The 112,366-nt window shown below is 69.3% G+C and carries 109 protein-coding genes and 1 riboswitch (2 of these 110 running past the window's edge); of the genes, 53 read left to right on the forward strand and 56 right to left on the reverse strand.

Annotation, left to right across the window (positions count from 1 at the left end; genetic code table 11):
• The 3 genes from ACIBGM_RS17080 to ACIBGM_RS17090 form a co-directional block, all read right to left on the reverse strand.
• Positions 1-215 carry the 5' portion of a YndJ family protein gene (locus ACIBGM_RS17080; protein ID WP_396386121.1) on the reverse strand. Its footprint begins 640 nt before the window's first position, so the window shows 215 of its 855 coding nt (coding positions 1-215); it begins with the start codon at positions 213-215; its stop codon lies off the left edge, out of view.
• The gene (locus tag ACIBGM_RS17085) at positions 212-1,234 is read right to left on the reverse strand and encodes an LCP family protein (RefSeq protein ID WP_360533438.1); all 1,023 of its coding nucleotides are present in this window, start codon (positions 1,232-1,234) and stop codon (positions 212-214) included. Before ACIBGM_RS17085 ends, ACIBGM_RS17080 begins: the two co-directional genes overlap by 4 nt.
• 83 nt (positions 1,235-1,317) lie before the next feature.
• Entirely contained in the window at positions 1,318-2,121 is an 804-nt protein-coding gene (locus ACIBGM_RS17090; protein WP_396386220.1) for a helix-turn-helix domain-containing protein, read from the reverse strand.
• 73 nt (positions 2,122-2,194) lie between these two features.
• Here ACIBGM_RS17090 and ACIBGM_RS17095 point away from each other — a divergent pair, with 73 nt between their 5' ends.
• Both ACIBGM_RS17095 and ACIBGM_RS17100 read left to right on the forward strand, forming a co-directional pair.
• Complete coding sequence (locus ACIBGM_RS17095) at positions 2,195-2,986, forward strand: phytanoyl-CoA dioxygenase family protein (RefSeq protein ID WP_360533432.1); 792 nt, start codon at positions 2,195-2,197, stop codon at positions 2,984-2,986.
• 161 nt (positions 2,987-3,147) lie between these two features.
• On the forward strand, positions 3,148-3,441 hold the full coding sequence (locus tag ACIBGM_RS17100) for an HU family DNA-binding protein (protein WP_360533429.1): 294 nt from the start codon (positions 3,148-3,150) through the stop codon (positions 3,439-3,441).
• Here the strand turns inward: ACIBGM_RS17100 and ACIBGM_RS17105 are convergent.
• Complete coding sequence (locus tag ACIBGM_RS17105; protein ID WP_396386122.1) at positions 3,438-4,370, reverse strand: SMP-30/gluconolactonase/LRE family protein; 933 nt, start codon at positions 4,368-4,370, stop codon at positions 3,438-3,440. The two genes, ACIBGM_RS17100 and ACIBGM_RS17105, sit on opposite strands and share 4 nt — an antisense overlap.
• 111 nt (positions 4,371-4,481) lie before the next feature.
• Positions 4,482-5,417, reverse strand: a complete 936-nt coding sequence (locus ACIBGM_RS17110) for an SMP-30/gluconolactonase/LRE family protein (protein WP_360533423.1) — start codon at positions 5,415-5,417, stop codon at positions 4,482-4,484.
• A gap of 135 nt (positions 5,418-5,552) precedes the next feature.
• Here ACIBGM_RS17110 and ACIBGM_RS17115 point away from each other — a divergent pair, with 135 nt between their 5' ends.
• The gene (locus tag ACIBGM_RS17115) at positions 5,553-7,508 is read left to right on the forward strand and encodes a M13-type metalloendopeptidase (RefSeq protein WP_360533420.1); all 1,956 of its coding nucleotides are present in this window, start codon (positions 5,553-5,555) and stop codon (positions 7,506-7,508) included.
• 264 nt (positions 7,509-7,772) lie between these two features.
• On the opposite strand, the gene ACIBGM_RS17120 is transcribed toward ACIBGM_RS17115, so the two are convergent.
• A complete protein-coding gene (locus tag ACIBGM_RS17120; protein WP_360533418.1) occupies positions 7,773-7,916 on the reverse strand; it encodes a hypothetical protein in 144 nt (47 codons plus the stop codon).
• 574 nt (positions 7,917-8,490) lie between these two features.
• On the opposite strand from ACIBGM_RS17120, the gene ACIBGM_RS17125 reads away from it, so the two are divergent.
• Positions 8,491-9,093 carry a hypothetical protein gene (locus tag ACIBGM_RS17125; RefSeq protein WP_360533415.1) on the forward strand — a complete coding sequence of 201 codons (603 nt, stop codon included), beginning with the start codon at positions 8,491-8,493 and terminating at the stop codon, positions 9,091-9,093.
• Positions 9,094-9,197: 104 nt separating this feature from the next.
• Here ACIBGM_RS17125 and ACIBGM_RS17130 read toward each other — a convergent pair whose 3' ends face one another.
• From ACIBGM_RS17130 to ACIBGM_RS17170, 9 genes are all read right to left on the reverse strand, one after another.
• On the reverse strand, positions 9,198-10,724 hold the full coding sequence (locus tag ACIBGM_RS17130) for an aminopeptidase P family protein (protein WP_396386124.1): 1,527 nt from the start codon (positions 10,722-10,724) through the stop codon (positions 9,198-9,200).
• Positions 10,725-10,760: 36 nt separating this feature from the next.
• A complete protein-coding gene (gene panD, locus ACIBGM_RS17135; RefSeq protein ID WP_360533409.1) occupies positions 10,761-11,183 on the reverse strand; it encodes an aspartate 1-decarboxylase in 423 nt (140 codons plus the stop codon).
• 117 nt (positions 11,184-11,300) lie between these two features.
• Positions 11,301-13,493, reverse strand: coding sequence for an MMPL family transporter (locus ACIBGM_RS17140; RefSeq protein WP_360533406.1), 2,193 nt, complete (start codon positions 13,491-13,493; stop codon positions 11,301-11,303).
• An 81-nt stretch (positions 13,494-13,574) separates the two neighbouring features.
• The gene (locus ACIBGM_RS17145; protein ID WP_396386125.1) at positions 13,575-14,273 is read right to left on the reverse strand and encodes a response regulator; all 699 of its coding nucleotides are present in this window, start codon (positions 14,271-14,273) and stop codon (positions 13,575-13,577) included.
• Positions 14,176-15,489 carry a sensor histidine kinase gene (locus ACIBGM_RS17150; protein ID WP_396386126.1) on the reverse strand — a complete coding sequence of 438 codons (1,314 nt, stop codon included), beginning with the start codon at positions 15,487-15,489 and terminating at the stop codon, positions 14,176-14,178. The genes ACIBGM_RS17145 and ACIBGM_RS17150 overlap by 98 nt, the downstream gene beginning before the upstream one ends.
• An 83-nt stretch (positions 15,490-15,572) precedes the next feature.
• On the reverse strand, positions 15,573-16,994 hold the full coding sequence (locus tag ACIBGM_RS17155) for an FGGY family carbohydrate kinase (RefSeq protein WP_396386127.1): 1,422 nt from the start codon (positions 16,992-16,994) through the stop codon (positions 15,573-15,575).
• Complete coding sequence (locus ACIBGM_RS17160) at positions 16,981-18,378, reverse strand: trehalose-6-phosphate synthase (RefSeq protein WP_360533394.1); 1,398 nt, start codon at positions 18,376-18,378, stop codon at positions 16,981-16,983. The genes ACIBGM_RS17155 and ACIBGM_RS17160 overlap by 14 nt, the downstream gene beginning before the upstream one ends.
• A 6-nt stretch (positions 18,379-18,384) precedes the next feature.
• Complete coding sequence (locus ACIBGM_RS17165; protein WP_396386128.1) at positions 18,385-19,386, reverse strand: Gfo/Idh/MocA family protein; 1,002 nt, start codon at positions 19,384-19,386, stop codon at positions 18,385-18,387.
• On the reverse strand, positions 19,377-20,780 hold the full coding sequence (locus ACIBGM_RS17170) for an amidase (RefSeq protein ID WP_396386129.1): 1,404 nt from the start codon (positions 20,778-20,780) through the stop codon (positions 19,377-19,379). The genes ACIBGM_RS17165 and ACIBGM_RS17170 overlap by 10 nt, the downstream gene beginning before the upstream one ends.
• 150 nt (positions 20,781-20,930) lie before the next feature.
• Between ACIBGM_RS17170 and ACIBGM_RS17175 the strand changes: the two genes are divergently transcribed.
• Genes ACIBGM_RS17175 through otsB form a run of 3 tightly spaced genes read left to right on the forward strand, consistent with a single transcriptional unit; the run spans position 20,931 to position 22,702 of the window.
• A complete protein-coding gene (locus ACIBGM_RS17175; RefSeq protein WP_360533385.1) occupies positions 20,931-21,239 on the forward strand; it encodes a DUF3263 domain-containing protein in 309 nt (102 codons plus the stop codon).
• Positions 21,240-21,242: 3 nt separating this feature from the next.
• The gene (locus ACIBGM_RS17180) at positions 21,243-21,872 is read left to right on the forward strand and encodes a LytR C-terminal domain-containing protein (RefSeq protein WP_396386130.1); all 630 of its coding nucleotides are present in this window, start codon (positions 21,243-21,245) and stop codon (positions 21,870-21,872) included.
• Complete coding sequence (gene otsB / locus ACIBGM_RS17185; protein ID WP_360533379.1) at positions 21,869-22,702, forward strand: trehalose-phosphatase; 834 nt, start codon at positions 21,869-21,871, stop codon at positions 22,700-22,702. Before ACIBGM_RS17180 ends, otsB begins: the two co-directional genes overlap by 4 nt.
• On the opposite strand, the gene ACIBGM_RS17190 is transcribed toward otsB, so the two are convergent.
• Positions 22,668-23,135, reverse strand: a complete 468-nt coding sequence (locus tag ACIBGM_RS17190; protein WP_396386131.1) for a hypothetical protein — start codon at positions 23,133-23,135, stop codon at positions 22,668-22,670. The two genes, otsB and ACIBGM_RS17190, sit on opposite strands and share 35 nt — an antisense overlap.
• Before the next feature lie 97 nt (positions 23,136-23,232).
• On the opposite strand from ACIBGM_RS17190, the gene ACIBGM_RS17195 reads away from it, so the two are divergent.
• From ACIBGM_RS17195 to ACIBGM_RS17225, 7 genes are all read left to right on the forward strand, one after another.
• Positions 23,233-24,396 (forward strand): Fic family protein, encoded by a 1,164-nt coding sequence (locus tag ACIBGM_RS17195; RefSeq protein WP_396386133.1) that lies wholly within the window; start codon positions 23,233-23,235, stop codon positions 24,394-24,396.
• 29 nt (positions 24,397-24,425) lie between these two features.
• Positions 24,426-25,379 (forward strand): DNA-3-methyladenine glycosylase family protein, encoded by a 954-nt coding sequence (locus ACIBGM_RS17200; protein WP_396386135.1) that lies wholly within the window; start codon positions 24,426-24,428, stop codon positions 25,377-25,379.
• A gap of 27 nt (positions 25,380-25,406) precedes the next feature.
• Complete coding sequence (locus tag ACIBGM_RS17205; RefSeq protein WP_360533367.1) at positions 25,407-26,636, forward strand: cation:proton antiporter; 1,230 nt, start codon at positions 25,407-25,409, stop codon at positions 26,634-26,636.
• A gap of 155 nt (positions 26,637-26,791) precedes the next feature.
• The gene (locus tag ACIBGM_RS17210; protein ID WP_360533364.1) at positions 26,792-27,754 is read left to right on the forward strand and encodes a helix-turn-helix domain-containing protein; all 963 of its coding nucleotides are present in this window, start codon (positions 26,792-26,794) and stop codon (positions 27,752-27,754) included.
• 65 nt (positions 27,755-27,819) lie between these two features.
• Positions 27,820-27,959, forward strand: a riboswitch (SAM riboswitch).
• 13 nt (positions 27,960-27,972) lie between these two features.
• Positions 27,973-29,232, forward strand: a complete 1,260-nt coding sequence (gene thrC, locus ACIBGM_RS17215; protein ID WP_360533361.1) for a threonine synthase — start codon at positions 27,973-27,975, stop codon at positions 29,230-29,232.
• Positions 29,229-29,504: a ubiquitin-like small modifier protein 1 gene (locus ACIBGM_RS17220; protein ID WP_360533358.1), complete on the forward strand. Its 276-nt coding sequence runs from the start codon at positions 29,229-29,231 to the stop codon at positions 29,502-29,504. The genes thrC and ACIBGM_RS17220 overlap by 4 nt, the downstream gene beginning before the upstream one ends.
• Positions 29,504-30,526, forward strand: coding sequence for a zinc-dependent alcohol dehydrogenase family protein (locus tag ACIBGM_RS17225; RefSeq protein ID WP_396386137.1), 1,023 nt, complete (start codon positions 29,504-29,506; stop codon positions 30,524-30,526). The genes ACIBGM_RS17220 and ACIBGM_RS17225 overlap by 1 nt, the downstream gene beginning before the upstream one ends.
• A 362-nt stretch (positions 30,527-30,888) precedes the next feature.
• On the opposite strand, the gene ACIBGM_RS17230 is transcribed toward ACIBGM_RS17225, so the two are convergent.
• Together ACIBGM_RS17230 and ACIBGM_RS17235 are read right to left on the reverse strand one after the other, a co-directional pair.
• Positions 30,889-31,464: an HD family hydrolase gene (locus ACIBGM_RS17230; RefSeq protein WP_396386138.1), complete on the reverse strand. Its 576-nt coding sequence runs from the start codon at positions 31,462-31,464 to the stop codon at positions 30,889-30,891.
• Positions 31,465-31,507: 43 nt separating this feature from the next.
• Positions 31,508-32,038 carry a hypothetical protein gene (locus tag ACIBGM_RS17235; protein WP_360533349.1) on the reverse strand — a complete coding sequence of 177 codons (531 nt, stop codon included), beginning with the start codon at positions 32,036-32,038 and terminating at the stop codon, positions 31,508-31,510.
• Between the two features lie 77 nt (positions 32,039-32,115).
• On the opposite strand from ACIBGM_RS17235, the gene ACIBGM_RS17240 reads away from it, so the two are divergent.
• A complete protein-coding gene (locus tag ACIBGM_RS17240) occupies positions 32,116-32,427 on the forward strand; it encodes a hypothetical protein (RefSeq protein WP_360533346.1) in 312 nt (103 codons plus the stop codon).
• A 173-nt stretch (positions 32,428-32,600) separates the two neighbouring features.
• On the opposite strand, the gene ACIBGM_RS17245 is transcribed toward ACIBGM_RS17240, so the two are convergent.
• The 5 genes from ACIBGM_RS17245 to ACIBGM_RS17265 all read right to left on the reverse strand — a co-directional run bounded on the left by ACIBGM_RS17245 (position 32,601) and on the right by ACIBGM_RS17265 (position 37,442).
• Positions 32,601-33,068, reverse strand: a complete 468-nt coding sequence (locus tag ACIBGM_RS17245) for a hypothetical protein (protein ID WP_360533343.1) — start codon at positions 33,066-33,068, stop codon at positions 32,601-32,603.
• Positions 33,069-33,407: 339 nt separating this feature from the next.
• Entirely contained in the window at positions 33,408-33,803 is a 396-nt protein-coding gene (locus tag ACIBGM_RS17250; RefSeq protein ID WP_360533340.1) for a hypothetical protein, read from the reverse strand.
• 244 nt (positions 33,804-34,047) lie between these two features.
• Positions 34,048-35,271, reverse strand: a complete 1,224-nt coding sequence (locus ACIBGM_RS17255; protein ID WP_360533337.1) for a helix-turn-helix domain-containing protein — start codon at positions 35,269-35,271, stop codon at positions 34,048-34,050.
• Between the two features lie 48 nt (positions 35,272-35,319).
• A complete protein-coding gene (locus ACIBGM_RS17260) occupies positions 35,320-36,282 on the reverse strand; it encodes a dihydrodipicolinate synthase family protein (RefSeq protein ID WP_396386139.1) in 963 nt (320 codons plus the stop codon).
• Between the two features lie 8 nt (positions 36,283-36,290).
• The gene (locus ACIBGM_RS17265) at positions 36,291-37,442 is read right to left on the reverse strand and encodes a mandelate racemase/muconate lactonizing enzyme family protein (protein ID WP_396386140.1); all 1,152 of its coding nucleotides are present in this window, start codon (positions 37,440-37,442) and stop codon (positions 36,291-36,293) included.
• 96 nt (positions 37,443-37,538) lie between these two features.
• Between ACIBGM_RS17265 and ACIBGM_RS17270 the strand changes: the two genes are divergently transcribed.
• Entirely contained in the window at positions 37,539-38,504 is a 966-nt protein-coding gene (locus ACIBGM_RS17270; RefSeq protein WP_396386141.1) for an LLM class flavin-dependent oxidoreductase, read from the forward strand.
• A gap of 85 nt (positions 38,505-38,589) precedes the next feature.
• Here the strand turns inward: ACIBGM_RS17270 and ACIBGM_RS17275 are convergent, their stop codons facing one another.
• The 7 genes from ACIBGM_RS17275 to ACIBGM_RS17305 form a co-directional block, all read right to left on the reverse strand.
• Positions 38,590-39,462: a carbohydrate ABC transporter permease gene (locus tag ACIBGM_RS17275; protein ID WP_396386142.1), complete on the reverse strand. Its 873-nt coding sequence runs from the start codon at positions 39,460-39,462 to the stop codon at positions 38,590-38,592.
• Positions 39,462-40,277 carry a sugar ABC transporter permease gene (locus ACIBGM_RS17280; protein ID WP_360533322.1) on the reverse strand — a complete coding sequence of 272 codons (816 nt, stop codon included), beginning with the start codon at positions 40,275-40,277 and terminating at the stop codon, positions 39,462-39,464. The genes ACIBGM_RS17275 and ACIBGM_RS17280 overlap by 1 nt, the downstream gene beginning before the upstream one ends.
• Positions 40,278-40,585: 308 nt before the next feature.
• On the reverse strand, positions 40,586-41,854 hold the full coding sequence (locus ACIBGM_RS17285) for an extracellular solute-binding protein (protein WP_360533319.1): 1,269 nt from the start codon (positions 41,852-41,854) through the stop codon (positions 40,586-40,588).
• 91 nt (positions 41,855-41,945) lie between these two features.
• Positions 41,946-43,973, reverse strand: coding sequence for a hypothetical protein (locus tag ACIBGM_RS17290; protein WP_396386143.1), 2,028 nt, complete (start codon positions 43,971-43,973; stop codon positions 41,946-41,948).
• 118 nt (positions 43,974-44,091) lie between these two features.
• Positions 44,092-44,664: a hypothetical protein gene (locus ACIBGM_RS17295; protein WP_360533313.1), complete on the reverse strand. Its 573-nt coding sequence runs from the start codon at positions 44,662-44,664 to the stop codon at positions 44,092-44,094.
• The gene (locus ACIBGM_RS17300) at positions 44,661-45,809 is read right to left on the reverse strand and encodes an L-histidine N(alpha)-methyltransferase (protein WP_396386144.1); all 1,149 of its coding nucleotides are present in this window, start codon (positions 45,807-45,809) and stop codon (positions 44,661-44,663) included. The genes ACIBGM_RS17295 and ACIBGM_RS17300 overlap by 4 nt, the downstream gene beginning before the upstream one ends.
• A gap of 127 nt (positions 45,810-45,936) precedes the next feature.
• Positions 45,937-46,137: a cold-shock protein gene (locus ACIBGM_RS17305; RefSeq protein ID WP_396386221.1), complete on the reverse strand. Its 201-nt coding sequence runs from the start codon at positions 46,135-46,137 to the stop codon at positions 45,937-45,939.
• 910 nt (positions 46,138-47,047) lie between these two features.
• Between ACIBGM_RS17305 and ACIBGM_RS17310 the strand changes: the two genes are divergently transcribed.
• Positions 47,048-47,296, forward strand: a complete 249-nt coding sequence (locus ACIBGM_RS17310; protein ID WP_396386145.1) for a CGNR zinc finger domain-containing protein — start codon at positions 47,048-47,050, stop codon at positions 47,294-47,296.
• Here the strand turns inward: ACIBGM_RS17310 and ACIBGM_RS17315 are convergent.
• The 3 genes from ACIBGM_RS17315 to ACIBGM_RS17325 all read right to left on the reverse strand — a co-directional run bounded on the left by ACIBGM_RS17315 (position 47,257) and on the right by ACIBGM_RS17325 (position 50,100).
• Positions 47,257-48,423: a Cmx/CmrA family chloramphenicol efflux MFS transporter gene (locus ACIBGM_RS17315; protein ID WP_396386146.1), complete on the reverse strand. Its 1,167-nt coding sequence runs from the start codon at positions 48,421-48,423 to the stop codon at positions 47,257-47,259. The two genes, ACIBGM_RS17310 and ACIBGM_RS17315, sit on opposite strands and share 40 nt — an antisense overlap.
• A gap of 178 nt (positions 48,424-48,601) precedes the next feature.
• The gene (locus tag ACIBGM_RS17320) at positions 48,602-48,790 is read right to left on the reverse strand and encodes a hypothetical protein (RefSeq protein WP_360533296.1); all 189 of its coding nucleotides are present in this window, start codon (positions 48,788-48,790) and stop codon (positions 48,602-48,604) included.
• Positions 48,787-50,100 (reverse strand): PspC domain-containing protein, encoded by a 1,314-nt coding sequence (locus tag ACIBGM_RS17325; RefSeq protein WP_360533293.1) that lies wholly within the window; start codon positions 50,098-50,100, stop codon positions 48,787-48,789. Before ACIBGM_RS17325 ends, ACIBGM_RS17320 begins: the two co-directional genes overlap by 4 nt.
• 195 nt (positions 50,101-50,295) lie before the next feature.
• Between ACIBGM_RS17325 and ACIBGM_RS17330 the strand changes: the two genes are divergently transcribed.
• The 3 genes from ACIBGM_RS17330 to ACIBGM_RS17340 are packed head-to-tail and all read left to right on the forward strand — an operon-like array spanning position 50,296 to position 52,834.
• Positions 50,296-51,798, forward strand: coding sequence for a PspC domain-containing protein (locus tag ACIBGM_RS17330; RefSeq protein WP_360533290.1), 1,503 nt, complete (start codon positions 50,296-50,298; stop codon positions 51,796-51,798).
• A complete protein-coding gene (locus ACIBGM_RS17335; RefSeq protein ID WP_360533287.1) occupies positions 51,795-52,436 on the forward strand; it encodes a response regulator transcription factor in 642 nt (213 codons plus the stop codon). The genes ACIBGM_RS17330 and ACIBGM_RS17335 overlap by 4 nt, the downstream gene beginning before the upstream one ends.
• Positions 52,437-52,480: 44 nt before the next feature.
• Positions 52,481-52,834 (forward strand): hypothetical protein, encoded by a 354-nt coding sequence (locus ACIBGM_RS17340; RefSeq protein ID WP_396386147.1) that lies wholly within the window; start codon positions 52,481-52,483, stop codon positions 52,832-52,834.
• 1 nt (position 52,835) lies between these two features.
• Here ACIBGM_RS17340 and rpsR read toward each other — a convergent pair whose 3' ends face one another.
• Positions 52,836-53,078, reverse strand: coding sequence for a 30S ribosomal protein S18 (gene rpsR, locus ACIBGM_RS17345; RefSeq protein ID WP_360533281.1), 243 nt, complete (start codon positions 53,076-53,078; stop codon positions 52,836-52,838).
• 130 nt (positions 53,079-53,208) lie between these two features.
• On the opposite strand from rpsR, the gene ACIBGM_RS17350 reads away from it, so the two are divergent.
• Entirely contained in the window at positions 53,209-54,531 is a 1,323-nt protein-coding gene (locus ACIBGM_RS17350) for a C1 family peptidase (RefSeq protein ID WP_360533278.1), read from the forward strand.
• Here ACIBGM_RS17350 and ACIBGM_RS17355 read toward each other — a convergent pair.
• Both ACIBGM_RS17355 and ACIBGM_RS17360 read right to left on the reverse strand, forming a co-directional pair.
• Positions 54,520-55,251, reverse strand: coding sequence for an alpha/beta hydrolase (locus ACIBGM_RS17355; RefSeq protein WP_360533275.1), 732 nt, complete (start codon positions 55,249-55,251; stop codon positions 54,520-54,522). The genes ACIBGM_RS17350 and ACIBGM_RS17355 overlap by 12 nt on opposite strands.
• A 40-nt stretch (positions 55,252-55,291) precedes the next feature.
• Positions 55,292-56,020 carry a PIG-L deacetylase family protein gene (locus ACIBGM_RS17360; RefSeq protein WP_360533272.1) on the reverse strand — a complete coding sequence of 243 codons (729 nt, stop codon included), beginning with the start codon at positions 56,018-56,020 and terminating at the stop codon, positions 55,292-55,294.
• Positions 56,021-56,159: 139 nt separating this feature from the next.
• On the opposite strand from ACIBGM_RS17360, the gene ACIBGM_RS17365 reads away from it, so the two are divergent.
• Genes ACIBGM_RS17365 through ACIBGM_RS17400 form a run of 8 tightly spaced genes read left to right on the forward strand, consistent with a single transcriptional unit; the run spans position 56,160 to position 67,419 of the window.
• Positions 56,160-58,598 (forward strand): FAD-dependent oxidoreductase, encoded by a 2,439-nt coding sequence (locus ACIBGM_RS17365; protein WP_396386148.1) that lies wholly within the window; start codon positions 56,160-56,162, stop codon positions 58,596-58,598.
• 42 nt (positions 58,599-58,640) lie between these two features.
• Positions 58,641-59,777 (forward strand): aromatic ring-hydroxylating dioxygenase subunit alpha, encoded by a 1,137-nt coding sequence (locus tag ACIBGM_RS17370; RefSeq protein ID WP_360533266.1) that lies wholly within the window; start codon positions 58,641-58,643, stop codon positions 59,775-59,777.
• Positions 59,778-59,809: 32 nt separating this feature from the next.
• Entirely contained in the window at positions 59,810-61,111 is a 1,302-nt protein-coding gene (gene glyA, locus ACIBGM_RS17375) for a serine hydroxymethyltransferase (protein ID WP_396386149.1), read from the forward strand.
• A 1-nt stretch (position 61,112) separates the two neighbouring features.
• A complete protein-coding gene (locus ACIBGM_RS17380; protein WP_396386150.1) occupies positions 61,113-62,330 on the forward strand; it encodes a sarcosine oxidase subunit beta family protein in 1,218 nt (405 codons plus the stop codon).
• A 29-nt stretch (positions 62,331-62,359) separates the two neighbouring features.
• Positions 62,360-62,653, forward strand: coding sequence for a sarcosine oxidase subunit delta (locus ACIBGM_RS17385; RefSeq protein ID WP_360538236.1), 294 nt, complete (start codon positions 62,360-62,362; stop codon positions 62,651-62,653).
• A complete protein-coding gene (locus ACIBGM_RS17390; RefSeq protein WP_396386151.1) occupies positions 62,650-65,541 on the forward strand; it encodes a 2Fe-2S iron-sulfur cluster-binding protein in 2,892 nt (963 codons plus the stop codon). The genes ACIBGM_RS17385 and ACIBGM_RS17390 overlap by 4 nt, the downstream gene beginning before the upstream one ends.
• A complete protein-coding gene (locus ACIBGM_RS17395) occupies positions 65,534-66,049 on the forward strand; it encodes a sarcosine oxidase subunit gamma (RefSeq protein WP_396386152.1) in 516 nt (171 codons plus the stop codon). Before ACIBGM_RS17390 ends, ACIBGM_RS17395 begins: the two co-directional genes overlap by 8 nt.
• A complete protein-coding gene (locus ACIBGM_RS17400) occupies positions 66,049-67,419 on the forward strand; it encodes an L-serine ammonia-lyase (protein ID WP_396386153.1) in 1,371 nt (456 codons plus the stop codon). Before ACIBGM_RS17395 ends, ACIBGM_RS17400 begins: the two co-directional genes overlap by 1 nt.
• A 60-nt stretch (positions 67,420-67,479) precedes the next feature.
• Here ACIBGM_RS17400 and ACIBGM_RS17405 read toward each other — a convergent pair whose 3' ends face one another.
• The 5 genes from ACIBGM_RS17405 to ACIBGM_RS17425 all read right to left on the reverse strand — a co-directional run bounded on the left by ACIBGM_RS17405 (position 67,480) and on the right by ACIBGM_RS17425 (position 72,915).
• Positions 67,480-68,109, reverse strand: a complete 630-nt coding sequence (locus ACIBGM_RS17405) for an MBL fold metallo-hydrolase (RefSeq protein ID WP_360538244.1) — start codon at positions 68,107-68,109, stop codon at positions 67,480-67,482.
• The gene (locus ACIBGM_RS17410) at positions 68,106-69,191 is read right to left on the reverse strand and encodes an S-(hydroxymethyl)mycothiol dehydrogenase (protein ID WP_360538246.1); all 1,086 of its coding nucleotides are present in this window, start codon (positions 69,189-69,191) and stop codon (positions 68,106-68,108) included. Before ACIBGM_RS17410 ends, ACIBGM_RS17405 begins: the two co-directional genes overlap by 4 nt.
• Positions 69,192-69,220: 29 nt before the next feature.
• The gene (gene purU / locus ACIBGM_RS17415) at positions 69,221-70,087 is read right to left on the reverse strand and encodes a formyltetrahydrofolate deformylase (protein WP_360538248.1); all 867 of its coding nucleotides are present in this window, start codon (positions 70,085-70,087) and stop codon (positions 69,221-69,223) included.
• A 191-nt stretch (positions 70,088-70,278) separates the two neighbouring features.
• Positions 70,279-71,928, reverse strand: coding sequence for a BCCT family transporter (locus ACIBGM_RS17420; RefSeq protein ID WP_360538250.1), 1,650 nt, complete (start codon positions 71,926-71,928; stop codon positions 70,279-70,281).
• Between the two features lie 177 nt (positions 71,929-72,105).
• Positions 72,106-72,915, reverse strand: coding sequence for an IclR family transcriptional regulator (locus ACIBGM_RS17425; protein ID WP_360538252.1), 810 nt, complete (start codon positions 72,913-72,915; stop codon positions 72,106-72,108).
• Positions 72,916-73,068: 153 nt separating this feature from the next.
• Here ACIBGM_RS17425 and ACIBGM_RS17430 point away from each other — a divergent pair, with 153 nt between their 5' ends.
• The 8 genes from ACIBGM_RS17430 to ACIBGM_RS17465 all read left to right on the forward strand — a co-directional run bounded on the left by ACIBGM_RS17430 (position 73,069) and on the right by ACIBGM_RS17465 (position 82,186).
• Complete coding sequence (locus ACIBGM_RS17430; RefSeq protein ID WP_360538254.1) at positions 73,069-73,419, forward strand: bifunctional 3-phenylpropionate/cinnamic acid dioxygenase ferredoxin subunit; 351 nt, start codon at positions 73,069-73,071, stop codon at positions 73,417-73,419.
• A complete protein-coding gene (locus tag ACIBGM_RS17435; protein ID WP_396386154.1) occupies positions 73,416-74,585 on the forward strand; it encodes an NAD(P)/FAD-dependent oxidoreductase in 1,170 nt (389 codons plus the stop codon). Before ACIBGM_RS17430 ends, ACIBGM_RS17435 begins: the two co-directional genes overlap by 4 nt.
• Before the next feature lie 34 nt (positions 74,586-74,619).
• Positions 74,620-75,522 (forward strand): bifunctional methylenetetrahydrofolate dehydrogenase/methenyltetrahydrofolate cyclohydrolase, encoded by a 903-nt coding sequence (locus tag ACIBGM_RS17440; RefSeq protein ID WP_396386155.1) that lies wholly within the window; start codon positions 74,620-74,622, stop codon positions 75,520-75,522.
• Positions 75,519-76,397, forward strand: coding sequence for a dihydropteroate synthase (folP, locus tag ACIBGM_RS17445; RefSeq protein ID WP_396386156.1), 879 nt, complete (start codon positions 75,519-75,521; stop codon positions 76,395-76,397). Before ACIBGM_RS17440 ends, folP begins: the two co-directional genes overlap by 4 nt.
• Positions 76,394-77,299 (forward strand): methylenetetrahydrofolate reductase, encoded by a 906-nt coding sequence (locus ACIBGM_RS17450; protein ID WP_396386157.1) that lies wholly within the window; start codon positions 76,394-76,396, stop codon positions 77,297-77,299. Before folP ends, ACIBGM_RS17450 begins: the two co-directional genes overlap by 4 nt.
• The gene (locus ACIBGM_RS17455; protein WP_396386158.1) at positions 77,296-78,645 is read left to right on the forward strand and encodes a bifunctional folylpolyglutamate synthase/dihydrofolate synthase; all 1,350 of its coding nucleotides are present in this window, start codon (positions 77,296-77,298) and stop codon (positions 78,643-78,645) included. The genes ACIBGM_RS17450 and ACIBGM_RS17455 overlap by 4 nt, the downstream gene beginning before the upstream one ends.
• Before the next feature lie 81 nt (positions 78,646-78,726).
• The gene (locus tag ACIBGM_RS17460; RefSeq protein ID WP_396386159.1) at positions 78,727-81,033 is read left to right on the forward strand and encodes an FdhF/YdeP family oxidoreductase; all 2,307 of its coding nucleotides are present in this window, start codon (positions 78,727-78,729) and stop codon (positions 81,031-81,033) included.
• A 73-nt stretch (positions 81,034-81,106) separates the two neighbouring features.
• A complete protein-coding gene (locus ACIBGM_RS17465) occupies positions 81,107-82,186 on the forward strand; it encodes a serine hydrolase domain-containing protein (RefSeq protein WP_360537644.1) in 1,080 nt (359 codons plus the stop codon).
• Here ACIBGM_RS17465 and ACIBGM_RS17470 read toward each other — a convergent pair.
• The 3 genes from ACIBGM_RS17470 to ACIBGM_RS17480 all read right to left on the reverse strand — a co-directional run bounded on the left by ACIBGM_RS17470 (position 82,183) and on the right by ACIBGM_RS17480 (position 84,098).
• The gene (locus tag ACIBGM_RS17470; protein WP_396386160.1) at positions 82,183-82,791 is read right to left on the reverse strand and encodes a ClpP family protease; all 609 of its coding nucleotides are present in this window, start codon (positions 82,789-82,791) and stop codon (positions 82,183-82,185) included. The genes ACIBGM_RS17465 and ACIBGM_RS17470 overlap by 4 nt on opposite strands.
• Positions 82,788-83,384 (reverse strand): ATP-dependent Clp protease proteolytic subunit, encoded by a 597-nt coding sequence (locus ACIBGM_RS17475; protein ID WP_360537640.1) that lies wholly within the window; start codon positions 83,382-83,384, stop codon positions 82,788-82,790. Before ACIBGM_RS17475 ends, ACIBGM_RS17470 begins: the two co-directional genes overlap by 4 nt.
• Positions 83,385-83,474: 90 nt before the next feature.
• The gene (locus ACIBGM_RS17480) at positions 83,475-84,098 is read right to left on the reverse strand and encodes a class I SAM-dependent methyltransferase (protein ID WP_396386161.1); all 624 of its coding nucleotides are present in this window, start codon (positions 84,096-84,098) and stop codon (positions 83,475-83,477) included.
• A 59-nt stretch (positions 84,099-84,157) separates the two neighbouring features.
• Between ACIBGM_RS17480 and pcrA the strand changes: the two genes are divergently transcribed.
• Positions 84,158-86,476, forward strand: coding sequence for a DNA helicase PcrA (gene pcrA / locus ACIBGM_RS17485; RefSeq protein ID WP_396386162.1), 2,319 nt, complete (start codon positions 84,158-84,160; stop codon positions 86,474-86,476).
• 88 nt (positions 86,477-86,564) lie between these two features.
• Positions 86,565-87,128: a hypothetical protein gene (locus tag ACIBGM_RS17490; protein WP_360537634.1), complete on the forward strand. Its 564-nt coding sequence runs from the start codon at positions 86,565-86,567 to the stop codon at positions 87,126-87,128.
• On the opposite strand, the gene ACIBGM_RS17495 is transcribed toward ACIBGM_RS17490, so the two are convergent.
• The 4 genes from ACIBGM_RS17495 to ACIBGM_RS17510 all read right to left on the reverse strand — a co-directional run bounded on the left by ACIBGM_RS17495 (position 87,125) and on the right by ACIBGM_RS17510 (position 90,968).
• On the reverse strand, positions 87,125-88,438 hold the full coding sequence (locus ACIBGM_RS17495; protein WP_396386163.1) for a lanthionine synthetase LanC family protein: 1,314 nt from the start codon (positions 88,436-88,438) through the stop codon (positions 87,125-87,127). The two genes, ACIBGM_RS17490 and ACIBGM_RS17495, sit on opposite strands and share 4 nt — an antisense overlap.
• Positions 88,402-88,920: a DUF6886 family protein gene (locus ACIBGM_RS17500; protein ID WP_360537630.1), complete on the reverse strand. Its 519-nt coding sequence runs from the start codon at positions 88,918-88,920 to the stop codon at positions 88,402-88,404. Before ACIBGM_RS17500 ends, ACIBGM_RS17495 begins: the two co-directional genes overlap by 37 nt.
• Before the next feature lie 41 nt (positions 88,921-88,961).
• Positions 88,962-89,720 (reverse strand): M23 family metallopeptidase, encoded by a 759-nt coding sequence (locus ACIBGM_RS17505; RefSeq protein WP_360537628.1) that lies wholly within the window; start codon positions 89,718-89,720, stop codon positions 88,962-88,964.
• Positions 89,721-90,116: 396 nt separating this feature from the next.
• Complete coding sequence (locus tag ACIBGM_RS17510) at positions 90,117-90,968, reverse strand: alpha/beta fold hydrolase (RefSeq protein WP_360537626.1); 852 nt, start codon at positions 90,966-90,968, stop codon at positions 90,117-90,119.
• Between the two features lie 133 nt (positions 90,969-91,101).
• Here ACIBGM_RS17510 and ACIBGM_RS17515 point away from each other — a divergent pair, with 133 nt between their 5' ends.
• The 5 genes from ACIBGM_RS17515 (at position 91,102) to ACIBGM_RS17535 (ending at position 95,400) form a co-directional block, all read left to right on the forward strand.
• Positions 91,102-91,518, forward strand: a complete 417-nt coding sequence (locus ACIBGM_RS17515; RefSeq protein ID WP_360537624.1) for a cobalamin B12-binding domain-containing protein — start codon at positions 91,102-91,104, stop codon at positions 91,516-91,518.
• Between the two features lie 352 nt (positions 91,519-91,870).
• Positions 91,871-93,190 (forward strand): ABC transporter substrate-binding protein, encoded by a 1,320-nt coding sequence (locus ACIBGM_RS17520; RefSeq protein WP_396386164.1) that lies wholly within the window; start codon positions 91,871-91,873, stop codon positions 93,188-93,190.
• A 94-nt stretch (positions 93,191-93,284) separates the two neighbouring features.
• A complete protein-coding gene (locus ACIBGM_RS17525) occupies positions 93,285-94,355 on the forward strand; it encodes a carbohydrate ABC transporter permease (protein WP_396386165.1) in 1,071 nt (356 codons plus the stop codon).
• Entirely contained in the window at positions 94,352-95,230 is an 879-nt protein-coding gene (locus tag ACIBGM_RS17530) for a carbohydrate ABC transporter permease (RefSeq protein WP_396386166.1), read from the forward strand. The genes ACIBGM_RS17525 and ACIBGM_RS17530 overlap by 4 nt, the downstream gene beginning before the upstream one ends.
• Entirely contained in the window at positions 95,227-95,400 is a 174-nt protein-coding gene (locus ACIBGM_RS17535) for a hypothetical protein (protein WP_396386167.1), read from the forward strand. Before ACIBGM_RS17530 ends, ACIBGM_RS17535 begins: the two co-directional genes overlap by 4 nt.
• Before the next feature lie 49 nt (positions 95,401-95,449).
• On the opposite strand, the gene ACIBGM_RS17540 is transcribed toward ACIBGM_RS17535, so the two are convergent.
• The gene (locus tag ACIBGM_RS17540) at positions 95,450-97,093 is read right to left on the reverse strand and encodes a glycoside hydrolase family 13 protein (RefSeq protein ID WP_396386168.1); all 1,644 of its coding nucleotides are present in this window, start codon (positions 97,091-97,093) and stop codon (positions 95,450-95,452) included.
• Positions 97,094-97,281: 188 nt separating this feature from the next.
• Here ACIBGM_RS17540 and sucC point away from each other — a divergent pair, with 188 nt between their 5' ends.
• On the forward strand, positions 97,282-98,454 hold the full coding sequence (gene sucC, locus ACIBGM_RS17545) for an ADP-forming succinate--CoA ligase subunit beta (protein ID WP_360537611.1): 1,173 nt from the start codon (positions 97,282-97,284) through the stop codon (positions 98,452-98,454).
• Positions 98,455-98,467: 13 nt separating this feature from the next.
• A complete protein-coding gene (gene sucD / locus ACIBGM_RS17550) occupies positions 98,468-99,358 on the forward strand; it encodes a succinate--CoA ligase subunit alpha (RefSeq protein ID WP_360537609.1) in 891 nt (296 codons plus the stop codon).
• 47 nt (positions 99,359-99,405) lie between these two features.
• On the opposite strand, the gene ACIBGM_RS17555 is transcribed toward sucD, so the two are convergent.
• On the reverse strand, positions 99,406-100,629 hold the full coding sequence (locus tag ACIBGM_RS17555; protein ID WP_396386169.1) for a hypothetical protein: 1,224 nt from the start codon (positions 100,627-100,629) through the stop codon (positions 99,406-99,408).
• Positions 100,630-101,004: 375 nt separating this feature from the next.
• Between ACIBGM_RS17555 and ACIBGM_RS17560 the strand changes: the two genes are divergently transcribed.
• The 4 genes from ACIBGM_RS17560 (at position 101,005) to ACIBGM_RS17575 (ending at position 105,615) form a co-directional block, all read left to right on the forward strand.
• Positions 101,005-102,258, forward strand: coding sequence for a DUF6350 family protein (locus ACIBGM_RS17560; RefSeq protein ID WP_396386222.1), 1,254 nt, complete (start codon positions 101,005-101,007; stop codon positions 102,256-102,258).
• Between the two features lie 10 nt (positions 102,259-102,268).
• Positions 102,269-102,901: a phosphoribosylglycinamide formyltransferase gene (purN, locus tag ACIBGM_RS17565; RefSeq protein ID WP_360537605.1), complete on the forward strand. Its 633-nt coding sequence runs from the start codon at positions 102,269-102,271 to the stop codon at positions 102,899-102,901.
• Positions 102,898-104,457 carry a bifunctional phosphoribosylaminoimidazolecarboxamide formyltransferase/IMP cyclohydrolase gene (gene purH, locus ACIBGM_RS17570; RefSeq protein ID WP_396386170.1) on the forward strand — a complete coding sequence of 520 codons (1,560 nt, stop codon included), beginning with the start codon at positions 102,898-102,900 and terminating at the stop codon, positions 104,455-104,457. The genes purN and purH overlap by 4 nt, the downstream gene beginning before the upstream one ends.
• Before the next feature lie 582 nt (positions 104,458-105,039).
• Positions 105,040-105,615, forward strand: coding sequence for a dihydrofolate reductase family protein (locus tag ACIBGM_RS17575; protein WP_396386171.1), 576 nt, complete (start codon positions 105,040-105,042; stop codon positions 105,613-105,615).
• A 26-nt stretch (positions 105,616-105,641) separates the two neighbouring features.
• Here the strand turns inward: ACIBGM_RS17575 and ACIBGM_RS17580 are convergent, their stop codons facing one another.
• The 3 genes from ACIBGM_RS17580 to ACIBGM_RS17590 all read right to left on the reverse strand — a co-directional run bounded on the left by ACIBGM_RS17580 (position 105,642) and on the right by ACIBGM_RS17590 (position 107,353).
• The gene (locus tag ACIBGM_RS17580) at positions 105,642-106,115 is read right to left on the reverse strand and encodes a GNAT family N-acetyltransferase (protein WP_396386172.1); all 474 of its coding nucleotides are present in this window, start codon (positions 106,113-106,115) and stop codon (positions 105,642-105,644) included.
• 4 nt (positions 106,116-106,119) lie between these two features.
• Positions 106,120-106,353 (reverse strand): DUF3017 domain-containing protein, encoded by a 234-nt coding sequence (locus ACIBGM_RS17585; RefSeq protein WP_360537597.1) that lies wholly within the window; start codon positions 106,351-106,353, stop codon positions 106,120-106,122.
• Between the two features lie 142 nt (positions 106,354-106,495).
• Complete coding sequence (locus ACIBGM_RS17590; RefSeq protein ID WP_360537595.1) at positions 106,496-107,353, reverse strand: bifunctional methylenetetrahydrofolate dehydrogenase/methenyltetrahydrofolate cyclohydrolase; 858 nt, start codon at positions 107,351-107,353, stop codon at positions 106,496-106,498.
• Between the two features lie 193 nt (positions 107,354-107,546).
• Between ACIBGM_RS17590 and ACIBGM_RS17595 the strand changes: the two genes are divergently transcribed.
• Positions 107,547-108,533, forward strand: a complete 987-nt coding sequence (locus ACIBGM_RS17595; protein WP_396386173.1) for a pirin family protein — start codon at positions 107,547-107,549, stop codon at positions 108,531-108,533.
• Between the two features lie 74 nt (positions 108,534-108,607).
• Positions 108,608-109,552: a hypothetical protein gene (locus ACIBGM_RS17600; RefSeq protein ID WP_360538524.1), complete on the forward strand. Its 945-nt coding sequence runs from the start codon at positions 108,608-108,610 to the stop codon at positions 109,550-109,552.
• Positions 109,553-109,554: 2 nt separating this feature from the next.
• On the opposite strand, the gene ACIBGM_RS17605 is transcribed toward ACIBGM_RS17600, so the two are convergent.
• A complete protein-coding gene (locus tag ACIBGM_RS17605) occupies positions 109,555-109,869 on the reverse strand; it encodes a cupin domain-containing protein (protein ID WP_396386174.1) in 315 nt (104 codons plus the stop codon).
• A gap of 70 nt (positions 109,870-109,939) precedes the next feature.
• Here ACIBGM_RS17605 and ACIBGM_RS17610 point away from each other — a divergent pair, with 70 nt between their 5' ends.
• Positions 109,940-110,887 (forward strand): helix-turn-helix domain-containing protein, encoded by a 948-nt coding sequence (locus tag ACIBGM_RS17610; protein ID WP_396386175.1) that lies wholly within the window; start codon positions 109,940-109,942, stop codon positions 110,885-110,887.
• Here the strand turns inward: ACIBGM_RS17610 and ACIBGM_RS17615 are convergent.
• Complete coding sequence (locus tag ACIBGM_RS17615; RefSeq protein WP_396386176.1) at positions 110,854-111,489, reverse strand: phosphotransferase; 636 nt, start codon at positions 111,487-111,489, stop codon at positions 110,854-110,856. The two genes, ACIBGM_RS17610 and ACIBGM_RS17615, sit on opposite strands and share 34 nt — an antisense overlap.
• On the reverse strand, positions 111,490-112,366 hold the 3' portion of the coding sequence (locus tag ACIBGM_RS17620; protein ID WP_396386177.1) for a glycoside hydrolase family 18 protein. 389 nt of this gene lie beyond the right edge of the window; the window shows 877 of its 1,266 coding nt (coding positions 390-1,266); its start codon lies off the right edge, out of view; the stop codon is at positions 111,490-111,492.

Below are 112,366 nucleotides of genomic sequence, written 5' to 3' on the forward strand. Positions count from 1 at the left end.
ATCGATGCCGGGCCGCGGGGGAGCCAGAGCGAGATCACGCCGGGCACTGCGAAGAAGAACCACCAGCGTTGGCCGTCGATTCGGACCGCCCGCCGCGTCAGCGCGAGCCGCCCGGGCGACAGGGTGACGTCGAACCGCCGAGGTAGCAGGGTGAGCCCGAGCGGGACGATGACGAGCATGCCCAGGCTCACCACTGCATGGACGAGCGTGATCAACTGCTCTTCAGGCCGCTGGTGTTGTCCTCCTTGAGTGCCTTGAACAGGGCCAGCGCCTTGGTCCGGTCCCAGCGCACGCCGATGCCGTCCTGCGCCGTCCGGTAGCTGTCGTCGCCGATCGGCACGGTCAGCGTGACGCCGCCGCTGCCGGAGATCGCCCGCATCCCGAGCGCGAACTTGCCGAAGTCGAACAGCCCCATGTCCTTGTCCACAGTCAGCGCGTCGACGCCCTTCGTCGAGACGTTGTAGAAGCGCACCGGGTTCAGGAACGTCGAGGGCGACGCGACCTTCTTCGCGACCGCGCCGACCATCTGGCGCTGCCGCTCCACCCGGCCGAAGTCGTTCTTGCCGTCGGCCTTCCGGGAGCGGACGTACCCCAGCGCGTTGACGCCGTCGAGTTCCTGGCAGCCGGCCGGCAGGTCGATGTGCGCGTCGTCGTCCTTCATTGCCTTGGGCAAGCACATCTCGATGCCGCCGACGCCGTCGATGATCGAGGCGAAACCACCGAAGCCGATCTCGACGTAGTGGTCGATCCGTAGCCCGGTCGCGCCCTCGATGGTCTGGATCAGCAGCGCCGGGTTGCCCTTGCCGATCGCGTACGCGGCGTTGATCTTCCGCTTGTTCTTCTGGCCGGGGACGTCGACCACGCTGTCGCGCGGGATGCTCAGCAGGACGGTCGGGCCGGACTCCGGGACGTGCATCAGCATGATCGAGTCGGTCCGGGCGCCGGCCTCTCCGCCGGTGTGCAGCCGGGCGCGCTCGGCCCGGCTGAGGTCGTCGCGGCTGTCCGAGCCGACCATCAGGTACGTCGTTCCGGGTGTGTCGGCCGGCCGGTCGCCGGTCGGCATCGCGTCGATCTTGTCGATCCGGCTCCACGCGTACAGCGGGACCGCGATCAGCATGAGGACGAACAGCAGGACGATCAGTCCGACGGTCCGGAGGAACCAGTTCCGCTTCTTCTTCGGCTTGGCCGGCGGCCGGTTCACGTAGCGCGGGTCGATGGGCTGCGGTTGACTCATACCCACGACCGTATCGGGGTTCGGTGCCGCTCACGTCACCCCACTGAACGGTTCTACCGGTCAGAAAGTCGATCGCGCCTCCTTCAGAAGGAGGAAATCCGGCCGGAAATCGAACCAGAGCGCCGGAACGCGCGCGGTGACAAGCCGACACGAGCGGTGAACAACCGGGTGAAGTAGGCGGCGTCGTCGTACCCGACCTGCCGTGCGACGGCTGCGACGGACAGGTCCTCCTCGGCCAGGAGAGCCTTTGCCGTGTTGAGTCTTGTGGTCAGGACCAGTTCTTGCGGCGTGGAGCCAGTGGTACGGCGTACCGCCTCGCGCAGCTCTCTCACGGTCAGTCCGAGCTCTGCGGCATAGTCCTGAACGCTCAGCGGCTTGCATGCCAGCGCGGTGAGCTGTGCAGCCACGTCGTCGTCAGGTGGCGGTGCAGCCTGCGCGATGAGGTCATAGAGCGCAGCAACAGTCTGTACGGCGTTGTGCGCGGTGCTGACGCGCAGCAGCCGAGTAAAGGCGCGGTCGACGGGCCGTGGATCGGAGTAGCGCCGTACTGGCTGGCTGGGATCGAGGTGGCCCAGTGTGGTGAGTGCTGCGGTGGCTGGGCCGCTGAAGAGCGTCCAGGACTGCCGCCAGCGCGTGGTGGGCCGGTAGCCGTGCAGCACGCCCGGGTAGAGCCAGAGCATGGCCGGCGCATGTATCTCGGACAGTTGGCGGTCTGGGCCGTGCAAGAGGTGGCCGCGTCCCTCCTTGATCCAGACGAGGGCGTGACAGCCGAGGGCGCGTTCTGGGGTGGGTCCCTTTGGGTTCTCCTGCTCGCCGACACCGAGGCAGAAGAGTCCAAGTTCTCGTTCAGGGATCCCTGGAGTCAGGTAGGTCGACCAGTTCGGCACGTGACAAGAGTCCAAGAAATGGGTCGTCGGTGTCCATTCCAGTTGTCGGCCGTCGCCGGGTGGAATGGGTGGTGTGCTGACTTCCAACGGATATGTGCTGGACGAGTCCGACCGCCGGCTCGGCGAGCTGAGCGTCGTACCGGACCGGGAACGCAGGGACTTGCCGCGGTTGCAGGAGCGGCTGCACGAAGACGGATACCTGTATCTGACCGGGCTGCTGGATCCCTCGACCGTGCTGGGGTTTCGGCAGCACTACTTCGGGCTGACTGGTGGCGTCACCGATCGGGCGTCGTACCGGAGGGTGCTGTTCGACCAGATCGTGCCGGGGCCGGAGTACGCCGCCTTCTGCACGCAGCCGGCGCTTCGCGGGTGGTTCGAATGGTTCCTGGGTGCGGAGACGTTCCTGCACCGGCGGAAGATCATCCGGCAGACCGCGCCAGGTGAGAACGGCATCGGTACGGCGACACAGGCGCACTACGACCTGGTGTACCTCAGAGGAGGCAGTGACCAGGTGCTGTCCGCGTGGATCCCGCTGGGCGACTGTCCGGTCGCCCGCGGCGGCCTGACGTACCTGGAAGGCAGTCACCACCGCGTGCTCGAGGAGGAGGCGTCAGGACTGCGCAAGCGGCCGGCTGCGTCGATCACTGCGGACCTGCCGGGGCTGGCGGACGAGTACGACGCGCGCTGGCTCGTCACCGACTACGCAGCTGGTGACGTGGTCATCCACACCGCGCACACCGTCCATGCGGCCCTCGACAACGTGTCGACGGACATGCGGTTGTCCACCGACATCCGCTACCAGCGGGCCGACGACGCGATCGACGGTCGCTGGCAGAACCACTGGCACGACCAGGACGGGCTGTGAGCCTCATCGACGACCACAGAGGCGGCAAAGTTCCCGTGATGCCGGGGTTGACCGAAATGCGGATGCTTCTCGCTAACGACAATCATTTCGGTTAAGGTGCTGGCGATCGACCGGTACGGCGGCTGAGGTGCCGTCCCGGCGGCACGAGTCTGAGGAGAGCCGTGAATCGCAGCGAGCTGGTCGCCGGCGTGGCGCAGAAGGCGGGCATTCCGCGGAACCAGGCCGAGAAGGTCCTCGACGCGCTGGGCGACGTCGTCACCGAGGCGGTGCACAAGGGCGACAAGGTGTCGCTGACCGGCCTGCTCAGCATCGAGCGGGTGATGCGTGCGCCGCGCACCGGCCGCAACCCCCAGACCGGCGAGCCGCTGTCCATCCCGGCCGGCTACTCCGTCCGGTTGTCCTGCGGCAGCCGTCTGAAGGCCGCGGCCCGTGGCGACCTGCGCACTATCTCCTAGCGCCGTACTGCGGTCACCCAGTACGGCGTGTCCGGTGTCGGCGGGGTGTTGAAGCGCGCATTCGGCAGATAGAGACGCTTGCCGAAGGCGGCAACCGTGGTCGGGATGTCGAAGTCCGGACTGGTGATCGTGCGGACCAGCGTGCCCCGAGTGCCGGAGCTGTTGAGCCTGACGACCGCGACCTGGTTGAGCTGGTTCTGCACGACGTACAGAGTCCGGCCAAGCACCAGCAGGCCGTCGCCGTTCGTCATCAGTGCGCCGCCGAGGTCGACTCGCTTCGTCACACCGGTCCAGGGGTTCACCTTGAACAGGAAGCCGGTGCTGGACTGCACGACGAGCAACGCGCGGCGGTCCGGCGTCAGTGCGATGCCGTTGAGGTTGAACCCGGGCTGGTGCACGTAGTCGCCGGTCAGCGGGATCGTGCGTACGGCGGACTGTGGAGCCAGCTGGCCGTGCTTGCCGAACGGCACCATGTAGAGCACCGGCTTCTGCGAGTCGGTGAACCAGGCGGCACCGAAGCCGAGGATGACGTCGTTGACGAACGTCGGCGCCGTCGCGAACGTGTACGTCCTGAGGATGTCGCCGCTGCGCGAGTCGACAACGCGGGCGTTGCCGGCCGGGCCGCCGGATACCCACAGCCGGCCGCGGTTGTCCACCTTCAGCCCGACGGACGGCGTACCGGGACCCTGGCTGATCACCTCGCCCTCGCCGGTCCGCAGGTTGGCGGCGTAGATGTCCCCGTCGGCGCGGGAACCGAAGTAGGCGATGCCGTTGCGGATCGCGATGCCCTCCGGCAGGAAGGCGTTGGGTAGCTCGATTCTGGTCGGGAACGACTTGGCGGCGTGGGCCGAGGCCGGTGTGGTGACCAGCCCGAGGATCAGCGCAGGCAGCGCGAGGGTGATCCCCAGTCGGCGAACAAGGCGTGGCATGAGCAGGTTCCTCCCCGGTGTCTGCCGCGGAGTCGGCGCAGTGCCCCAGACGGCCGACGTGCGGCTCGTTGTGCCTTCAACTTATGACAACGAGCCGCACGCGGGAACGGTTCAGCGCTGGACGGCGGTCACCCAGTACGGCGTGTCCGGAGTCGGCGTCGTGGTGAAGCGAGCGTTCGGCAGGTACAGCCGGGACCCGAAGGCTGCCGCAGTGGTCGGTACGTCGAAGTCCGCGCTGGTGATCTCGCGGACCAGCTGTCCCTCGGTGGCGGACGGGTCGATGCTGAGTACGGCGATCTTGTTGAGGCGGTTCTGGACGACGTAGAGCGTCGTACCGATGACGAGGATGCCGTCGCCGTTCGTCATCACGGCGCTGCCGATGTCGATCTTGCGCGTCGCGCCGGTGCTGGCGTCGACACGGAACAGCGAACCGGTCGACGACTGGACGATGATCAGCGCCTTGCCGTCCGGGGTGAGCGCGATGCCGTTGGCGTTGTTGACGTCCGGGACGTGCTGGTAGTCGCCGCTGTACGCGATGGTCTGGACCGCGGACTGAGCGGGCAGACTGCCGTCGCGGCCGAGCGGAACCTTGTAGAGGACGGGCTTGCGGGAGTCGGTGAACCAGGCCGCGTCCTTGCCGACGATGACGTCGTTCACGAAGGTCGGTGCGGTCGTGGTGAAGGTGTAGCTCGCGAGCACCGTTCCGGTGCGGGTGTCGATGACGCGGCCGTTGCCACCGGCTGCGCCGGCGACGAACAACCGGCCGCGGTGGTCGACCTTGAGGCCGAGCGAACCCGTTCCGGGTCCTTCGGTGATCACCTTGCCCTGGCCGGTCTTCAGGTCGGCGGCGTAGATGTCGCCGTCGAGTCGCGAGCCGAAGTACGCCGTGCCGCGGGCGATCGCGATCCCTTCCGGCTGGAAGCCGTTCGGCAACTCGATGCGGGTGGGGAACGTGGTCGTTTGCGCGGAGGCCGAGGTGCTGACGAAGCCGAGCATCAGCGCCGGGACGCTGAGGACGGCGGTGAGCCTACGGACGAGGCGTGGCATGGGCGGGGGTCCCTCCTGATCCGATGTGTTTACCAGATCAACGGTAGGGGCCTGTGGATAGTTCAGAGCGGTCGCCGAGGACACCGGGTACTGTCGCTGACAGCAACATCAGGCGAACTCAGGCAAGGGGCTGGGATGACTGCAGGGATCGACATTTCGGGTCTGTCCGAGACGGTGCGGCCGCAGGACGACCTGTACCGACACGCGAACGGGCCGTGGCTGGAACAGCACGAGATCCCGGCGGACAAGGCCATCTACGGCGCCTTCCACGCGTTGTCGGACACCGCCGAGCAGGACGTCCGCGCGATCGTCGAGAAGACCGTCGCGGCCGGGCATCCGGAAGGCAGTGAGGCGCGCAAGGTCGCCGACCTCTACAGCAGCTTCATGGACACCGAGACGATCGAGCGGCTCGGCGCCGAGCCGATCGCCGACCAGCTCGCGCTGGTCCGCGGGATCGCCGACACCGGCGACCTGGTCGCCGCGCTCGGCACGCTCGAGCTGCAGGGCGTGTCCGGCGTGTTCCACACCTGGATCGACGCCGACGCGAAGAAGTCCGACGAGTACATCGTGTACTTCATGCAGGGTGGGATCAGCCTGCCCGACGAGTCCTACTACCGCGAGGACACGTTCGCCGAGATCCGTACCGCGTACGTCGCGCACGTCGCGCGGATGCTCGAGCTGGCCGGACTGCCCGACCCGGCGGGAGCCGCCGAGCGGATCATGGAGCTCGAGACCCGGATCGCCTCTGGGCACTGGGACCGGGTCAAGGATCGCGATGTCACGCTGACCTACAACAAGCTGGACCGGGGTGGGCTCGACGAGCTGACTCCCGGGTTCGACTGGTCGCGGTGGCTCGAGGGTGCCGGCGTACCGGCGACTGCTGTCGAGCAGGTCGTCGTACGCGAGCCGGACTTCTTCACGGCGGCCGCGGGTGCGCTGAAGGAGGTCGAGCTCGAGCGGTGGAAGGAGTGGCTGAGCTGGCGGATCGTGCACGACGCGGCGCCGCTGCTGAGCTCAGCTTTCGTCAATGAGAACTTCGCCTTCTACGGCAAGACGCTGACCGGTGCGCCTGAGCTGCGCGAGCGGTGGAAGCGCGGTGTCGGCGTGGTCGAGTCCGCGCTGGGTGAGGCGCTCGGCCGGCTGTACGTCGCCGAGCACTTCCCGCCGGCGGCGAAGGCCCGGATGGTCGAGCTCGTGGCCAACCTGGTCGAGGCCTATCGGCAGCGGATCGACGCGCTCGACTGGATGGGGCCGGAGACTCGGCAGCGCGCGCTGGACAAGCTCGCCGCGTTCGTGCCGAAGATCGGCTACCCGGACAAGTGGAAGGACTACAGCGCGCTCGAGACCGACCCGGCCGACCTGTTCGGCAACGTGCGGCGGTCGGTCGCGGTCGAGACCGCGCGTGAGCTGGCCAAGCTCGGGCAGCCGGTGGACCGGACCGAGTGGAAGATGACGCCGCAGACGGTCAACGCGTACTACAACCCGCGGATGAACGAGATCGTCTTCCCGGCGGGCATCCTGCGGCCGCCGTTCTTCGACCTGGACGCCGACGACGCGGTCAACTACGGCGCGATCGGCGCGGTGATCGGGCACGAGATCGGCCACGGCTTCGACGACCAGGGCTCGCGGTACGACGGCGACGGCAACATCAACGACTGGTGGACCGACGACGACCGGGCCGCCTTCGAGCAGCGCACCGACAAACTCGTCGCGCAGTACGACGCCCTCTCGCCGGCCGAGACGCCCGGCCAGCACGTGAACGGCAAGCTCACCCTCGGCGAGAACATCGGCGACCTGGGCGGCCTGTCGATCGCGTACGTCGCCTACGAGCTGTCTTTGGACGGCGCCGAGCCCCCGGTCATCGACGGCCTCACCGGCAGCCAGCGGTTCTTCCTCTCCTGGGCCACCGCCTGGTCCACCAAAACCCGCCCCGAAGAAGCCGCCCGCCGCCTCGCCATCGACCCCCACTCCCCACCCGAGTTCCGCTGCAACGCAGTCGTCAAGAACATCGACGCCTTCCACACCACCTTCAACACCACCGACTCCGACACCATGTGGCTAGCCCCCGAAAACCGAGTCCGCATCTGGTAACTCGACCGGTTTCGGTCTACTGGCAACCCGGCAGCTCGCCGTCTCAGCGCGGCGGGCTTGCCGGGGTCTAGTCGATCGTGCGGTTGGCCTGTCGTAGAAGCCGATGGCTCGGACACCCACCAGAACCCCGAGCGGGTTGGTAGCCGACTAGCCACCTGACAACCACCACCCGATAGCCCGGCAGTCCGGCGTACCAATCAACCCACAAGCCCACCCCACACGCGATGAGCCGCCGGCCTGCATTCGGTAGTGCGCCGGCCCGCCTCACCAGCCACCCCGGTGGTTGGGCTGACCACCAGCAACCCGGAGGCCGCGAGGTACGGCGGTGCCCCGCGCGGATTCACCGAGTACGACGGCGATCCGCGCGGGTTCACCGAGTACGGCGACGGCCCGTCGAAACAGCTGCACCGCTTCGGCAGCCCCCTGAAGCCGGAGATCCTGCGACCAGCAACCCCGGTGGCCTGTGCGGGTTCACGCCGTACGGCGGCGGTCCGTCGAGACAGTTGCTCCGGTTCGGCTGGTCGCTGGAGCCGGTGGTCCTGCGACCAGCGACCCCGGTGGACTGTGCGGGTTCACGAGGTACGGCGGCGGCCCCCTGCGGGCAGGCAGTACGGCGGTTGCCCGTGCGGGTTGAACGGGTATGGCGGTGGTCCGTTGAGACAGATGCTCTGGTTTGGCTGGCTGTTGAAGTTGGTGGTCCGGCGACCAGCGGTCTCGGTGCTCCCACGACCTTGCGTGAGGTGCGTGGTGTGCTTGCTGGGGAGCGGGGGTGGGTGCACGCTGTCAGTGGCCGCTCTGGTTTTGCGCGGCGGACGCGGATTCTGGTGCCCGGCATCTCCGATCCGGCCGGGCCGCGGCAGTGGGAGGCGGGATGGACGAGTCACAGGCGCTTCGGCGTGCGGGGTGGGCTGGGGCTGCTTCGGTTGTGCTGCTTGTTGTTGGGGTGGCGCTGGGGGCATTGGTTGGCGTTGACGCGCCAGGTATGTCGGACGCCGCCATACTCGAGAGGATCGACGACGGCGCGCGGCAGACTGCGGCCGGGATTGGGCTGCCGGTGCTTGGCGCGGGGGTTGCTCTGCTGCTCTGGTTCGTCGTCGGGCTGCGGCGGGTTCTGGATCGGCTGTCGGGCGGTGACCCACTTGCGCACGCGACCGTGCCGGCGGCGGCGCTGTTCGGCGGGCTGCTGATCACCGGGGTGTCGCTCGACGTGTCGAGTGCGGTCACGGCATGGTCGGACGAGTTCACTCCCGATCCGGACACCGCCCGCGTGCTCGGCACGGCGGGGCTCGCCGTCGCGCTCACCGGGTTGGTCGGCGGCGCGGCGCTGGTCGGCGTGACGACGCGGATCGTCCAGCAGGCACGCGCCTTGCCGAGGTGGGCCGTGCGGCTGTCGTACTTTGCCGCCGTGCTGTGCCTGTCCGGCTTCTGGAGTGGGGGTGTGGCGTCCGCGGTCTTCATGCTGTGGCTCATCGGAGCCGTCATCGGCGTGCTCCGTGCGGCGCGGCGGACACCGCCGACGTCGGCTGTCCCGGCGCAGGACGCACCGGCTCCAGAGGCGGTCCGCCCGCCTCCGACAACCAGCTGACGCCGGGACACGTCCTGAGCAGCGCTGGCGTCACAACCTGGCATCCCGCCGCCAGCGCCCGGCAGCTCGCGGCCGTTGGCGTTGAGCTGCCGGGTTGGTTCGGGTCAGGAAGCCATCCAGTTTTGGAGGGCCTCTACTTCGCGGGGCATGGCGTCTGAGAGGTTCTCGGTGCCGTTGTCGGTGATGAGGATGTCGTCTTCGATGCGGATGCCGATGCCGCGGAGGTCTTCGGGGACGGTGAGGTCGTCGGACTGGAAGTAGAGGCCTGGCTCGACGGTGAGGACGTAGCCGGTCTGGACCTGGCCCTTGCGGTACTTCTCCTCGCGTGCGGACGCGCAGTCGTGGACGTCGAGGCCGAGCATGTGGCTGACGCCGTGCAGGGTGTAGCGCTGGTAGAGCATGCTCTCCGGGTCGAGCGCCTCCTCTGCGGACACCGGCAGCAACTCCATCGCGTCGAGGCCGTGCACGATGACCTCCATCGCGGCCTCGTGGCCGGCGCGGAACGCCGCACCCGGCCGGAGCGCAGCGATCCCCGCGTTCTGCGCGTCGAGCACCAGTTGATACAGCTCGCGCTGCCGCGGCGTGAACTCACCACTGACCGGCAGCGTCCGAGTGATGTCCGCGGTGTACAGCTGCCGGTTCTCCACACCCATGTCCAGCAGCATCAGCGTGCCGTCGTCGACGGTGCCGTCGTTCTCGATCCAGTGCAGCGTGGTCGCGTGCGGTCCGGCGGCGGCGATCGAGGTGTAGCCGACATCGTTGCCCTCGGCCCGGGCCCGGCGCCAGAACGTGCCCTCGATCCAGCGCTCTCCGTACTCGCGGACCTTGTCCATCTCGGCGAGTACGTCGGAGAAGCCGCGGTGCGTGATCGCGACGGCGTTGCGCAGCTGCTCGATCTCGAACGGGTCCTTCACCAGCCGGAGCTCGGACAGCGTCGCGGCCAACTCCCGGTCCTTGGCGGCCTCCGTCTTCGTGCCGCTCAGCAGCGCGGCGATCGACTCGTGCTCCGCGCGCCGTGCCCGGGTCGGTAAGTCGCCCTTGAGCGCGTCGGCGAGACCGTCGACGTGTCGGGTTTCGATGCCGAACTCCTTGGCGGTCTCGGTCAGCGACGGGCGCCGGCCGGCCCACAGCTCGCCGTACATCCGGTCGCGCCAAAACTCCTCGCCCTGGCCGCGGTCGGCGCGCGGGCGGAAGTACAGGATCGCGTCGTGGCCGCTGGTGCCGTTCGGCTCGAGCACGAGCACCGAGTCGGAGGTCTGGTTGCCGGTCAGCCACACGTAGTCGGTGTGCGGGCGGAAGACGAAGTCGGTGTCGTTCGACCGGACCTTGTACGTGCCGGCCGGGATCACCAGCCGCTCGCCCGGGAACGCCTGCGACAGCGCATCCCGCCGCTTCGCCGCCCACACGCCGACGTCGCTGAGCGTCACGTCCTGTCGCTCGGAGTCGGCCCACCCCGAGTTCATGAACGCCCGGAGCTTCGGGTTCGGCTCGTTGTCGTGTGACGCAGTCTTCGGCGCCGACTCGTCAGCCGCGGCGGCACCAGCGCCGGCGTTGGCTGCAGTGGTGGTCTCCGGAGCGGTGTTCTCGGCTGCGGTCGTCTCGGCTGCGGTGGTCTCGGTCGTGTCCGTCATCGTCGACCAGTCCTCGTCTCGGCGCGGGGCTGTAGTTCAGCGCTGGTTGTGCAGTTGGTCGCCGCGGAGCGTGCCGCTGTCCGGCAGCGCCTCGGCGGGGTCGGAGCCGATGCGAGTGATCGCATTGTGCTCGTCCACGAAGACTACGCTCGGCTCGAACACCTTCGCCTCCGCGGTGTCGAACATCCCGTACGCGATCAGGATCACCAGGTCGCCGGGATGGATCAGGTGCGCCGCCGCCCCGTTGATCCCGACCACCCCGGATCCGCGCGGCCCTTCGATCAGGTACGTCGACAGCCGGTTGCCGTTGGTGATGTCGACGATGTCCACCTTCTCGCCGGGCAGCAGGTCCGCCGCGTCCATCAGTTCGGCGTCCAGCGTGCACGACCCGACGTAGTCCAGATCCGCCTGCGTCACCGTCGCCCGGTGCACCTTCGACTTCATCATCTCGCGCCACATGCCCGCCATGATCCAGCCCGCCCACCACCCCGTCAGTAACCCCCATCACCCAACCGGTTAACCCGCCCGCCAGACGTGGCCGGCCTGGGCGATGGCTCGCCCAGGCCGGACCGGGCGCTAGTGGTGGGTGAGCTCGGGTTGTCGGGAGGCAGGCGCGGCGGTGGTGGTGCGGAGGGAGTCGCCTTCTACGTCGACGTTGGGGAGGAGGCGGTTGAGCCAGCGGGGGAGGTACCAGGCGGAGCGGCCGAGGAGGGCCATGACGGCGGGGACGATGGTCATCCGGACGAGGAAGGCGTCGATCGCCACCGCCAGGGCCAGGCCGAAGCCCATCTCGCGGATCAGGGTCTGGCTGGACAGGATGAAGCCGGAGAAGACGGCCGTCATGATGACCGCGGCCGCGGTGACCACGCGGGCGCCGTGGGCGAAGCCGTCGACGACCGCGGTCCGGGGCTCGGCGCCGTGGACGTGTTCCTCGCGCATCCGGGTGACCAGGAAGATCTGGTAGTCCATCGCGAGGCCGAACACCACGCCGATCAGGAAGATCGGCAGCATGCTGATCACCGGTCCGGTCTGCCCCTCGATCCCGAACAGCCCGGCCAGCCAGCCCCACTGGAACACCGCGACCACCGCACCGAACGTCGCCGCGACCGTGAGCAGGAAGCCCAGCGTCGCTTTCAGCGGCACCAGCAGCGAGCGGAACACCAGCATCAGTAGCAGGAACGCGAGCCCGACCACCAGCAGCAGGTACGGCACCAACGCATCGCCGAGCTTGTCCGAGAAGTCGATGCTGATCCCGGTCGCGCCCGTCACTGCGACCTCGGCGCTGTCGTTCTCCGGCAGGCTCCTGATCGCCTGCACCAGGTCGCGCGTCTGCGTCGTCCCCGGGCCGCTCGACGGGATCACCGTCAGCAACGCCGTGTCCCCGGCCGGGTTGAACGTCGGCGGCGTCACCATCGTGACGTCCGGCAGTGCACGTACGGCGGTCGCCGTGGCGTCGGCCGCCGTCCGCGGATCGGCGGCCCCGCCGGCGTCGACCACCACCATCAGCGGGCCGTTGAAACCAGGCCCGAAGCCCTCGGAGAGCAGGTCGTAGGCCTTCCGCTGAGTGGAATCGGGAGCCGCCGTGCTGTCGTCCGGCAGACCGAGCTCGAGGTCCGTCGCCGGGATCGCCAGCGCGCCGAGGCCGATCACGGTCACCATCAGCACCGCCACCGGCCGCCGCGTGACGAACCGCGCCCAGCGACGCCCGGCCGTCATCCGCCCGGCCGCCTCGGGATCACCGGCCCGCAGCCCCGGGATCCGCCCGCCGAGCACCCGTCGCCCGGCGAAGCCCAGCAGCGCCGGCAGCAAGGTCAGCGCGATCGCAACGGCCAGCACGACGGTGAAGGCGGCCGCCAGCCCCATCTGGGTGAGGAATGGGATGTCGACGATGAACAGCCCGGCCAGCGCGATCACCACGGTCAGCCCGGCGAACACCACCGCGGACCCGGCCGTGCCCACCGAGCGGCCGACCGCCTCCTCGGGTTCCAGCCCGGTGCTCAGCTCGTGCCGGTACCGCGACATGATGAACAACGCGTAGTCGATCGACACCGCGAGCCCGATCATCAACGCCAAAATCGGCGTCCCGGAGCCGATGTCGATGAAACCGGTCGCGGCCGTGATCGCGGTGACCCCGATGCCGATCCCGATGATTGCCGACAGCAACGGCAGGCCGGCGGCGATCAGCGAGCCGAAGGTGATCAGCAGCACGACGGCAGCCACGCCGAGCCCGATCACCTCGGTCAGGCTCTGCTCGTCCTGCACTTGCATGGCGTCACCGCCGTACTCGACCGTGAGACCGGCGGCGCGCGCCGGCTCGACCGCGGCGGCGACCGCCTCCTGGGCCTCAGGCGTGACCTCTTGCGCGGTCACGTCGTACGTGACTTGGGCGTAGCCCGTGCGGCCGTCGGCGGAGATCGCCTTGGCGGTGAACGGGTCGAGGACGCGGGCGACCTGTGGCGCGGCCTCGATCCGGCCGAGGGTCTCCTGCACCTCCGCGGTCGCGGCGGGATCAGTGAGCTTCTGCCCGTCCGGAGCCCGGAAGACGATGCGTGCGGTCCCGGCATCGGCGCCGGCCTGCGGGAAGCGCTCGTTGAGCAGGTCCGCCGCGCGTTGCGACTCGGTGCCCGGGATCGAGAAACCGTCGGCGGTCGAGCCCGACAGGGTGGCCGCGCCGGCAACGCCGGTGGCCAGCAGACCGAGCCACACCAGCACCACCAACCGGCGCCGGCGGAAAGCGAACCGGCCGAGCCGGTAGAGGAAGGTAGCCATGCCGCCGATCGTTCCGGCCGAGCGTTGTAGCCCGCGTCGGTCAGCCGTGGGCTTCTCGACGTACTGCGGACGCCGTACGGCCTACTGCGTTTGCGGTACGTCGGTGGCGGCAGTCGTCCCGGGACGGACCAGGCCGGTCTGGTACGCGACCACCACCAGTTGTGCGCGGTCGCGGCAGTCGAGTTTCACCATCGCGCGATTGACGTGCGTCTTCGCGGTCGAGGGGGACAGCACCAGCCGTTCGGCGATCTCGTCGTTGGTCAGGCCGAGGGCGACCAGGCTGACGATCTCGCGCTCCCGGTCGGTGAGCACGTCGAGCGCGGACGGGCCGACGTCCTGCCCGATCCGGGGCTCGGCCAGGAAGCGATTCATCAGGCCGCGGACCGCCTTCGGGGACAGCAGCGCGTCGCCGCGGGCGACCACTCGGATCGCATTGATCAGCTCGGCCGGTTCGACGCTCTTGCCGAGGAACCCGCTGGCGCCCGCCCGGATCGCCTCGAAGACGTACTCGTCCACCTCGAACGTGGTCAGGATCAGCACCTTCACCCCGGCCAGCGCCTCGTCCGCGGTGATCTGCCGGGTTGCCGCCAGGCCGTCGACCTCGGGCATCCGGATGTCCATCAGGATCACGTCGGCCCGCTCGGTCCGGGCCCGCTCGACCGCCTCCCGGCCGTTCGACGCCTCAGCAACGACCTCCAGATCGGGTGCTGAGTTCACCAGCACCCGGAACCCGCTGCGAATCAGCGTCTGGTCGTCGGCCAGCAAGACCCGGATCGTCACTCACATCTCCCGTCTCGAGAGGAAGCACAGCATGGACGCCGAACCCGCCCCCGGGCTCCGGTCCGGTGCGCAGGTCCCCGCCCACAGCCGACACCCGTTCCCGCATCCCGACCAGACCGTGTCCGGCGCCGAGGCCGGCCGGTGGGGCTGCGAGTGAGGTGGTGCCGTTGGGGCTGGGCGGAGCGCTGTTGGTGATGTCGATCGCCAGCGCCCCCGGGTGGCGGGACAGCTGGAGGTGGGCGGTGGCGCCGGGGGCGTGTTTGAGGACGTTGGTCAGGGACTCCTGGACGATGCGGTACGCCGTGAGCTCGATGACGTCGGGGAGGTCGCCGATGGAGTCCGGAACCTGCCAGTCGACCTGGACGCCGGCGGCGGTGAAGGAAGCGATCATGGCGCCCAGCTCGTGGAGCGACGGGGCGGGCGTGGTCGGCAGGGACGAGCCGGAGCGGCGGAGTATGCCGAGGAGAACGGTGAGCTCCTGCAGCACCGTGCGGCCGCCGGACCGAACGAGGGCCAGGGCTCGCTCGGCCTCCTCCGGCTGGGTCCTCAGCACGTGGGCGGCGACGCCGGACTGGACGTTCATCAGGGCGATGTGATGGGCGATGACGTCGTGAAGCTCGTGGGCGATGCGGAGCCGCTCCTCGATCACCCGGCGCTGGGCCTCCTCCTCGCGTGACTGCTCCGCGCGCAGCGCCCGCTCCTCCAACTCCTGTTGCAGGGCGCGCCGGTACCGCACGGCCTCCGCGACCGCGCCCGCGAAGAGCACCAGGAACATCAGGCCCAGGTTGTCGAGCACGTTGCCGTCGGAGACCGGGGCGTCCGCGACCAGGGTCACCAACGCGACCACGCAGACGGCGATCGAGCGGGTCCGGCGGTCCTTCTCCATCACGACCGTGTAGACCGCGCAGGCCATGAACAGCACGATCGGGCTCTTGCCCTGCTCGACGATGAGGTAGGTGGTCGTGACGATGGTGGTCACACCGAGCACGACGAGCGGCGCGAGCCGGCGAAGCGCGAGCGCGATCGCCGCGACGACCGTCAGTACCACGACCGTCGGCGTCAGCTGGATCCGCTCGCCGACGTGCCGGCTGCCCGGCACGATCAGGTTGAGGGCCAGCAGGGTCAGTGCGAGGCCGTGATCCAACGCCAACGGGTGCCACTTGAAGTCGCGGCAGAACCGCAGCAGCGCGCCCATTCCCTCACAGTACGTGGTCACCCACCGAAACCACGTCTGCCAGCGGCTGTATCCGCGCCGTACCGCAGGTGTAGTACGGCGCCGTACCGCAGGCGGCGTACAGCTCAGAGAGCAGATGCCTTGACGGCTAGCTCGCGGAGGGCCGCGTAGCGCGGGCGCAGCTCGGCTACTCGGGAGACCTCGGCCGCGACCGGTGTCAGGTGCTCGCCACCGGGCGAGGGGGACAGGCCGAGGGCGACTGCGGCCGCACCGCGGGCACCGACCTCGGCCTCGGCGCAGACAGTGGTCGGACGGGCGAACGTGGCCGTCAAGCAGCGCCGCCACCAGGCCGACGCGTCGATCCCGCCACCACCCAGGACCACCGAGAGCTCACGGTCGAAGAGTGCATCCAGCATCCGCAGCCCGAGGTCGATCTCCAGCGACGCGCCCTGCAACGACGCCGCCAGCAAGTCCTCACCGCTGTCGTCGAACGACAGCCCGAAGTACACCCCAGACCCGCTCGGCACCGTCGCCGGCGGCCGAGTCCCCGCCTGGAACGGGATCGCGATCACCCGCGACGACCCGATCTCCACACCGCGCGGCTCCTCGGCCTCCAACTGCAGTACGCCGGTCAGCCAAGCGTGCAGGTTGCCCGCAGCCGAGAACGCCATCCCGGTCACCGCACGCTCGTCGTCCACCCGGTACCGCCACAGCTCCCACGGCAACTCCGGCGCGTCCGCGATCGGGTGCACCACGCGTACGGCGGCCGACGTCCCCACCGTCACCGCGGCAGTCGTCTCGTCGTACCCACCGGTCCCGACGTTCGACGCGGCGCCGTCACCCGTCGGGGGATGCACCGGTACGCCGACCAGCGCCGGCCACCGGCGTCCGAACTCCGAAGACAACGACCCGGTCCACCCGGACGCGACGATCGACGGCAACTGGTCGGCCTTCGCGCCGGCGATCTCCAGCGCCTCCTCGTCGTACACACCCCGAGCAAGGTCGAGCGTCCCCGTCCCGGACGCAATCGACACCGAGGTCACCCGTTCGCCCGTGAGCCGCTCCAGCACCAGATCAGGCAGACCGGCGAATCCAGCCGGCGAGAGCTCGGAGAGCAGCCAAGGAATCCGCCGCGTCCAGTAGAGGCGGTGCAGCCAGGACCCGGTGCGCGCGTGGAAGCTGTGCTCGTCGAAGGACGAGCCGAGATCCAGGTGCACGGACCGGGTGTCTGCCCAGGTGATCACCGGCGTCAGCGCCGCGCCTTTGTTGTCGAGGGCAACGATGGAGTGCCACTGCGAGGAGAGCACGATCGCGCCGATGTCGTCGAGGTGCCCGTTCTGCTGGAGCTCGTCCAGGCAGCCGAGCAGGCCCTCGACGTACTCGTGCAGGTCCAGCGTGGCCGACCCGCCGGTCGCGTACGTCGGCGAGATCTTGTAGCGCGCCAGCGCACCCGGGATCGGGGCCGCGTCGGCGGCTGACAGCACCAGCGCGCGGGCAGACGACGTACCGAGATCGAGTGCGAGGACCCGGCCGTCAGTCTTCGTCATGCAAGGCCTTCAGGAAGCTCGCGGCCCAGACGTTCACGTCGTGTGCGGCCAGGTGCTTGCGCATCGCCTTCATCCGGCGGCCGAGCTGGCGGTCGTCGGTGTTCATCGCGTCGACGATGGTGTCCTTCATCCCGTTGATGTCGTGCGGGTTCACCAGGAACGCCTGCCGGAACTCGTCCGCAGCACCGGCGAACTCACTCAGCACCAGGGCCCCGGTGTCGTCGTACCGGCAGGCGACGTACTCCTTGGCGACCAGGTTCATGCCGTCGCGCAGCGGCGTCACCACCGCGACGTCCGCGGCCCGGAACAGCGCGGCCATCTCGGTCCGCGAGTACGACGTGTGCAGGTAGTTGATCGCGGGTGTGCCGATCCGGCCGTGCTCGCCGTTGATCCGGCCGACCAGCAGCTCGATCTCGTCCCGCAGCACCCGGTACTGCTCGACCCGCTCCCGCGACGGCGTCGCCACCTGCACGAACACGGCGTCGTCGACCGAGACCCGCTTCTCGTCCAGCAGCTCGCCGAACGCGCGCATCCGCTGCCGGATGCCCTTGGTGTAGTCGAGCCGGTCCACGCCGAGCAGGATGTGGGCCGGGTCGCCGACCTCGTGGCGGATCTCGGCAGCGCGGGCCTCGGTCTCCGGCTTGCGGGCGAGGTCCTCGAGCTCGCCGACGTCGATGGAGATCGGGAACGCCTTGGCCCGGACGATCCGGTCGTCGGGCAGGTGGATCCGGTCGCCGCGGGTACGCAGACCCATCCGGTTGCGGGCCAGCCGGGCGAAGTTCGACGCGGCGCCGGGCCGCTGGAAACCGACCAGGTCCGCGCCCATCAGCCCGTCCAGGATCTGCCGCCGCCACGGCATCTGCGCGAACAGCTCGGTCGGCGGGAACGGGATGTGCAGGAAGAAGCCGATCCGTACGTCGGGACGCAGCCGGCGCAGCATCGCCGGGACGAGTTGCAACTGGTAGTCGTGCACCCACACGTCGGCGCCGTCGTCGGCGGCCTCCGCGGCGGCCTCCGCGAACCGCCGGTTCACCGCGACGTAGGACTCCCACCACTCGCGGTGGAACTCGGGCGCCACGATCACGTCGTGGTACAGCGGCCACAGCGTCGCGTTCGAGAACCCCTCGTAGTACAGCCGCACGTCCTCGGCGGACAGCAGCACCGGCACCAGGTGCATGCCGTCGTTGTCAAAGGGATCGAGCTTCTCGTCGGCGCTGCCGGTCCAGCCGATCCAGGCCCCGTGGTGACGCTGCATCACCGGGGCCAGCGCGGTCACCAGACCGCCTGGGCTGCGGCGCCACGCCGTACTGCCGTCGGGCATCTCGATCCGGTCGACCGGCAGCCGGTTGGCCACCACTACGAAGGAACTGCGTCCGTTCGGCATATTTTCTTATCCACCCAGGTCTTCGTTGTCACCGGGGTACCTGACCCCGATCTGTCTACGGGTCTCGTCGAGCAGCTCGAGGATCTCGATCGTCGCGGCATGCGGCAGGGACGGCACCTCGACGAGACCATGACGCAGCGCGCGCATCACGTCGGCCGCCTCATAGTGGTACCCAAGGCCATGCATCGGGACGTCGATCCGCTCCTCGCCGGCCGCCGTACGGCGCACGTAGTACTCGGGGTGGTGGAAGCGGTGCGGGAGCAACAGGCTGCCGTCCTGGCCGCTGATCGCTGCTGTCCACGGGTTCTGCGAGCGCAGGCCGCAGGTGAGGGCCGCGACCGCGCCGGAGTCGTACCGCCAGGCCATCGCCACGTTGAGGTCGACGCCGTTCTCGTTGAGTGCGCCGACCGCCTTGATCTCGGCGGGCCGGCCGAGCGCCAGGTAGGTGAAGGTCATCGGGTAGATGCCGCCGTCCATCAGCGAGCCGCCGCCGAGGGCGGGGTCGAGCAGGCGGGCGGGCAGCGACGGCTTGTGGAAGGCGAAGTCCGCGACCACCTGCTGCGGCTCGCCGATCACGCCGCTCGCGAGGTCCGCGAAGACGGCCTGGATCACGGGGTTGGTCCGCATCCACATCGCCTCGGCGAACAGCGTCTTGTGCTCGGCCGCGACGGCGACCAGGTCACGCGCCTGCTTGGCGGTCAGCGTGACCGGCTTCTCGCAAAGCACCGCGATCCCGGCCTGCAGCGCGGCCCGGGCGACGGCGTAGTGCTGGGGGTGCGGGGTCCCGATGTAGATCACGTCGACGGTGCCGGAGTCGAGCATCCGGCGGTAGTCGTCGTACGCGTGCTCGATGCCGAACTCGGCGGCGAATCGGTCCGCGCTGTGCTGGGCCCGGGACGCGACCGCGGTCACCACGGCATCGTCGGCAAGAAGCTTCAGATCCCTCGTGAACGACGTGGAAATATTGCCGGTAGCAACGATGCCCCACCTGACGCGGTCTACACCCACTGTGTGAACTCCGGGGTCGGGAACGGTCCGTCTGCACTGATTCTCGCGGTTTCAAAGGCGTGAGCCAAGCGAATGAGGGTGGCATCACTCCGGCCGGTGCCACTGAACGTGATCCCGACCGGCAGTCCGGCGACCAGCCCGGACGGCACCGAGAGCAGCGGGTAGCCCGCCAGTGCGGCATGCGAGGACGAGCTGCCGAGCACGTGGTCGCCGTTGACCAGGTCGATGGTCCAGGAAGGGGAGTACGACGGGGTGACGAGGGCGTCGAGCTGGTTGTCGCGGAGCAGGTTGTCGATGCCGTCCCGGCCCGCCCGCAGCGCCGTCAGCCGCGCCGCCACGTAGACCGGGGAGCTCAGGCCGTCGGTCGTCGCCGCCCGCTCGAACAGCTCCTGGCCGAACCACTGCAGCTCGACGTCCGCGTGCTCCTTGTTGAAAGCGATCAGATCGTCGAGCGTGCGCGGGCCGCCGGGAGCCCGAGTGGCCAGGTACGAGGCCAGGTCGACCTTGAGCTCATGGGCTAGCACTTGCAACTGGTCCTCGTCGCCGCCTGGGCTCGGTAGCGACAGGTGGTCGACCAGCGTGGCGCCGCAGCGGCTGAGGATCCCGAGCGCGTGCTCGGTGACCTCGTCGAGCCCGGTCGAGTAGCCCCACAGCGGACCTCGCGGTACGCCGATGCGCACATCACTGAGGTCCGTGCCACGGCAGTGCTCGGTGTAGTCGGTGCTGCCGCCGGTCAGCACGGTCAGCAGAGCTGCAGCCTGTTGGACCGTCTTCGTCATCGGCCCGGCGGTGTCCTGCGAGTGCGAGATCGGCACGATGCCCTGCTGCGGGATGAGTCCGACGGTGGGCTTCAGGCCGACGATGCCGTTCAGTGCGGCCGGGCAGACGATCGAGCCGTTGGTCTCGGTGCCGATGGCGTAGTCGGCCAGTCCTGCGGCGACCGCTGCGCCCGATCCGCTCGAGGAACCGCCGGCGGAGCGGTTCAGCGCGTACGGGTTGCGGGTCAGGCCGCCGTACGCGCTCCAGCCGGAGGAGGAGGCGGAGCCGCGGAAGTTGGCCCACTCGCTCAGGTTGGTCTTGCCCAGTACGACGCAGCCGGCCTCACGCAGCCGTCGCACCAGCGGGGCGTCGTGCAGGGGTGGCGGCTGGTCGGCCAGCGCCAGCGAGCCGGCTGTGGTCGGCAGGTCGGCGGTGTCGATGTTGTCCTTGACCAGGACCGGTACGCCGTGCAGCGGCCCGCGCACCCGCCCGTCGTCACGCTCGGTGTCGAGGCGGGCGGCGTGGGTGAGAGCGGCGGGATCAGGGGTGCAGATGGAGTTGACCAGCGGGTCGACCTCACGGCTCCTGGCCTGCAGCTCTTCCACCAGCGCCAGACTGGAGAGAGTTGAGCTCACTTGAACGATCCTGCCAGAGTTGACCTGGTCCGGCTGCCGCGTCAGCGACACGGTGTGTGTCGCTACCTGCGGTGAATGACATCGCTGTTGTTCAGCACGTACAGTGGAGCGCGGACGGACGACCACCGACCGCACAGGAGTTACCTGCTGATGGACAGCGCCAACGCCAGCTCTCCCGGCCCTGCCGAGGCTGCGCCGCCGGCCGTGGCCGGACTCTCCGAGCGGGACGGCGCGATCCTCGCCTTCGAACGGCACTGGTGGAAGTACGCCGGCGCCAAGGAGCAGGCGATCCGGGACCAGTTCCAAATGTCCGCGACCCGGTACTACCAGGTGCTGAACGCGCTCATCGACAGGCCCGACGCCCTCGCCCACGACCCGCTGCTGGTGAAGCGCCTGCGCCGGCTGCGCGCCGCCCGCCAGCGAGCCCGCTCCGCACGCCGCTTGGGTATCGAGGTCTGAGACATGCCTCGCCCGAAGGACGACCGGGGCCAGGTCCTCTCGTCCCTCGTCGCCGTGCTGGCCGTCGTCGCGATCGTGGCCGGGCTGCTGGTGCTGTTCGGCACCCGCGGTAACGACAGCACCGCGGACGAGGGCAAGAACACGCCGTCGCCCAAGCCGGCCGGTGGCCCGTCGACGGTAGGTGCCAGCGTGCCCAGGTCCACACCCACGCCTACGCCGGACCCGACCACCGCCCCGCCTTCGACCACGCCGACCGCCGATCCGAGCACCGAGCCGACGACCGAGCCCGGCAGCGAGCCGACTACAGCACCGCCGGCCACCCAGCCGCCCGCGACGCAGGCGACCACCATCCCGCCGGACCAGCGTCCGGCCGTCGAGGTCTACAACAACACCTCGCGCAAGGGCCTGGCCGACTCGGTCGCGGGCCGCGCGCGGCAGGCCGGCTGGATCGTGGCCGGCGCCGACAACTGGCATGGCAAGGTCGCCGGCAGCACCGTGTACTACCCGCCGGGCATGCTCGACGCCGCCAACCAGCTCGCCCGCGACCTCGGGATCGGCCGCACCAAGGGCGCGCTGGACAACATGAAGAAGGACCGCCTCACCGTGATCCTCACCTCGGACTACACCGGATGAGCACGCCGACCATCCAGACGGAGGCGGGGCGCGAGGGCTGGGAGGCGATCGTCGCCGATCCGGCCACCGCGGTGATCTCGACGGACTTCGACGGCGTGCTGTCCCCACTGGTCGAGGACCCGGCGATGTCCCGTCCGGTGGAAGGTGCGCTCGACGCGCTGGCCCGGCTGGCCCGTTCGGTGAACCAGGTGGCGATCGTCACCGGTCGTCCGGCGCTGGTCGCCACGGAGCTGACCGGTGTGACCGGACACCCTGGGCTCGGGCGTCTCGTCGTACTCGGGCACTACGGGCTGGAGCGGTGGGACGCAGCGACTGGGCGGGTGACCAGTGACCCGGTGCCGTCCGGTGTCGCCGAAGCGCGTGACCGGTTGCCTGGGCTGCTGCAGGAGCTAGGGCTCGCCGATGCGTTCGTGGAGGACAAGGAGAGCTCGCTGGCGGTACATACCCGCCGGATGGCCGATCCGACTGGTGCTTTCGACAGGTTGCGGACACCGCTGACCGAGTTGGCCGAGTCGACCGAGCTGCGGCTGGAGCCGGGCAACCTGGTGCTGGAGCTGCGGCCGCCGGGTATCGACAAGGGGGTCGCACTGCGGCGGCTGCTCGAGGACACCGGCGCTCAGTCCATCCTGTACGCCGGTGACGACCTCGGCGACCTGGCGGCGTACCGGGCGATCGAGGAGCAGCGCAAGACCGGCCTGCGCGCGGTGCTGCTGGCCACGCGGTCGTCGAACGCGACCGAGCTGATCGAGGCCGCGGACATCGTGGTGGACGACCCGGCCGGTGTGGTGACCGTGCTCACGGCTCTTTCGGACGCGATCGCAGCACGCTGAGCGTCTGCGTCAGGGTCTGGCCGAACGACTGGATCGGCCGCTCGACGTACCCGCCGTCCTTGAGGCCGGCGAGCCGCTCGAACGGGTTCCGCGATGCCGGGTCGCCGGTGAGGAACCACGAGACGACGACGCCGACGACGTACAGCGGCCACATCAGCAGCCCGAGCAGGCAGAAGTACTGCCAGGAGTGCCGCTCCTCGTGCCGCACCAGCGCCTCGTCGTCGAAGTACGCCCGCTCGTGCTTGCTGAGCACCACGTTCCCGATCGTGAACGCGCCCGCCACCGGGAACTTGATCTTGTACACGTTCGCGAAGAACAACCCTCGCGGCCCGCGGCTGAACCGGGCTCGCCCGATCACCCCGACCAGCAGGCCGGCAAGAGTGGACAGATTCAGGAAGTTCCCCACGACCTTCACCCGCTGCCACCGAGTCATGCCTCAGTATCAGCCCGTCACCCGACCGATGTCTCGATGTCGCAATCATCCAGTCATGGCGGTAGGATGTCCTAAGAATTGAGACATTAGGACAGCAGTGACCATCTTCAGCACGCCGCAGCCGGATCTCGAGGACCAGCAGGTCCTGGAGCAGATCCACGCGTTCCGGTCCGAGCTGGCCGAGGTGCTGCGGATGCCCCGTCGTTGGGCCGGTGGGCTGAGGCGAAGCATGCTCGCCCGGGCGATCCAGGGGTCCAACAGCATCGAAGGCTACGACGTCGAGCTGGACGACGCCGCCGCCGCCCTCGACGACGAGGAAGCACTGAGCGCGGACCAGCGGACCTTCGCAGAGATTCGGGGATATCGGCAGGCGCTGGGCTATGTCTTGGCGATGGCGAAAGACACGGACTTCCGGCTCGATGTCTCCGCCGTCCGCGGGATGCATTTCATGATGCTGAGCCACGACCTGTCGAAGAGTCCTGGCAGCTACCGGCAAGGTGCTGTTTACGTGCACGACGATGTGACGGGGGAGAACGTCTACGAGGGACCGTCGGCGGAGCAGGTGCCCGGCCTGGTCGCGGAGTTGATGGAGGTGCTGGCCGGTGACGGCGGAGTGGACCCGCTTGTGCATGCGGCGATGGCTCATCTCAACCTCGTGATGATTCATCCGTTCCGCGACGGCAACGGCCGGATGGCCAGGGCGCTGCAGACTCTGGTTCTCTCCCGCGGCGGCATCGGCGAGCCGGCGTTCTCCAACATCGAGGAGTGGCTGGGTGGCAACACCGAGGACTACTACCGCGTCCTGGCCGCAACCGGTGCGGGATCCTGGCATCCCGAGCGATCGGCCGAGTTGTGGGTCAAGTTCAACCTCCGTGCTCACCACATCCAGGCGCAGACGGTGCGGCGACGCTACCGCGAAGCCGGCAAGTTGTGGTTGGCGTTCGACCAGTTGATCGAACAGTTCGGCTTGGCCGATCGGGTGGCAGACGAGCTGTTCGATGCGTCGCTGGGGTTCCGGATCCGCCGCTCGACGTACGTCCGACGAGCCGAGATCGAGCAGCGGACGGCGACGAGGGACCTGGCCAGGCTCACGGAGCTGAACCTGCTCCGACCGGTTGGTGAGACCAAGGGACGCCATTATGTGATGGGCGAACGGCTCGCCGTTCTTGTGCAGGACGTGCTGTCCACGCGCGAGCGGTTGGTCGATCCGTATCCATGGATGCGCGAGCGCTTGGCCGGAGCGGCAACGCCGATCCGCTAGTTGTCCGTGGCGTGAGTAAGACTTGGGGCGTGAGTTCGGTGGTGCGGGTTTGGCGTCCTGGGCGGGTGGTGGATCCGCATTCGGTGATCGGGGGTCTGCGGAAGGGGCCTGGCGATCCGGCGTACGTCTTCGATCCGGTACGGCGCACCGTCTGGCGGGCGACGCGGACGCCGGAGGGGCCGGTGCTGCTGCGGCTGACGCCGTCCCCCTCGACCGGTGAGGTGGAGGCCGAGGCGTGGGGTCCGGGCGCCGGGTGGGCGCTGGACGGGGTGCCGGAGCTGCTGGGGGATGCGGACAGCTGGGACGGGTTCGAGCCGTTGCCGGAGCACCGGGCGCTGGTGGACGCGGCGCGGCGGTTCCCGCACGTCCGGGTGCCGCGGACGCGGGCGGTGTTCGAAGCGATGGCCGCGGCCGGGATCGAACAGGTTGTCACCGGCAAGGAAGCGTTTCGGGCCTGGCGCGTGATCCTGCGCGAGTACGGCGAGACCGCGCCCGGACCGCAGCCGCCGGACGGGCGCGTGATGATGGTCCCGCCGGCGCCCGAGGAGTGGCGGATGATCCCGTCCTGGCAGTGGTTGCGGGCCGGTGTGGAGAACCGTCGTTCGAGGGTCGTGATCACGGCTGCCACTCGGGCCAAGGCGTTGGAGCGGACGCTCGAGCTGACCGACTCCGCGGAGATCGAGCGGCGGCTGCGGTCGTTGCCTGGCGTCGGTGTGTGGACGGCTGCTGAGGTGCGACAGCGGGCGCATGGTGATGCGGACGCGTTCTCGTTCGCGGACTACCACGTGTCCCGCAACGTCTCGTACGCGCTGATCGGCGAGGAGCTCGACGACGACGGCTGTGCGGAGCTGATCGAGCCGTACCGGGGTCACCGGTTCCGTGTGCAGCGGCTGCTCGAGCTGACCGGAGTCGGCCACCCTCGCTACGGCCCTCGCAAGTCCCTGCCGACGCACACGCCGGGTGCGACTCATCGCTTGAGGTAGCCGCCCGCTGGGCACTGGTCCGGCACGATGACGATCGACGGGGACGGGCTGTACCTGGTCGCCGGGTTGGCTCTGCTGCTGGGCGCCGTACTGCCTCGTCTGCTCCGCCAGTACGCCGTCTCCGCGCCGATCGCGTTCCTCGGCGCAGGTCTGTTGCTCGGCCTGGCCGTCGACCGCGCGCAACTCAGCCCGATCGCTGAACCCGAGCTGACCGAGCACCTGGCTGAGCTGACCGTCATCATCGCTCTGATGGGTGTCGGGCTGGCGATCGACCGGCCGATCAGCCTGCTCCGGTGGAGTGTCACGTGGCGGCTGCTGTTCGTTGCGATGCCGGCCTGTGTCGCTGCGCTGACCGGAGTGGGCTGGCTGCTCGGTCTGGCTCCGGCGACTGCGTTGCTGATCGCCGCCGTACTCGCGCCAACCGATCCGGTGCTCGCTTCCGACGTACAGGTTGCCGGGCCGACGACCGGTGAGAGCGCTGAGCCGGACGAGGAGGACGAGGTGCGGTTCGCACTGACGTCCGAGGCTGGGCTGAACGACGGTCTGGCGTTCCCACTCGTCTATCTGGCCGTCTTCGCGGCCACCAAGTCGCACTCGGTGTGGGAGTGGTTTGGTTGGTACGTCGTAGGTAAGACAGTGGTCGGGGTCGCGGTCGGCCTTGGCGCGGGTTGGCTGCTGGGCAAGATGGCGTTCAGTGCGCCCGCGAAGAGCTTCCGGCTGGCGGACTCACGTGAGCCAGTCCTCGCGCTGGCCATGACGCTCGGCGTCTACGGGCTGACCGAGGTGCTGCACGGGTACGGGTTCATCGCGGTCTTCGTCGCCGCGCTCGCGCTTCGGGCGGCCGAGCGGAGTCACGAGTTCCACGCGGAGCTGCACAACTTCATCGGGGAGCTCGAGCACATCCTGACCTGGGGAATCCTGCTGCTGCTCGGCGTCGCGATCACCGGTGGCCTGCTCGAGCCGCTCACACTGGCCGGCGCGGTGAGCGGCGTACTGCTGGTGCTCGTCGTCCGGCCGGTCGTCGCGTGGCTGTCACTCGCACGCTCGGAGCTGGATCGCTCCGAGCGCTGGATGACGGCGGCCTTCGGGGTCCGGGGGGTGACGTCGGTCTACTACCTGGCCGCCGTCGGGGTGCATTTCGCGACCGACCTGCCGTGGCTGTGGGCGACCGTCGGCTTCACCGTCGTGCTGAGCGTCCTTGTGCACGGCGTTGCCGCGACGCCTTTGATGCGTACGCTCGACGGCCGTCGGCGGTGAGCGCGCCTGCGGGCGGCGTGAGCCCGTGCCGGACGGCGGAGGCGGCGTTGATTCCGGCTGCGATCTCCTTCAGAACCTTGAACATGACTCCATCGTCCGCGGCTGGAGGCGTTCCCAGAAGTGGCGCTGGGGACGACTATCGCTAAGATTGTGACATGGGACAACGGACGGTTTCTGTCCTCGCGTACGACGGGATGACGGCCTTCGAGGCCGGGATCGTGATCGAGGTGTTCGGGCTGGCCTGGCCGGACATCGACCAGCCGTGGTACGGGCTGAAGGTCTGCACCGAGACACCGGACCCGATCCGCGTGCTCGGCGGCGCCACGCTGAGCACCCCGCACGGCCTGGACGACTTCGCGGCCGCGGACACGGTCGTCATCCCGAGCGTCCACGACCCACGCGGTGAGACGTCGCCGGCGCTGATCGAGGCGCTGCAGACTGCGCACGGGCGTGGCGCCCGGATGGTGTCGATCTGCTCAGGCGCGTTCGCGCTGGCTGCGGCCGGTCTGCTCGACGGACGCCGGGCAACGACGCACTGGCGGTACGCCGACATGCTGCGTGAGCGCTATCCGAAGATCCACGTCGATCCAGAGCCGCTCTACACGGACGAAGGCGACGTACTCACGAGTGCGGGGTGTGCCGCAGGGCTGGATCTGGCCATGCACCTGGTGCGGAAGGACTACGGCGCGGCCGTGGCGAACGCGGTCGCCCGGCGGCTGGTGATCCAGCCGTACCGGGCCGGCGGGCAGGCGCAGTACATCGAGTCGCCGGTGCCGCCGGACCCCGACGACGCTTCGGTCGCGCGGAGCCTCGAGTGGGCGCTGGAGCATCTCGCCGAGCCGATCGGCGTACCGGATCTGGCCAGGCAGGCGGGGTTGTCGCCGCGGACCTACCTGCGGCACTTCGTGAAGGCGACCGGGACGACACCGGGCAAGTGGCTGATCGCGCAGCGGATCCAGGCGGCTCTGACGATGCTGGAGACCGGTGACGCCCCGGTCGAGGAGATCGCGACCGCAGCCGGCTTTGCGACACCGGTGACGCTGCGTCATCACTTTGCCAAGCAGCTTCACACCTCGCCGTCGGCGTACCGCCGTACTTTCCGGGCCCGGCACGGTTGAGATCGAGTGTCTCGGATGGTGGGAACCGAAGACACAATATGGACCCGATTGGGTAATCTCGGGGGAGCTCATCCAGAGGGACTGAGGGAAACGGCCCGTCGAAGTCCCGGCAACCCTCCCCGTTGAGGTCCCGTCCGGGACCCTCGCGGCGGAACGGTGCCAAATCCGTCCCGCGCCGAGATCCGGTGTCCGGGGAAGATGAGGAGGGAACCTCACTCATGAGCCTGACCGCCACCCACACCATCCGTGAAGGTGCCTTCGGCAACGGTACGCACCTGAGCTGTCGCGCCTGTGGGGCGAAGTCGCCGCTCGGTCCGTTCTACGCCTGTACGGAGTGCTTCGGTCCGCTCGAGGTCGGGTACGAGTACCCCACCATCACCCGCGAGCAGATCGAGGCCGGACCCAAGAACATCTGGCGCTACCAGCCGCTGCTGCCCGTCCCGGTCGACGTGGCCAGCTTCCCGAACACCGAGCCCGGCTACACCCGGCTGATCGACGCCGGCAACCTCGCCCGCGAGCTGGGCCTGCGCAAGCTGTGGGTGAAGGACGACTCGGGCAACCCCACGCACTCCTTCAAGGACCGCGTGGTCGCCAGTGCCCTGAGCGCCACCCGCGAGCTCGGCATGAAGGTCTTCGCCTGCCCCTCCACCGGCAACCTGGCCAACGCCGTCGCCGCGGCCGCCGCCCGGGCCGGCATCCGCTCGGTCGTGTTCATCCCGCACGACCTCGAGCGCCCCAAGGTCATCACCAGCGCCGTGTACGACGGCACGCTGGTCGCGGTCGAGGGCAACTACGACGACGTGAACAAGCTGGCCTCCGAGATCGCCGGCGAGGAGGAGGGCTGGGCGTTCGTCAACGTCAACGTCCGCCCGTACTACTCCGAGGGCTCCAAGACCCTCGCCTTCGAGATCGCCGAGCAGCTCGGCTGGCGGCTGCCGCAGCAGATCGTCATCCCGGTCGCCTCGGGCTCCCAGCTGACCAAGATCGACAAGGGCTTCACCGAGCTCGGCAAGCTCGGCCTGGTCGACGCCACCGACTACAAGGTGTACGGCGCCCAGGCCACCGGCTGCTCGCCCGTCGCGCAGGCGTTCCGGGACGGGTACGACGTGGTGAAGCCGGTCAAGCCGGACACCATCGCCAAGTCGCTCGCGATCGGCAACCCGGCCGACGGACCGTACGTGCTGGACGTGGCCCGCCGTACCGGTGGCGCGATCGAGGACGTCACCGACGAAGAGGTCATCGAGGGCATCCGGCTGCTCGCCCGCACCGAGGGCATCTTCACCGAGACCGCGGGCGGGGTGACGGTCGCGACGCTGAAGAAGCTGGTCGAGACCGGCCAGCTCGACCCCGAGGCCGAGACGGTGATCATCAACTCCGGCGACGGGCTGAAGACCCTCGACGCCGTGGCCGACCGGGTCGGCCCCAAGGTGACCATCCCCGCGTCGTACGACGCCTTCGTGAAGGCAGGCCTGCAGTGAGCGTGAGTGTCCGGGTCCCGACCATCCTGCGCCAGTACACCCAGGGCGCGTCCTCGGTCAGCGCCGAGGGCGCGACGCTCAGCGAGGTGCTCGAGTCCCTCGACACCGCCTACCCGGGCATCAAGGGCCGCGTCCTCGACGACTCCGGCGAGCTGCGCCGCTTCGTCAACGTGTACGTCGACAACGACGACGTACGCTTCGCCGACGGCCTGCAGACCTCGGTGAAGGACGGCGGCGAGATCTCGATCATCCCCGCAGTCGCCGGCGGCTGATGCGCGCTGTTCTGGTTGAGCAGTACGGCGTCCTGCCGACTGTTGCCGAGGTAGCGGACCCGGAGCCGAAGCCCGGTGGTGTCGTCCTGAAGGTCGAGGCCACCGGGTTGTGCCGCAGCGACTGGCACGGCTGGATGGGGCATGACCCGGACATCGTCCTGCCTCACGTCCCTGGGCACGAACTGGCCGGAACGATCGCCGCCCTCGGCCCCGGGGTGACCGGCTGGCAGATCGGCGACCGCGTCACCACGCCGTTCATCTGCGCGTGCGGCACGTGTGAACAGTGCCTCTCCGGGAACCAGCAGGTCTGCCCCAACCAACTCCAGCCCGGCTTCAACTACTGGGGCTCGTTTGCGGATTTTGTCGCCGTACCGTTCGCAGCTGTGAACCTGGTCCGGCTGCCGGACGACCTGTCCTTCGACACCGCCGCCGGCCTGGGCTGCCGCTTCGCCACCTCCTTCCGGGCTGTCCGCCAGGTCGGCCGAGTCGTCGCAGAGGAGAACGTCGTCATCTTCGGCTGCGGCGGCGTCGGGTTGTCGGCGGTCATGATCGCGGCCGCTCTCGGCGCCCGCGTGATCGCCGTCGACACGAACCCCGACGCGCTGGACCTCGCCCGCACGTACGGCGCCGCCGACACCGTCTTGGCGTCTGCCGACACCGTGTCCCAGCTCCGTGACCTCACCGGCGGCGGCGCCCACGTCACCATGGACGCCCTGGGTTCCAACGACATCGTCCAGCAAGCCCTCCTCGCCCTGCGCCCCCGCGGCCGCCACCTGCAAGTCGGCCTCCTGCCATCCGGCGTCCAACTCGACGTAGGCCGCCTGATCGGCCAGGAGTTGGAATGGCTGGGCAGTCACGGCATGGCCGCCCACGCCTACCCCGAGATGCTGAACCTCGTTGCCGCCGGCAACCTAGACCCCGCCGCGCTGATCACCCGCACCATTCCCCTCGCCGAAACCCCCACCGCCCTGGCCGCCCTCACCAACGGCACCCCGGCCGGCATTACGATCATCCGCCCGTAAGCCGCCCTCCGGCACACCCCGGCCACCGTCCATCGGGCAACGCACCGAGGGTTTGCGCAGGAACTCGGGGCCTTGAACACGCTATGTCCTGTTCAAGGTCACCGCCGCGCGTCAGGACCCGCTCAACGGTCTTCCTCGAACATGCGGAGTCGTACCGTCAGGATGGGATCAAGGGGAACGCGGGCGAGGCGGGGTCTGGCCGACTCCGAGATCCAGTGCCTGATCTCAGCCACGGACGCCTGGGCATCCGTCAACAGGTCGGCCAACCTCATCAAGGCCACGTCCAGCGTCGGCTTCGCTTCGCTCACAGTCGCCGTACCCGCGTCACCCGGACAGCACGGCTCACCTTCGGCCACTCTCGATCAGCGGTCGCGCCAGGCGAGTGGGGATGTCACCAGCGCCGCTTCGGCGAGGCGGCGGGCGAAGGGGGTTTGGATGCGGGCGCGTGAGGATTCGATCCAGCCGTCGACCCGTTTGTAGCCGGCTTCGCCGTACTCGACCGCTTGCAGGAGGCACTCGAGGCGGTCGGCGTCCTTGGCGCAGCGGGCCTCGATGCTCTCTGCGGTCTCGTACTCGGTGACGGCCTCTCGAATGCTCTTGGCCGCACTCTCGGGAAGGACCGCGACTTGGTCCTCGGTGATGCTTTCGTTGCCGGCGACTTCCAGATAGGGCTTGGCGCTGTGCGGGATGTCGCCGATCCGGGTCTCCTGCGAGTCGTGCCACATCCCCAGGTACGCCGCCCGCGCGGGGTCACCGCCTTCCTCACTGGCAATCAGCGCAGCGAGTTGAGCGACTCGCAAGCTGTGCTCCGCAACGGATTCGGGATCGCGAACGCCGACGTGCCACCACCCCGCTCGGCGAAGCCGCTTGAGCACGCCCATCTCATAGGCGAAGGCGACGACACCCGCTGCCTCCCGGTCGATGATCCCATCCGTCACGACTGCTGCCCTTCTGTCATCGGTCGGCCAATTCTGGGAGTCTTCACGGGCAGTCCTCTGTGATGAACTCGCTCAGCGGGGTCACGCGGTACTTCACTGGAATGGCATCGTACGGCGGGCTGGCGTCGGCGGGTGGAGAGTCGTGACGGACCTGGCCGGGACGGACGGTCTTGAGGTCTCTCAGGGTGAACTCGGTGCCGCGACCGTGCCACTCGTGTCGTTTGCCCCACGCCCGGATCAAGTACTTGCCGTCGGCGCGCAAAGCCGGTGGTTCTCCCTGGACCCGCCAGCCGTTCCCACCAGTCCGGATGGGGATCTGGACCACGGATTTGTCCGGGCGCGGGTTCACGTACATCATCGCCGGCCCCGGTGCGGGGTCGTCCGTTCGTGGCCCACTCCGGTCATAGAACTCGAGTTGGGCGATGTTGCCGTCGCAGTTCTGCAGCACGATCACCGGTATGCCCGCGTCGTCGACCGACATGCCAACCACACCGCGCGACACCCGCGGTCCACAACCGCTCAGGAGACTCACCGCGCAGACCACCACCGCGGTAAGCAGAATCGATCTGCGCATCCCGCCAGCGTAGGCCAGCGGGGGTGTGCATCTGTAGGTCTACAGCGTGCCGCCCACCCGGCGGCATGATAGGCGGCGTGGTCACGATCCGCTGTCTGGCTTTCCTGCTGGTCGCCTCGGTGATCAGCGTTCAAGTGGTGATCCTGATGGAACGCGGACGCCCGATGCGCAAGCGGTTGCGTGATTTGGGCTGGGGCGGAGATGCGAGCTCGCTTCTGCTGGTCGCCGCGCTCATGACAAGCGCTGTCGGCGCGGTGCTGGGCAGCCTCTTCGACGGTGCGCTCCTCGGCGCGGGCGTTGGGGGCCTCGTCGCCCTGCTGGTGTGGGCGGTCGCTGTCGCGTGGGCGCATCGAGAGCCACAGGCACCACCACGCCACCGACAGCAGTAGTCACCGGCCCCGAGGCTCGACGGCGACGTGCACAAGGCGCAGACCAGGGCAGTTGCCGGAATCCGCCGCTCGCATGCGAACACACGGTCGCTAGGACGCCAGTCCTCCTGCCGACGGACGGTCGGCTGGAGTCGATGGCTACGGAGCACCCTCCTGCCGCGGACGAAGCGCTTCTACCGACACGGGGAATAGGCGAGCGTGGCGTCGTCGTGGCGCTTGGTCCGGGGGTGACGGGCTCCGTCGGGGTCGGCGGTTTCGATCTCGCGGACGTGGGCGATCAGGCCGGCGGGACAAAGCTTGTCGAGCAGGGCCAGGTACTCGGGCCAGGTGTAGAGGTCCATCTGGTCCGCCGGGCGGGTTGCCCCGTCGGAGAAGATCGCCAGCCGGCCCACTTCGGATCGGGCATAGCTGTCGACCACAGCATGGCGTGCTGCCTCGGGGTCTGCAGCGGCGACCCACCAGCCATCGCTCCGGTTCCTGGTGCGGGTCTGGTTCGCGACCAAGGCGGCGATGGCGGCCTTGTGCTCAGCGGTGTTGAACAGCATGCCGGCAACGGCGTCCGGCTCGGTTCCGGAGATCTCCTCGATGCGGAGGTCGCAGGTGATTTGCGGACCTTCCGCGCTCTCGACGAGAACGGTCACATCAGAGAGGGCGAGTGTGTCTACTGTTTCTGCACCTATGCGAAGGATCCCGACCGCTGCGCACGGCGTACCCGGATCAGTCAGGTCGCAGGTGTCTTCGTGCGACGCTGCGACGGCGGCGAGCCCCTCGTACAAACCGTCCGCCAACGGGAGGTGTGGGCGACCAGCTAACGCTGTCAGGGTGCGTGCACCGAGTTGCTGCGCGTACCATGCAACGCCGTGGTGGCAGCCACCCATGGGTACGCCGGCGCCGTCTACGACGATTGCGAGGTCGGTGGTAGCCACCACGAAGTCTTCGTTCGGACGACCGGGTGCTGCGTCTGTGGCAAGTGAGAACACTTAGTTTCCACCAATCTCTGGTTCGACCGCTGCGAGCATGGCACAGAATCGCTCGACATCAGGTATGTGGGACCACCTGGCCAGGCCGGATGGCATCGTCCGCCGCAGGTCGGCCAGCGTTCGGGTCGAGCCAGTCGCAATCGCGATGGTGTACGCCTCGGCGGCGGCTGCAGCGGCGGCCTCGGGTTGCTCGACGAGGACGTGAGCGCGGGCAAGTGATCCGAGATACTGTCCCCGGTCGCGGTGGTAATCCGGGGGAAGACTGTTCAGAACATCAGTGAACGCATCCACCGCGTCGCCTGCCCTGCCGAGCTCCAGAACACATTTGGCACGCGCGATCTTCGCGTACAGCCCGAGATCGCAAATAGCGGTTCGCGGTAACTTGCCGGAAGCCACTGACGGGTGCGAACAGTCGGTTGCCGGGATGCCACTCCTCCTGCGGACGGGCGGTTGGTTGGTTGTCGATGGCGTGCGACGCAGGAGCGCGCAGAGCGCGGGCGATAAGCCCGCAAGAGGGCGGGGCGTCTGCACCGCAGATGGGCGGCGGTAGCCGGCCAGGGAAGCACGGGCGATTAGCCGGGGGGGAGCGGGCGTAGCGGTCGCGACGAAGGCGTGACTGCGTAGCACGCGTGGGTCGGTACTACAGGCGTATGAGGTAGACCGTGGGGGGTCGGCCGGTTCGGCCGTGTTGTTGGCTGCCTATGGGGTCGGCCAGGCCGGCTCGTTCGAGGCGTTTGAGGACTCGGCGGGCGGTGCGGAGTTGGACGGCCAGGTGGTCGGCCACGTCTTGGGTGGTGAGGCCGTCGGGGAGGGTGGCGACGAGTTCGCGCATGCGGGCAAGGGTTTGGGTGTTGAGGCCTACTCGGCGGGCGAGGAGGGGGAGGCTTTCGGGGCCGCGGGCGGTGATGGGTTGGTCGCCGGTGGGTTCGATGACGATTTCGACGTCGTCGGACATCGAGACGACGCCGGCGACGGTGCCGATCGAGGCTGCGCGGCTGACGGCGCGACGGGCGAGGGCTTCGGCTTCGGCCGCCGTACGGCCGACTCCGAAGCCGACGTACGCCGTGCTGTGCCTGGAGGCGAGGTGGTCGAGCAGGGGCATGCGGGTGAACTGTTCGGTGGCCTGCTCGAGGACGCCGCGGGTGGTGACGACCAGGTGGCGGCCGTCGGGGAGGGCGGCGAGGCTGGCGCCGAGGGTGATCAGGTCGGCGGCCAAACCCTCGTCCGGCTCCGGCAAGTCGATCACGCCGAGCGCGACCTGGGCGTCGCCGACGTGCTGGCCGGTGGTCGTCAGAACCAGGGCTTGCAACGTCGAGCGGATCGAGTAGCGGGAGGGCGCGAGGCGGACGGACGGCATCTCGTTCTCGATCAGGTGGAAAGCCGAGCCGAGGCAACTGATCGCGACCTTGGTGTCGTGCTTCTCGCGTGCGGTGCGGTGGAAGGCGACGATGTCGTCCGAGGTGAGGCCGGGGCGGTACGGGAGCACCTGGATCTGGTCGGTCGGCAACTTGGCCTCGATCAGCGTCTCCAGCACCTCGCTGCGCCGCAGCGTGTCGATGGAGAACTGGGTGACGTTGTGCCCGAGCCTGAGCAGCTCGACCAACGCGCGCAGCAGGGTGGCGCCGTCGTACGAGACGTACATGGCGGGGCGGTCTATGACGCCGGCCTCGGTGGCGATCGTGTACGGGACGACGCCGGTGAACAGGATGGCGTCGACCTTCTCGTGGGACTGCTCGACCACCTCGACCGCTTCGGTCTCGTGGTGGTAGGGCAGCGGGACCAGGGTCGCGCCGCTCGGCGGACCGACCGCGATCACGCGCTGGACCAGGTCCTCCGGGCCGATGACGCCGACCGTGAGGGCCATCAGGCCACCGCTGGGTTGATCTGCACGACACTCCTTATGGTCGGGCCCTTAACTCGCAGGATAGTGGCTGAGTTCCTCGAGGCAGCGGATCACGACGTCGCGCTCGGCGGCGGTCAGGTCCGGGCCGTACGGGTCGTGGGCGGCGTCCTCGGGGATCAGGCCCTCCCAAGCCGCGGCCCAGTGCATCCGCTGCACGTAGCCCTCGATCGGCGCGTAGAAGGTCGCGGCAGCGAAGCGGTCCAGCCGGTCAGAGGCAGTCAGGAAGGCAGTGTGGTCGCCTGACGTCCAGTTGCGCAGTACGGCGGCCGACAACTCGACCTGTGCGGCGGCAATGCCCACCAGTGCGGTGTCGGCGCCCCACATGAACGACGGCCCGTACATCCGGTCCTCACCGGTGATCAGCAGCTTGCCAGTGTCACGGCCGGCCCAGATGGCCTCCTGACAGCCGATGGCTCGGTCCAGCGTGGCTGTCTTGACGCCGAGCATGGCGTCCAGGTTCAGCAGGTCCTGGATGAGCTCTGGCGGGTACGGGTACCCACCGGCCTCGCCATGCAGGTAGAAGCCGACCAGAGGCAGCCCACTCTCGGCCGCAACGCGCTCATGCAGTGCAACAGCCTGTGCGTGGCCGTCCGCGAGCCCGCCGAGGGCTGCTAGCGGGTAGACCATCACTGCGTCGGCGCCGCCCGCGGCAGCCTGCAGTGCCATCGCCACAGTCGCGTCAGCAGCCTCCTGGAGCGTCTGTGCGGCCTCAGAACGCGGTACGCCGACCCCTGCCACGATCGGGACGTCCGTTGCCTCTCGCCACGTCTCCAGGACCTTGGAGCGGTCCGCAGCCGACAGGTAGAGCCCACGGCCGGTGTGAGCCCACACAGCGACCCCGCCGATGGGCTCGGTCGCCATACGGCCGGCGTAGGCCATCAGAGCGTCATACGCGATGACACCGGCGGTGTCCATCGGCGTGATGACGGCAGGGAGCAGCGTGCCGCGGAGTTGCTCGACGAGTGGATGCATAGGACCTCTCAGACGTCGTGGCCGAGGCCCGGGCGCGTTGGTACGTCGATCCAGCCGTCGCAGTCGGCGAACACCGTCGGCGCCAGTGGGTCCTCGTGCACCATCAGCGGCCCGACCAGGTCCGCCGCGACGGTCGCACCGGGTACGGCGGCGGCCAGATGGACGGCGGCCAGCGTGGCCACGCCCAGCTCGGGCATCGAGCCTACCTTCACCGCCAGGCCTGCGGCCTCGGCTACGTTGGCGATCTGCAGGGCTCTGTGCAGCCCACCGACCTTGAGGATCTTGATGTTCAGCACGTCGGCCGCACCGCGCCGGGCGATCTCCAGCGCGTCCTGCAGCGAGTGCATGCTCTCGTCGACCATCAGGCGTACGTCGAGCCGGTCCCGCAGCCGGACGAGTCCCGCCAGGTCCCACCGGGGCAGCGGCTGCTCCAGCAGGGTCAGACCGGCCTCGGCCATCTTGGCCAGGTACGGCAGGGCGGTCGAGGCGTCGTACCCCTCGTTGGCGTCCAGGCACAGCTCGGCGTCCGCGGGGATGGCCGCGCGGACCGCACGTACCAGCTCGAGGTCCTTGGCCGGCTCGTGGCCGCCCTTGACCTTGAGGTGCCGGAAGCCCCTGTCGGCGTACTCCGCGGCCTCAGCTGCCATCTCGTCGAGCGTGCCGAGCCCGACGACCCACGTGGTCTGCACGCGGTCCCTGATGCTGCCGCCGAGCAGGGCGTGCACCGGCCAGCCGCTCAGCCGGCCCGCCAGGTCGTACAGGGCGATGTCGAGGCCGGACTTGGCCACATGCTGCCCACGGAGAACGGAGTCCATCACCAGGTGGGCTCCGGCGCGGTCCAGTGGGTCGCGGCCGATCAGAGCCGGGGCGAGGTGCTCCTCGATCGCGGCCAGGACGCCGGCCAGCGTCTCACCGGTGTACGCGGTCATCGGCGACGTCTCACCGATGCCGATCGCGCCGTCGGCGGTGTGCACCTCGACGACGAGGCTGACCAACTCGGTGCTGATCCCACTACTGATCTGGAACGGACGCCGGTACGTCGCACTGACCACGCGGGTCTTGATCGCGCTGATCGGCCCTGATGCGCTCACCGGCGCCGGCGTGATCGGCACGGCCCCGGCTTCGGCCGGCAACCCGACCGGATGCGGTACGACACTCAAATCCGGCTCCTCAGGGTCGCATTCTGGCGAGAAAGGACTTACGGTCAAGACCGTAAATACCGCGAGCGCTCTCTGTCAACGGAAGGTGGCACCCTGATGCGCCTGGGTCTCTATCTGAACCTCTACGGCACCCCGGACGAGCGGCCGCGACTCGGGGACGCCGTCGAGCAGGCACGGCTGGCGGAGCAGGCCGGGTTCGAGTGGATCGTGCTCGGCGAACGCCACCTGCACCGGCCCGGGTACCACGAGATCCTCACCACACTCGCCTACCTGGCCGGCAAGACCGACCGCATCGGCCTCGCGACGTCGGGCATCGTGGCGCCGCTGTACGACCCCGTCGTACTGGCCGAGACGCTTGCGCATGTCGACGTACTGTCCGGTGGGCGGCTGACTGCGGGATTCGTGCTGGGGTATCGGCCGGAGGAGTTCGCGCTGTACGGCGTGACGCAGGCGGAGCGGGTCGCCCGCTTTGAGGAGTGCCTGACGATCCTGACTCGGTTGTGGACGTCGGATGAGGTCACGTACGACGGGAAGTTCACGTCGATCAGTGAGGCGTTTCTGTCGCCGCGACCGGTGCAGGGTCCGCGGCCACGGTTGTGGAACGGCGGGCGGGTTTCCGCCGTGCTGGAGCGGACTGCACGGATGTGTGATGGGTGGACCACGTCATTCAACGAGCTGGACTCGGATCTGCCGGCGAAGATCGCTGAGTATCGGTCGTATCCGGGTGGTGAGGGGACGTTGGGGCGTGAGGTGATCCTGTGCCGGGAGGGGTTCTGTGCGCCGACGTCGCAGGAGGCGCAGGGGATGTTGGAGGAGCCGCTGCGGGATCTGTACGACGCTTATGCGGGGTGGAAGCGGACGTCGGCAGACGCGAGCCGCTACACGCAGGGGTGGGATGAGATCGCGGCTCGCAGTGTGATCGGGTCGCCGGGTGAGTGTGCGGAGCGGTTGGCTCACTATGAGGAGATGGGTGCCGATGGCATCATCCTCCGTATCCAGCCACCCGGGCTCTCGCAGGCGGACACGCTTCGATCCATTGAGGCGCTTGGTGAGTTGATCTAACCCCACGCACTCCACCCACGGAGTCTTACCCGCGCGGAGCGGCCGCGACGAAGGAGTGACCGCGTAGCACGCGTGGGAAAGACTCCTAAGCCTTCAGCCCCGACATCGCGATGCTGTCGGTCAAGTACCGCTGGAGCAGGCCGAAGACCAGCAGGCTCGGGACTACCGTGATGGTCGCGCCGGCCATGATTTGGTTGATGGGGACTGCTTGGGTTTGGAGGGTTGCCAGGCCGACCGTGAGGGTTTGCATCTCGCCGGACTGGCCGATCACCAGGGGCCACAGGAAGTCGTTCCAGTGCCAGAGGAAGACGAAGATGCCCAGGGTCGCGAGCGCGGGCCGGATGAGTGGTAGCACGATCTGGGTGAAGATCCGCCACTCGGGGGCGCCGTCGATCTCGGCTGCTTCGAAGAGTTCGTCGGGCAGTTGGCTGATGAACTGGCGGAGCAAGAACACGGCCTGGGAGTTCGCCAGCGTCGGCACGATGAGGCCCCAGTAGCTGTCCACCCAGTCGAGTCGCGAGACCAGGATGTACGACGGGATCAGGGTCGCCTGGAACGGGACCATCAGCGTGGCCAGGAAGGCCCAGAACATGATCTCGCGGCCGGGGAAGCGCTTCTTCGCGAACGCGTAACCGGCCATCGCCGCGAACAGCAGGACGAACACCACCGACACCAGCGAGTACAGCAGCGAGTTGACCGTCCAGCGCGGGATGTCGGAGCTCGACAGGACGCGGGCGAAGTTGTCGAAGGTGAAGCGGGTCGGGTCGAGCGCGTCGGGGAAGGTGCGACCGCTCGGTGGGGCGAACGCGACCAGCACCATCGCGGCGAACGGCACAATGGTGACGATCGCGGTCAGGGTCAGCAAGGTCGGCAGAGTGAGCCGCGCGACCGGGCGCTTGTCCGCCTTCGGCGGCGGGGTGGTGTCCCCGGCGCGTGGTCGTTCCAGCAGGTTCACCATCAGTCGTCCCTCCCGACCAGCCGTCGCTGCACGAGCGAGACGATGAGTACGATCGCGAACAGCACCAGGCCGATTGCGCTGGCGTAGCCGAAGTCGAAGTACTTGAAACCGCTGTCGTACAGGAAGTACACGAGCGAGTAGCTGGCGCGGACCGGGCCGCCGCCGGTCATCACGTACATCGCGTCGAAGACCTGGAACGCGCCGATGGTCTCGATCACCAGCACGAAGAACAGCACCGGGCGCAGCTGCGGCAGCGTGATGTAGCGGAAGCGCTGCCAGGTGCCGGCGCCGTCGATCATCGCGGCTTCCAGGTACGAGCGGGGCACCGCCTGCAGACCGGCGAGCAGGATCAGCATCGAGTAGCCGAATCCCTTCCAGGCCGAGGTGACCGCGATCGACGGCAGGACCAGGTTGGACTCGGCGAGGAAGTCGATCGGGCCGATCGAGACCAGTCCGAGGAGCGCGTTGAGCAGGCCGTCCTGGGCGTCGTAGATCCACTTCCAGATCACCGCGGCGAGCACGATGCTGGTCACGTACGGCAGGAAGAAGACGCCGCGGAAGAAGCCGCGACCCCACACCACCTGGTGCAGGAGTACGGCGGTGCCGAGCGAGAGGAGCACGGTGAGCGGGACGAAGACCACCGTGTAGGTGAGGGAGACGAGCAGGGCCTGGTGGAACAGGGTGTCCTGGAGCAGGCGGGTGTAGTTGTCCAGGGCAATGAACGACCAGCGGCCGCTGAGCCGGTAGTCGGTGAGCGAGAGCAACCCCGCGCCGACCACCGGCAGGAACCGGAACGCCAGGAACAACACCAGCATCGGCGCGACGAACAACAACCCGACCCAAGGTCGCCGCAGCGACCCCCGCCGCCCTGCGGGCGACGGGGCACGGCGAAAGACAGAGCGAACGCGGGAACCCGAGCCCGACCCTGAGGCCGGTCCGCGGCCGGAGCCGACGTCCGAGACGGCACCCGATGCAGCGGAACCCGAGGTCGGGTCGGCGACTGCGGTGGGGTTGGGGTCCGGCCCGGACCCGGCGCCCGGGCTCGTGGTTGAGCCCGGGGTCGGGGTCGTGGTGTCGGCCGCGGGATCTGCTCGGTCCGGGGCCTTGGCTTGGCGGGCTTCGGTCAACGTTGTCTCGACAGGAGGTCGTTGGCCTGCTTGGCGGCGTCGTCGAGGGCCTGTTGCGGGGCCTTCTTGCCGGTGAGGACGGCCTGGATCTCCACGCTCAGCAGCGACATCACCTGGCGGGCGGACTGGTTCGGCTCACCGGGGAAGGCGTACTGCAATTGGTCGGCGAACTTCTGCGCCACCGGGTCCGTCAGCTCCGCCTTCGCGTCGGTGCGCGCGGTGAAGAAGCCCGACGCCTTGCTGAGCGCCTGCACCTGGGCGGGCTGGATCATGAACGACACGAACTTCTTCGCCGCGTCCACGTTCTCCGAGGCCGCGTTCACCGCCAGCCCGCCGGGCAGGCCGAACCCGACCTGCTTCGCACCGGTCAGCGGCGTGCCGATGACGACGTTGGCGGCCCCCCAGGTCGCCGCCACCGTCTTGGCGTCGGCCGGCGTGCTGGTGAAGGCCATCGCCACCTGTCCCTTGCCGAGCGGCTGGTCGGCGACGAGGTTGCCGTTGGTCAGCGAGCTCTTCGGGATCGCGCCCTGGTCGTACAGGCCCTTCAGGAAGGTGAGCGCCTCCAGGCCGGGCGCCTCGTTGAAGGCAACGGTCTTGCCGTCGTCGTTGAACACCTTGCCCCCGGCCTGCCACAGCAGCGGGTAGAAGTTCAGGTTCAGCGACGCCTCCGGGGATGCGGAGTAGTCCAGGGTCGAGAAGCCGGCCGCCTTGATCTTCGGCGCCGCGGCCTTGATCTCGTCCCAGGTCTCCGGCGGCTTGCTGATGCCCGCCTTGTCCAGGATCGTCTTGTTGAACATCGTCGTCGTCACGGTGTGGTAGATCGGCGCGGCGTACACCTTGCCGTCCACCGTCAGGCCGGGGACCGCAGCCGGCAGGAACTTGTCCTTGTCCGGCTCGACCACGTCGTCGATCGCCTCGAACGAGCCGTTCTTGACGTACTGCGGCAACTGGTCCGGGATCTGCAGTACGACGTCCGGCCCCTTCTTGCCCGCGAACGCGGCGGCGAGCTTCTGGTCGCGCTCGTTCCAGGTCTGCGCCTCGATCTTCAGATCGATGTCGGAGTTCGCGGCCTCGAAGTCCTTCTCGACCTTCTGCCAGTACGCGTCACTGGTCGCCTGGTCGGCGATCACCGGATACATCCAGAGTGTGACGTTCTTCTTCTCCTCCGACGAGCCCGAGCCGTCGTCGCCCCCGCAGGAACTGAGAGCGGCGGCCAGCACGAGCGCCGTGAGTGGTGCCGCGATGCGGCGGACGCTGGATTTCATCGCACCCCCTGGGTGTCCGGAAGTCAGGGCCGGAAAGCAGTGGAACCGAATAACGGTCAGGACCGAAAGTAGCCCTGTCGAATTTCGGCTGTCAACGGCTGAGATCAACTCGGAACAGCTCGGAGCCGTGGGAGAGCACCAATTGGTGGTCGTTACGGACGCCGAGCCGGCGGTGTGCCTTCGAGACGAGCAGCGCCGGGGCCTGGCCCGGTGCGATCCGGAAGATCTTGTTCAGGTCGATGCTCACGTACACCGCCTCTCCGGTCGACACGATGTCCCCGCTGGACGTCGTCGTCCCGAGTACGTAGGACTTGACCACCTTGCCGCAGCGCGGGTCCATCGCGAAGACGGTCTTGCCGGCCACACCCCAGAGCAGGCCGTCCGGGCCGAACGTCACCGACGACACCGTGATCGCCCCAGGCACCGGCACGCTCTCCCAGAGCTTGCGGGCGCGCCGGACGTCCCAGGCGAAGACGGTGCCCTCGGTCCGGGTCGGTGGAGTGGTCGCGAGACCGCCGGCGATCGACGTTCCGCCATACACGATGCCCGCACGCGCGGTCAGGCCGAAGACGCTCTCGTCCTGGACGACGTTGCGGTACTTCTGCGACGTACCGGTCTTGGGGTCGTAGATGACGAGCGCGCCGCCGAGCCGGTCGCCGTCGGGGATGGTGCCGACCGCGAGCTTGCCGTTCACCTCGACCAGCGCCCGGGCCCGGGTCTGGAAGATCTCCGGCTTGAGGTTGAGCACCTGCTTGGGGTTGTCCGGGGTGCCGGGCGGGCCGGGTGAGTACTCCGGGCTGCTCCACGGCTGGCTCAGGTCGTATGTGTACACCCGGGCGTCAGGGTAGGCGCCGATCCAGAGCTTGCCGTCCTTGCCCTCCAGCAGGGCCTCGGTCTGCGAGAACCGGTTGAACTTGGCCTCGCCCGTGTCGGGGTTGACCACCGAGACTCCGCCGTTCAGGAATCCGCCCGCGTAGAGGTTGTCCTTGCCTCCGGCCACGGACAGGATCTCGATCGGCTCCCGCCGTACCGAGGTCTGGAAGATCTCCGACTTGCCGGTCTGCGGGTTGTAGCGGAACTCCTCGCCGCGCCAGAGCGTGCCGACGATGCTCTTGCCCGGGTAGTCGGGCAGGTCGAGCTCGGCCCAGCCGATCGAGCGAGTGTTCTGGATCCGGCCGGTGAAGGTCAGGCCGGTGCCGCTGAGCGTCTTGGTCGCCGGGTCGTACTTCTTCAGCTCACTGGCCTGGATCAGGTAGATCTCGCCATTGTCGCCGACCGGGGAGACGTCCAGGCCGTGCGCGTTCGGGATCTCGTCGACCCAGGTCCGGCTGGCGATGTCCCAGACGTACATCGGGCCGGGGAAGGCCGTGCTGATCCGGACGTAGGCGCGGCCGGCGCGGGTGTTCAGGTCGTAGACGATCTTGTCGGACGGGTCGCCCAGCCCGGGCGGCGCGGGCAGTTCGGTGACCGCGCCGGACGCCACGTCCAGCTCGAGGATATGGGCGTCGGGCATCGTGCCGCCGTAGATCTTGCCGTTCCAGTAGTCGATGCTCTTCACGTACGTCTGGCCGGCCTTGAGTTGGCCGTAGTCGCGGACCGCGCCGGTCGCGTGGTCGAACCGGAACACCTTGCCGTTCGGGAAGGTGCCGCCGTACACGTTGCCCTGCTCGTCGGTGGTGATCCGCTGGATGAAGGTCTCGGTCGCGATCGGGCGGCCGAGGTCCTCGACGGTGTTCCCCGACCCCGGCTTCCACCGGTACAGGTGACCGTTGTTGTAGGTGCCGGTGTAGATGGTGCCGTCCGGCGCCGCGGCCACGGCGTAGCTGCCGCCGGCCCCGGGCAGTGGCGCGGACACCAGCGGCGTGCCGGTGGCCGGGTCGATGGCGTTCAGGTATGCCGGGTCGCTGCTCGAGACGTTCCAGATCGCGGCCTTGCCGTTCGGGCCGGGCGCGACGGTGCCACCGATCAGCAGTACGTCGGACAGCGGTGTGCCGAGTGAGGTCACGGTCGCCGTGGGCGGTCCCATGGGAGCCTCCGGCAGCGGTGGATCGGCTTCGGCGGGAGTGGTCAGAGTGGTGACGAGCAGGGCGGCAAGTGCCACCGCGATGAGCGAACGCATTCGATCCCTCCGGTGGATGACCCATTTACGGTCCTGTCCGAAAGTAAGCCTTGGCCGCATGCCGAAGTCAACCGCTCGGCGGGATTTGCCACTTCTGTCAGCTTTACGGCCTCGGCCGTTAAGCGGGCGGCAGCCGGGTGAGCAGCTTCTCGAGCATTTCCCGGGTGGCGGCGAAGTAGCTGTTCTCCCGGTGCAGGGCCTTGTGGAACGCGGCCAGATCCTCCGGCGAGACGGTGTTCGAGAACGTGCTGATCTCGGTCAGGTCGAGGCGGCGATTGAACAGGTGGACGGTGTCTCGCCACCGGTGCAGCAGCTTGACCAGCTCGGCGTCGCGGTGGAGTCCGAGCGCGCCGGAGACGAGCGCGAGGTCGACCGCGGACACCACCAGCCGCGGGTAGACCTGGCGCCATCTCCGTGTCTCCGGCGAGAACCGGTCGTCGTTCAGCAGCCGGGTGTTTTCGCGGAGCTCGTCCGCGACGGCTCGCAGCACCTCGGTACGGCGCTCGGCCTCGGCGGTCAGGCGTTCGACGAAGATGCCGGTCAGCCCGGCGACCAGGGTGAGCGAGTTGACGGCCGGCTCCCAGCGCGAGTTCTGCGGCCAGAAGAACCAGATCACGCCCAGCACGAACGCGACCCCAAGCAGGCTGTAGCTCACCGTGCTGACGACGAGGCGTCGTACAGCTGGGGTCATGTCGACCAGATGTCGTCGGCCAGCGTGTGCGGAGTGGTCTCGACGCCGCCCGGGGCGAGCAGGAGCAGGTCCAGTCCGAACGTGCTCTGCTTGCGGGTCCGGAAGCCGGAGTGGGCGTGCTCGACCGGGGTCAGGCCGCAGGCGGCGGTGAGCTTCTTCAGCCGATCGGTCGAGTACTTACGGGTGATGTAGAGCAGGATGGTGTCCTCCGGCTCCAGCACCACGTCGGTGTGGTCCGGCAGGCCCATCACGATCGGCGCGCCGCTGTTGTTCTGCCAGACGATCTTGACCAGCAGGGCGTCGTCGGTCTCCACCTCGCCGCGGAAGTCGAGTCGGTCGTTGTCGATCGTCAGGTCGGTGTTGTAGCGCAGCGCGCTGGTGACGAACTCGGCGAACGCCCGGGTCTGGTGGTACTCGTCGGCGGCCGACTTCGCCGCCTCCTCGTCCAGCCGGCTGGTGGTCGCCACCTCGAGCAGCAGCCGGTCCTGCGGCCGCAGCATCGCGGTGATGATCTTCAGCAGGTCCTCGTCGTCGCCGAAGTTGGCCAGCGTGTTGCCGGTCAGCATCAACAGGATCGGCTCGTTGCCGACCAGCCGGGTCAGCATCTGGCCGAGCTCGTCCATGTTGTCCGCGATGGACAGGTCGAGCTGCACCGGCAGCACCTGCGACATCGGGAAGCGGACGCCGCGGACCGCTTCGAGGGTGCCCATCCGGAGCATCTCCGAGCTCATGTCGACCGGGACGTAGTACATGTGCGGGTTGTGCCGGCGCAGGTCGCCGAGCACGGTCCGGTCCTTGACGCCGGTGCCGACGCCGAGGCTCACCAGGTGGAAGCCGCTCTTGTCGACGTGCGGGCGGACCCTGCGCCAGTGTCGCAGGAACGACTCCGCGCCGACCTTCATCACCAGGTAGAACGGGTCGTTGGTCGCGTTCGCCCAGGCGATCGTCGGGCCGATGCCCCAGTAGGAGAAGCCGGAGGTGATCTGCTTGCCGTCGCCGGTCTTCGAGTACGGGCCGCGCAGGTCGGCGGTCAGCGTCGCCAGCTTGTCGGTCTGGTCCTCGCCGACGAGCATCAGCGACCACGCGAAATCGTCGTCAGCCAGTGCCTTCTCGAGCTTCCGGATCACGGGTACCGGCTCTGTCACACGTCCCATCCCCTCACACGGTGAGACGACAGGTTACCGGTTGTCGTCGGCCGGTGCAGTCCGGAAAACGCGGTACGACGGGTGCCCCGGCAAGCGGTGGCCGGGCCCGTTCGCAGGGGCGGCCGGGTCAGACCGGGGTGACGGTGTCGGCCTCGCGGCCCTTGGGGCCGTCGACGATCTGGAACTCGACCTGCTGGCCGTCCTCGAGGGTCTTGTAGCCGTCGGAGACGATCTTGCTCCAGTGGACGAAGACGTCGTCCTGGCCGTCGACGGCCAGGAAGCCGTAGCCCTTGTCGGCGTTGAACCACTTCACGGTGCCGCGCACCATCACGAACTCCTGTGACAACGGGACCCGCTTCACCCGGACCCCTCGGGTAGCGCAGCAAATCTTAGCCGAGGTCGTCCGCGGTACGGCGTGCTGTCCGCGGAACCGTGAACGCGGCCACAGCACCGGCCAGCGCGACGGCGATGCGGAGTGGGGCAGGTATTCCCGGGAGCCGAGAACTGCCAGCTGGCCTGCCGAGTCGTCAGCCAAAGCGCCGACTGTGGGAGGCATTTGCGGGGTTCTCCCTTGATCTGGTGCCTTCTCCCTCGGTAGGCGAGGGGAGAACGGTGCAGTTGCGGGGTTCTCCGGTGAAATTGACCGGTCGGGCATGCGGTGCCGGGTGGGTTGACCGGGTGGGGTTGTCGTGGCGCGGGGGCGGACCGGGATTCGGGAGCGTGGTGGCCTTCGGTGCAGTTCGACAGTACGTATACACCCACCGCCGGCCGCTCCCCGCCTGAACCGACTGGGGATCGGGGTCGAGGACCGGACACCTCCTGTCGAAATGCGCACCAGCTGGCGTCACGACCCACGTTGGTTGACGCGGCACTAGCTGTGCCGACGAGGTGAGTACGCCGAGCGACACCACGCTGGTGCTCGGGGACCTCCGACGTACCGGCTGTGGTGGATGACACCGAGGCGAGGCCGAGGCTGACGCCCATGACTGTGAAGCCGGTGAGGAGGTTACGGCGCGTGCCTGCACGGTGTGCGGCGTACGGTCCGGCCAGCGAGCCGCCGATCACGGCCAGGTTGAGGCGGGAAGAAGAACCCGGCCTGCGCGGCTGGGGGAATCCGCCGAGACACCGCAACGGCGCGGCCCGCGGCCGTCGGCGCACCCCCGCGATCCGCGGGGGTGCTCGAGGGGTGGGAGGAGTTGCGGCCGTTTGTGGTGGCGGCTTTTGAGCAGGTGGAGTTGGTGGGGTTGGAGCCGGCCTGGCGGTTCGAGCGGCTCGAGTCGCCGTTGTGGCCGGTGGCTTATGCGGCCCATGGACTGCTGACCGGGCCGCGGGCGCGGCGGATCAAGCGGTGCGCCGGCTGCCCGTGGTTGTTCCTCGACCAGTCGAAGAACGGCAGCCGGCGCTGGTGCTCGATGGAGATCTGCGGTACGTCGGAGAAGGTCCGGCTCTACGTTTCACGCCGAGCCGCTCGTCGCGCCCGAAGCTGAGCCGTGCCGCCGAGGCCCAACGCCGTGCCGCCGAGACACAACGCCGTACCGACCAGAACCGTGCTGACCCACAGTGGGGCCCGGTAGTCGGTCAGGGTGATCGCCGCGCCGCCGAGTGCGGGTCCGAGCGCGGCGCCAACGTTCAGGGATGCGGTGGCCAGACCGCCTGCCAGGACAGGGGATTCCGGCGCGGCGTACAAGGCGTATGAGATCAACGTCGAGCCGACCGCGAAGGAAAGCAGGCCCTGGGTGAACACCAGCGCGATGGTCGTGGCGGACAGCGACGCAGTCAGGGCGAACGCAGTCCAGCCGAGCAGCAAGGTGCTCGCGGCAACAATCACAAGGCGGGTGTCACGGCGGTCGGCGTACCGGCCTGCGATGGTGACGCCAGCGAGGGAGCCGAGGCCGAAGAGCGCGAGCATCAGCGGCACCGAGCCGACGCCGAAACCAGTGACCTCGGTCAGCACCGGTGCGAGGTAGGTGAACGAGCAGAACGTTGCGCCGTTCACCAAAGCACCAAGGATCAGCAGTACGACGAGACGCCCGCGAAGACGTAGTCCGAGAGGCGTGGCCGGGCTGGTGCGAGCAGCGGGCACCGCGCGCAGGATCGCAATCAGCGCCGGGAGCGAGATGATCGCGACCGCCCAGAACGCGGACCGCCAGCCGAGGTGCTGGCCGAGCAGCGCACCCCCTGGTACGCCGGCGATGCAGGCGAGCGTCGTACCGCCGAGGAGGACGGAGGTAGCGCGGCCCTTGGCGTCGGGCCGCACCAGGCTGGTCGCGGTGGCGAGCGCGATCGCGAGGAAGCCGGCATTGGCCAGCGCGGCGAGCACTCTGGTGACCAGCAGGACGGTGAAGCTCGAGGTGAGCGCACCGATCACGTGGACGAGCAGGAAAACGGTCAGTGTCACCAGCAGCGTACGGCGGCGCGGCCAGCGGGCACCGAGGACCGCGATCGCCGGTGCGCCGACGATCATGCCGATGGCGAACGCTGAGGTGAGCCAGCCGGCGGCGGGGATGGAGACGCCCAGGTCGTGGGCGATGTCCGGGCCGAGGCCGGACAGCATGAACTCGGAGGTCGCCTGGGCGAACACGGCCAGGCCGAGCAAGTACAGCACGAAAGGCATGGAGGACTCCGCAACCACGTCGATGAGAGAGGTGCGGCAGGACGGATCGCCTGCCGCGAGTCATCGCCGGCAGTTCGGCTGCGGAAACGCCACCGAACAGCCGGTGGCTACGCTCTACTCGCCTCCGGGCTGGACATGCGGTCGAGCCTAGGGAACGTCCCGACTGGGGTCCACCGAGTTAGCTGCGGTGGGAGGCGGCCAGGCCGATGGCGCCGGCGGCTACCAGGAGGAGGGCGCTGGTGACGCCGAGGTCGTCGGTCTGGAGGACGCCGTTGTCGGTGAGCATCCAGATGGTGGCGGCGCCGGACAGGACGGTGCCGGCGATGATGCCGGGAACGTCCGGTTTTGCCCCCTTCTGCTGCTTCATCCGCGCTCCACCTTGATGCCGCCGAGTTTCATGTCGAGGTCCAGTGTGACCGCCTGCGGCCCGGCCTTCTTGTCGGCGCCCAGGTCGTTCACGCTCAACTCGACATTATGGCCGCCCTTCTTCTGGTCTAGCCAGGCCACCTCGCCCGTCTCGGCCGACAGGTGTCCTTCGACGTCCACGTTCGGCGGCAGCTTGACCACGATCTCGCCGAGCCCGCCGTGCACCTCGATCTTGGCGCCGGGAGCGAACGTCGCCTTGGTCAGGTCCAGCTTGACCGCGCCGGCGTCGAACTCGTACTTCGTGCTGGTCGCGGTGATCGTCTCACCGGCCGGCGCGACGTAGTTGGTGTCCGCGAAGTTGCGCGGCGCCTCCGGGAAGACCATGCTCGCAGCGGCACCGAACGCGAGCAGGATGCCCAGCGGCAGCAGCGCCAGGGTCTTGCCGAGGAAGCCGCCGATCAGCATCCCGGCGCCCAGGGTCAGCAGGCCGATGACCAGCATCGTCGCGGTGGCCGCGCCGGCCGCGTAGGCGATCGCGATCGCGATGCCGGTCAGCACGACGATGATCGACTTGACGCCGCGCATGCCCTTGGCGGGCGGCTCCGACGGCTTGCTGGTCGTGGGCGGCTGTGCGGTGGGCGGCTCGTCGACGTACAGGCCGAGAGGGTCGTCCTCGGTCCACACGGGCTGGACCGGTTCGACGGTGCGGTCCTGGGGCCGCGGTGTGGCCGAGGACGACGGGCCCGCCGGGGGAGCAGACGGGCCGGTCTGGGGAGGCATGTACGACGTGGTCGCCGGCTGACCCATCGGAGGGCCAGGCTGCTGCGGACCTGCCGGTCCGTTCCAGTTGCCGTTGGGCGTCCAGTTCGCCTGGTTCTTGCGGAGCCGGCGACGCTGGGAGGCGACGACCCAGATCACCGCGAGCACGATCAGCGGCCCGGGCACGAACCGGCCGAAGTCGAACGACGACATCATCGCGATCGCGAAGAACACGCAGACGCCGATCACGACCGGCCACAGCCACGGGTGGTCCGGGCGGACCCGGTCGCCGAGCAGACCCTGCGCCGCGGAGCGGTCGCTGCCCTCGTCGGGCATCAGCACCCAGGCGGCGATGTAGAAGATGACCCCGGGACCGCTGAGGATGAGCACTGCCATCACCACGCGGATCAGCACCGGGTCGATGTTCAGCGCGCGGCCCATACCGCCGCAGACGCCGGCCACCATCCGGTCCGACCGGCTGCGCTGCCAGCTCTGCACGTTCTGCAGGCTGCCGCGGTCGAACCCACCGGGTCCACTCGAGTTCTGCTCCATGCCATCGATACTGGCCCCGTACTCGCGCGGACAACATCGGGGATCCCCCTCTGGCGACCCCGGGGTCGCGCGCCGGGGGACCCGCGGCTCGGGGTTCTCCCCGGTACGACCCTGAGCCCGCCCGGCGGGCGCTGAGGAGACGGCTAGGGACAAGCCTGCTGGTGTCGGCCCGGTCCACGTGTGACGATCGTGGGGATGAGTCAGCCAGCCAGCGCCGCGCCCACGGGCGGGTCCCCCACGCCGGGGACCCCTCCCGGGCCACCGCATGGCCGTGGCGACCAGGGCGCCGGTCAGTGGCAGTACAAGGGCTGGGGACCGCAGGGCCCGAGGCAGTACCAAGGCCCCTACGCTCCGTACGCCGGCCAGCAGGCACCGCCGTTCGGACCTCAGCAGCCACCGTACGGCGCTCCGCAAGGCCAGCCGAACGAGCAACCACCGGTCCGTCGCGCGTACCGCCGTACGGAGGGCCGTGTGGTCGCCGGGGTCGCGGGCGGTGTCGCGGACCACCTCGGGGTGTCCGACACGGTCGTCCGGCTGATCCTGATCGCGGCCACCGTCTTCGGCGGGTTCGGCGTACTGATCTATGCGGCGCTCTGGTTCCTGATGCCGCTGGGCACTCCCGCGATGCCGGCCGCGCCTGGGCTGGCGGCGCACACCCGGGGTGGCCTCCGCACGGACCAGCCGCCGCAGCCGGTGACCGAGGCCAAGGAGCGCAAGAAGGAGAAGAGCCGCGGCCAGGTGACCGCCCTGGTGGTCGTCGGCATCGGCGTGCTGCTCCTGCTGCAGGTCGCCGGGCTCGGGATCGCCGGGAAGATGTTCTGGCCGCTGGTGTTCGCCGGCACTGGTCTGGCGCTGATCTGGCGGCAGGCGGACGAGAGCCAGAAGAACGAGTGGGCCAACTCGGTCCGGGTTCCGATCCTGGGCTTGGTGCTCGGCAAGGGCGGCTGGAAGTCGCTGGTACGGATCGCCGTCGGCCTGATCCTGATCGGGACCGCGGTCACCGTCTTCCTGGTCCAGAACGGCCGGCTCTCGATGGTCGGCGACGTACTGGTCGCGCTGCTGCTCGCCGTCGTCGGAATCGGCGTGATCGCCGGCCCGTGGGTGCACCGGTTGACCCGAGACCTGAACACGGAGCGTGCGGAGCGCATCCGGTCGCAGGAGCGCGCGGACATGGCCGCGCACCTGCACGACTCGGTGCTGCAGACACTGGCCCTGATCCAGAAGCAGGCGAACGACCCGCGGGCCGTCGCCCGGCTGGCCCGGTCGCAGGAGCGCGAGCTGCGGACCTGGCTGTACGACGAGGACGACAAGACCGACCAGACCCTGTCCGGCGCCGCCAAGCGGGCCGCGGCCGAGGTCGAGGACTCGCACGGGGTGCCGATCGAGGTGGTGACGGTCGGGGACTGCGAGCTGAGCGAGCCGCTGTCCTCGATGGTCCGGGCCGCGCGCGAGTCGATGGTGAACGCGGCCAAGCACTCCGGTGCGGACAAGATCGACGTGTTCGTCGAGGTGGACGGCGACCGGGCGGAGATCTTCGTCCGGGACCGGGGCAAGGGATTCGACGTCGACGGCGTGCCGGAGGACCGGCTCGGCCTGCGGCACAGTGTGTTGGGCAGAATGGAACGGCACGGCGGCCGCGCGACGGTGCGGTCCGATCCGGAGACAGGGACCGAAGTGCGACTGGAGATGGACAGATGAGCCAGAGGCGCGTTGTCGTCGTCGACGACCACGACATGTTCCGGGCCGGGGTGCGCAGCGAGATCGGCGCCGCGGTCGAGATCGTCGGCGAGGGCGCCGACGTCGACAGCGCGGTGAAGGCGATCGTCGAGACGGAGCCGGACGTCGTGCTGCTCGACGTCCACCTGCCCGGCGGCGGTGGCACCGAGGTGATGAAGCAGGTGCACCAGCGGCACCCGGACGTGAAGTTCCTGGCGCTGTCGGTGTCGGACGCCGCCGAGGACGTGATCGGCGTGATCCGGGCCGGCGCCCGCGGGTACGTCACCAAGAACATCAGCGGCGCCGAGCTGGTCGACGCGATCGGCCGGGTCGCGGACGGCGACGCGGTGTTCTCGCCGCGGCTGGCCGGGTTCGTGCTGGACGCCTTCTCGGGTGCGATCGACATCGCCTCGGTGGACGAGGACCTGGACCGGCTGTCGCAGCGTGAGCGCGAGGTGCTGCGCCTGATCGCCCGCGGCTACGCCTACAAGGAGGTCGCCCGCGAGCTCTTCATCTCCGTGAAGACCGTGGAGACCCACGTCTCGTCCGTACTGCGCAAGCTCCAGCTCTCCAACCGGCACGAGCTGACCCGCTGGGCGACCGACCGCCGCCTGGTCTGAGCACACGGGGAGCCCGGTAGCGCTGTGGCACTAGGGTTGCGCGCATGGACTTCCTGCACGACGTGCTGACCCTGCTGCACCTGGTCGGCTTCGCGGCCCTGTTCGGCGGGTTCTTCACCCAGCTGAAGTCGAAGGCACCGGTGGTCAACGCGGCCATGCTGCACGGCGCGCTGACCCAACTGGTCACCGGCGTGCTGCTGGTCGGGCTGGCGTCCGGGGTGAAGGACGACGACTTCACCGTCGACAACACCAAGATCGCGGTCAAGCTGGTCGTCGTCCTGGTCGTCACCGGGCTGGTGCTCGCCTACCGCAAGCGGCCGGCGATCAGCCGCGGCACCTTCCTCGCCCTCGGCGGTCTGACCCTGCTGAACGCGGGGATCGCGGTCTTCTGGCACTGACCTACCGGCTGGACGAGGTGTAGGGCAGCAGCGCCATCTCGCGGGCGTTCTTGATCGCCCGGGCGACCTGCTTCTGCTGCTGGACGCTCAGGCCGGTGACCCGCCGGGACCGGATCTTGCCGCGGTCGGAGATGAACTTGCGCAGCAGCGCGATGTCCTTGTAGTCGATGTAGGTGATGCCGTCGCGGTCGAGCGGGTTCTGCTTGGGTTTGCGCTTACCGGTCGGCGCCGGGCGTCGGGGCATCTCGGACTCCATCCTTGTTGAATGTCGTTTTCAATTAGGATAGCGGCTGTGTCGCCTTGTGGACAGGGCACTGTTTCGCCACCCCGGCGAAGGCGGTGCGGGCTTGGCGGCTGTTATACCGTCGAGTGCTATGGAGCGGAATCTCACAACCGAACAGCTCGCGCTCTTCGAGAAGGAGTTCGTGTCGAACCCGCAGTACCGGGTGATGCAGAACGCCGTCACGCAGACGCCGGTGAACACCATCGCCCTCGACCGCCAGGTCGTCACCTCGATCGACCACTCCGTGTCGCACCTGCTGGACGACTGGAAGGTGACGAACCAGAAGAAGAGCGGCCGCTGCTGGCTGTTCGCCGGGCTGAACCTGCTCCGTGTCGGCGCGGCCGGCAAGCTCGGCGTGAAGGACTTCGAGTTCTCCCAGAACTACCTGCTGTTCTGGGACAAGATCGAGCGCTCGAACTTCTTCCTGGAGGCGATCATCGAGACCGCCGGCCGGGACGTCGACGACCGGACCGTGGCGCACCTGTTGTCCGACCCGATCGGTGACGGCGGCCAATGGAACATGTTCGTCGCGCTGGTCCGCAAGCACGGCCTGGTGCCGAAGTCGGCGATGCCGGAGACCGAGAGCTCGTCGTCGACCTCCCAGCTGAACGACACCCTGCGCAAGCTGCTCCGGCAGGGCGCCCGCGACCTGCGCGCGCTGGACGGCGTCGAGGCGCAGCGCGACCGCAAGCAGGAGATCCTGGCCGCCGTGCACCGGGTGCTGAGCATCCACCTCGGCACGCCGCCGCAGAAGTTCCTGTGGCAGTGGAAGGACAGCGACAAGGGCTTCCACCGCGACGGCTGGACCACGCCGACCGAGTTCGCCGCGGCGTACGTGCAGCTGCCGGTCGACGACTACGTCTGCCTGGTGCACGACCCGCGCGCGTCCAGCCCGGTCGGCAAGACCTTCACCGTCGACTACCTCGGCAACGTCATCGACGCGCCGCCGGTGGTGTACCTGAACGTCGACATCGAGCTGATGAAGCAGCTCACCCAGGACGCGATCGTCGGCGGCGAGCCGGTCTGGTTCGGCTGTGACGTCGGCAAGCAGATGAACGCCGACCTCGGCTACTGGGACGCCAAGCTGTACGACTACGGCTCGGTCTACGACACCGCGTTCACCCTGGACAAGGCCGACCGCCTGCTGCATCACGAGACGCTGATGACGCACGCGATGCTGTTCACCGGGGTCGACGTGGTGGACGGCAAGCCGCGGCGCTGGCGGGTGGAGAACAGCTGGGGTGACGAGAAGGCGGACAGCGGCTTCTGGACCATGAACGACTCGTGGTTCGGCGAGCACGTCTTCGAGATCGCCGTACGACGGTCCGCCCTGCCGGCCGAGCTCCAGGCCCGGCTCGACGAGGCGCCGATCGTGCTGCCGGCGTGGGACCCGATGGGCGCGCTAGCGGATTAGTCCCAGCGCCTCGGCGGGTCGTTCGAGGGTCGGCAGGTGGCCGGCCCAGGGCAGCTCGACGAGCTCGGCGTTCGGCAGCCGCTCGGCCAGGTAGGCCGCGCAGTTGCCGAACCAGGCGAAGTCATGGGCGCCCGTGACCAACCTCACGGGCGCGCTGATCTTCTCCGGCTCGACCGGCCACTCCTCGCTGCCACCATCCCCGGCCGCGGACTGAAGCTCGTACGCCCGCTTCTGCATCGACCAGAGCAGTGCGCGCGCGTCGTCAGAAGCCTCCGGGCCGATGAAGCTCCGCACCGTCAGTTCGGTCGCACCGTCGATGTCCCCGGCGTCCAGCAGTCGGTTCTCCTCTGCCCAGACGGCCCGGAGATCGTCGGTCGGCTCCACCTCGTCGGCCGGCGCGCAGAGCAGCACCAGCCGGCTGAACCGCTCCGGGTGCCGGCTGGCCGCCTGCTGCACGACATAGCCGCCGTACGACGCCCCGACGGCCTCGACCGTGTCGACGCCGAGCTCGTCGAGGACCGCGAGCAGGTCGCCGGCGTCGGAGTACTGCGCCCCGGGCTCGAGCGGAGTCTCGCCGTACCCGCGGAGGTCCAGAGTGATCACCCGGTGGTCCTGGCTCAGCTCTTCGACCTGCCGAGCCCACATCCGTGCATCAGCCACCCCGGCGTGCACCAGCAGCAGTGCCGGACCCTCCCCAACCACCCAATGCGCAATCGTCATGGCCGCACCCTCGCCGCTCGCACCACGAATCGCAAACCGATTAGCCGATTCGGATCACCGTGAAGGCCTCGGCGTAGTGGTTCGCCGGGAGGCCGGCGTCGCGGGCGTTGTCCTGGGCCCAGCGTCGCATGTTGGTGGCGAGGGTCTCGGGATCGCGGTGCTGGCTGGCGTGCGACAGCAGGGCGGCGATCTTCTGGTCGATGGTGTCGGTGATGTCGACCCAGTGGTTGCGTTCGGGGTGCTCCATCATCCACAGCTCGCCGACGTCCCAGGCCTCCTCGGGCAGGTCGTCGTACGCGTAGGGGTTGCCGGCCGCGGGGTAGAACGCGCGGACGGTCGCCTCGGCGGTGGCGAGGTGGTCGGGATGCGACACCGGCAGGCGTGCCCACCAGCGCTCGGGTGACTGGGTGAGCAGCCGCTGCGGCCGGACCTGCCGGATCAGCCGGGTGAGGTCGCGGACCAGCTCCGGGCTCGCCTCGACCTGGCCGTCGACGTACCCGAGGAAGTGCAGGTCGCGGACGCCGACGTGCTCGGCGGCGGTCGTCTGCTCGGCCCGTCGTACGGCGGGAATCTCGGCCCGGTCCCGGTCCGGCTCGAACCCGCCCGCCTGACCGTCGGTGACGACGCAGTAGTGCACCTCGATCCCGGCCTTGGTCCAGCCCGCGACCGTCCCGGCGCCCCCGAAGTCGATGTCGTCCGGGTGCGCGACCACCACCAGCACCCGCTCGATCTCACTGTCCGACCGCGGATTCCCCTCCGGCACGCTCACGCCGTCGACCCTAGTCGAACGCTCCCAACGGTTGTCCTGTGAATCAAGGCGTTCGGAGGTCTTGACGGCATTGCTGTCCCGACTGCATTGTTGCTTGTGTCGCAATGCAGTGCAGGATACGCAACAGGGAGGCCTCAGGATGGTGGGACGTCGAACTGTCGTCATCGGTGCCGGAGTCGTGGGCGCGGCGCTCGCGGACGAGCTGTCCGCCCTCGGCTGGACCGACATCGTCGTCCTCGACCAGGGCGACCTGCCGGCCACCGGCGGCTCCACCTCCCACGCGCCTGGTCTGGTGTTCCAGGCGAGCGGGTCCAAGGTGCTGACCGACCTCGCGCGCTACACCGTCGAGAAGTTCGTCGGGCTGGAGCACGAGGGCCAGTCGTGCTTCCTGCAGGTCGGCGGCCTCGAGGTCGCGACGACGCCGGAGCGGTTGGCGGAGATCCACCGCCGGCACGGCTGGCTGACGTCTTGGGGTGTCGAAGCGGAGGTCGTCGACGCGGATCGCTGCGTCGAGCTGCACCCGCTCGTCGACCGTGACCGGGTGCTCGGCGGCCTGCACTGCCCGACCGACGGCCTGGCCAAGGCGCTGTGGGCGGTCGAGGCCCAGATCGACCGCGCGAAGAGCCGCGGAGTGAAGTTCCTGCCGCGGCACGAGGTCACCGACATCTCGGTCGTCGACGGCAAGGTCGTGGGAGTCGTCACCGACCACGGCGAGATCCCGGCCGACGTCGTCGTGTGTTGCGCGGGCATCTGGGGACCGAAGGTCGCGGCCCTGGTCGGCATGAACCTGCCGCTGACCCCACTGGCGCACCAACTCGCCTGGACCGGGCCGATTCCGGCGCTGGCCGGCCAGACCGAGGAGGCGGTCCGCCCGATCCTTCGCCACCAGGACGCGGACCTCTACTACCGCGACCGGTACGACCAGCTCGGCATCGGCTACTACGGCCACCGGCCGATGCCGATCGACGCGAACGACCTGCTGCCGGTCGAGTACGCCGAGGTGATGCCGTCCGTGCTCGAGTTCACCCCCGACGACTTCGCCCCGGCCTGGGACGAGACCCAGGCGCTGCTTCCCGCGACCCTCGACGCGAAGGTCGAGGAAGGGATCAACGGAGTCTTCTCGTTCACGCCCGACGGCATGCCGTTGCTCGGTGAGTCGCCGGAGGTCTCCGGCTTCTGGGTCGCGGAGGCCGTGTGGGTGACGCACTCGGCCGGCGTCGGCCGCGCCGTGGCCGAGTGGCTGGCCAACGGCCACAGCGAGAGCTTCGACCTGCACGAGTGCGACCTGAACCGCTTCGAGGACTACCAGCTCGTGCCCGAGTACATCCTCGAGCGCGACTGCCAGAACTTCGTCGAGGTCTACGACATCCTCCACCCCCTCCAGCCGATGGACTCGCCGCGGGAGCTCCGCACCTCGCCGTACTACGCGCGGCAGCAGGAGCTCGGCGCCTTCTTCCTGCCGGCCAACGGCTGGGAGCGCCCGCAGTGGTACGAGGCGAACAAGGGCCTCCTCGACCGCTACCAGGTCCCGCAGCCGAACGACTGGGCCGCGAAGTACTGGTCGCCGATCGTCGGCGCCGAGGCGCAGGCGACGCGCGAAGGCGTCGCGATGTACGACATGACCGCGCTCAAGCGCCTCACGGTCACCGGCCCGGGGGCGACGGCTTTCCTGCAGCGCCTGACGACCGGAAACGTCGACCGGACGGTCGGTTCGGTGATCTACACGCTGCTGCTCGACGTCGACGGCGGGATCCGCAGCGACGTAACCATCGCCCGCCTCGGTCCGAACCACTACCAGGCCGGCGTCAACGGCGCGCTCGACACCGACTGGTTCAACCGCTTCCTGCCCGCGGACGGGTCGGTCGTGGTCACGGACATCACGCCGGGCACGTGCTGCATCGGCCTGTGGGGCCCGAAGGCCCGCGAGGTCCTCAGCGGGCTCACGGACGCGGACCTGACCAACGACGGCCTGAAGTACTTCCGGGCCGCCCGGTTCAGCATCGGCAACGTCCCGGTCACCGCGATGCGCCTGTCCTACGTCGGCGAGCTTGGCTGGGAGCTCTACACCACAGCCGACCTCGGTCTGCGCCTCTGGGACACCATCTGGGCGGCCGGTCAGGACCACGGCATCATCGCCGCCGGTCGCGGTGCGTTCAACAGCCTCCGGCTGGAGAAGGGCTACCGCTCGTTCGGCGCCGACATGACCTTCGAGCACGACCCGTACGAGGCCGGCGTCGGCTTCGCAGTGAAGCTCGACAAGGGTGACTTCGTCGGCCGGGACGCACTGCTGCGCCGGAAGGAGAACCAGACCCGCACGCTCGCGTGCCTGACCGTCGACGAGTCGGCAGACGTTGTCGTGGGCAAGGAGCCGGTGTTCGCCGACGGCCGCGCGGCCGGCTACGTCACCAGCGCCGCGTACGGCTACACGATCGGCAAGGGCATCGCCTACGCCTGGCTGCCGGCCGACGTCGCCACCCCCGGGACCCCGGTCGAGATCGGCTACTTCGATCGCCGGGTCCGGGCCGTCGTCGCGGCCGAGCCGCTCTTCGACCCGTCGATGACCCGCCTCCGCGGCTGAACCTTCACCCGGGCCCTGTCCACGCCTGCAAGGAGCATCCCTATGACCGTCACCGAGAACCAGACCCTCCCGGAGAGCTTTCTGCCGACGCTGCCGGGCGCCGCCTACTCGGACCCCGAGCTCTTTGCCCGCGAGCAGGAGCTGATCTTCGAGCAGCTGTGGTTCTGCGCGATCCGTTCGGGCGACATCGCGAAGCCGGGTGCCTTCCGGACCGTCCAGATCGGCCGTGAGAGCATCCTGATCACCCGCTCGCGGCGCGGCGAGGCGCGCGCCTTCTTCAACATCTGCCGGCATCGCGGCGCCAAGCTCTGCACCGAGGAGTCCGGGGAGACGCAGCGCGCCTTCCAGTGCCCGTACCACGCGTGGACCTACGACCTCGACGGCAAGCTGGTCGCCGCCCCGAACCTCACCAAGATGCCGGACATCGACCGGGTCGAGTACGGACTCCGCAAGGTCCACGTCCGGGAGTGGCTGGGCTACGTGTGGGTCTGCCTGGCGCCCGACGCGCCGTCGTTCGAGGACGCGGTCGTCGGCGCGGTCCGGACCCGGCTCGGCGACGTCGAGTCGATCGAGCACTACGGCGTGGAGAACCTCGAGCTCGGCCGCCGGATCACGTACGACGTGCAGGCGAACTGGAAGCTGATCATCGAGAACTTCATGGAGTGCTACCACTGCGCGACCATCCACCCCGAGCTCACCGAGGTGCTGCCGGAGTTCGCCGACGGCTTCGCCGCGCAGTACTTCGTCGGCCACGGCGCGCTGTTCGGCGACGAGATCAAGGGCTTCACCGTCGACGGCTCCGAGGGCCTGGACCGGATCCCGGGGGTCTCCGAGGACCAGGACCGCCGGTACTACGCGGTCACGATCCGCCCGCAGGTCTTCGTCAACCTGGTGCCGGACCACGTGATCATCCACCGGATGTTCCCGCTCGCCCCCGACCGCACGGTCGTCGAGTGCGACTGGCTCTACCTGCCCGATGTCGTTGCTGAAGGCAAAGACCTGACCAAGTCCGTCGAGCTCTTCCACCGGGTGAACCAGCAGGACTTCGACGCGTGCGAGCGCTGCCAGGCGGCCACCGACTCGCGGATGTACGCCGACGGCGGCGTCCTGGTTCCGAGCGAGCACCACATCGCCGAGTTCCACCAGTGGGTCCTCGACTCGCTCAACCCGAACACCTGACGGCCACCCCGCGCACCCGAAGGAAGAAGATCGTGACGACGAACGACACCGCGTTGGCGGGCACTGTCCTCGACCGCAGCCTGGCCGACCTCGACCCGGAGATCGCTGCCGCGGTCGACCTCGAACTGGTCCGCCAGCAGACCACGCTGGAGATGATCGCGTCGGAGAACTTCGCGCCGCGGGCGGTCATGCAGGCCCAGGGTTCGGTGCTGACGAACAAGTACGCCGAGGGCTACCCGGGGCGCCGGTACTACGGTGGCTGCGAGCACGTCGACGTGGTCGAGCAGCTCGCGATCGACCGGGTCAAGGCGCTGTTCGGCGCGGAGGCGGCGAACGTGCAGCCGCACTCCGGTGCGCAGGCGAACGCGGCCGCGATGTTCGCGCTGCTCGACCCCGGGGACACCATCCTGGGCCTCGACCTGGCGCACGGCGGCCACCTCACGCACGGGATGCGGATCAACTTCTCCGGCAAGCTCTACAAGGTCGTGGCCTACCAGGTCTCCGGCGACGACTTCCGGATCGACATGGCCGAGGTCGAGCGGCTGGCCGTCGAGCACCGGCCGAAGCTGATCGTGGCCGGCTGGTCGGCCTACCCCCGGCAGCTCGACTTCGCCGGGTTCCGCCGGATCGCGGACCTGGTCGGCGCCTATCTGATGGTCGACATGGCGCACTTCGCCGGCCTGGTCGCCACCGGTCTGCACCCGAACCCGGTGCCGTACGCCGACGTCGTGACCACCACGACGCACAAGACGCTCGGTGGTCCGCGGGGCGGGGTGATCCTAAGCAGGGCCGAGCTGGCGAAGAAGATCAACTCGGCGGTCTTTCCCGGCCAGCAGGGTGGCCCGCTGGAGCATGTGATCGCCGCGAAGGCGGTGGCGTTCAAGCTGGCGGCTGCGGCCGAGTTCCGGGACCGCCAGCAGCGCACGCTCGAGGGCGCGCAACTCCTGGCCCTTCGGCTGTCGGCGGCCGACGTCGCCGCGGCCGGCATCTCGGTGCTCACCGGCGGGACCGACGTACACCTGGTGCTGGTCGACCTGCGCAACAGCGAGCTCGACGGTCAGCAGGCAGAAGACCGGCTGCACGCGATCGGGATCACCGTCAACCGCAACGCGGTTCCGTTCGACCCACGGCCGCCGATGATCTCGTCGGGCCTGCGGATCGGCACGCCGGCGCTGGCGACCCGTGGATTCGACGGGGTGGCCTTCGAGGAGGTCGCGGACATCATCGCCGCCGCGCTGACCGGGTCCGGGGAGCCGGCGCAGGTCGCCGAGCTCCGGGGCCGGGTCGAGGCGCTCGCGGCCAAGTTCCCGCTGTACCCGCCGCAGGAGGACTGAGATGGCCAAGCCGCTTCCGGAGCACCCCGCCTGGCTCTGGCGGGACCCGAATCCCAAGTCGTCGTACGACGCCATCGTGGTCGGCGGTGGCGGTCACGGCCTCGCCACTGCGTACTACCTGGCGAGCAATCACGGGATGACCAACGTCGCGGTGCTGGAGAAGGGGTGGCTCGCGGGCGGCAACATGGCCCGCAACACCACGATCATCCGGTCCAACTACCTGTGGGACGAGAGCGCGGCGATCTACGAGTACGCACTCAAGCTGTGGGAGCAGCTGCCGGCCGAGCTCGACTACGACTTCCTGTTCAGCCAGCGCGGCGTGCTCAACCTCGCGCACACCCTGCAGGACGTCCGCGACTCGGTACGGCGGGTGGAGGCGAACCGGCTGAACCGGGTGGACGCCGAGTGGCTGGAGCCCGACGAGGTCGCGAAGGTCTGCTCGATCATCAACGTGTCGCCCGATGTGCGCTACCCGGTGCTGGGCGCGACGTTCCAGCCGCGGGCCGGGATCGCCAAGCACGACCACGTCGCCTGGGCCTTCGCGCGCGCGATCGACGCGATGGGCGTCGACATCATCCAGAACTGCGAGGTCACCGGGTTCGTCAAGGACGGCAACCGGGTCGTCGGCGTCGACACCACGCGCGGCCGGATCAACGCCGGCAAGGTCGGTCTGGTGGCCGCCGGTCACAGCAGCGTGCTCGCCGAGAAGGCGGGCTTCCGGCTGCCGGTCCAGTCGCACCCGTTGCAGGCGCTCGTCTCCGAGCTCTACGAGCCGGTCCATCCGACCGTGGTGATGTCGAACTACGTCCACGTGTACGTCTCCCAGGCGCACAAGGGCGAGCTCGTCATGGGTGCGGGGGTGGACGCCTACAACGGCTACGGCCAGCGCGGGTCCTTCCACGTGATCGAGCGGCAGATGGCCGCCGCGCTGGAGCTCTTCCCGATCTTCGGCCGCGCCCACCTGCTGCGGACCTGGGGCGGCATCGTGGACGTCGCCCCGGACGCCTCGCCGATCATCGGAGCCACCCCGGTGGACAACCTCTACGTCAACGCGGGCTGGGGCACCGGCGGTTTCAAGGCCACCCCGGCCGCCGGCTGGGCGATGGCACACACGATGGCCACCGGCGAGCCGCACGAGCTGAACCGGCCGTTCGGCCTGGAGCGGTTCACGACCGGCGCGCTGATCGACGAGCACGGCGCGGCCGGCGTCGCCCACTGAGCCCGAGAGCCCGAGAAGGAGCACCTCCGATGCTGCAGCTGAAGTGCCCGTGGTGCGGACTGCGGGACGAGACCGAGTTCCACTACGGCGGCCAGGCGCACGTCCCGTACCCCGAGGATCCCGGCGCCCTCACCGACGAGGAGTGGGCGCAGTACCTGTTCTTCCGGGCCAACCCGAAGGGACCCTTCGCCGAACGGTGGTCGCACAGCGTCGGCTGCCGCCGGTGGTTCAACGTCGTCCGCGACACCCGCAGCTACGAGGTCCTGGCCGTGTACACCGCTGCAGATCCGCGTCCCGACCTCACCGCAGGAGGCAGCCGATGAGCAGCCAGTCCCACCGGCTTCCGACGGGCGGCCGGATCGACCGGAGCACGGTGCTCACGTTCACCGTCGACGACGTCGAGTACGCCGGGCATCCCGGCGACACCATCGCGTCCGCACTGCTTGCGAACGGCCGGGTGCGAGTCGGTGACTCGATCTACCGCAAGCGCCCGCGCGGCATCCTGGCGGCCGGACCGGAGGAACCGAACGCGTTGCTCCAGGTGCGTGGCGAGCACTCCGAGCCCATGGTGCCGGCGACGGTTCGTGAGCTGGTCGACGGTTTCAGCGCGATGACGCTGTCGGGCCTCGGCGTACTCGACCCCGAGCCGGACATGGCGACGTACGACAAGAAGTTCGTGCACACCGAGGTCCTGGTCGTCGGCGGTGGCCCGTCAGGGCTTGCGGCCGCGCTGTCTGCGGCGCGTTCCGGCGCACGGGTCATCCTGCTCGACGAGCAGCCGGAGCCTGGCGGCTCACTGCTCTCCGCTCGCACCGAACTCGTCGATGGCCGACCGGCGGACGAATGGCTGGCCGCCACCACCGCAACGCTGGCCGCGGCTCCGGAGGTCACTGTCCTCACCCGGACGTCGGCTTTCGGGTCGTACGACGACAACTACGTCCTCGCGGTCGAGAACCGGGCGGCAGACAGCCTGGACCCGCAGCCCCCTGGGATGCCGCGGCAACGGGTGTGGCACATCCGCGCCGGCCAGGTCGTTCTGGCGACCGGCGCCCACGAGCGGCCGCTGGTCTTCGCGGGCAACGACACCCCGGGTGTGCTGCTGGCGGGTGCAGTGCGGACATACCTCAACCGGTACGCCGTCGCGCCCGGCCGCAAGGCAGTTGTCGCGACGACCAACGACAGCGCGTACGACACGGTCGAGGACCTCGTCTCCGCCGGCGTCGAGGTTGCCGCCGTACTCGATGCTCGCGACGGCCTGTCCGCCCGCGCGGCTGAGGTCGCCGACAGCGGGGTGCGTGTCGTTCCGGGCAGCACGGTCGAACGCGCCGAGGGCGACCCGGCCACCGGTCTGCTCGCGAAGGTGGACGTGGGAACGCTGGGCGAAGGCGACGAGGTCGAGTTCGCCGAGACGCTGGACGCCGACCTCCTGGCCGTCTCCGGTGGCTGGAGTCCGGTGGTCCACCTGCACAGCCAGCGGCAGGGAACCCTGCGCTGGGATGACGCCTTGGCCGCTTTCGTGCCCGGCAGCGTGGTGAAGAACCAGCGGGTCGCAGGCTCCGCCCGCGGCACCGTGACCCTCGCCGACTGCCTGCGTGAGGGCGCGATCGCGGGCGCCGAAGCCGCGACGGCAGCGGGGTTCGCGGTCGAACCGCTCGCCATCGGCGCGTCGCCCCGCCGGTCCGGCGCGGGCGAGACCCGGCACCTCTGGCTGATCGCCGGGGTCGGCGGCGAACCCGGCGAGTGGGACGAGCACTTCGTGGATCTGCAGCGCGACCAGACCGTCGCGGACGTCTGGCGGGCCACCGGCGCGGGGATGCGCAGCGTGGAGCACGTGAAGCGCTACACGTCGATCGGGACCGGCCAGGACCAGGGCAAGACCTCCGGGATCAACGCGATCGGCGTGATCGCGGCCGCCCTCGGCGGTGAAGGTATCGGCGCCGTGGGTACGACGACCTACCGGGCGCCGTACTCGCCGGTGTCGTTCGCGGCACTCGCCGGCCGGGAGCGTGGCGACCTGTTCGACGCGCGGCGGACGACGCCCATCCACGACTGGCACGTCGAGGCAGGGGCGGAGTTCGAGGTCGTCGGCCAGTGGATGCGTCCGTGGTACTACCCGCAGCCGGGGGAGGACCTCGAGGCCGCGGTCGAGCGGGAGGGCCGTGCCGCGCGCACCGGCGTCGGCATGATGGACGCCTCCACCCTCGGCAAGATCGAGGTACAGGGCCCCGACGCCGGCGAGTTCCTGAACCGCATCTACACCAACGCGTTCAAGAAGCTGCCGACCGGCTCGGCCCGGTACGGCGTGATGTGCACGGCCGACGGCATGATGTTCGACGACGGCGTGACGCTGCGGCTCGCCGACGACCGGTACTTCCTGACGACCACGACCGGTGGCGCCGCCGGCGTCCTCGACTGGCTCGAGGAGTGGCTGCAGACCGAGTGGCCGGACCTGCAGGTCTACTGCACGTCGGTGACCGAGCAATGGTCGACCGTGGCCGTCGTCGGTCCACGGTCCCGCGACGTCGTCGCCCGGGTGGCTCCCGAGCTGGACGTGTCGAACGAGGCGTTCGGGTTCATGACGTTCCGCGAGACGGTGCTCGCGTCGGGGGTTCCGGCGCGGATCTGCCGGATCTCGTTCTCCGGCGAGCTGGCCTTCGAGATCAACGTGGCCGGCCGGCACGGCCGGTCGGTCTGGGAAGAGGTCTACGCAGCCGGACAGGACTTCGGCATCACGCCGTACGGCACCGAGACGATGCACGTCCTGCGTGCGGAGAAGGGCTACCCGATCGTCGGCCAGGACACCGACGGCACGGTCACACCGCAGGACGCCGGGATGGAGTGGGTCGTGTCGAAGGTCAAGGACTTCGTCGGCCGGCGCTCGTACACGCGGGCCGAGAACCTGCGCGCCGATCGCAAGCACCTCGTCGGCCTGCTGCCGGTCGACCGCACCACCCGGCTGCCCGAAGGAAGCCAGGTGATCGCCGCCGGAGAGCAGGTCGCCGGTGGCTCGGATCCGGTGCCGATGCTCGGCCACGTGACCTCCAGCTACCACAGTGCGGCCCTCGAACGGCCGTTCGCGCTCGCCTTGGTGAAGGGCGGGCGGGAGCGCATCGGAGAGGTGCTGGTGGCGCCGGTCGGCGACCGGCTCGTCGAGGTGGAAGTGACCTCGCACGTGCTCTACGACCCCGAAGGGACGAAGCGAGATGGCTGAATCGGGCACGCTGCAGGAGTTGCAGTTCTTCAGCATGGTAAGCCTGCGCGTCGATCCGGACTCGGCCGCGGCACGAGGCATCGAGTGTGTCCTGGAGTCTGCGCTGCCGGGGACCTGCGGCGAGGTCTCCCGGCGCGGCGACCAGGTGGTGCTGTGGCTGGGGCCGGACGAGTGGCTGATCGTGTCGGAGCCGGCGGTGGCCGACGTTGCCGCCCGCCTCCGCGTCGCCGCGGGCGGCGGGCACGCGGCCATCGTCGACGTCTCGGCGAACCGCACGATCCTCGAGCTCTCCGGCCCCCAGGCGCGGGAAGTCCTCGAGAAGGGCTGCCCGGTCGATCTGCACCCGCGCGTGCTGGCCGACGACACCGCGGTCCTGACGACCCTCGCGCGCGTCCCCGTCCTGCTCTGGAAGGTCGACCGTACGACGTTCCGGGTCCTGCCGAGGACTTCGTTCACGTCGTACGTCAGCATGTGGCTGCTCGACGCCATGCAGGAGTTCGCTGCCTGATGGCGCTCTCGGCGTTCGATCTCTACTCCGTCGGTATCGGCCCGTCCTCGTCGCACACGGTCGGGCCGATGCGGGCCGCGAAACGGTTCGTGGACGGGCTGGCCGATTCCGGCCGGCTGGCCGCCGTCCGCCGGGTCCGGGCCGAGCTGTTCGGATCGCTCGGAGCGACCGGGCACGGCCACGGGTCGCCGAAGGCCGTCGTTCTCGGGCTCGAGGGCGAGGACCCGGCGACCACGGACACAGAGCGGGCCGACGCCCGGATCGACGAGATCCGGGCGGGCGGCAGCCTGCTGCTGAACGGGACCACCCCGGTCGGGTTCGACGTGGACACCGACCTGGTCATGCACCGGCGCAAGAGCCTGCCGGCCCATCCGAACGGTATGACGTTCGCTGCCTTCGACGCGGACGGCGTGCAGCTCGAGTTCCGGACGTACTACTCCGTCGGCGGCGGCTTCGTCGTCGACGAGGCGGCCACCGGCGCGGACCGCGTCGTACTCGACGACACCCAGGTCAAGTTCCCGTTCTCCACCGGCGCCGAGCTGCTGGCGATCTGCGAGCGTGAGCAGCTGTCGATCAGTGACGTCATGCTGGCCAACGAGCAGGCCTGGCGCACCGAGGACGAGATCCGGGCCGGGATGCTGCACCTGTGGTCGGTCATGGCCGAATGCGTCGAACGCGGCTTCCACCGCGAGGGCGTGCTGCCCGGCGGCCTCCGGGTGCCGCGGCGCGCACCCGGCCTGTTCCGGGAGCTCTCACGCAAGGGGTACGACGACCCGCTGCACGTCGTCGACTGGGTGAACCTCTACGCGCTCGCCGTCAACGAGGAGAACGCGTCCGGCGGGCGCATCGTGACGGCGCCCACCAACGGCGCCGCGGGGATCATCCCGGCCGTCCTGCACTACTACGTCCACTTCGTCCCGAGAGCCGACGAGGACGGCGTCGTACGGTTCCTGCTGACCGCGGCGGCGGTCGGCATACTGTTCAAGACGAACGCCTCGATCTCCGGCGCGGAGGTCGGCTGCCAGGGTGAGGTCGGCTCGGCCTGCTCGATGGCGGCCGGCGGGCTCGCCGAGGTCCTCGGCGGCACACCGGCGCAGGTGGAGAACGCCGCGGAGGTCGGCATCGAGCACAACCTGGGCCTGACCTGTGACCCCGTCGGCGGCCTGGTGCAGATCCCGTGCATCGAGCGGAACGCGATCGCCTCGATGAAGGCGATCAACGCGGCGCGCCTGGGCGTCAACGGCGACGGGAGCCACAAGGTGAGCCTGGACAAGGCGATCAAGACGATGCGGGACACCGGCCGCGACATGAAGGTCAAGTACAAGGAGACAGCCCGCGGCGGCCTCGCCGTCAACGTGATCGAGTGCTGAGGATCCAGCACGACAACGCGGTCCAGCCCCGCTGACGGGACTGGACCGCGTTCGTCTGCCTCAGTGACCGCGGGCGATCCACGCTTCCAGGTCGCGGCTCTCCGCGCCGATGGAGGTGTCGCCACCATGACCCGTGTGGACGACCGTCTCGGCCGGGAGGCTGAGCAGCTTGTCCCGGATCGAGTCGATGATCGTCGGGAAGTCGCTGTACGAACGCCCGGTCGCGCCGGGTCCGCCCTGGAAGAGGGTGTCGCCGGTGAAGACGGCACCGAGCTCCTTGCTGTAGAAGCAGCAGGCGCCCGGCGCGTGCCCGGGAGTGTGCACCGTCCGGAGGGTGATCCCGGCCACCTCGAACTCGTTGCCATCAGCAAGTTCTTCGTCGGGGGCGGACTCGTGCACCTGGTCCCAGAGCACCCGGTCCGCCGGGTGCAGGTGCGAGCGAGCGCCGGTCGCCGTACACAGGTCCTTGGCTGCGTTGACGTGGTCGTTGTGCGCGTGCGTCAGCAGCACGGCGCGCACAGTCCGTCCCGCGACCGCGGCGACGATCGGCTCGGCCGAGTGGGCGGCGTCGATGACGACGCACTCGCTGTCGTCGCCGATCACCCAGACGTTGTTCTCGACGTCCCAGGTGCCACCGTCGAGGCTGAAGGTGCCCGCGGTCACCACGCGGGTGATGCCGGCCGCGCTCACAGCTCGACCACCGAGCGCAGGACCTCGCCCTTGTGCATCTTCGCGAAGGCGTCCTCGACCTCGTCGAGCGCGATCGTCTCGGTGATGAACTCGGCCAGCGGGAACCGGCCCTGCTGCGCCAGGTCGACCAGCATCGGGAAGTCGCGGGACGGCAGGCAGTCGCCGTACCAGGAGGACTTCAGCGCGCCGCCGCGCCCGAAGACCTCGAGCAGCGGCAGGGTGATCTCGCTGTCCGGCGACGGGACGCCGACCAGGACGACCGTGCCGGCCAGGTCGCGGGCGTAGAACGCCTGCTCGTAGGTCTCGGGACGTCCGACCGCCTCGACGACGACATCGGCACCGAAGCCACCGGTCAGCTTGCGGATCGCCTCGACGGCGTCCTCCTCGCGGGAGTTGACGGTGTGGGTCGCCCCGAACTGCTTGGCCCAGTCGAGCTTGCGGTCGTCGACGTCGACCGCGATGACGGTGGAGGCGCCGGCCAGCGCCGCGCCCGCGATCGCGGCGTTGCCGACGCCGCCGCAGCCGATCACGGCGATCGAGTCGCCGCGTCCGACGCCGCCGGTGTTGACCGCCGCTCCGAAACCGGCCATGACGCCGCAGCCGAGGAGACCGGCAGCCGCGGCCGGCGCGTTCGGGTCGACCTTGGTGCACTGTCCCGCCGCGACGAGCGTCTTCTCGAGGAAGGCGCCGATGCCGAGGGCCGGCGAGAGCGGGGTGCCGTCGGTCAGCGTCATGCTCTGCTTGGCGTTGTGGGTGTTGAAGCAGTACTGCTGCTTCCCCTTCAGGCAGGCGCGGCACTGGCCGCACACTGCCCGCCAGTTCAGGATGACGAAGTCGCCCGGAGCGACCTCGGTCACCCCTTCGCCGACGGACTCGACCAGACCGGCGGCCTCGTGGCCGAGCAGGTACGGGAACTCGTCGCCGATCCCGCCTTCGCGGTAGTGCAGGTCGGTGTGGCAGACGCCGCACGCCTGGACCTTCACCACGGCCTCGCCGGGGCCGGGGTCGGGTACGACGACGTCGACGAGCTCGACCGGCGCTCCCTTGCTGCGGGCGATGACTCCCTTGACGGTGACGGGCATGGTTCTCCTTGTTCTCAGGGGTATGGCGTTCAGCGGAAGACGACGGTGCGGTTGCGGTCCAGCAGGACCCGGTGCTCACTGTGCCACCGGATCGCGCGCGCCAGGACCTGGGCCTCGACGTCGCGGCCCGCGGCGGTCATGTCTGCGGGGTCGAGGGAGTGGTCGACGCGGGCGACGTCCTGCTCGATGATCGGCCCCTCGTCGAGGTCCGAGGTCACGTAGTGCGCGGTGGCGCCGATCAGCTTCACGCCGCGGGTGTGCGCCTGGTGGTACGGCTTGGCGCCCTTGAAGCTCGGCAGGAACGAGTGGTGGATGTTGATCGCCCGTCCCTCGAGCTTGCCGCACAGCTCGTTCGACAGCACCTGCATGTAGCGGGCCAGGACGACGAGGTCGACGTCGAGGGAGTCCACCAGCTCGAGTAGCCGCGCCTCGGCCTCCGGCTTGGTGTCCGGGGTAACCGGCACGTGGAAGAACGGGATCCCGTTGGCGTCGGCGACGGCCTCGAAGTCGCGGTGGTTGGAGACGATGCCGGGGATCTCGAGGTTGAGCGCGCCGGTGCCGGTGCGGAAGACGAGGTCGTTCAGGCAGTGGCCGAAGCGGGAGACCAGCAGCAGCGCGCGGGTCGGCGTGTGCATGTCGTGCAGCTGCCACGCCATCGCGAACTGGCTCGCGATCGCGGCGAAGCCCTGGCGCAGCGACTCGACGGTGACGCCGTCCAGCCGGAACTGGACCCGCATGAAGAAGGTGTCGGTCAGCCGGTCGTCGAACTGCTGGCTGGCGCTGATGTTGCCGCCGTGCTCCATCACGAAGCGGCTGACCGCGAAAACGATGCCGGGCGCCTCCGGGCAGGTCAGCGTGAGGACGTACTCGTGGCCGGCGGGGGGATGAGGCGCCATCAGGGTCTCCTTTGCGTATTACACAACAGCATGAGCGATACGCAACAGACTGCCTTCCGCGGCGGACCTGGTCAAGAGGGTGTGAAGCCGTTTTTCGGCCGCGCCGGCGGCGGGTCCAGGCATGCAAGCAGGCCGGGAGACGGGCCCGTTCCCGGACCCGTCTCCCGGCCTGCTGCCGGCTGTCGAGGGTGCTAGCCGACTGGTGTCCGGGTGGTCGGCGCGGTGCCGTTCGGCGCCGGCGTGACCGCCTGGTCGTCGTACTCCTCGAGGGTGGGCGCGACCCTCCGGCGGCCCGGGCGCGGCGCCGGGTCCGGTTCGTTGCGGAGCTCCTTCACCAGAGCCACGGCGGCGCCGATCATCACGAACATGAAGGGGAAGGCGGCGAGGATACAGAGTGTCTGCAGCGCCGAGAGTCCGCCGGCGAGCAGCAGGATCCCGGCCACGGCACCGGTCATCACTCCCCAGAAGATGGTCACCGTCGTGCGGGGTTCACGACAGCCCCGGCAGGACAGCGTGGCCATCACGAGCGAGGCGGCGTCCGCGCCGGAGATGAAGAAGAAGGCCACCAGGATCACGACGATCAGCGCGGTCAGCGCGAACCACGGATACTGGCGCAGGAGCTCGAAGAGCGCCGTCTCCTGGCCCTGTTCGAGGGCGCCGGCCAGGTCGGTGCCGCCGAGTTGCAGGTTGATCGAGATGCCACCCAGGACCGAGAACCAGACGAAGGTGACCAGGCTCGGCGCCAGCACGACGCCGAAGACGAACTCGCGGATGGTGCGGCCGCGCGAGATGCGCGCGATGAACGCGCCGACGAACGGCGTCCACGACATCCACCAGGCCCAGTAGAAGATCGTCCAGCCGCCGAGCCAGTCCTGGCCGCCGAACGCGCCGGCCCGGAAGCTCATCGGGACGATCTGGTAGAGGTAGTCGCCCGTGGACTCGGTGAACGTGCTGAGGATGAAGACGGTCGGCCCCACCACGAACAGGAAGAACAGCAGCGCGACGGCGAGCGCCATGTTGATGTTCGAGAGGTACTGGACGCCGCGATGCACCCCGCTGACGGCCGAGACGATGAACGCCAGCGTGAGCAGCGCGATGATGCCGATGGCGACCGGCGTCGACTTGGGGACGTCGTACAGCTGGTTCAGGCCGGAGTTGATCTGCAGGGCGCCGAGGCCGAGGGAGGTCGCCGAGCCGAACAGGGTGGCCAGGATCGCGAAGCTGTCGATGGCCCGGCCGGCGCCGCCTTCGGAGCGCTTGCCGAGCAGCGGGAAGAACGTCGAGCTGATCAGGTTCGCGCGGCCGTGCCGGAAGGAGAAGTACGCGAGGGCCAGCCCGATGACGGCGTACATCGCCCAGGGGTGGAACGCCCAGTGGAAGAACGAGTACTGGATGGCGAGCTGCGCGCTCTCCTGGCTGTTGGGCTCGGCCAGGCCCATCGGCGGCGTGCTCAGGTGCGACAGCGGCTCGGCGACGCCGTAGAACATCAGCCCGATGCCCATGCCGGCGCTGAACATCATGGTGACCCAGCTGACCGTCCTGAACTCGGGCCGCTCGTCGTCGCGGCCGAGCCGGATCCGGCCCCAGCGGCTACAGGCCAGGACGACGGCCAGGACGACGAAGCCTGTGCTCGCCAGGACGAACAGCCACCCGAAGCTCTTGATCACCCAGGCCAGGGCGTCGCCGGAGACTCCGGCCAGCCCTTTGTTGTCGAAGATGCCCCACAGGATGAACGCGAGCGCGAAGGTGGCCGACACGGCCAGGACGAGCCTGTCGACCGGCAGGCGGACGAACCGATCAGGGCGATCCGACGTGGACGGATTCTCGGGGTTGGTTGACATTGCGAAGAGTCCCTTCAGTGGGTTCCACGTGCCCGGGCGCTCTCGACTGTAAGACTGTGTTGTGTGATCCGCAACACCTTGCGGTAAATGAAACAGAGGGTAGCCAGCAGGGCAGGCCAAAACGCGAGCGGGCCGACGCGGGCCGCTCGTGGCTGAAGGTGGGTGGTGCCGGAGGGGCTAGCCCAGCCAGCCCATGCGGTGGCTGATCCGGCTGCCGGCCAGCTTGAGGTCTTCCTCGGTGCTCTTGATCCGCGCCCTGTCGTAGCGGAAGGCCGGGCCGGAGGCGCTCAGCGCCCCGACCACCTCTCCGGTGTGGTCGCGGATCGCCGTGGCCGCGGCGTTCAGGCCTACCTCGAGCTCCTCGAAGGCGGTGGCGAGGCCGGTCTCGCGGACCTCGGCCAGCTGGTCGAGCAGGGCCTTGCGTGAGGTCACCGTGTGCTCGGTGAGCTTCGGCAGGCCGGCCTGGTCCAGGATCGTGTCGCGCTGCTCGTCCGGCATGTAGGCCAGCAGGATCTTCCCGCTGGACGTCGCGTGCAGCGGGGTCAGCTGGCCGACCCAGTTCTGGCTTGCGACGGCCGCCGTACTGCGGGACTGCTGCACGTTCACCGCGTAGTGCTCGCGGACCACCGCGAGGTTGATCGTCTCGTCGAACTGCAGGGCCAGGGCGTCCATGATCGGCTGGGCCTGGCGCACCATGTCGATCCGGGTCGGGATCGCGCTCGCCAGCCGGAGGATGCCGAAGGCGAGCTGGTACTTGCCCCGGTCGGTGTTCTGCTCGACCAGGTCGCGCTCCTCGAGGGCGGCGAGCAGCCGGAAGGCCGTCGACTTGTGGACGCCGATCTCCGCGGCGACCTCGCTCACGCCCGCGTGACCCTCGCGCGCGAGGATCTCGAGCACTGTGATGGCCCGGTCGACGGACTGCACGCCGCCCTGGCTGTCGCCGCTGCGGCTGGCTCGTCCGGTCGCATTCTGCTCCCCGTTGCTCATAGCGCAACCCTACCCGTTAAGAAGTGTTAACCCCAGGACGCCACCGGTGAATTGTGACCGACCTCGCCCCGGCTCTTGACAGCGGCTGGCCCGGCTTCTCAGACTGTTGCGCATTGCGCGACCAGTTGTGCTATTCGCACCGAGGTGGAGAACATGATCCGAGTCTGTCCGCTCTCCGCACTACCGCCCGGAGAGGCGCTGCGCGTCGATGCCGAGCCGCCCATCGCGGTGTTCCACACCGAGGAGGGCGAGCTCTTCGCCGTCGACGACACCTGCACCCACCAGGACGCCTCGCTCGCCGACGGCTGGCTGGAGGGCTGCGAGATCGAGTGCCCGTTGCACGCGTCGAAGTTCGACCTGCGCACCGGGGCGGTCGACGCGCCGCCGGCCAAGCTGCCGATCCGGACCCACGCGGTGCGCGTCGAGGACGAGCACATCTGTGTGGAGCTGTCCGACGCCGAGCCCAACCTCCCACCGGGCGTGACGTTCGGGGCGAAGTCGTGAGGACGATCGCGGTCGTCGGCGCCTCGCTCGCGGGTCTCTACGCGGCGCAAGCGCTGCGGACGCAGGGATTCGACGGCGAGGTCGTCGTGATCGGCGACGAACTGCGCAGGCCCTACGACCGGCCGCCGCTGTCGAAGGAGTTCCTGGCCGGCCGGATCGACGCGGAGGTGCTGAACCTCGAGTCGGCCGGCGACGATCTGCAGGCGCGCTGGTTGCTCGGCACGCCCGCGGTGTCGCTGTGCACGAACACCCGGGAGGTGCTCCTGGCCGACGGCTCCCGGATCGCCGCCGACGGAGTGGTAATCGCCACCGGGGCCCGGCCACGGACCCTGCCAGGTACGGCGAAGCCGGCCGGCGTCCACGTACTGCGGACGATCGACGACGCCGTCGCGCTTCGGTCGGAGTTGCTCCCGGGAGCACGGCTCGTGGTGATCGGCGCCGGCTTCATCGGCGGCGAGGTCGCCGCGACGGCGAAGGCCCTCGGACTCGACGTGACTGTGGTCGAGGTCATGCCCTCGCCGCTGGCCGGACCTCTCGGCGCCGAGGTCGGTGCTGTGGTGAGCGGGTTGCACGAGGCGCACGGCGTCGCGCTCCGGTGCGGTGTCGGCGTCCGCGGACTGACCGGCCGGCAGCGGGTCGAAGGTGTCGAACTGGCGGACGGGACGGTGCTGCCGGCCGACGTGGTCGTGGTCGGCATCGGGGCGGTGCCGAACGTCGAATGGCTCACCGGCTCTGGCGTTGCCATCGGCAACGGGGTCGAGTGCGACCACCAGGGCCGCACCAGCATCCCCGGCGTCGTGGCAGTCGGCGACTGCGCGTCGTGGCAGGACCTGCGGCTCGGTCGCCCTCACCGCGTCGAGCACTGGACCGGAGCCATGGAACGACCGGCCGTCGCCGTTGCGGCTCTGCTCGGCGGAGACGAGTGGAGCGAGCACCGTCCGGTCGGCGTCCCGTACTTCTGGTCCGACCAGTACGACGTACGGATCCAGTTCGCCGGCCACGCCGCGGAGGCCGACTCGGTGACGATCGAGGCCGGAACTCCGGCGGGTCATGACGTCCTGGCCGTCTACCGCCGCGGCGAGGTTCCGGTCGGTGTCCTGGGCATGAACCAGACCCGCCAGTTCGGCCGGTGGCGGCGGCAGCTCAACACCGCGGTTCCGGTCTGACGTGCTGTCCCACGAGTCTCGGAAAGGCGGGCCGGTGGCCATCGCGAAGAGGATTGACGGACGCAAGGTCGCCGGCGACCTGAAAGCACAGCTCGCCGTCCGCGTCGCCGCCCTGCACGCACAGGGGATCCGCCCGGGGCTCGGCACCATCCTGGTGGGTGACGACCCGGCGAGCCGTTCGTACGTCGCCGGCAAGCACCGGGACTGCGCCGACGCCGGGATCGAGTCGATCCGGGTGGAACTGCCCGCGTCGGCGCCTCAGGACGAGATCGAGACCGCCGTACGGCGCCTCAACGACGACCCGGCGTGTACCGGCTTCATCGTCCAGCTCCCGTTGCCGCCGCATGTCGACACGCATCGGATCCTCCAGCTGATCGATCCCGGCAAGGATGCGGACGGGTTGCATCCCACCAATCTCGGCAAGCTGGTGCTCGGCATTCCCGGCCCGCTGCCGTGCACTCCCCGGGGCATCATCGAGCTGCTCCGCCGGCACGACGTGGAGATCACCGGCCAGCGGTTCTGCGTGATCGGCTGCGGCCTGACCGTGGGCAGACCGCTCGGACTCATGCTGACGCGACCGACCGAGCACGCCACGGTGACGCTGTGCCACGAGGCGACGGTCGACATCGCGGCACACACCCGCGCATCGGACGTGGTGGTAGCCGCCGCCGGCGTCGCCCACCTGGTCAAGCCGAGCTGGATCAGCCCGGGCGCGACCGTCCTGTCGGTCGGCGTTACCCGGACGATCGAGGGCATCCTCGGCGACGTCCATCCTGAGGTCGGCGCGGTGGCCGGCAAGATCAGCCCGGCGACCGGCGGGGTCGGGCCGATGACCCGCGCGATGCTGCTGACGAACATCGTCGAGATCGCCGAGCGGAACCGGTTCGAGGCAGTCGCCGACAGCGGGCTCCGGCCGGTCGCGGAGGTGCTTCGATGAGCGCGCTCCGGCTGGTCGAGCCGGCGGCACGGCCGACCGGGACGAGTCTTCGGCGGTGCCAGGTGCTCGGCGTCCTTAACGTCACGCCGGACTCGTTCTCCGACGGCGGACGGTTCGCCGCGGCCGCCGCGGCAGTTGCCCGGGGCATCGAGCTCGTCCGGCAGGGCGCGGACATCGTCGACGTCGGAGGTGAGTCGACCCGGCCCGGCGCCGTACGCGTCGACGAGGCCGAGGAGTCGCGCCGGGTGATTCCCGTGATCCACGCGCTGAGTGCCGCCGGCGTCAGGGTGTCGGTGGACACGATGCGCGCGAGCGTCGCCGAGCAGGCGCTCGCGGCCGGCGCGGTCATGGTCAACGACGTCTCGGGCGGGCTTGCGGATCCTGCGATGTTGCCGCTGATCGCCGCTGCACAGACTCGCTGTGTCCTGATGCACTGGCGCGCTCACTCCGAGGTGATGGATGCTTTCGCCGGCTACCACGCCGTCGTCGAAGAGGTGTGCCTGGAGCTGTCGAAGCGGGTCGACGCAGCCCTCGCGGCGGGAGTCGGGGCCGACCGCATAGTGCTCGATCCAGGACTCGGCTTCGCCAAGAACGCCGAGCACAACTGGTCCCTGCTGGCCGGCCTGCCGGCCCTCCGCGATCTCGGCTTTCCGCTCCTGATCGGTGCCTCCCGCAAGCGATTCCTGGCCGACTGTGTCGACTACGGCGGACTCGCCCCGGACAACCCGCTGGATCGCGACGACGCATCGAGTGCCGTCGCGGCGCTCGCGGCGGCGGGCGGAGCCTGGGGCGTGCGGGTGCACACTGTTGCGCCCGCAGCCGCGGCTGTGCGGGTCGCGTCCCGCATCAGTGCAGCCGGGTTCGGGGGCCGATGATGCGCCGGCGTGCGCGTGCCGACGTACTCGAGGGACTGCTGAACCGGGTGCGCTACGAGGTTCTCCCGACCGCAGGTGTCGTGGACGCCGTGGCTGCCGGCCTGCCCGGGGGAGCCACGGTCACAGTGACCGCGTCACCGTCGAAGGGCCTCGATGCCACGCTCGACGTGGCCGAGCGGCTGGCGGGCCGCGGGTACGACGTCGTACCGCACCTCGCGGCACGGATGATCGCCGGACCCGGTGAGCTCGCGGAGATCACCGCCAGGCTGCGGTCCGCGGGAGTCACGAAGGTGTTCGTCCCGGCCGGTGACGCGGAACCGGCGACCGGGGCCTACGACAGTGCGTTGCCGCTGCTGCGTGATCTGGCGGCCGCGGCACATCCGTTCACCGAGGTCGGCATCACCGGGTATCCGGAGTCGCATCCGGGCATTCACGACGACCTGACGATCCAGGCCATGTGGGACAAGCGGCAGTACGCCACGCAGGTCGTCAGCAACCTGACCTTCGACCCGGACACGCTGGCCTCCTGGGTACGGCGGGTTCGCGCTCGCGACGTGCGGTTGCCGATTCTCGTCGGGCTGCCCGGTCCGGTCGAGCGCGCGAAGCTCGTGCGGATCGCGACGAAGATCGGAGTCGGCGAGTCGGCCCGGTTCCTCGCGAAGCACGGCGGGGTCTTCGCCCGCGTCGCCGTACCCGGTGGCTACGACCCGATCCGTTTCCTCGACCGGGCGGCCGCGACGCTCGGGCGTGCGGACCTGCAGGTTGCCGGCCTGCACCTGTTCACGTTCAACCAGGTTGCCGAGACCGAAGCCTGGCGGGTGGCTCAGCTGGCCCGCTTGCGCGGTCGCGCTGACCGGAGCGGCGCACGCGCCGCTGGTGTCCCGGGATGGGGGATCTCATGACCGACAACCTGTCGATCCGGGCGATCGAGGAGCGGCTGCTGACCCGGTGGCCGGAGACGAAGCTCGAGCCGTCCCTCGACCGGATCGTCAACGTGATGCGCCTGCTGGGCGATCCGCAACGGAGGTACCGCAGCATCCACATCACCGGGACGAACGGCAAGACCAGCACGGCCCGGATGGTCGAGGCATTGCTGGCCGCGTCGGGCGAACGGACCGGCCGGCTCACCAGCCCGCACCTGACGAGTGTCCGGGAGCGCATCGGCATCGCCGAGGAAGTCATCGATGTGCGGGCGTTCCGGTCCGCCTACAGTGCGGTCGGCAAGCAGGCGGAACTCGTCGACGCCACCATGCGGCATCCGCTGTCGTTCTTCGAGATGACGGTCGCCATGGCGTACCGCGCGTTCGCCGATGCCGCGGTCGACGTCGCCGTGGTCGAGGTGGGCATGGGTGGGCGATGGGATGCGACCAACGTCATCGACGCCGATGTCGCCGTGGTGCTCCCGGTGGACCTCGACCACACCGATTACCTCGGCCCGACGACCGCCACGATCGCTCAGGAGAAGGCGGGCATCATCAAGCCCGGGTCGGTGGCCGTCAGCGCCCGCCAGAGTGCGGACGTCGCCGCGGTGCTGCAGGCCCGGGCGCGTTCCGTCGGCGCCAGCCTCGTTGTCCAGGGCAACGACTTCTCGCTGCTCCGGCGGACGGCCGTTGAGGGTGGCCAGGTCATCTCGGTGCAAGGACTGCACGGGACGTACAGCAACGTTTTCCTGGCGCTGCACGGTCGCCACCAGGCGGACAACGCGGCCTGCGCGATCGCGGCGGCAGAGGCCGCTGCGGGGCGGCAGTTGGACCTTGCCGCGGTGCGCGCCGGTCTCGGCCAAGTGGCCTCGCCGGGTCGCTTCGACGTCCGGCCGGGTGAGCCGTTGGTGATCCTGGACGCCGCGCACAATCCGCACGGAGCGCGCGCCCTGGTCGAGTCGCTCACCGAGCTCGCGCCGTGCCGGACGTTCGCCGTCGTCGCGGCGATGGCGGACAAGGACGTCGAGGGTGTGCTGCGCGAGCTCGAACCCGTCGTCGATGTGGTCGTGTGCACCCGGAACTCCAGCCCGCGCAGCATCGCGCCGGCGAAGCTTGCGGCCACCGCCCGGCAGGTCTTCGGCGCGCAGCGCATCCATGTCGCGTTCAACGTGGCGACTGCGATCGAGAAGGCTCGCGCGCTCGCGGCGCCGCAACCCGGTCGGGCCCCGGACGCCCTCCTGCTCGTCACCGGCTCGGTGGTGACCGTCGGCGACGCGAACCGGGTGCTGCCTCCTGGACCACCGATGGGTCAAGCCCTGCCCGGGTGAAGGACACCCATCGGTCCCCGGGGTTGGGTGCCGGAGCCCCTTCCGGCACCCAACCCCACCTCTTCGTGGAGGAGACAAGCAGTGAGTGGTAAGCATGCGGGCGCCGAGGATCCACAGGACGACCTGACGGCCGGTCCGCCGAAGACCTACGCGGCCGGCCTGCCGGCGGTGGCCCACGCGATGCAGTACTCGCTCGAGCAGACGACAGTACGCCGTACCGCGCTGACCCTTCTCAACCTCAATCAGGTGAAGGGTTTCGACTGTCCCGGCTGTGCCTGGCCGGAGCCGCAGCACCGGCACAAGAACGAGTACTGCGAGAACGGCGCCAAGCACATCAACGACGAGGCGACGACCCGCCGCGTCACCCGCGAGTTCTTCGCGCAGCACTCGATCGAGGAGCTCGACGGCAAGTCCGACTACTGGCTCAACCAGCAGGGCCGGCTCACCGAGCCGATGGTGAAGCGGCCCGGGGCGACGCACTACGAGCCGATCGGCTGGGACGAGGCGTTCGGGATCGTCGCCGGCGAGCTGACCGCGCTCGGCTCGCCCGACGAGGCACTGTTCTACGTGTCAGGTCGGCTCAACAACGAGGCGGCGTTCCTGCTCCAGCTCTTCGCCCGGGCCTTCGGCACCAACAACCTGCCGGACTGCTCGAACATGTGCCACGAGTCCAGCGGCTCCGCGCTCAACGAGACGCTGGGCATCGGCAAGGGCAGCGTGCAGCTCGACGACATCCACAATGCCGGCCTGGTCTTCGTGGTCGGCCAGAACCCGGGGACCAACCACCCCCGGATGCTGTCGGCGCTGGAGCAGACCAAGAAGAACGGTGGCCGGGTGATCGCCGTGAACACGCTGCCGGAGGCGGGCCTGATGCGGTTCAAGAACCCGCAGAAGGCCAGTGGCGTCCTCGGGCGCGGTACGGCGATCGCCGACCAGTTCGTGCAGATCCGGCCCGGTGGCGATCTCGCGTTGTTCCAGATGCTGAATCGCCGGCTGCTCGAGGCCGACGCGGCGGCGGGTGGCGGCGTACTCGACCGTGACTACATTGCGACGCACACCACCGGCTTCGAGGCGTTCGCCGAGCACGCGGGCACGATCACCTGGGAGCACGCGCTCGAGGCCACCGGCCTGACCCGCGACGAGATCGAGGCGGTGCACGCCGCCGTACTTGCGAGCAAATCCGTCATCGTCTGCTGGGCGATGGGGCTGACCCAGCAGAAGCACGGCGTGCCGACGATCCGCGAGGTGGTCAACTTCCTGATGCTGCGGGGCAACATCGGCCGGCCGGGCGCCGGCGTGTGCCCGGTCCGCGGGCACTCCAACGTCCAGGGCGACCGGGCGATGGGGATCTGGGAACGGATGCCGGACGCGTTCCTGGACGCGCTCGGCGCCGAGTTCGCTTTCGAGCCGCCGCGCGCGCACGGCCTCGACTCGGTGGATGCGATCCGGGCGATGCGCGACCACCGGGCCCGGGTGTTCGTGGGCGTCGCCGGGAACTTCGCCCGGGCGACCCCGGACAGCGCGGTCACCGAGGCGGCGCTGCGCAACTGCAGCCTCACCGTGCAGGTGTCCACGAAGCTCAACCGGTCGCATACCGTCGCCGGCCGGACCGCGCTCATCCTGCCGACGCTGGGCCGCAGCGACCGGGACGTCCAGGCGACCGGTGAGCAGTACGTCACCGTCGAGGACTCGATGAGCCAGGTGCACCGGTCACGCGGCAAGCTGCCACCGGCCTCCCCGCACCTGCTCAGCGAGGTCGCGATCGTCACCCGGATCGCGCAGCGCACGCTCGGCGACACGTCGGCGATCCCGTGGGCGAAGTTCGAGGCCGACTACGACCTGATCCGGGACCGGATCGCCCGCGTCGTACCGGGGTTCGAGGACTTCAACGAGCGGATCACGGCGCCCGGCGGGTTCACGCTGCCGAACCCGGTGAACTCCGGCGTGTACCCGACGCCGAGCGGGAAGGCGGTCTTCACCTGCAACGAGCTCGAGTGGCTGCGGACTCCGCCCGGCCACCTGATCCTGCAGTCGCTGCGCTCGCACGACCAGTGGAACACCATCCCGTACGCAATGAACGACCGTTACCGCGGCATCCACAACGCTCGCCGGGTCGTGATGGTCAGCCCCGACGACATCGCGGAGCTCGGGTTCGCCGACCGCGACCTGGTCGACCTCGTCAGCGTCTGGCGGGACGGCACCGAGCGGCGCGCCGAAGGGTTCCGGCTCGTCGCCTACCCGGCGGCGCGCGGGTCGGCCGCGGCGTACTACCCGGAGACGAACGTGCTGGTGCCGCTCGACAGCGTCGCCGACATCAGCAACACCCCGACGTCCAAGGGCATCGTGGTCCGCCTCGAGGCCGCCCGGACGCCGGATCCGGAGGCCTGACCACTCCGTCGCGGGATCTGGACCAGCACTTGGGTACTGGGGGCAAGCTGGTTCTGACGGGGGAGGAGGTTTCATGGAGTTGGGCGGGGAGTGTGAACCGCGGGACGTCCGGATGGATGCCGGGCGGCTGGGTGCGGCGGTGGAACTGGTGCGGGCGCGGAAGGCGGCCGCGCAGCTGTGCGTGGTGCGGGACGGCCGGGTCGTGGTCGACCAGGCGATCGGGTGTGCGCCGGACGCGCTGTTCTGGCTCTTCTCCGCGAGCAAGCCGTACGTCGCGATCGTGATCCACCAGCTGGTCGAGTCGGGGCTGCTCCATCTGGACGACGGGGTGGCGGCGTACTGGCACGAGTTCGGGGAGGCCGGCAAGCGGGCCATCACCGTGCGGCAGGTGCTGCAGCACCGGTCCGGGTTGACCACCGTCGGGTCGTACTTCGGTGACGCCCGTGCGATGGCGGACTGGGACCGGTCGCTGGAGCGGATCGAGCAGGCCCGGCCGCGCTGGCCGCTCGGTACGGTCGCCTACAGCCCACTCGCGTTCGGGTTCGTGCTCGCCGAGGTCGCACATCGATGCAGTGGGCAACCATACGCCGAGCTGGTACGGCGTTCCGTCCTCGAGCCGCTCGGTCTCGCGGACACGTTCCTCGGTGTGCCGGTCGACGAGTCGCACCGCAGCGTGCCGATCCGCGTGTCCGGCGTGGCCGGCCCGTTCGTGCAGTCGGTCGTGAACAAGCGCAGTACGCGCGAGGCCGTCGTACCAGCGGCTGGGATGTCCACCACGGCCCGGGATCTGGCCGGGCTGTACCAGGCGCTGTTGCAGGGTGGAGCGGGCATCCTGCGGCCGGAGTCGATCGCGATCGCGGTCGAGCCGAGCAGTGAGGGCGAGCTGGACCGGACCATCGGCGCGCCGATCCGGTGGTCGCAGGGGTTCCAGCTCGGCGGGCCGCGGTTCGTCCCGAACGTGGTGACGCCGCTCGGGACGACCAGCAGCCCGCGGACCTTCGGGCACAACGGCAGCAACTGCTGTATCGGCTGGGCGGATCCGGACCGCCGGATCGCCTTCGCCTACCTGACCAACCGGATCGGCCGCCGCGAGGCCGATGTCGCCCACCATGCTGCGGTGGCCGACAAGGTGCTGGAAGCGGCGTTCGACTAAGCGAAGACGGGCACCTGTACTCGGTGATGGATCACTTGGTCGACGAGGCCGTACTCTCGGGCCCCCTCGGCGGTCAGGACGTGGTCGCGGTCGGTGTCGTGCCGCAGTCGCTCGATCGTCTGCCCGGTGTGCTCGGCGAGGATCGTCTCGACCTGGCTGCGGACCCGGACCACCTCGTCGGCCTGCAGGATCAGGTCGGGAATCGTGCCCTGACCGCGCGCGGCCGGCTGGTGCAGGACGACCCGCGCGTGCGGCAGTACGGCGCGACGCCCGGGCGCACCGGCGGACAGCAGCACGGCGCCGGCCGAGATCGCCTGCCCGACGCACAGGGTCGCGATCGGCGCCTGGATGTACTGCATGGTGTCGTAGAGCGCCAGCATCGCGGTCATGTCGCCGCCCTCGCAGTTGATGTAGAGGTTGATCTCCTGCTCCGGCCTGTCCGCCTCCAGGTGCAGCAACTGCGCGATCAGCGCGTTGGCCACGCCGGCGTCGAGCGCCGTACCGAGGTAGATGATGCGCTCGCTGAGCAGGTGCGAGTAGACGTCCATGATCCGCTCGCCCCGCGGGTGCTGGGCGATGACGTTGGGAATGGTGTAGCTGCTCATGCCGCCGCCTTTCGCTGGGGCATCACTTGGTCGAAGGACTCGACGATGTGATCGATGAAGCCGTACTCGCGGGCCTGCTCCGCGGTGTACCAGTGGTCGTGCAGCGAGTCCTCGTGCACGACGTCGAACGGCTGCCCGGTGTCGTCGGCGATCAGGGCCAGCACGGTGTCGCGGATGTGCCGCAGGTCGTTGGCCTGGATCTCGATCTCGACCGCGGAGCCGCCGATCCCGGCCGACCCCTGGTGCATGAGGACCCGGGCGTGCCGCAGCGCGTACCGCTTCCCCGGGGTGCCGGCGGACAGCAGGAACTGCCCGGCGGAGCAGGCGAGCCCGATCGCCAGCGTCGACACGTCACACGGCACCAGTCGCATCACGTCCCGGATCGCCAGCATCGACGGCACCGAGCCGCCGAGCGAGTGGATCCACAACGCGATGTCCCGGTCCGGGTCCTCGGCCGCGAGGGTGAGGATCTGGGTCGCCAGCAATGTCCCGTTGTCGTCGTCGAGGGTCCCGTCCAGTACGACGATCCGCTGCCCGAGCAGCCGCTGCCGCGCCGACTCGTTGAACAGCGGTGGTTTGTTGTCTTCAGCCATGTCCACAACACTGACCGGCCGGACCCGCCGTACCCCAGCTTTTCTGCTGACGGCAACTCTGCCCACAGCGGACAAACCCCTGCGGCAGGCCTAGGGACGGACCGCGCGGCCGAGGATGTGCGGGGAGGCGGGGTTGGGGCCGAAGGGGAAGCGGTCGAGGTCCTGGATCGTGAAACCGGCGGCCTCGATGGCGGCGGCGGTGTCGCGGTGGACGTGGCAGCCGCCGCTGAACCAGGCCCAGATGGTGGCGTCGGCGATGCGCTGGAAGCGGTCGAGGCCGGTGCCGGGCTCGGCGGCGACGTGTTCGTAGAAGCGCAGTTCGCCGCCTGGTCGTAGTACCCGGAAGGCTTCGGTCAGGGCAACGGCCTGGTCGGGGACCGAGCACAGCACGAGTGAGGTGACGACCGCGTCGACGGATCCGTCGGCGAGTGGCAGGCGGTCCGCCGTACCGCTGACGACTTCGACTGGGATCGGCGCCGCGAGGGCGAGGGCGTCGGCCTTGGTACGCAGGTAGGGCTCCGGCTCGACTGCTACGAGGCTGCGCACCTCCACGGGGTAGTGCGCGAAGTTTCCACCGTCACCCGCGCCGACCTCGACCACGTGCCCGGCCAGCCCGTCCAGCAGCCGTTTCCGGTGCTCCTGCGCCCCCTGCTCGTCGATCCCCGGCCGGGCCCGCGCATACAACCGCGCAAACACCGGATGTGACTGCCCCATTGAGCCACCTTACGTGCGTGTTTCGGGAACTGTCCGGGGGACCGCCTAAGGTGAGTGTGATGACTACGCTGTTCTCGCCTGATGAGCTCCCGGTGCCGCTGGAGGAGCCCAAGAAGCATCGGACCGATCCGGACTCGCTGCTGGAGGGGCTCAATCCGCAGCAACGGGCCGCTGTCGTGCACGCGGGCAAGCCGCTGCTGGTGGTGGCCGGTGCGGGCTCGGGGAAGACACGGGTGCTGACCCGCCGGATCGCCTATCTGCTGGCGGCCCGCGAGGCGCACCCGGGGTCGATCCTGGCGATCACGTTCACCAACAAGGCCGCCGCGGAGATGCGCGAGCGGGTGGTGGACCTGGTCGGGCCGCGGGCGAAGCTGATGTGGGTCTCGACCTTCCACTCCTCCTGCGTGCGGATCCTGCGCCGCGACATCAAGCGGTTCGGGATCAGCTCGACGTTCTCGATCTACGACGACACCGACTCGCGCCGGCTGATGACGCTGGTCTGCCGCGAGCTCGACCTGGACGTGAAGCGGTACAACCCGCGCGCCGTGCTGAACTGGATCAGCACCCAGAAGAACGAGCTGATCGACCACGAGACCGCCGCGGCGAAGACCTCGAACCACCTCGAGGAGACCTACGCCGAGTGCTACCGGATCTACCAGGAGCGGCTGGCCCAGGCGAACGCGCTGGACTTCGACGACCTGCTGATGACCACGGTCAACCTGCTGCAGGCCTTCCCCGAGGTCCGGGAGTACTACCGGCGCCGCTTCCGGCACGTGCTCGTCGACGAGTACCAGGACACCAACCACGCGCAGTACACGCTGATCCGCGAGCTCTGCGGCGAGGACGAGCCCGGCTACAACGGCCCGACCGCGCCGCCGGCGGAACTGATGGTGGTCGGTGACTCCGACCAGTCGATCTACGCGTTCCGCGGCGCCACGATCCGCAACATCCTCGCCTTCGAGGAGGACTTCGCCGGCGCCGAGACGATCCTGCTGGAGCAGAACTACCGCTCCACCCAGACCATCCTGTCCGCGGCCAACGCGGTGATCGCGCGCAACGAGGGCCGCAAGGCGAAGAACCTCTGGTCCGACCAGGGCCAGGGCGAGCAGATCGCGGTGTACGTCGCCGACAACGAGCACGACGAGGCCCAGTTCGTCGCCGACGAGATCGACCGGCTCACCGACGCCGACGGGGTGAAGCCGTCCGACGTGGCGGTGTTCTACCGGACCAACGCGCAGTCCCGGGTCTTCGAGGAAGTCTTCATCCGCACCGGCCATCCGTACAAGGTGGTCGGCGGCGTCCGGTTCTACGAGCGCAAGGAGGTCCGCGACGCGCTCGCGTACCTGCGCGTGTTGGTGAACCCCGAGGACACCGTCTCGCTGCGCCGGATCCTGAACGAGCCGAAGCGCGGGATCGGCGACCGGGCCGAGGCCGCGATCGAGGCCCTCGCGGCCCGGGACCGGACGTCGTTCGCCCAGGCGCTGCGCCGGGCCCAGGACGCGCCGGCGATGGCGAGCCGCTCGGTGAACGCCGTACAGGCCTTCGTCGACATCCTCGACGAGCTGACCGCGATGGTGGACTCGGGCGCCCCGCCGGACGACATCCTGGACGTCGCCCTGCACCGGTCCGGGTACTACGAGACGCTGCAGAAGTCCACGGATCCGCAGGACGAGACCCGCCTGGAGAACCTGGACGAGTTCATCTCGGTGGCCCGCGAGTTCGTCGAGGAGCGCACCGCGGCCGGCGAGGCGGCCGACCTGCAGGCGTTCCTCGAGCGGGTCGCGCTGGTCGCCGACGCCGACCAGATCCCGGACGCCGCCGACGACGGTGGCGTGGTCACGCTGATGACCCTGCACACCGCGAAGGGCCTGGAGTTCCCGGTCGTGTTCCTGACCGGGATGGAGGACGGCGTCTTCCCGCACTCGCGGTCGCTGACCGACCTGAAGGAGCTCGAGGAGGAGCGCCGGCTGGCCTACGTCGGCATCACCCGGGCGCGGCAGCGGCTCGCGATCTCGCGCGCCGCGGTCCGGTCCGCGTACGGCGCTCCGCAGCACAACCCGCCGTCCCGGTTCCTGGAGGAGATCCCGGCCGAGCTTCTCGACTGGCGGCGCGACGAGTCCGCGATCACCCGCTGGTCCGGCACCGGGACGTCGACCGGCAGCGGCATCTCGAGTCGCTACGAGCCACCGCGCCGTACTGCCTCCGACAAGCCGGTGATCAGCCTCAACCCGGGCGACCGGGTCGTCCACGACACCTTCGGGATGGGCACCGTCGTGGTGGTCCGCGGCGAGGGCCAGCAGGCGCAGGCGGACATCGACTTCGGATCCGAAGGTGTGAAGCGGTTGCTGCTCCGGTACGCACCGGTGGAGAAGATCTAAGTCAACTTGTTGGGCGAATTCGTTGCATCTGGGCCGGAGATTGAGACAATCAAGGATCTTCGGCCCTCCCTCCGGAAGCATTCGCCCCATGTCCAAGTCGGTAGCAGGTAACAACCGCCGGATCATCCTGGCGGGTGCCAACCCTGGGCTCCGGCTGTTCGACGAGGCCGGCAAGGTGACGGCGTACGCGTCGATCTGGATGGTCGACTGGTCGATCCGCGGCGCCGGCACCGCGGTCGTGCTCTGGTTCGACGGGATCGTCCGGGTGGTGTCCGAGGACGTCGACCTGGCCGCCTGGCTGGAGCGCTACTTCGTCCGCTCGTTCCTCGAGGTCCAGGGCCTGCCGTGGCACGAGCCCGCGGTCGAGCGCGACCTCGTCCAGGTGTCGATGAACCTGGCCGACGGGCTGAGCGCGAAGGCCGCCGACATCCAGATCGAGATGGGCGGCGTGCTCGACCGGCGGCTGTTCGCCACCGACAACTTCCAGCTGGCCGAGGGCAATCACAGCCTGAGCCTGGTGATCGCGCCGGTCCGGTCCGCGACCGTCTCGATCGGCGGCGCCTCGGTGCCCGGCTTCGTCCAGGTCGACGGCTCACCCGACAAGCCCGGCTCCTCCGCGTTCCTCACCACCGCCGAGGTCTGGCGCCGCTAGAGCGCCCACCAGTTGTCCATCCGCTCGACGGCCTGCTTGCCGCCGTCGAGCACCCGCTGCAGCCGGAACAGGTACGCCGCGATCCCCGCCACACCCTGCATCCAGCCGACTCCCGGCGGCAGCAGCGGCTCCTCGTTGCGATGCTCGACGAACCGCCAGTACGCCGTCCCGTCTCCGCGGAACGCCCGCTCCACCAAGGCATCCGCGAGTCGTACGGCGAACTCCAGATCCTGCTCGCGTCCGTCGCGGTGCCACGCGTCCAGGAAGGTGTCGGCGACTCCCGCCGTACCGCAGCAGCGTCCGTCGTTGTCCCAGAAGCCAGGGTGCAGCCGCTCGGGGATGCCGGAGTGCACGACGCTGTCCAGGCAGCGTCGATGCCACACGACCGGCGTCTCCCCGGCCACCTCGTCGACGCCGGCGTACTCGAGAGCCCGGAAAAGCAGCGACGTGCCGGCCCCGCCGTGGCACCAGTTGTAGGTGTACTCGTCGTCGCCACGCTGCTCGCTCCACGGGATGACGCGCGGCACCCGGAAACCCTTGTCGTCATTGATCCCGAGCGTGATCAGGTGCTCGGCGCCACCGCGGGCCGCGTCGACCAGGTCGGGCCGTCCGAGCTCGACGCCGGCCACCGCGAGCATCGCCGCGATCCCGGCCAGGCCGTGCGTGAAGTTCGGCATGTCGCCTCGCGGTTCGGCGCAGAAGCGGCGCGGGACGAACAGCCAGTTCGCCGGCTCTTCCTTCTCGCCCAGAAGCAGGTCGGCCGCGCGCTCGGCCAAGGCGCGCGCGTCGACGCCTTGCCTGCCGGCCCAGAGGGCACCCATGAGTACGGCGCCGGTGCCGAGCGTTGCGTCGTTCGAAACCGCGCCAGGAAGGTACTTTGGTGCGCCCAGGACGCTCTCGTGCCAGCCGTCGTCCGTGGCCAGCTCGGTGATCCGATCCAGGGCAGGCTGCGAGGCGGATTCGCCGAGGGCGGTGAGTGCGCCGATCGCGCTGACCAGACCGTCGAAGTACGTGATCGATTGCTCGGCCGGGATCGTCGCGTGGAGCCGGTCCGCGATCCCGGCGGCCAGCCCGGCCTCTGCCTGCGTCCAGGGGCGGGCCAGCTTGATCTCCGCGAGTGCGTGCGCGAGGCCGCCGACACCGCTGTGCATGCCCTCGAGGTACACCTCCGGCTTGGCCCCACCGGCCGCCTCGGGGATCCACGGGCCGGCCGCGTCCCAGTCCACCTGCTGCAGGACCCAGGACCAGGCTGCTTCGCCGAGTTCGCCGTACGTCATGATCGGGCGTTCCGGAGCCGGATGCCGCTCCACTCGAGCGTGCTGACGATGACCTCGGCCCAGAAGTCGTGCAGCCGCGGCAGCACGCGCAGCTGGATGCCGGCCTCGGCGTGCAGGTCGAACAGGTCGCCGACCCGCTCAGGCGGCGCGAGCGGCCGGACTTCTGTCGTGGCGACCACAGCGGCGTCGAGCTCGGCGAACGGCTCGGCCGGCAGGCGGTAGGCGTACAGCTCGACCGAGCGCATCGCGTCCAGCCAGCCGTACTCGACGGCGTGCACGCGGCTGCCGGAACCGGCGCCGATGATGCGGTCCTGGTCGTCAGGAGTGGTGGAGGGGCCTACCCACGCCATCGCGCGGGGGCACTGCCTCGGGAACCAGTAGTCCGGAGCCCGGTCGTAGCCGACGGCCCAGACGTACGGCGTGGCCTCGCGCGTCGTCTTGGCGACGTGCGGCCGGAAGACCTCGATGGTCGAATCTTCGGAGAAGTGCAGAACCTCACCACGCGCCGGACGCATGACTGGCAGCTTAGCCAGGTGTCACGGGTACTGCTGGAGGATTACGGGTTGAGGCCGCAGTGGTCGCGCAGCCACGGCATCGGGTCGGTCGCGTCGCCGCCGTCCGGGTGCACCTCGAAGTGCAGGTGCGGGCCGGTGGTGTTGCCGGTCATCCCGACCGCGCCGACCTGGTCACCGGCGTAGACGGTCTCGCCCTCCGACACGCTCCACTTCGACATGTGGTTGTACCAGGTGACGGTGCCGTCCTCGTGCCGGACCTGGACCTGGCGGCCGTAGGCGCCGGCCCAGTCGGCGAAGATCACCACACCCTTCATCACGGTCTTGATCGGGGTGCCGATCGGGGCCGCGAAGTCGGTGCCGGTGTGGTTGCGGGCCCAGCGGCTGCCGCCCTGGCCGAAGGTCGCGGTGATGTGGTATCCGGAGATGATCATCTCGCAGCGGGTGGCCGACTCGCGGGCCTTCCGCTCGGCCTCGTCGGCGGCGGCCTTGGCCTTCGCGAGGGCGGAGGCGCGCTTGGCGGTGAGGGCCTGGGTGGCGGTGAGCTTCGCGGCCCGGGCCTTGGCCAGCTGGGCGGCCGCGGCCTGCTTCTTGTTCGTCTCGTTGCCGGCCAGCTGGACCCGGGAGGAGTCACGGGTGGCGAGCTGGCGGGCCTGGATGCGTGCGGTGGTGATCCCGGACAGTTGCCCGTTGTCCATGCTGAGAGCGGCGAGGTTCACCGCGGAGTTCGCCTGGGTCGGCGAGGCGAGGGAGCTGTGACTGAACCCGACAGCTCCTGCCGCCGCAGCAAGCGCTGCGGTCAAACCGACGATCTGGGAACTGCTCGGAGTGTTTCGCCTGGCAACGCGATGCTTGGCACTGTGTCGTCCTGCGCCGGGATTGCGCGCAGCGTTGCCTGGCGTGACGCGGTCTCCCGCGGCACGGTGCTGGGACACAACGTGGCCTTTCGGTCACAGGGGAGGGGCTTGAGGAGGGGCTCCATGACTGGAGGGGCTGGAGCTCTCTCCTACCCGGTCCGGAGGTTTATTCCCGGTCGGGCTCCACGCACGATAACGGATCAGTCACGAGGCGACAAACCCTGCCACCCACTTTTCCGCGTCTCCTTCACGAAACCTTTGCATGAGCGCCTGCACGTGCATCCGCTCTAACCGCCCAGAAAGCTGCCTTGTCAGGCACGAAGTGTCTGACCGACTGCACCGTCAGGCAACCGTGTCCTGCTCGTCCAGGTGGGCCAGCACACCGGTGATCTGGTGTACGACGTCACCGTGGAACGGCAGGGACAGATGGCCCACGCCGTTCACGCGGACGTTACTGGCTGCCAGGTCCGGGTGCCGAATCCGGGCTCTCCGCTGCGGCACGATCAGCTGGTCGACGTCGCTGTAGAACGCGACGAACCTCGTCGTGCAGTCAGGCGCCGGTTCCGCCAGTTCGGTCATCAGCTCGCTGTCCGGCCGGACCTGCCGCACGAGCGGCCACGGCAGCAGCCGGGCGGCGACAGTGCCCTGGTGTGGGGTGCCGAGCGTGACGCAGGTGTGCACTCGCTCATGGCCGCCGAGCCGCTGGATGTAGTACCGCGCGATCAGCCCGCCCAGGCTGTGTCCGACCACGTGCAGCTGGTCGGATCCGGACTCCTCGCAGATCCGCTCGATCTCGGCACCCATCCGTTCCGCGGTACGACGTACGTCGAGTGTCAGTGGTGAGTAGGAGAACGTGTGGATGCTGCTGAACCCGCGGCGCATCAGCTGCCGGCGCATCAGCGCGAAGACGGTGTGGTTGTCGATGATCCCGTGGGCCAGCAGGATCGGCGTCCCCGCGGCGCGGACGTTGCTGACCAGCAGCCCGCGCTGGGCCGGGGTCAAGCCGGCCAGGTTGAGCCGGCGGGTGGCCGTGCCGGAACCGCAGACCAGACCGAGCGGATACATGGCGAGGCGGGTGGTGAGCCAGCCGATCTCCACGGCCGCACCTTGGAGCACTCGCGGCGACAGTGCGGACCGTGCGCCGTACCTGAGTCCGTCCAGCGCTCCGCGTACGCCGTCCTGCCAGGTACTCATGGGCGACTCCTCACGGCAACCAGACCCCCCGATGGTCCGATCTCTTCCAAGGTAACCGGTTCCCATCCGGCGTGTCGGGGAACACATACCGCCGTGTCTTAACCGTGAGGAATCGAGCCGCTAGCCTGCGAGCATGCCTACGAGCCCTCTGCGTGTCGTCGTCGCCAAGCCCGGCCTGGACGGTCACGACCGCGGTGCGAAGGTGGTCGCCCGGGCGCTGCGGGACGCCGGGATGGAGGTCATCTACACCGGCCTGCACCAGACCCCGGAGCAGATCGTCGAGACCGCCATCGCCGAGGACGCGGACGCGATCGGCCTGTCGGTGCTGTCCGGCGCGCACATGACCCTGTTCAAGCGGGTCCGCGAGCTGCTCACCGAGCGGGAGGCCGACGACATCGTGGTGTTCGGCGGCGGCATCATCCCGGACGCCGACCTGCAGCCGCTGGCCGAGCTCGGCGTGCACAAGATCTTCACCCCCGGCGCCACCACGACCGAGATCGTCGACTGGGTCCGGACCAACGTCGGCGACGCCTCCGCCTCGCCGGCCTGAGGTCTCTCGAACCGCCCCGGGCCGCGGCCCGGAGAACGCCCGTTCCGCTCCGGAGCGTGATGACGACTGCGTGGAGTCGGTCTGAACGAATACCGTCCGTTCAGCAAGGTTACTAACCGGTAATACCGAATCGTTAAGAAAGACCCGGTTGTGCGGGCTGTCGAATCGCGGTCGCATACAGCCATGCGGCTGTCCGTTTTACAGGCTGTCGAGCGGCAAGGTGTGTGGCTCAGGACACATCACCCCCGTCGTCGGTTACTGTCCGGACAGGCGGGATCGCAGTGCGGTGGGGGACTGTGACCCCAGGCACGCAGGACCAAGCGATATCCCATCGGGAGAGGGCAGGTAAACGATGAGGTTTGAACGTTCACACACGCGCAGGGCGGTCGCCATGGCGGTCGCCGGCAGCCTTGTGCTGCTCGCGTCCGCGTGTGGTGGTGACGACGGGAGCGGTGGCGACAGCGGCTCGACCGGGGGAGCAGCTCTGGAGGGTCGCGGCCCGATCAACTTCGCCACCGGCAAGGACACCTCCGGGAACCTGACGAACCAGGTCGCGGCGTGGAACTCGCAGCACCCGGACGAGAAGGTCACGGTCACCGAGCTGCCCGAGTCCGCGGACCAGCAGCGCGCCCAGATGATCTCGAACGCGCAGATCAAGTCCGACGCGTTCACTGTGCTGAACCTGGACGTGGTCTGGACCGCCGAGTTCGCCGCGAACCGGTGGATCACGGAACTGCCGCAGGACCAGTTCCCCGACCTGAACAAGCTGCTGCCGTCGACGGTCGACACGGCCAAGTACCGCGACAAGCTGTACGCCGTGCCGGTCACCTCCGACGGTGGCCTGCTGTACTACCGCAAGGACCTGCTCGACAAGGCCGGCGTGCAGCCGCCGAAGACCTGGACCGAGATGCAGGCCGCCTGCGACAAGGTCAAGGCGCTGCCCGAGGCCAAGGCAGCCAGCTGCTACGCGGGTCAGTTCGAGAAGTACGAAGGCCTGACGGTGAACTTCTCCGAGGCCGTCAACGGCGCCGGCGGTGTGGTCGTCGGTGACGACGGCAAGCCGAACGTGGACACCCCGGAGGCGCTCGCGGGTCTGACCTTCCTGGTCGACGGCTTCAAGAGCGGGATGATCCCGAAGGCCGGCATCACCTACACCGAGGAGCCGGGCCGGCGGGCGTTCCAGGAAGGCACCCTGATCTTCCACCGGAACTGGCCGTACGTGTACTCGCTGGCGAACAAGACCGACGGCTCGTCGAAGATCGCCGGCAAGTTCGCGGTCGCGCCGCTGCCGGGCAAGGACGGCGCGGGCGTGTCCACCCTGGGTGGCCACAACTACGCGATCTCGGAGTTCGCCAAGAACAAGGCGACCGCGGCGGACTTCATCAAGTTCATGTCCAGCGAGGAGCGCCAGAAGGCGAACATCGAGAAGACCTCGCAGGCGCCGACCTGGGCCTCGCTGTACGACGACGCAGCGCTGAACAAGCAGTTTCCGTACCTGGCCCCGCTGAAGGCCTCGATCGAGACCGCGAAGTCGCGGCCGAAGGTGGTCAAGTACGGCGACGTCACGACCGCGATCCAGGAGGCGGCGTACGGCGCCCTGACCGGCACCACGCCACCGAAGGACGCGCTCACCCAGCTGCAGACCAAGTTGAGCACGCTCATCACGCAATGACCGAAGCGGCGGGGCCGGCGCGTAGCTTCACCGCTACGGGCCGGCCCCGGCCCGTCGCTGCCCGCGGACAGCGGGCGGAAAGAAGGAGGCAGAGGTGAGTACATCCGCCCCGGTCGCGCAGCGACCGACGCCGGAAACCACCAAGAAGCCCAGGCGGACCTCGTTCAACGAGGGAACCGGACGGCTGGCCGCGATCCTGCTGTCACCGACCATGCTGGTGCTGATCCTCGTCGTCGGGTTGCCGATCCTCTCGGCGCTGCGTGAGTCGCTCTACCAGAGCGGCCAGCGGATCGACGAGTCCGGCTTCGTCATCCAGGGCTCCGAGTTCGTGGGTCTCGACAACTACTCGGCGATCTTCTCAGGTGAGACCGGCGAACGATTCTGGAACGCTTTCTACAACACCACGTTCTTCACCGTCACCTGTGTGCTCCTGGAGACCGTCCTGGGTGTCGCGATGGCCCTGGTGATGCACAAGGCGTTCAGGGGCCGTGGCATCGTGCGGGCCAGCATCCTGGTCCCGTGGGCGATCCCGACCGTCGTCTCGGCGCTGCTGTGGAAGTGGATCTTCCAGGCCGACGGTATCGCCAACGAGTTGCTCGGCACCCAGATCCTGTGGTCCACCGAGGGCTGGCAGTCGGTGCTGTCGGTGATCATCGCCGACACCTGGAAGACCGCGCCGTTCATCGGCCTGCTCGTGCTGGCCGGTCTGCAGACCATTCCGGACGAGGTCTACGAGGCCGCCAAGGTCGACGGTGCGAAGGCGTGGAGCCAGTTCATCCACATCACGATGCCGCTGGTGAAGCCGGCACTGCTGGTGGCAGTGCTGTTCCGCATCCTCGACACGCTGCGGATCTTCGACCTGCCGTTCGTGCTGGTCGGGCCGAACAAGGAGTCGGTCGAGACCCTGTCGATCCTGGCGTACCTCGAAGCCAACCAGACCCGGTACGGGCCGGCGGCGGCGTACGCGACGTTGCTGTTCATCTACGTCGCCGTGGTCGCGTACGTGTTCGTCAAGCTGCTGGGTGCCGACGTGTTCGGTGACGCCATCCAGCGGAAGTCGAAGAAGAAGAAGAACGGCAGGAACGGACGCGGCCAGGCCAAGCAGGCCGACGCAGGCGCCCCGGTGGCCGGAGTGACCGCCGGTGGCGGTTCAGGAGGTGAATGATGGCTGTTGCTGAGAAGGGTCCTGGCAAGGTCGACATCAAGGCTGCCGAGGCGTCGTGGGCCCGGCGCTGGCTGCCACTGATCGGTGTCGCGGGGATCGTGCTCTACTGCCTGGTGCCGTTCCTCTGGATGGTGGTGTCGTCGCTGCGCCGGCCGAGCGACCAGTTCGAGAACACGATCATTCCGTCGCCCATTTCACTGACCAACTTCCAAGACGTCTTCAAGGAAGGCACCGGGTTCGGGCGCGGTCTGCTGAACAGCCTGATCGTGGCCGGCACGGTGACGATCCTGACGCTGATCATCGGGATGGTCGCCGCCTACACGCTGGCCCGGCTGGACTTCCGGGGCAAGAACTTCGTGCTGGCGGTCATCATCGTCACCTCGATGTTCCCGGGGATCTCGCTGGTGATCCCGCTGAAGAAGTTCTTCAGCGACATCGAGTGGATCAACACCTACCAGGCGATGATCGTGCCCAGCCTGTCGTTCGCGCTGCCACTGGCGGTGTGGCTCCTGACCGCGTTCTTCCGGCAGATGCCGCGAGAGCTCGAGCAAGCCGCGATGGTCGACGGCTGTACGCCGGCCCAGGCGTTCCGCAAGGTGATCCTCCCGCTCGCCGCACCGGGTGTGTTCACCACCGCGATCATCACCTTCATCGCGGCCTGGAACGAGTTCCTGATCGCGCTGAGCATGGTGAACAAGAAGGAGTACCAGACCGCCAACGTGGTGATCTCGCAGTTCACCGGTGCGTCGGGACGTGACCAACCGTTCGGCAGCCAGATGGCCGCCGGTGTGGTCGTCACGATCCCACTGGTGATCGCCGTACTGCTGTTCCAGCGGCGGATCGTGGCCGGCCTGACGGCAGGTGGCGTGAAGTGAGCTGGCTCCGCAACCGGTCGGACGCCGACCGCCGCGACCGGGACGACCGGGCGCGGCGGGACCGCGAGGACCGGGAGCGGAGGGACCGGGAGGACCGGGACCGCCGGGATCGCGAGGACCGCGAGGACCGGGACCGCCGGGATCGGGAAGACCGCGAACGCGCCCGGTAGCCGTCCGAAGAGGCCGGAGTCGCTCAGGCGACTCCGGCCTTTTCCTTTGTCAGAGTTCGAGCCAGGCTGTGGCGTCGACCTGGAGCCGGCCGTCGACCAGGGGCTCGCTGGTAAGCAGGACCTCCTGGTGGTCAGGCAGCGGGATCGGGGACTCGCTCAGGTTCGAGACGCAGCGGAAGCCGGGCGAGCGGGTGAAGGAGAGGACGCCGGCGGGCGCCTCCTCGTCCCAGGTGAGGCGGCCTTCGCCGAGCGCCTCGGTCTCGCGGCGCATCCGGAGGGCCGCCTTGTAGAGGTTGAGATGGCTGTCGGGATCGGCGGCCTGCGCCTCGGCGGTCAGCGCGGCCCACTCGGCCGGCTGCGGGAGCCAGGGCTGGCCGGCGCCGGTGCCGAAGCCGAAGGGCGGCTCGGCGCCGGACCACGGGATGGGCACCCGGCAGCCGTCGCGGCCGCGCCGCGTGTGGCCGGAACGCTCCCACACCGGGTCGTCCAGAACGTCCTCGGGCAGATCCTCGACCTCGGGCAGGCCGAGCTCGTCACCTTGGTAGACGTACGCCCCGCCCGGCAGCGCGAGCTCGAGCAGTGCGGCCGCCCGGGCCCGGCGGCGGCCGAGCTCCAGATCGGTCGGCACGCTTCCGGCGGGCATCGAGGCCTGCTTCTGGTCACGACCGTAGCGAGTGCGGTGCCGGATCGTGTCGTGGTTGCTCAGCACCCAGGTCGCCGGGGCACCGACCGCCCAGAAGTTCTCGGTGGTGTGGTCGATCACCTCGCGCAACGCCTCGGCGTCCCATGGGCACTGCAGCGCGTCGAAGTTGAAGGCCGAGTGCAACTCGTGCGGCCGGACGTACTGCGCGAGCCGGTCGGCCGGAGACAGCCAGGCCTCGGCGACGAAGACCCGCGGGCCCTGCGGGGAGTCGGCGTACTCGTCGGCGATCCGGCGCCAGTGCTGGTGGATGTCGTGCACAGCCGGCTGGTCGTACGTCGGATGGCCGGCGTACTTGTCGCGGCTGACCTCGCCGTTGGGCTGCGGGACCACATCCGGCAGCGACGCGTCCTTGGCCATCGAGTCGGCCACGTCGATCCGGAACCCGTCCACGCCGCGGTCGAACCAGAACCGCAGGATCGCGTCGAACTCCTCGATCACCTTCGGGTGGTCCCAGTTCCAGTCCGGCTGGGAGATGTCGAACAGGTGCAGGTACCACTGGCCGTCGTCGATCTGCTGCCAGGCGCCGCCGCCGAACGCGGCCGGCCAGTTGGTCGGCGGCAGCCCGCCCGGCTTGCCGTCGCGGAACCAGAACAGGTCGCGCTCCGGAGAGCCTTTGCCGGCCGCGAGCGCGGCCTTGAACCACGGGTGCTCCCAGGAGCAGTGGTTCGGGACCAGGTCGATCAGGATCCGGATCCCGAGCGCGTGCGCCTCGGCGATCAGCGCGTCGGCGTCCGCCAGGGTGCCGAACTCGGGGTTGATGTCGCGGTAGTCGGACACGTCGTACCCGCCGTCGAGCAGCGGGGACGGGTACCAAGGGCTGATCCAGATCGCGTCGATCCCGAGGTCGGCGAGGTAGGGCAGCCGGGCCCGGACGCCGTTCAGGTCGCCGGTGCCGTCCCCGTCGGCGTCGGCGAACGAGCGCGGATACACCTGGTAGACGACGGCGCTACGCCACCAGTCGTCAGCTGGTCTGGTCTGGGGATCGGTCATGCCGTCTAGCCTGACATGAGCCGTCGCGGACCTGTGACGGTCGTCTCAGCGCGTACCCCGGGTGTTGCGGCGGGCACCGAGGTGACTAGTGTCAGGCGCGACGGAGCGCGCCGGCGACCGTGCCCTTTCTCGGGACCAGCCCGCCTGCCGCGGCCTACTCGAACAGGTGCGAGAGAGGGACCACAGTCGTGGACTTGATGGAATACCAGGCGAAGACCGTCTTCGCCAAGCACGGAGTGCGGACGACCGTAGGTGAGGTCGTCACCACTCCGGAGGAAGCCCGCGCGGCGGCCGAGAAGATCGGCGGCCGGGTGGTGGTGAAGGCCCAGGTGAAGACCGGCGGCCGCGGTAAGGCCGGTGGCGTGAAGCTGGCCTCCTCGCCCGACGAGGCGGAGGAGAAGGCTCGCGAGATCCTCGGTCTCGACATCAAGGGCCACATCGTCCGGACGCTGAACATCGTCCCGGCCGCCGCGATCGCGGAGGAGTACTACTTCTCCTTCCTGATCGACCGGGCGAACCGGAACTACCTGTGCATCGCGTCCGCGGCCGGCGGCATGGAGATCGAGGAGGTCGCGCACACCAACCCCGAGGCGGTGGCGAAGGTCTCGATCGACCCGGCCACCGGGGTGGACGAGGCGAAGGCCCGTGAGATCGCCCAGGCCGCGAAGTACCCCGACGACATCCTGGACGCCGTCGTACCGGAGATCGTCAAGCTGTACGACGTCTTCGTCGGCGAGGACGCCTCGCTGGTCGAGGTGAACCCGCTGGTCAAGCTGGCCGACGGCAACGTCGAGGCGCTGGACGGCAAGGTCACCCTGGACGAGAACGCGGACTTCCGGCACCCGGAGCACGCCGAGTTCGAGGACGTCGCGGCGGCCGACCCGCTGGAGGCGGCGGCCAAGGCCAAGGGCCTGAACTACGTCAAGCTGGACGGCTCGGTCGGCATCATCGGCAACGGCGCCGGCCTGGTCATGTCGACCCTGGACGTCGTTGCGTACGCCGGTGAGGAGTTCGGCGGCGTGAAGCCGGCCAACTTCCTCGACATCGGCGGCGGCGCGTCCGCCGAGGTGATGGCCAACGGCCTGGAGATCATCATCTCCGACGCCCAGGTCGAGAGCGTTTTCGTCAACGTCTTCGGCGGCATCACCGCTTGCGACGCGGTCGCGAACGGCATCGTGCAGGCGTTCGAGCTGCTGGCGAGCCGGGACGAGCACGTCACCAAGCCGCTGGTCGTCCGGCTGGACGGCAACAACGCCGAGGAGGGCCGCCGGATCCTCGACGAGGCCGGGCTGGCCGGTCTGGAGCGGGTCGACACGATGGACGGCGCCGCCAAGCGGGCCGCCGAGCTGGCTGCGAAGTAAGGGGTCGCTGAACATGTCTATCTTCCTGACCAAGGACAGCAAGGTCATCGTCCAGGGCATGACCGGCTCGGAAGGCACCAAGCACACCACCCGGATGCTTGCCTCCGGCACCAACATCGTCGGCGGCGTGAACCCGCGCAAGGCCGGCCAGAGCCAGGACTTCGACGGCAAGGCGGTCCCGGTCTTCGGCACCGTCGCGGACGCCGTCAAGGAGACCGGTGCGAACGTGTCGGTCATCTTCGTGCCGCCGAAGTTCACCAAGGACGCCGTACTGGAGGCGATCGAGGCCGCGGTGCCGCTGGTCGTGGTGATCACCGAGGGCGTGCCGGTACACGACACCGCCGCGTTCTTCGCCGCCGCGCAGGCGTCCGGCACCACCCGGATCATCGGGCCGAACTGCCCGGGCATCATCACGCCGGGCGAGTCGAACGCCGGCATCATCCCGGCCGACATCGCCGGCCAGGGCCGGATCGGGCTGGTGTCGAAGTCGGGCACGCTGACGTACCAGATGATGTACGAGCTGCGGGACTTCGGGTTCTCCACCGCGATCGGGATCGGCGGTGACCCGATCATCGGGACCACCCACATCGACGCGCTGCAGGCGTTCCAGGAGGACCCGGACACCGACGCGATCGTGATGATCGGCGAGATCGGCGGCGACGCCGAGGAGCGGGCGGCGGCGTTCATCAAGGACAACGTCACGAAGCCGGTCGTCGGCTACGTGGCCGGCTTCACCGCCCCCGAGGGCAAGACCATGGGCCACGCCGGCGCCATCGTCTCCGGCTCCTCCGGCACCGCAGCCGCCAAGCAGGAGGCCCTCGAGGCCGTCGGCGTCAAGGTCGGCAAAACCCCCACCGAGACCGCCAATCTCATGCGCGAGATCATGCAAAACCTCACCAAGTAGTCAGGTTCTGCGTCGACGGCCCCGGGGATTCCTCGGGGCCGTTCGTGCTACCTGTACGTTGCGGCGCGTTCGGCGGCTCGGGTGAGGGTTTCGTTGAAGGCGCCGTCGGAGATGTCCAGGCCTTTGAGGACTGGGAAGAGGACGTAGACGGCCTGGGTGCCGTACTGGGCGATCCCGATGCGGTACGTGAAGGTCTTGCCGCCGCCGGTGTCGTACGACGCCCGCCAGCTCTCGCCCTTCACCACGCTGGTCGACACCGTCCCGGTCGACTTCACCTTCGCGTTCGAGACGTTCTTCTCGCAGTTGTCGACGTTCTTGCGGATCTGGTCGACGAAGCTCTTCGCGGCCGCCGCGGAGGCGAACTTCGCGACCGTGTCGTCCATCCCGAACTCGGTCGGCACCTTGGCCTCCGGCGTGACGTAGGTCAGCGTCCCGGACTTGGTCGCCTTCGCCTTCTTGAAGTCGAGCTTCTCGCAGCCGGTGCCGGCGCCGGTCTTCGCGCTCGTGCTCACCCACGGCTTGTCGATCACGCTCAGCACCGGCAGGTCGACCGGCGCCATGAACCCCGCCGACTCGGTCGTCGGCAGCAGGGCGCCCTTGGCCACCGGTGCCCCGGTGCCGCAGCCGCCGGTCTCGGAGCAGATCCGCTTCAGCCCGGCCGTCGCCGCGGTCAGCACCGGCCCGGGCTTGGGCGGCGTACCGGCGAGGGTGTCGTGCTCGAGCACCATCGTGGCCTGCCCGGCGACCGTGACGGAGATCGTCCGGTACTTCGTCTTGCCGCCGGACGGCTGTCCGAAGACGGCGATCACACCGCGCTCGCCGACCCCGGTGGTGACATAACTGGAGGCGAGCCGGACCTGCGGGGTGGTGCAGGCGCTCAGCCAGCCGACGATCGTGGTGTAGGCCTTCGCGGCGGCGGCCTTGTCGCTCGACACCTCGACGTACTGGACCGCGGTGTCCTTGGTGGTCGAGTTCTGGAAGGTGCGGACCCAGGTGCGCAGGCCGGCCGGGTCGGCGAACCGCTGGGACTGGCAGACGAACGTCCGCTCCGGCGCGCTGCTGCCGTCGGCGGTCTTGGTGATCGCCCAGGCCCCGGTCGCGCCGAGCGGCTTGGCCGTGGTCGCGTCGAGCAGGGCCTTGTCGTCGACGAGCATGGTCGAGTTGGCCGACTTGTCGTCGGCGGCGCCGGTGTTCGGGCCCGAAGCGTCGTCGCCGCCGAAGGCGTTCAGGGCGGCGACCCCGCCGCCGCCGACCAGCAGAACGACCGCCACACCGGCGGCGATCGTCTGGTTCCGCTTACGCGCCCTCTGCCGGCGCGCCTCCCGGGCAGCGGCTCGACTGCCGCCGCGGGCTGCACGGTGGGAACCGGCCAAAGCTCGACCTCCTGACTGATTCCACCCGACAGTACCCGGTGGTGCCAGCCTGTCCCCACTCAGCCGGATCGCGGACACCAGTAGGTGCCCGCCCGCCAACTGAGCGTGAACAAGCGGGGGGAAGTCTTCCATATCCGGCGTGTCAGAACGAGTGGTCCCCCGCTGCGGGGGAGCATGAGAGTCGGATGAGCGAGCGCAGCGAGCGAACAATGGGCAGAGCACCGTTGTCGGTCGCGCCGGAACCGAGCGAAGCGAGGTGAAGGTGTGACCGACATGTTGAGCCGTCCGGGCGCCCGTGACGGCGAACCACACGGTGGGCAGAATAATGCGCCCGGGCCCGACGTCACCGCTCCAACGAAGCCGGTGGTCCTGTCGGCAGTGATTTCCGCGGGCGCGTGCCTGCTCACCGGGCTGCTGACGTGCGCTGCCGTGGCCGTGATCGGCTGGCTGGCCGCGACCTTCGGTGGTGCGTCCGGAGCCATCCGTGCGGGTGCGTCCGCCTGGCTGGTCGCGCACAAGGCCGGTGTGACGCTCGGCAATGGTTCGATCACGATCGCGCCGCTCGGGCTGACCCTGTTCCTCGGTTGGTGTCTGTACCGCGGTGGCAAGTCCGCTGCCCGGAACAGCGCCGCGGACCGGACCAAGGACCTGATCCTGCTGTCCGGCACGTTCGCGTTCGTCTACGGCCTGGCTGCGCTGATCATCGCTCTGCTCACGGCTGACGGCTCGGTGCGGGTCTCTCCGCTGTCTGCGTTCCTCGGAGCGGCGTCGTTGGCTCTCGTTGCCGGGGCTGCCGGCGTACTGGTCGAGTCCGGTGCGGCTGAGGACATCGCCGACGCGACTCCCAACGGGCTGCGGGACGCAGTGCCGGCTGCGGCTTCCGCCGTACTGACCGTGATCGCGATCGCTTCGCTGCTGTACGGCGTCCTGCTGGCGATCCACTTCTCCCGGGTCACCGGGATGCTGGAGCTGCTGGACGCCGGGGTGGTCGGGTCGGTCGTGCTGTTCGCGATCTGCCTGATGCTGGTGCCGAACATGATCCTGTACGTCGTTTCGTTCCTGGCCGGCCCCGGATTCCAGCTGGGCGTCGGTACGACGATCGCCCCGACCGGGGTGGACGTGGGGAATCTGCCTGCGCTCCCGCTGCTGGCCGCCGTACCTGCGGATGGCGCGACGCCGACGTACCTGCTTGCGCTGACCGCACTGGTTCCGCTGGTTGCCGGTGTGGTCGCGGGGCTCGTTGTGGCTCGGCGTGGGTTGGCGGACCAGGACTCCGACGCGCTGGGGTGGGACGCGTTCGCGCTGCGTGGCGGTATGGCGGCTCTTCTCGCCGGAGTGATGCTCTACGTGCTCATGGCGCTGTCCGGTGGCTCTGCTGGGCCCGGGCGGATGTCAGCCGTGGGGATCCCGGCCGCGCTGCCGGCGGCCGGCGTACTGGCCGCTGGAATGGCGATCGGGGCCGCGATCACGGCTGCGCTGGTCGCCTCCCGCCGACCGGCTGACGGCGAGGCGGACGCCGGGCGATAAGCTTCGGGCCGTGACAGACCCGGTTGCGCCCGCTCCCGAACCTGCGCGGCTCGTCGTGCTGATCTCGGGCTCGGGGTCGAACCTGCAGGCCCTCCTGGACGCTGCCGCCGATCCGGCGTACGGCGCCCAGGTCGTCGCCGTCGGCGCCGACCGGGAGGGGATCGCCGGGCTGGACCGGGCCGCCGCGGCCGGGGTGCCGTGCTTCGTGCACAAGGTCAAGGACTACCCCGAGCGGGCCGACTGGGACCGGGCGCTGACTGCGTCGGTGTCGGAGTACAAGCCGGACCTGGTCGTCTCGGCCGGGTTCCTGAAGCTGGTCGGCGACGACTTCCTGGCTGCCTTCGGCGACCGGTACATCAACACCCACAACGCGCTGCTGCCGGCCTTCCCCGGCATCCACGGCCCGCGGGACGCGCTCGAGTACGGCGTCAAGGTGGCCGGCGCGACCCTGTTCTTCGTCGACGGCGGGGTCGACACCGGGCCGATCATCGCGCAGGTCGCCGTACCCGTCGAGGACGACGACACCGAAGAAACCCTGACCGAGCGGATCAAGGAGGTCGAACGCCGCCAGCTGGTGGACTGGGTCGGCCGGCTGGTCCGCGACGGCTGGACCATCACCGGACGAAAGGTTCGACTGAAGTGAGCACCGACCGCAGGCCGATCCGCCGGGCGCTGATCAGCGTCTACGACAAGACCGGTCTGGAGGAGCTCGCGTCCGCGCTGCACACTGCCGGTGTGCAGCTGGTGTCGACCGGCTCGACCGCGGCCCGGATCGCGGCAGCCGGGGTCCCGGTGACCAAGGTCGAGGAGCTGACCGGGTTCCCCGAGTGCCTGGACGGCCGGGTCAAGACCCTGCACCCGATGGTGCACGCCGGCCTGCTGGCCGACGTACGGCGTGGTGAGCACGTCGAGCAGCTGCGCGAGATGCGGGTCGAGCCGTTCGACCTGCTGGTGAGCAACCTCTACCCGTTCACCGAGACCGTCGCCTCCGGCGCGTCGGTGGACGAGTGCATCGAGCAGATCGACATCGGCGGCCCGTCGATGGTCCGCGGCGCCGCCAAGAACCACGCGAACGTGGCCGTCGTGGTGTCGCCGACGCGCTACCCCGAGATCGTGGCTGCGCTTGCCGAAGGTGGTTTCTCGTCGGAGCAGCGGCAGCGGCTGGCTGTGGACGCGTTTGTGCACACGGCGTCGTACGACGTGGCCGTGGCCTCCTGGATGGGCAGCGTGGTGAGCGACACGTCCGAGGGGACCGGGTTCCCGGCGTGGGTTGGCGCGACGTGGGAGAAGTCTTCCGTGCTGCGGTACGGCGAGAACCCGCATCAGCCGGCCGCTTTGTACGTGAACGGCCGGGGTGGGCTGGCGGCTGCGGAGCAGTTGCACGGCAAGGAGATGTCGTACAACAACCACGTCGACGCCGACGCTGCTCGTCGTACGGCGTACGACTTCAGCGAGCCTGCGGTTGCGATCATCAAGCACGCCAATCCTTGTGGGATCGCGGTCGGGAAGGACATCGCCGAGGCGCATCGGCGGGCGCACGAGTGCGACCCGGTGTCGGCGTACGGCGGTGTGATCGCGACCAACGCTCCGGTCTCGGTTGACATGGCCAAGCAGGTCGCGGAGATCTTCACCGAGGTGCTGGTGGCGCCGGCCTTCGACGACGGCGCTGTTGAGATCCTGCAGGGTAAGAAGAACATCCGGCTGCTGGTTGCGCCTCCGGTGTCTTCCGCGGAGAAGGTCGAGATGCGGGCGGTCAGTGGCGGGTTGCTGCTGCAGCACACCGACCGCTTCCAGGCGCCCGGCGACGACCCGTCGTCGTGGCAACTCGCCGCCGGTGAGGCTGCTTCGCCTGAGGTGCTTGCCGACCTCGCGTTCGCTTGGAAGGCGTGCCGGGCGGTCAAGTCCAACGCGATCCTTTTGGCCTCCGGCGGTGCGTCGGTGGGTGTCGGCATGGGGCAGGTCAACCGCGTCGACTCCTGCCGCCTCGCGGTGTCGCGCGCAGGCGAGCGGGCTGCCGGCTCGGTGGCCGCGTCGGACGCCTTCTTCCCGTTCCCTGACGGACTCGAGGTCCTCATCGAATGCGGCGTCAAGGCAGTCGTCCAGCCTGGCGGCTCCATCCGCGACGAAGCCGCCATCGAGGTCGCGCAGAAGGCCGGGATCACCATGTACTTCACGGGGACCCGCCACTTCTTCCACTAACTGGTTCTCTCCCACGCGTGCTGCGCCGGGGCTCCTGCGTCGCCCCGGCTACGCGCGCTCCCACCCACCCGGATTCGTGTGGGCTGTCGCCCACGTGGGCGGCTGTCGCCCGCGGTTGCGCGCTGTCGCGCTCGGGTGAGGGCGGGGTGGGCGCTTGTCCTGCCGTGCAACTGCCTCACGGCAGGCCGGGGGAAGCCTCACGTGCTCCGACCCAACCCGATTGCGCGTGGGCTGCCGCCCACGTGAGTGGGCTGCCGAGCACCCGGACGAGGTTCTGCTGACCGGCGTCCGCGTTTGTGCGTGGGGGACGGCGAGGTCGGCGTCAGTCGGCAGGAAGGTCTGCCGCGCGGCGACAGCAGTCGGACTGACGTGTGTTGCGTGCGGGTGACTGCGGGGGCGGGCTGCCGAACAACTGCCCAGCGGTGACTGCGGTCGGCGCCGGGTGGGTGAGCAACTGTCTGCCAGCGGTTCGGCGTGTGGCCCCGCAATACCTCCGGCAGATGCTGTCGGATCGGACCATAGGTGTTCGTAGCAGGGTTGAGAGGTGCCCAGGAGGGCGCCGGCGTACCTGAGGAGGACATCATGACTGCGACCTACACCTTCGACGTCTTTTCGACCCTCGACGGCTTCGGCGCCCACACGGGCGACTGGGGCGGCTACTGGGGTAAGCAAGGGCCGGAGTTCCTCGAGCAGCGATTCGCCTTGTACGGCGAGAAGCAGCGGATGGTGTTCGGGGCGAACACCTCCCGGGCACACGCAGAGATGCTTGCCGCGAGCACCGAAGACTCCGAGATCCACGACCCATGGGTCACGCGGATGTACAACCTGCCGGCGACGGTGGTGTCGAACACGCTGCAGGCGCCGCTCGACTGGCCAGACGCGACGGTGGCGAGTGGCGATGCGGTCGAGATCGTTGCCCGACTCAAGGAAGAGTCCGATGTGCCATTGCGGTCGCACGGCAGCCTGTCGCTCAACCGGACGCTGATGGCGGCCGGCCTGGTCGACCTCGTGCACGTGACGCTGTTCCCGGTGATCGCCGGACAGACCGGAGCGGACCCAATCTTCAAGGACGCAGCCGATTTCGACCTCGAGCTGATCGAGAGCCGCACCTTCGACGGCAACACCCAGGAGCTCATCTACCGCCCGACCCTGCACTGACCCGATGTTCGAAAGCTCAGCCGCCCTCAGCGAGAGAAGGTCTGGCGGTAGGCGAGTTGGTGGCCGTCGGCGCGGGTTTGGCCGTCAGGGTGCCAGCCGGTGGATTCGTAGAAGCGTTGGCCTTGCGGGTAGTTGGCCAGGGTCCAGAGGATTGCTTCCGGGTACGCGGCGGCCAGGGCCTCGAGGGCGGTGTTCATGAGGGCGGTGCCTACGCCAGAGCGCCAGTACGGCGGGTCGACTGCGATCGTGTCGAGTTCGCCGAGCTGTGGATCGATGGGGTCGCGGCTGGGGCAGATGCCGGTGAAGCCGGCGATGACGCCGTCATGCTCGGCGACCAACCAGCGGCCGGTGGTCAGATCGTCGGCCCAGCGGGCGATACGCGCGTCGTCGAGGACGGCTGGTGGCATCAGTTCGCCGAACCCTGCGTTCCAGGAGTCGACGTAGATGTGCGTGATCCGCGGAGCGTCCTCGACCAGGGCTGGGCGGATCGCGATGCTCATGCGGTCAGTTCGGGACGATCAGGCCGAGGGTGGCGATCGCGGCGCCCACCGCGACGAGGAGGGCGGTGTCGAACATGCGGCCGCGGACGTGAAGCAGGCCGGCGGCGGTGTCGGAGAGGGTGGCACGGAGGAGGCCGGCCAGGAAGACGCCGCCGGCGAAGATCAGTACGCCGTTGCGCCAGTTGTAGAACGTGAGTACGACGAGACCGGCCGCGCCCACCAGCAGGGACAGGGCCAAAGGCCACTCGCTCCGCCGCTGAGCCTCCCCCGCCATCAGCACGCCACGCCCACTTCAGCCGGCACGCCGAACGCCCGAGCCGCCACGCTCGCTTCGGCCGGCACGCCGTACGCCCGAGCCGGCACGCCGTACGCCGGGCCGGTCACTGGGCGAGGCTCGATTCGGCGGCTTCTACCACGTTGGTGAGGAGCATGGCGCGGGTCATCGGGCCGATGCCGCCGGGCATGGGGGCGATCCAGGCGGCCTGCTCGCGGGCGGCGGGGTCGATGTCGCCGACGATCTTGCCCTCGGGGCTGCGGCTGGTGCCGACGTCGAGGAGTACGGCGCCGGGCTTCACCATGTCGGCGGTGATCAGGCCGGCCGACCCGGCGGCGGCGATCACGATGTCGCCGGTGCGGACCTGGGCGGCGAGGTCGGTGGTGCCGGTGTGGCACTGGGTCACGGTCGCGTTCTCGGACTTGCGGGTGAACAGCAGGCCCATCGGCCGGCCCGCGGTGACGCCGCGGCCGACGACGACCACGTGGGCTCCGGCGATCGGTACGTCGTACCGGCGGAGGATCTCCACGCAGCCCTTCGGGGTGCACGGGAGCGGGCCGTCCTGGCCGAGGACGAGCTTGCCGAGGCTGACCGGGTGCAGGCCGTCGGCGTCCTTGGCCGGGTCGATCAGGCCGAGGATCGCGTTCGTGTCGACGTGCTTGGGCAGCGGGAGCTGGACGATGAAGCCGGTGCAGTCCGGGTTCTCGTTGAGTTCGGTGACCTTCGCGGCGATCTCGTCCTGGGTGGCCTCGGCGGGGAGCTCGACCTGGATGGACGCGATGCCGACCGCAGCGCAGTCCCGGTGCTTGCCGGCCACGTACGCCCGGCTGCCCGGGTCGTCACCGACCAGGATCGTGCCGAGCCCGGGCACCACGCCCTGCTCGGCCAGCTTCGCGACCCGGACCTTCAACTCGTCCTTGATCGCCGCCGCCGTCGCTTTGCCGTCCAAGATCTGCGCTGTCACGGGGACAGGGTAGTTGCGGACCGCCAGGCCATCACAATCAGCCCTCGGCCGAGCGGCCACGCGGCAGCCCGGCCGAGCGCGTCAGTTGTGATGGCCTGGCGGTCCGCAGCAGCCGGTGCCCGGGAATGGCCCCGCCCTTGCCGTGGTTGAGCGAGATAGTTTATTCTTTAACTAACCGAGCAAGGAGAACGCCATGCCCGCCGTGACCGTCAGCGACATCACCGTGCTGCCCCGCATCCACCAGCCGGACCCGGCCGTCGCGACCGAGCGCGCGGTCCGCTCGGTGACCTCGGCCCCGAGCGGCTACGAGGGCGAGGGCTTCCCGGTCCGGCGTGCGTTCGCCGGTGTCGACCTGCGCGACCTGGACCCGTTCATCCACATGGACCAGATGGGTGAGGTCGAGTACGCGCCGGGTGAGCCGAAGGGCACTCCTTGGCACCCGCACCGCGGCTTCGAGACCGTCACGTACATGCTCGACGGGATCATGGAGCACCAGGACTCCAACGGTGGCGGCGGTGTCATCTCCAACGGCGACACCCAGTGGATGACGGCGGGTTCGGGCCTGCTGCACATCGAGACCCCGCCGGAGCACCTGGTGCTGAGCGGCGGCCTGTTCCACGGCATCCAGCTCTGGGTGAACCTGCCGAAGGCGCAGAAGTGGGCCCCGCCGCGCTACCAGGACATCCGCGGCGGCGACTCGGCGCTGCTGTCCACGCCGGACGGCGGCGCGCTGATCCGGGTGATCGCGGGCACGGTCGACGGCCACGACGGCCCCGGCTCCACCCACACACCGATCACGCTGGTGCACGCGACGGTCAGCCCGGGCGCCGAGATGGTGCTGCCGTGGCAACCGGACTACAACGCGCTGGTCTACGTGCTCGCCGGTCAGGGCACGGTCGGCGCCGAGCACCGCCCGATCCGCAAGGGCCAGCTGGCCGTCTTCGGCCCGGGCGACACGATCCGTACGGCGGCCGGCACGTCGCAGCCGCAGGCCGAGCCGAACCTCGAGGTGCTCGTCCTCGGCGGACGGCCGATCCGGGAGCCGGTCGCGATGGCCGGGCCGTTCGTGATGAACACCCGCGCCGAGGTGATCCAGGCCTTCGAGGACTTCCAGGCCGGCAAGCTCGGCAGCATTCCCGCGGTGCACGGCGCCCCGACGGAACTGCGCAGTACCGAATAGCCGCGACCTGGACTTCCGGTACCCCCGGATCTACCTTGCCAGCAAGGGGAAACGGGGGTTACAGGGGGTTCATCATGTCGCGTTTCCGCAAGCTCGCGCTCATCGTGTCCGCGGTGGCACTGACCGTCGCCGCGGCCGCGCCGTTCCCGGCGTCGATCCCGCTGCCGAACGACTTCGCGCCGGAAGGCATCGCCACCGGCCCGAAGAACACGTTCTACGCCGGATCGCTCACCAGCGGGGACATCTACCGCGGCAGCCTACGCACCGGGAAGGGCGCGATCTTCGTCGACGCCCCGCCGGGACGGCAGGCTGTCGGGTTGAAGGTCGAACGAGAGGCGAAACGGCTGTGGGTCGCCGGCGGCCTGCAGGGTAAGGCGTACGTGTACAGCACCCGCGACGGCAGGACGGTCGCGGACCTGACCCTGACAGCAGCGCCCAACTCGTTGATCAACGACGTCGTGGTGACGAAGCGCGCCGCGTACTTCACCGACAGCTTCAACCCGGCGCTCTACAAGGTCCCGATCGGGAAGCACGGACGGATCGGCTCGCCGCAGACGATTCCGCTCACCGGACCCGCGGCGGCGATCATCGGGGAACTGCCCAACCTGAACGGCATCGACGCCACACCCGACGGCCGGACGCTGATCGTCGGGCACACGCCGCTCGGCGCCCTGTTCCTGGTCGACCCGAAGACCGGAGTCAGCCGTGCCATCACCATCACCGGCGGAGCTCTCACGCCCGACACCGTGGACGGCATCCTGCTCGACGGCAAGACCCTGTGGGTGGTGGAGAACTTCGCCAACCGGCTGGTCAAGATCAAGCTCAGCCCCGACCTGACGAGCGGCCGGATCACCGCGGCCGTCACCGACCCGCTGTTCCGGGTTCCCGCCACAGTGGCGGAGAGCGGCAACCGGCTCGCGCTCGTCAATGCCCGCTTCGACCTCGGCTTCCCGCCGCCGTTCGGGCCGGGAGCGCCGCCCGGGACGGACTTCGACGTGGTGCAGATCCAGAAGCCCTGAGGTCAGCCCTCGGGGTAAAAGACGAAGAGGGTGCATCCCGCAACCGTCTGTGGGATGTGCGACGACCCGGCCGGGCAGTGGATGAACGACCCGGCCGGGTAGTCCCGGATGCCGTCGTTGAAGACGCCGTCGACGACGTACACCTCCTCCGGTCCCGGCTCGTGTACGTCGATGCCTTCCCAGCGGGAGCCCGGGTCCATCTCGAGCACCTGCGCTGACGCGCCCTGAGGACCGGTCCACAACGAGCGCAGCCGGATGCCGGGGAAGAGCTCGCGGACCGGAGTGTCCGCCACAGCAGTGAATTCGAAGTTGTCCACAGCCCGATCCTCGGCTGTCCACAAGCTTTCCCACAGTGTCTGGATAGTCATCGTCAGGTACTTTTAAGCCATGCATCGCGTCGTCGCGTTGGTGAACGGGCCGCAGGCAAGCTTCGAGCTCGGGTGCGCGGCCTCGGTGTTCCGCGGGGACCGGTACCGGTTCAGCGTGTGCACCGAGCGGCCCGGCCCGATCCGGACGACCGAGGGCTTCGACATGCTGGTGCGGTCCGGCCTGCGCGCGCTCGATCGCGCCGACACCGTCGTCGTACCGGGTTGGCTGCCTGTCGAGCGGCAGCCGTCGGAGGCCGTCGTGCGCGCGCTCCAGAAGGCGCATCGGCGTGGCACGCGGTTGGTGAGCATCTGCTCGGGGGCGAGAGTGCTGGCTGCGACCGGGTTGCTGGACGGGCGCCGGGCGACGACGCACTGGCGGTACGCCGATGAGCTCCAGCGCAGGTATCCCGCCGTACTCGTGGATCCGGACGTGCTCTACATCGACCACGGGGACGTCGCGACGAGCGCCGGCTCGGGCACCGGGATCGACCTGTGCCTGCAGTTGATCCGCAACGATCACGGCGCCGCGTACGCCGCTCAGATCGCCCGGCGGATGGTGATGCCGCCGCATCGAGAAGGCGGCCAGGTTCAGTACCGGATCGAGGAGACCCGGCAGACCGAGTCGCTGGGCGCGCTGCTGGACTGGGCGACCCAGCACCTCGCCGACCCGCTCACGCTCGACGACCTCGCTGCCCGGATCAACGTCTCACCGCGGACGCTCGCCCGCCGCTTCGCGGACCAGCTCGGGATCGCGCCCGGCCAGTGGCTGCTCGCCCAGCGCATCGCCCGGACCCGAACGCTCCTCGAGGACACCGACCTCCCGGTCGAGACGATCGCCACCCGCGTCGGCCTCTCCTCGGCCACCAACCTCCGCCGCCGCTTCCACGCCGCCTTACGTACGACGCCCAGCGCCTACCGCCGCGCCTTCCGCGCTCAGAAGTTGCCGGAGTTGTCCAGGTCGACGTAGGACGCGATCCGGGGGTCGTCCGGGTCGGCGCCGTACGACTCGACGAAGTGGCGGGCGGCGGGGAGGCCGCCGTACTGGGGGTTGAGGGTGCCGGAGAGGCTCTTGAACATCAGGGCGAGGTCGAGGTAGCGGTCGCCCGTGCCGAGCCGGCTGAGGTCCAGGACGCCGGCGAAACGCAGCGTCGACGGGTCGATGAAGACATTCGGCGCGCAGTAGTCGCCGTGGGTCACGGCCTCGGTCCGGCCGGGGAACGGCGAGTCGAACGGGCAGTCCGCCAGCTCGTCGAGCGCACGCAGCCCATCGGCCAGCGCAGCCAGCACCGCCGGCCGGTCGGCGGCCGGCCAGTCCTGGGAGGCGTCCCGGCCCGCGAGCTCCGTGGTCAGCAACCAGTTGTTGCCTCGATCAACGATGCGCGGGCACGGGAATCCGGTCGCGCCCAGCCAGGCGAGCCGGTCCGCCTCGTCGTCGACGCCCGGGCCGGCCTTGTAGAACAGGTGTTCCGAGCCGCGGTCCAGCCGGACCACGGTCGCCGCCGACATGCCGAGGTGGATCGGCTCGGCGCTGTGCGCGCCGAACCGATCCACGAGTGCGTTCAGGTCCACTCAGCGAAGGTTACGGTGCAACGCCTTGATCAGCTCGCCATTTTCGGTGTCGCCGTCGAGCGACCAGATCATCGCGCCGCCCAGCTCGCGCTGCGAGACGTACTGCGCCTTGCGCTTCATCTCGACCGGGTCGTCCCAGGTCCAGAACGTCGTACCGTCGAACAGCCAGGCGAATCCGGCCTGCTCGTCGCGGTGCACGGTGAAGCCGGCCAGCTTCGCCTTCAGCAGCCGGTAGTCCTCGTAGCCGGCCTCGTAAGTCGCCGGCGCCGGTCCGGTGGCCGGCTGGAACAGGCCGTTGTTCTGGTTCGTCACGCCGGTCCAGCCGCGGGAGTAGAACGGCACTCCCATCACCAGCTTGCTGCGTGGCGCGCCACGGGACAGGTAGGCGTCGATCGTCACCTGCGAGCTGAACTCGGCGGTCGACGGGTCGCCGGCCGGGCCGTCGATCGCGGACTGCTGGTTGGTGATCGGGTCCCACGAGCCGTGGTAGTCGTAGCCCTGCGTCGTCCCGAAGGTCAGGTCCTTGAACAGCTTCTTGACCTCGAACCCACGGTCGACCTGCACCGGGTTCGCCGGCAGGAACGCGGTCAGGTTGTAGCGGTTGGGCCACGACAACCGGTCGAGCTGCCTGCGGTACTCGCGGACCAGCGCGGTGAAGTTCTGCTTGTCCTCAGGACGGATCACGTTGCCCGGGTTGCCCTCGCTGGCCGGCCACTCCCAGTCGAGGTCGATCCCGTCGAAGACACCCTTCGCGGCGCCTGCGGGCAGCCCCGGGAGGTTGCCCTTCAGCCACAGGTCCAGGCAGGACTTCACGTGCGCGGCCCGCGACTCCGGCGTGAGCGCCGCGTCGGAGAAGTACTTCGAGCCGGTCCAGCCG

Origin of the sequence: Kribbella sp. NPDC050470 (genome assembly GCF_044458365.1) — a bacterium.
Lineage (GTDB): Bacteria > Actinomycetota > Actinomycetes > Propionibacteriales > Kribbellaceae > Kribbella.

Bases quoted from the DNA above. Each gene is read 5' to 3' on its own strand.
- ACIBGM_RS17540 (WP_396386168.1), bottom strand. From the start codon at position 97,093: ATGACCGATCCCCAGACCAGACCAGCTGACGACTGGTGGCGTAGCGCC.
- ACIBGM_RS17390 (WP_396386151.1), top strand. From the start codon at position 62,650: ATGAGCAGCCAGTCCCACCGGCTTCCGACGGGCGGCCGGATCGACCGG.
- ACIBGM_RS17475 (WP_360537640.1), bottom strand. From the start codon at position 83,384: ATGGCTGAAGACAACAAACCACCGCTGTTCAACGAGTCGGCGCGGCAG.
- ACIBGM_RS17085 (WP_360533438.1), bottom strand. From the start codon at position 1,234: ATGAGTCAACCGCAGCCCATCGACCCGCGCTACGTGAACCGGCCGCCG.
- ACIBGM_RS17455 (WP_396386158.1), top strand. From the start codon at position 77,296: ATGACCGACAACCTGTCGATCCGGGCGATCGAGGAGCGGCTGCTGACC.
- otsB (WP_360533379.1), top strand. From the start codon at position 21,869: ATGAGCACGCCGACCATCCAGACGGAGGCGGGGCGCGAGGGCTGGGAG.
- ACIBGM_RS17155 (WP_396386127.1), bottom strand. From the start codon at position 16,994: ATGACGAAGACTGACGGCCGGGTCCTCGCACTCGATCTCGGTACGTCG.
- ACIBGM_RS17125 (WP_360533415.1), top strand. From the start codon at position 8,491: ATGTCGGACGCCGCCATACTCGAGAGGATCGACGACGGCGCGCGGCAG.
- ACIBGM_RS17175 (WP_360533385.1), top strand. From the start codon at position 20,931: ATGGACAGCGCCAACGCCAGCTCTCCCGGCCCTGCCGAGGCTGCGCCG.
- ACIBGM_RS17560 (WP_396386222.1), top strand. From the start codon at position 101,005: ATGTTGAGCCGTCCGGGCGCCCGTGACGGCGAACCACACGGTGGGCAG.
- ACIBGM_RS17500 (WP_360537630.1), bottom strand. From the start codon at position 88,920: ATGCGTCCGGCGCGTGGTGAGGTTCTGCACTTCTCCGAAGATTCGACC.
- ACIBGM_RS17285 (WP_360533319.1), bottom strand. From the start codon at position 41,854: ATGAAATCCAGCGTCCGCCGCATCGCGGCACCACTCACGGCGCTCGTG.
- ACIBGM_RS17105 (WP_396386122.1), bottom strand. From the start codon at position 4,370: ATGCCACGCCTTGTTCGCCGACTGGGGATCACCCTCGCGCTGCCTGCG.
- ACIBGM_RS17270 (WP_396386141.1), top strand. From the start codon at position 37,539: ATGCGCCTGGGTCTCTATCTGAACCTCTACGGCACCCCGGACGAGCGG.
- ACIBGM_RS17575 (WP_396386171.1), top strand. From the start codon at position 105,040: ATGACTGCGACCTACACCTTCGACGTCTTTTCGACCCTCGACGGCTTC.
- ACIBGM_RS17595 (WP_396386173.1), top strand. From the start codon at position 107,547: ATGCCCGCCGTGACCGTCAGCGACATCACCGTGCTGCCCCGCATCCAC.
- ACIBGM_RS17510 (WP_360537626.1), bottom strand. From the start codon at position 90,968: ATGAGTACCTGGCAGGACGGCGTACGCGGAGCGCTGGACGGACTCAGG.
- ACIBGM_RS17130 (WP_396386124.1), bottom strand. From the start codon at position 10,724: ATGACGGACACGACCGAGACCACCGCAGCCGAGACGACCGCAGCCGAG.
- ACIBGM_RS17420 (WP_360538250.1), bottom strand. From the start codon at position 71,928: ATGTCAACCAACCCCGAGAATCCGTCCACGTCGGATCGCCCTGATCGG.
- ACIBGM_RS17255 (WP_360533337.1), bottom strand. From the start codon at position 35,271: ATGGCCCTCACGGTCGGCGTCATCGGCCCGGAGGACCTGGTCCAGCGC.
- ACIBGM_RS17140 (WP_360533406.1), bottom strand. From the start codon at position 13,493: ATGGCTACCTTCCTCTACCGGCTCGGCCGGTTCGCTTTCCGCCGGCGC.
- ACIBGM_RS17350 (WP_360533278.1), top strand. From the start codon at position 53,209: ATGGAGCGGAATCTCACAACCGAACAGCTCGCGCTCTTCGAGAAGGAG.
- ACIBGM_RS17340 (WP_396386147.1), top strand. From the start codon at position 52,481: ATGGACTTCCTGCACGACGTGCTGACCCTGCTGCACCTGGTCGGCTTC.
- ACIBGM_RS17395 (WP_396386152.1), top strand. From the start codon at position 65,534: ATGGCTGAATCGGGCACGCTGCAGGAGTTGCAGTTCTTCAGCATGGTA.
- ACIBGM_RS17320 (WP_360533296.1), bottom strand. From the start codon at position 48,790: ATGAAGCAGCAGAAGGGGGCAAAACCGGACGTTCCCGGCATCATCGCC.
- ACIBGM_RS17600 (WP_360538524.1), top strand. From the start codon at position 108,608: ATGTCGCGTTTCCGCAAGCTCGCGCTCATCGTGTCCGCGGTGGCACTG.
- purU (WP_360538248.1), bottom strand. From the start codon at position 70,087: ATGGCGCCTCATCCCCCCGCCGGCCACGAGTACGTCCTCACGCTGACC.
- ACIBGM_RS17115 (WP_360533420.1), top strand. From the start codon at position 5,553: ATGACTGCAGGGATCGACATTTCGGGTCTGTCCGAGACGGTGCGGCCG.
- ACIBGM_RS17325 (WP_360533293.1), bottom strand. From the start codon at position 50,100: ATGGAGCAGAACTCGAGTGGACCCGGTGGGTTCGACCGCGGCAGCCTG.
- ACIBGM_RS17425 (WP_360538252.1), bottom strand. From the start codon at position 72,915: ATGAGCAACGGGGAGCAGAATGCGACCGGACGAGCCAGCCGCAGCGGC.
- ACIBGM_RS17515 (WP_360537624.1), top strand. From the start codon at position 91,102: ATGCCTACGAGCCCTCTGCGTGTCGTCGTCGCCAAGCCCGGCCTGGAC.
- panD (WP_360533409.1), bottom strand. From the start codon at position 11,183: ATGTGGCGCGAGATGATGAAGTCGAAGGTGCACCGGGCGACGGTGACG.
- ACIBGM_RS17480 (WP_396386161.1), bottom strand. From the start codon at position 84,098: ATGGGGCAGTCACATCCGGTGTTTGCGCGGTTGTATGCGCGGGCCCGG.
- sucD (WP_360537609.1), top strand. From the start codon at position 98,468: ATGTCTATCTTCCTGACCAAGGACAGCAAGGTCATCGTCCAGGGCATG.
- ACIBGM_RS17370 (WP_360533266.1), top strand. From the start codon at position 58,641: ATGACCGTCACCGAGAACCAGACCCTCCCGGAGAGCTTTCTGCCGACG.
- ACIBGM_RS17335 (WP_360533287.1), top strand. From the start codon at position 51,795: ATGAGCCAGAGGCGCGTTGTCGTCGTCGACGACCACGACATGTTCCGG.
- rpsR (WP_360533281.1), bottom strand. From the start codon at position 53,078: ATGCCCCGACGCCCGGCGCCGACCGGTAAGCGCAAACCCAAGCAGAAC.
- ACIBGM_RS17410 (WP_360538246.1), bottom strand. From the start codon at position 69,191: ATGCCCGTCACCGTCAAGGGAGTCATCGCCCGCAGCAAGGGAGCGCCG.
- folP (WP_396386156.1), top strand. From the start codon at position 75,519: ATGAGCGCGCTCCGGCTGGTCGAGCCGGCGGCACGGCCGACCGGGACG.
- ACIBGM_RS17380 (WP_396386150.1), top strand. From the start codon at position 61,113: ATGGCCAAGCCGCTTCCGGAGCACCCCGCCTGGCTCTGGCGGGACCCG.
- ACIBGM_RS17465 (WP_360537644.1), top strand. From the start codon at position 81,107: ATGGAGTTGGGCGGGGAGTGTGAACCGCGGGACGTCCGGATGGATGCC.
- ACIBGM_RS17260 (WP_396386139.1), bottom strand. From the start codon at position 36,282: ATGCATCCACTCGTCGAGCAACTCCGCGGCACGCTGCTCCCTGCCGTC.
- ACIBGM_RS17190 (WP_396386131.1), bottom strand. From the start codon at position 23,135: ATGACTCGGTGGCAGCGGGTGAAGGTCGTGGGGAACTTCCTGAATCTG.
- ACIBGM_RS17295 (WP_360533313.1), bottom strand. From the start codon at position 44,664: ATGACCCCAGCTGTACGACGCCTCGTCGTCAGCACGGTGAGCTACAGC.
- ACIBGM_RS17580 (WP_396386172.1), bottom strand. From the start codon at position 106,115: ATGAGCATCGCGATCCGCCCAGCCCTGGTCGAGGACGCTCCGCGGATC.
- ACIBGM_RS17330 (WP_360533290.1), top strand. From the start codon at position 50,296: ATGAGTCAGCCAGCCAGCGCCGCGCCCACGGGCGGGTCCCCCACGCCG.
- ACIBGM_RS17490 (WP_360537634.1), top strand. From the start codon at position 86,565: ATGTCCAAGTCGGTAGCAGGTAACAACCGCCGGATCATCCTGGCGGGT.
- ACIBGM_RS17610 (WP_396386175.1), top strand. From the start codon at position 109,940: ATGCATCGCGTCGTCGCGTTGGTGAACGGGCCGCAGGCAAGCTTCGAG.
- ACIBGM_RS17470 (WP_396386160.1), bottom strand. From the start codon at position 82,791: ATGAGCAGCTACACCATTCCCAACGTCATCGCCCAGCACCCGCGGGGC.
- ACIBGM_RS17225 (WP_396386137.1), top strand. From the start codon at position 29,504: ATGCGCGCTGTTCTGGTTGAGCAGTACGGCGTCCTGCCGACTGTTGCC.
- ACIBGM_RS17400 (WP_396386153.1), top strand. From the start codon at position 66,049: ATGGCGCTCTCGGCGTTCGATCTCTACTCCGTCGGTATCGGCCCGTCC.
- thrC (WP_360533361.1), top strand. From the start codon at position 27,973: ATGAGCCTGACCGCCACCCACACCATCCGTGAAGGTGCCTTCGGCAAC.
- ACIBGM_RS17205 (WP_360533367.1), top strand. From the start codon at position 25,407: ATGACGATCGACGGGGACGGGCTGTACCTGGTCGCCGGGTTGGCTCTG.
- ACIBGM_RS17210 (WP_360533364.1), top strand. From the start codon at position 26,792: ATGGGACAACGGACGGTTTCTGTCCTCGCGTACGACGGGATGACGGCC.
- ACIBGM_RS17110 (WP_360533423.1), bottom strand. From the start codon at position 5,417: ATGCCACGCCTCGTCCGTAGGCTCACCGCCGTCCTCAGCGTCCCGGCG.
- ACIBGM_RS17275 (WP_396386142.1), bottom strand. From the start codon at position 39,462: ATGGTGAACCTGCTGGAACGACCACGCGCCGGGGACACCACCCCGCCG.
- ACIBGM_RS17450 (WP_396386157.1), top strand. From the start codon at position 76,394: ATGATGCGCCGGCGTGCGCGTGCCGACGTACTCGAGGGACTGCTGAAC.
- pcrA (WP_396386162.1), top strand. From the start codon at position 84,158: ATGACTACGCTGTTCTCGCCTGATGAGCTCCCGGTGCCGCTGGAGGAG.
- ACIBGM_RS17365 (WP_396386148.1), top strand. From the start codon at position 56,160: ATGGTGGGACGTCGAACTGTCGTCATCGGTGCCGGAGTCGTGGGCGCG.
- ACIBGM_RS17235 (WP_360533349.1), bottom strand. From the start codon at position 32,038: ATGCGCAGATCGATTCTGCTTACCGCGGTGGTGGTCTGCGCGGTGAGT.
- ACIBGM_RS17290 (WP_396386143.1), bottom strand. From the start codon at position 43,973: ATGCGTTCGCTCATCGCGGTGGCACTTGCCGCCCTGCTCGTCACCACT.
- ACIBGM_RS17530 (WP_396386166.1), top strand. From the start codon at position 94,352: ATGATGGCTGTTGCTGAGAAGGGTCCTGGCAAGGTCGACATCAAGGCT.
- ACIBGM_RS17385 (WP_360538236.1), top strand. From the start codon at position 62,360: ATGCTGCAGCTGAAGTGCCCGTGGTGCGGACTGCGGGACGAGACCGAG.
- ACIBGM_RS17315 (WP_396386146.1), bottom strand. From the start codon at position 48,423: ATGCCTTTCGTGCTGTACTTGCTCGGCCTGGCCGTGTTCGCCCAGGCG.
- ACIBGM_RS17520 (WP_396386164.1), top strand. From the start codon at position 91,871: ATGAGGTTTGAACGTTCACACACGCGCAGGGCGGTCGCCATGGCGGTC.
- ACIBGM_RS17280 (WP_360533322.1), bottom strand. From the start codon at position 40,277: ATGCTGGTGTTGTTCCTGGCGTTCCGGTTCCTGCCGGTGGTCGGCGCG.
- ACIBGM_RS17305 (WP_396386221.1), bottom strand. From the start codon at position 46,137: ATGGTGCGCGGCACCGTGAAGTGGTTCAACGCCGACAAGGGCTACGGC.
- ACIBGM_RS17355 (WP_360533275.1), bottom strand. From the start codon at position 55,251: ATGACGATTGCGCATTGGGTGGTTGGGGAGGGTCCGGCACTGCTGCTG.
- ACIBGM_RS17430 (WP_360538254.1), top strand. From the start codon at position 73,069: ATGATCCGAGTCTGTCCGCTCTCCGCACTACCGCCCGGAGAGGCGCTG.
- ACIBGM_RS17160 (WP_360533394.1), bottom strand. From the start codon at position 18,378: ATGCCGAACGGACGCAGTTCCTTCGTAGTGGTGGCCAACCGGCTGCCG.
- ACIBGM_RS17180 (WP_396386130.1), top strand. From the start codon at position 21,243: ATGCCTCGCCCGAAGGACGACCGGGGCCAGGTCCTCTCGTCCCTCGTC.